Origin of the sequence: Paraburkholderia sp. Ac-20340 (genome assembly GCF_017104965.1) — a bacterium.
Lineage (GTDB): Bacteria > Pseudomonadota > Gammaproteobacteria > Burkholderiales > Burkholderiaceae > Paraburkholderia.
The window spans coordinates 169,788-283,368 of sequence record NZ_JAAGPR010000008.1 but is presented as its reverse complement, the minus strand read 5'-3'; the positions used below and the strand labels follow the sequence as shown (position 1 = coordinate 283,368).

General features: G+C 63.9%; 103 protein-coding genes, 1 pseudogene and 1 riboswitch (1 of these 105 running past the window's edge). Of the genes and pseudogenes, 42 read left to right on the top strand and 62 right to left on the bottom strand.

What is annotated here, in order from left to right; translation table 11 throughout:
* Positions 1-20: 20 nt before the first annotated feature.
* Positions 21-153: riboswitch (glycine riboswitch) on the top strand.
* Between the two features lie 110 nt (positions 154-263).
* The 6 genes from gcvT to G3N59_RS13920 all read left to right on the top strand — a co-directional run bounded on the left by gcvT (position 264) and on the right by G3N59_RS13920 (position 9,546).
* A complete protein-coding gene (gcvT, locus tag G3N59_RS13945; protein WP_205983206.1) occupies positions 264-1,382 on the top strand; it encodes a glycine cleavage system aminomethyltransferase GcvT in 1,119 nt (372 codons plus the stop codon).
* 81 nt (positions 1,383-1,463) lie between these two features.
* Positions 1,464-1,844, top strand: coding sequence for a glycine cleavage system protein GcvH (gene gcvH / locus G3N59_RS13940; RefSeq protein WP_205983205.1), 381 nt, complete (start codon positions 1,464-1,466; stop codon positions 1,842-1,844).
* Positions 1,845-1,914: 70 nt separating this feature from the next.
* Positions 1,915-4,914, top strand: a complete 3,000-nt coding sequence (gcvP, locus tag G3N59_RS13935) for an aminomethyl-transferring glycine dehydrogenase (RefSeq protein ID WP_205983204.1) — start codon at positions 1,915-1,917, stop codon at positions 4,912-4,914.
* A gap of 191 nt (positions 4,915-5,105) precedes the next feature.
* Complete coding sequence (locus G3N59_RS13930) at positions 5,106-6,248, top strand: alginate lyase family protein (RefSeq protein ID WP_205983203.1); 1,143 nt, start codon at positions 5,106-5,108, stop codon at positions 6,246-6,248.
* A gap of 103 nt (positions 6,249-6,351) precedes the next feature.
* The gene (locus G3N59_RS13925) at positions 6,352-7,740 is read left to right on the top strand and encodes an L-serine ammonia-lyase (protein WP_205983202.1); all 1,389 of its coding nucleotides are present in this window, start codon (positions 6,352-6,354) and stop codon (positions 7,738-7,740) included.
* An 81-nt stretch (positions 7,741-7,821) separates the two neighbouring features.
* Entirely contained in the window at positions 7,822-9,546 is a 1,725-nt protein-coding gene (locus G3N59_RS13920; protein ID WP_205983201.1) for a thiamine pyrophosphate-binding protein, read from the top strand.
* 142 nt (positions 9,547-9,688) lie between these two features.
* Here the strand turns inward: G3N59_RS13920 and G3N59_RS13915 are convergent, their stop codons facing one another.
* Positions 9,689-10,837: a branched-chain amino acid ABC transporter substrate-binding protein gene (locus tag G3N59_RS13915; protein ID WP_205983200.1), complete on the bottom strand. Its 1,149-nt coding sequence runs from the start codon at positions 10,835-10,837 to the stop codon at positions 9,689-9,691.
* A gap of 93 nt (positions 10,838-10,930) precedes the next feature.
* Entirely contained in the window at positions 10,931-14,866 is a 3,936-nt protein-coding gene (gene putA, locus G3N59_RS13910; RefSeq protein WP_205983199.1) for a trifunctional transcriptional regulator/proline dehydrogenase/L-glutamate gamma-semialdehyde dehydrogenase, read from the bottom strand.
* Positions 14,867-15,151: 285 nt separating this feature from the next.
* Between putA and G3N59_RS13905 the strand changes: the two genes are divergently transcribed.
* A complete protein-coding gene (locus G3N59_RS13905; protein WP_205983198.1) occupies positions 15,152-15,301 on the top strand; it encodes a hypothetical protein in 150 nt (49 codons plus the stop codon).
* Positions 15,302-15,481: 180 nt separating this feature from the next.
* On the opposite strand, the gene G3N59_RS13900 is transcribed toward G3N59_RS13905, so the two are convergent.
* Both G3N59_RS13900 and hemE read right to left on the bottom strand, forming a co-directional pair.
* A complete protein-coding gene (locus tag G3N59_RS13900; protein WP_205983197.1) occupies positions 15,482-17,764 on the bottom strand; it encodes a primosomal protein N' in 2,283 nt (760 codons plus the stop codon).
* Between the two features lie 426 nt (positions 17,765-18,190).
* Positions 18,191-19,279, bottom strand: a complete 1,089-nt coding sequence (gene hemE / locus G3N59_RS13895) for a uroporphyrinogen decarboxylase (RefSeq protein ID WP_205983196.1) — start codon at positions 19,277-19,279, stop codon at positions 18,191-18,193.
* A 265-nt stretch (positions 19,280-19,544) separates the two neighbouring features.
* On the opposite strand from hemE, the gene G3N59_RS13890 reads away from it, so the two are divergent.
* Positions 19,545-20,345, top strand: coding sequence for a transporter substrate-binding domain-containing protein (locus tag G3N59_RS13890; RefSeq protein WP_205983195.1), 801 nt, complete (start codon positions 19,545-19,547; stop codon positions 20,343-20,345).
* A 787-nt stretch (positions 20,346-21,132) separates the two neighbouring features.
* Here G3N59_RS13890 and G3N59_RS13885 read toward each other — a convergent pair.
* Complete coding sequence (locus tag G3N59_RS13885; protein WP_205983194.1) at positions 21,133-22,875, bottom strand: AMP-binding protein; 1,743 nt, start codon at positions 22,873-22,875, stop codon at positions 21,133-21,135.
* Between G3N59_RS13885 and G3N59_RS13880 the strand changes: the two genes are divergently transcribed.
* Entirely contained in the window at positions 22,874-23,092 is a 219-nt protein-coding gene (locus G3N59_RS13880; protein WP_205983193.1) for a hypothetical protein, read from the top strand. The two genes, G3N59_RS13885 and G3N59_RS13880, sit on opposite strands and share 2 nt — an antisense overlap.
* Positions 23,093-23,219: 127 nt before the next feature.
* Here the strand turns inward: G3N59_RS13880 and G3N59_RS13875 are convergent, their stop codons facing one another.
* The 18 genes and pseudogenes from G3N59_RS13875 to G3N59_RS13790 all read right to left on the bottom strand — a co-directional run bounded on the left by G3N59_RS13875 (position 23,220) and on the right by G3N59_RS13790 (position 41,973).
* Complete coding sequence (locus tag G3N59_RS13875) at positions 23,220-23,645, bottom strand: F0F1 ATP synthase subunit epsilon (protein ID WP_042296371.1); 426 nt, start codon at positions 23,643-23,645, stop codon at positions 23,220-23,222.
* A 79-nt stretch (positions 23,646-23,724) separates the two neighbouring features.
* Positions 23,725-25,119, bottom strand: a complete 1,395-nt coding sequence (atpD, locus tag G3N59_RS13870) for a F0F1 ATP synthase subunit beta (RefSeq protein ID WP_205983192.1) — start codon at positions 25,117-25,119, stop codon at positions 23,725-23,727.
* Positions 25,120-25,198: 79 nt separating this feature from the next.
* The gene (gene atpG / locus G3N59_RS13865; RefSeq protein ID WP_205983191.1) at positions 25,199-26,083 is read right to left on the bottom strand and encodes a F0F1 ATP synthase subunit gamma; all 885 of its coding nucleotides are present in this window, start codon (positions 26,081-26,083) and stop codon (positions 25,199-25,201) included.
* An 84-nt stretch (positions 26,084-26,167) separates the two neighbouring features.
* Positions 26,168-27,709, bottom strand: coding sequence for a F0F1 ATP synthase subunit alpha (atpA, locus tag G3N59_RS13860; protein ID WP_205983190.1), 1,542 nt, complete (start codon positions 27,707-27,709; stop codon positions 26,168-26,170).
* 67 nt (positions 27,710-27,776) lie between these two features.
* Entirely contained in the window at positions 27,777-28,316 is a 540-nt protein-coding gene (locus tag G3N59_RS13855) for a F0F1 ATP synthase subunit delta (RefSeq protein ID WP_205983189.1), read from the bottom strand.
* A 2-nt stretch (positions 28,317-28,318) separates the two neighbouring features.
* On the bottom strand, positions 28,319-28,789 hold the full coding sequence (locus tag G3N59_RS13850; protein ID WP_027816000.1) for a F0F1 ATP synthase subunit B: 471 nt from the start codon (positions 28,787-28,789) through the stop codon (positions 28,319-28,321).
* A 135-nt stretch (positions 28,790-28,924) separates the two neighbouring features.
* Positions 28,925-29,203 carry a F0F1 ATP synthase subunit C gene (gene atpE, locus G3N59_RS13845; RefSeq protein WP_027815999.1) on the bottom strand — a complete coding sequence of 93 codons (279 nt, stop codon included), beginning with the start codon at positions 29,201-29,203 and terminating at the stop codon, positions 28,925-28,927.
* Positions 29,204-29,277: 74 nt separating this feature from the next.
* Positions 29,278-30,129: a F0F1 ATP synthase subunit A gene (atpB, locus tag G3N59_RS13840; protein WP_205983188.1), complete on the bottom strand. Its 852-nt coding sequence runs from the start codon at positions 30,127-30,129 to the stop codon at positions 29,278-29,280.
* Between the two features lie 190 nt (positions 30,130-30,319).
* Positions 30,320-30,772: pseudogene (locus tag G3N59_RS13835) on the bottom strand (ATP synthase subunit I); the annotation flags it as partial.
* A gap of 445 nt (positions 30,773-31,217) precedes the next feature.
* Positions 31,218-32,327, bottom strand: a complete 1,110-nt coding sequence (locus tag G3N59_RS13830; protein WP_205983256.1) for an SLC13 family permease — start codon at positions 32,325-32,327, stop codon at positions 31,218-31,220.
* Positions 32,328-32,396: 69 nt separating this feature from the next.
* Positions 32,397-33,284 (bottom strand): ParB/RepB/Spo0J family partition protein, encoded by an 888-nt coding sequence (locus tag G3N59_RS13825; RefSeq protein ID WP_205983186.1) that lies wholly within the window; start codon positions 33,282-33,284, stop codon positions 32,397-32,399.
* Between the two features lie 19 nt (positions 33,285-33,303).
* Positions 33,304-34,074, bottom strand: coding sequence for a ParA family protein (locus G3N59_RS13820; RefSeq protein WP_205983185.1), 771 nt, complete (start codon positions 34,072-34,074; stop codon positions 33,304-33,306).
* A 139-nt stretch (positions 34,075-34,213) separates the two neighbouring features.
* A complete protein-coding gene (rsmG, locus tag G3N59_RS13815; RefSeq protein ID WP_205983184.1) occupies positions 34,214-34,912 on the bottom strand; it encodes a 16S rRNA (guanine(527)-N(7))-methyltransferase RsmG in 699 nt (232 codons plus the stop codon).
* On the bottom strand, positions 34,909-36,864 hold the full coding sequence (gene mnmG, locus G3N59_RS13810; RefSeq protein WP_205983183.1) for a tRNA uridine-5-carboxymethylaminomethyl(34) synthesis enzyme MnmG: 1,956 nt from the start codon (positions 36,862-36,864) through the stop codon (positions 34,909-34,911). Before mnmG ends, rsmG begins: the two co-directional genes overlap by 4 nt.
* Positions 36,865-37,049: 185 nt before the next feature.
* Complete coding sequence (locus G3N59_RS13805; protein ID WP_205983182.1) at positions 37,050-37,799, bottom strand: ABC transporter ATP-binding protein; 750 nt, start codon at positions 37,797-37,799, stop codon at positions 37,050-37,052.
* Positions 37,796-39,583: a branched-chain amino acid ABC transporter ATP-binding protein/permease gene (locus tag G3N59_RS13800; RefSeq protein WP_205983181.1), complete on the bottom strand. Its 1,788-nt coding sequence runs from the start codon at positions 39,581-39,583 to the stop codon at positions 37,796-37,798. The genes G3N59_RS13805 and G3N59_RS13800 overlap by 4 nt, the downstream gene beginning before the upstream one ends.
* Positions 39,584-39,587: 4 nt before the next feature.
* Positions 39,588-40,643, bottom strand: a complete 1,056-nt coding sequence (locus tag G3N59_RS13795; protein WP_205983180.1) for a branched-chain amino acid ABC transporter permease — start codon at positions 40,641-40,643, stop codon at positions 39,588-39,590.
* A 217-nt stretch (positions 40,644-40,860) separates the two neighbouring features.
* Entirely contained in the window at positions 40,861-41,973 is a 1,113-nt protein-coding gene (locus G3N59_RS13790) for an ABC transporter substrate-binding protein (RefSeq protein ID WP_241023440.1), read from the bottom strand.
* Between the two features lie 22 nt (positions 41,974-41,995).
* Here G3N59_RS13790 and G3N59_RS13785 point away from each other — a divergent pair, with 22 nt between their 5' ends.
* Complete coding sequence (locus G3N59_RS13785) at positions 41,996-42,343, top strand: hypothetical protein (protein ID WP_205983261.1); 348 nt, start codon at positions 41,996-41,998, stop codon at positions 42,341-42,343.
* Positions 42,344-42,378: 35 nt separating this feature from the next.
* On the opposite strand, the gene G3N59_RS13780 is transcribed toward G3N59_RS13785, so the two are convergent.
* The gene (locus G3N59_RS13780; protein ID WP_241023421.1) at positions 42,379-43,512 is read right to left on the bottom strand and encodes an ABC transporter substrate-binding protein; all 1,134 of its coding nucleotides are present in this window, start codon (positions 43,510-43,512) and stop codon (positions 42,379-42,381) included.
* Here G3N59_RS13780 and G3N59_RS13775 point away from each other — a divergent pair.
* Positions 43,511-43,669, top strand: a complete 159-nt coding sequence (locus G3N59_RS13775) for a hypothetical protein (RefSeq protein ID WP_205983260.1) — start codon at positions 43,511-43,513, stop codon at positions 43,667-43,669. The genes G3N59_RS13780 and G3N59_RS13775 overlap by 2 nt on opposite strands.
* 653 nt (positions 43,670-44,322) lie before the next feature.
* Here the strand turns inward: G3N59_RS13775 and G3N59_RS13770 are convergent.
* The 7 genes from G3N59_RS13770 to G3N59_RS13740 form a co-directional block, all read right to left on the bottom strand.
* A complete protein-coding gene (locus G3N59_RS13770) occupies positions 44,323-45,294 on the bottom strand; it encodes a branched-chain amino acid ABC transporter permease (protein WP_205983255.1) in 972 nt (323 codons plus the stop codon).
* Positions 45,294-46,178, bottom strand: coding sequence for a branched-chain amino acid ABC transporter permease (locus G3N59_RS13765; RefSeq protein ID WP_205983177.1), 885 nt, complete (start codon positions 46,176-46,178; stop codon positions 45,294-45,296). Before G3N59_RS13765 ends, G3N59_RS13770 begins: the two co-directional genes overlap by 1 nt.
* A gap of 163 nt (positions 46,179-46,341) precedes the next feature.
* Positions 46,342-47,559: an ABC transporter substrate-binding protein gene (locus tag G3N59_RS13760; protein ID WP_205983176.1), complete on the bottom strand. Its 1,218-nt coding sequence runs from the start codon at positions 47,557-47,559 to the stop codon at positions 46,342-46,344.
* A 130-nt stretch (positions 47,560-47,689) separates the two neighbouring features.
* Entirely contained in the window at positions 47,690-48,490 is an 801-nt protein-coding gene (locus G3N59_RS13755; protein ID WP_205983175.1) for an ABC transporter ATP-binding protein, read from the bottom strand.
* Positions 48,487-49,266 carry an ABC transporter ATP-binding protein gene (locus G3N59_RS13750; RefSeq protein ID WP_205983174.1) on the bottom strand — a complete coding sequence of 260 codons (780 nt, stop codon included), beginning with the start codon at positions 49,264-49,266 and terminating at the stop codon, positions 48,487-48,489. Before G3N59_RS13750 ends, G3N59_RS13755 begins: the two co-directional genes overlap by 4 nt.
* A 429-nt stretch (positions 49,267-49,695) precedes the next feature.
* Positions 49,696-51,417, bottom strand: a complete 1,722-nt coding sequence (locus tag G3N59_RS13745; RefSeq protein WP_205983173.1) for a GMC family oxidoreductase N-terminal domain-containing protein — start codon at positions 51,415-51,417, stop codon at positions 49,696-49,698.
* 12 nt (positions 51,418-51,429) lie between these two features.
* Positions 51,430-52,962 carry a CoA-acylating methylmalonate-semialdehyde dehydrogenase gene (locus tag G3N59_RS13740; RefSeq protein WP_205983172.1) on the bottom strand — a complete coding sequence of 511 codons (1,533 nt, stop codon included), beginning with the start codon at positions 52,960-52,962 and terminating at the stop codon, positions 51,430-51,432.
* Positions 52,963-53,115: 153 nt separating this feature from the next.
* Between G3N59_RS13740 and G3N59_RS13735 the strand changes: the two genes are divergently transcribed.
* The gene (locus G3N59_RS13735) at positions 53,116-54,003 is read left to right on the top strand and encodes a LysR family transcriptional regulator (protein ID WP_205983171.1); all 888 of its coding nucleotides are present in this window, start codon (positions 53,116-53,118) and stop codon (positions 54,001-54,003) included.
* Between the two features lie 253 nt (positions 54,004-54,256).
* Entirely contained in the window at positions 54,257-54,784 is a 528-nt protein-coding gene (locus tag G3N59_RS13730; RefSeq protein ID WP_205983170.1) for a class IV adenylate cyclase, read from the top strand.
* Between the two features lie 33 nt (positions 54,785-54,817).
* Here G3N59_RS13730 and G3N59_RS13725 read toward each other — a convergent pair whose 3' ends face one another.
* Positions 54,818-55,309: an Lrp/AsnC family transcriptional regulator gene (locus G3N59_RS13725; RefSeq protein WP_027815978.1), complete on the bottom strand. Its 492-nt coding sequence runs from the start codon at positions 55,307-55,309 to the stop codon at positions 54,818-54,820.
* Positions 55,310-55,451: 142 nt separating this feature from the next.
* Between G3N59_RS13725 and phhA the strand changes: the two genes are divergently transcribed.
* Both phhA and G3N59_RS13715 read left to right on the top strand, forming a co-directional pair.
* Positions 55,452-56,348: a phenylalanine 4-monooxygenase gene (gene phhA, locus G3N59_RS13720; RefSeq protein ID WP_205983169.1), complete on the top strand. Its 897-nt coding sequence runs from the start codon at positions 55,452-55,454 to the stop codon at positions 56,346-56,348.
* A gap of 206 nt (positions 56,349-56,554) precedes the next feature.
* The gene (locus G3N59_RS13715; protein ID WP_205983254.1) at positions 56,555-56,860 is read left to right on the top strand and encodes a 4a-hydroxytetrahydrobiopterin dehydratase; all 306 of its coding nucleotides are present in this window, start codon (positions 56,555-56,557) and stop codon (positions 56,858-56,860) included.
* Positions 56,861-57,034: 174 nt separating this feature from the next.
* Here the strand turns inward: G3N59_RS13715 and G3N59_RS13710 are convergent, their stop codons facing one another.
* Positions 57,035-57,265 (bottom strand): DUF3717 domain-containing protein, encoded by a 231-nt coding sequence (locus G3N59_RS13710; protein ID WP_205983168.1) that lies wholly within the window; start codon positions 57,263-57,265, stop codon positions 57,035-57,037.
* 132 nt (positions 57,266-57,397) lie between these two features.
* Here G3N59_RS13710 and G3N59_RS13705 point away from each other — a divergent pair, with 132 nt between their 5' ends.
* Together G3N59_RS13705 and G3N59_RS13700 are read left to right on the top strand one after the other, a co-directional pair.
* Positions 57,398-58,084 (top strand): response regulator transcription factor, encoded by a 687-nt coding sequence (locus tag G3N59_RS13705; RefSeq protein ID WP_027815974.1) that lies wholly within the window; start codon positions 57,398-57,400, stop codon positions 58,082-58,084.
* 192 nt (positions 58,085-58,276) lie between these two features.
* Positions 58,277-59,827 (top strand): sensor histidine kinase, encoded by a 1,551-nt coding sequence (locus G3N59_RS13700; protein WP_205983167.1) that lies wholly within the window; start codon positions 58,277-58,279, stop codon positions 59,825-59,827.
* A 97-nt stretch (positions 59,828-59,924) separates the two neighbouring features.
* Here the strand turns inward: G3N59_RS13700 and G3N59_RS13695 are convergent, their stop codons facing one another.
* The 8 genes from G3N59_RS13695 to mnmC form a co-directional block, all read right to left on the bottom strand.
* Positions 59,925-60,425, bottom strand: coding sequence for an SET domain-containing protein-lysine N-methyltransferase (locus G3N59_RS13695; protein ID WP_205983166.1), 501 nt, complete (start codon positions 60,423-60,425; stop codon positions 59,925-59,927).
* A gap of 228 nt (positions 60,426-60,653) precedes the next feature.
* Entirely contained in the window at positions 60,654-61,766 is a 1,113-nt protein-coding gene (locus G3N59_RS13690) for an NADH:flavin oxidoreductase/NADH oxidase (RefSeq protein WP_205983165.1), read from the bottom strand.
* Positions 61,767-61,950: 184 nt separating this feature from the next.
* A complete protein-coding gene (locus tag G3N59_RS13685) occupies positions 61,951-62,688 on the bottom strand; it encodes a glutamine amidotransferase (RefSeq protein ID WP_205983164.1) in 738 nt (245 codons plus the stop codon).
* Positions 62,689-63,017: 329 nt separating this feature from the next.
* Positions 63,018-63,656: a MarR family winged helix-turn-helix transcriptional regulator gene (locus tag G3N59_RS13680; RefSeq protein ID WP_205983163.1), complete on the bottom strand. Its 639-nt coding sequence runs from the start codon at positions 63,654-63,656 to the stop codon at positions 63,018-63,020.
* 760 nt (positions 63,657-64,416) lie between these two features.
* Positions 64,417-65,532, bottom strand: coding sequence for a YbdK family carboxylate-amine ligase (locus tag G3N59_RS13675; protein WP_205983162.1), 1,116 nt, complete (start codon positions 65,530-65,532; stop codon positions 64,417-64,419).
* Positions 65,533-65,654: 122 nt separating this feature from the next.
* Positions 65,655-66,860 carry a cation:proton antiporter gene (locus tag G3N59_RS13670; protein ID WP_205983161.1) on the bottom strand — a complete coding sequence of 402 codons (1,206 nt, stop codon included), beginning with the start codon at positions 66,858-66,860 and terminating at the stop codon, positions 65,655-65,657.
* Between the two features lie 326 nt (positions 66,861-67,186).
* Positions 67,187-67,495, bottom strand: a complete 309-nt coding sequence (locus G3N59_RS13665; protein ID WP_205983160.1) for a hypothetical protein — start codon at positions 67,493-67,495, stop codon at positions 67,187-67,189.
* 364 nt (positions 67,496-67,859) lie between these two features.
* On the bottom strand, positions 67,860-69,836 hold the full coding sequence (gene mnmC, locus G3N59_RS13660; protein ID WP_205983159.1) for a bifunctional tRNA (5-methylaminomethyl-2-thiouridine)(34)-methyltransferase MnmD/FAD-dependent 5-carboxymethylaminomethyl-2-thiouridine(34) oxidoreductase MnmC: 1,977 nt from the start codon (positions 69,834-69,836) through the stop codon (positions 67,860-67,862).
* A gap of 422 nt (positions 69,837-70,258) precedes the next feature.
* Between mnmC and G3N59_RS13655 the strand changes: the two genes are divergently transcribed.
* Positions 70,259-70,537, top strand: a complete 279-nt coding sequence (locus G3N59_RS13655; RefSeq protein ID WP_027815965.1) for an HU family DNA-binding protein — start codon at positions 70,259-70,261, stop codon at positions 70,535-70,537.
* A 119-nt stretch (positions 70,538-70,656) separates the two neighbouring features.
* On the opposite strand, the gene G3N59_RS13650 is transcribed toward G3N59_RS13655, so the two are convergent.
* Together G3N59_RS13650 and G3N59_RS13645 are read right to left on the bottom strand one after the other, a co-directional pair.
* A complete protein-coding gene (locus tag G3N59_RS13650; RefSeq protein WP_205983158.1) occupies positions 70,657-72,033 on the bottom strand; it encodes a GTP-binding protein in 1,377 nt (458 codons plus the stop codon).
* Between the two features lie 150 nt (positions 72,034-72,183).
* Entirely contained in the window at positions 72,184-72,627 is a 444-nt protein-coding gene (locus tag G3N59_RS13645) for a lytic transglycosylase domain-containing protein (protein WP_205983157.1), read from the bottom strand.
* Positions 72,628-73,127: 500 nt separating this feature from the next.
* Between G3N59_RS13645 and gspD the strand changes: the two genes are divergently transcribed.
* The 3 genes from gspD to gspF are packed head-to-tail and all read left to right on the top strand — an operon-like array spanning position 73,128 to position 78,180.
* Complete coding sequence (gene gspD, locus G3N59_RS13640; protein ID WP_205983156.1) at positions 73,128-75,485, top strand: type II secretion system secretin GspD; 2,358 nt, start codon at positions 73,128-73,130, stop codon at positions 75,483-75,485.
* Positions 75,482-76,957, top strand: a complete 1,476-nt coding sequence (gene gspE, locus G3N59_RS13635; protein ID WP_205983155.1) for a type II secretion system ATPase GspE — start codon at positions 75,482-75,484, stop codon at positions 76,955-76,957. The genes gspD and gspE overlap by 4 nt, the downstream gene beginning before the upstream one ends.
* Positions 76,958-76,962: 5 nt before the next feature.
* A complete protein-coding gene (gene gspF / locus G3N59_RS13630; RefSeq protein ID WP_205983154.1) occupies positions 76,963-78,180 on the top strand; it encodes a type II secretion system inner membrane protein GspF in 1,218 nt (405 codons plus the stop codon).
* Between the two features lie 39 nt (positions 78,181-78,219).
* Here the strand turns inward: gspF and G3N59_RS13625 are convergent, their stop codons facing one another.
* Positions 78,220-78,633, bottom strand: coding sequence for a general secretion pathway protein GspC (locus tag G3N59_RS13625; RefSeq protein ID WP_205983153.1), 414 nt, complete (start codon positions 78,631-78,633; stop codon positions 78,220-78,222).
* A gap of 240 nt (positions 78,634-78,873) precedes the next feature.
* Here G3N59_RS13625 and gspG point away from each other — a divergent pair, with 240 nt between their 5' ends.
* The 8 genes from gspG (at position 78,874) to G3N59_RS13585 (ending at position 84,925) form a co-directional block, all read left to right on the top strand.
* Complete coding sequence (gspG, locus tag G3N59_RS13620; protein ID WP_205983253.1) at positions 78,874-79,347, top strand: type II secretion system major pseudopilin GspG; 474 nt, start codon at positions 78,874-78,876, stop codon at positions 79,345-79,347.
* Positions 79,348-79,493: 146 nt separating this feature from the next.
* On the top strand, positions 79,494-80,006 hold the full coding sequence (locus tag G3N59_RS13615) for a GspH/FimT family pseudopilin (RefSeq protein WP_205983152.1): 513 nt from the start codon (positions 79,494-79,496) through the stop codon (positions 80,004-80,006).
* Positions 79,993-80,382: a type II secretion system minor pseudopilin GspI gene (gene gspI, locus G3N59_RS13610; protein ID WP_205983151.1), complete on the top strand. Its 390-nt coding sequence runs from the start codon at positions 79,993-79,995 to the stop codon at positions 80,380-80,382. Before G3N59_RS13615 ends, gspI begins: the two co-directional genes overlap by 14 nt.
* A gap of 7 nt (positions 80,383-80,389) precedes the next feature.
* The gene (locus G3N59_RS13605; protein WP_205983150.1) at positions 80,390-81,052 is read left to right on the top strand and encodes a prepilin-type N-terminal cleavage/methylation domain-containing protein; all 663 of its coding nucleotides are present in this window, start codon (positions 80,390-80,392) and stop codon (positions 81,050-81,052) included.
* A 2-nt stretch (positions 81,053-81,054) separates the two neighbouring features.
* Positions 81,055-82,203 carry a type II secretion system minor pseudopilin GspK gene (gene gspK, locus G3N59_RS13600; RefSeq protein ID WP_241023420.1) on the top strand — a complete coding sequence of 383 codons (1,149 nt, stop codon included), beginning with the start codon at positions 81,055-81,057 and terminating at the stop codon, positions 82,201-82,203.
* Positions 82,204-82,237: 34 nt separating this feature from the next.
* Positions 82,238-83,608 (top strand): type II secretion system protein GspL, encoded by a 1,371-nt coding sequence (gene gspL, locus G3N59_RS13595; protein WP_205983148.1) that lies wholly within the window; start codon positions 82,238-82,240, stop codon positions 83,606-83,608.
* The gene (locus G3N59_RS13590; protein WP_205983147.1) at positions 83,584-84,123 is read left to right on the top strand and encodes a type II secretion system protein M; all 540 of its coding nucleotides are present in this window, start codon (positions 83,584-83,586) and stop codon (positions 84,121-84,123) included. Before gspL ends, G3N59_RS13590 begins: the two co-directional genes overlap by 25 nt.
* Positions 84,124-84,145: 22 nt before the next feature.
* Positions 84,146-84,925 carry a type II secretion system protein N gene (locus G3N59_RS13585; RefSeq protein ID WP_205983146.1) on the top strand — a complete coding sequence of 260 codons (780 nt, stop codon included), beginning with the start codon at positions 84,146-84,148 and terminating at the stop codon, positions 84,923-84,925.
* 18 nt (positions 84,926-84,943) lie between these two features.
* On the opposite strand, the gene G3N59_RS13580 is transcribed toward G3N59_RS13585, so the two are convergent.
* Together G3N59_RS13580 and G3N59_RS13575 are read right to left on the bottom strand one after the other, a co-directional pair.
* Positions 84,944-86,533, bottom strand: a complete 1,590-nt coding sequence (locus tag G3N59_RS13580) for an efflux transporter outer membrane subunit (protein ID WP_205983145.1) — start codon at positions 86,531-86,533, stop codon at positions 84,944-84,946.
* A 235-nt stretch (positions 86,534-86,768) separates the two neighbouring features.
* Entirely contained in the window at positions 86,769-87,149 is a 381-nt protein-coding gene (locus tag G3N59_RS13575) for a hypothetical protein (protein WP_205983144.1), read from the bottom strand.
* 285 nt (positions 87,150-87,434) lie between these two features.
* Between G3N59_RS13575 and G3N59_RS13570 the strand changes: the two genes are divergently transcribed.
* The gene (locus G3N59_RS13570) at positions 87,435-87,962 is read left to right on the top strand and encodes a MarR family transcriptional regulator (RefSeq protein WP_205983143.1); all 528 of its coding nucleotides are present in this window, start codon (positions 87,435-87,437) and stop codon (positions 87,960-87,962) included.
* 226 nt (positions 87,963-88,188) lie between these two features.
* On the top strand, positions 88,189-89,757 hold the full coding sequence (locus G3N59_RS13565; RefSeq protein WP_205983142.1) for a DHA2 family efflux MFS transporter permease subunit: 1,569 nt from the start codon (positions 88,189-88,191) through the stop codon (positions 89,755-89,757).
* Positions 89,758-89,822: 65 nt separating this feature from the next.
* Here G3N59_RS13565 and G3N59_RS13560 read toward each other — a convergent pair whose 3' ends face one another.
* The 5 genes from G3N59_RS13560 to ada form a co-directional block, all read right to left on the bottom strand.
* Positions 89,823-90,539, bottom strand: a complete 717-nt coding sequence (locus G3N59_RS13560) for an OmpA family protein (protein WP_241023419.1) — start codon at positions 90,537-90,539, stop codon at positions 89,823-89,825.
* 223 nt (positions 90,540-90,762) lie between these two features.
* Entirely contained in the window at positions 90,763-91,245 is a 483-nt protein-coding gene (locus G3N59_RS13555) for a hypothetical protein (RefSeq protein WP_205983141.1), read from the bottom strand.
* A gap of 242 nt (positions 91,246-91,487) precedes the next feature.
* A complete protein-coding gene (gshA, locus tag G3N59_RS13550; protein ID WP_205983140.1) occupies positions 91,488-93,110 on the bottom strand; it encodes a glutamate--cysteine ligase in 1,623 nt (540 codons plus the stop codon).
* Between the two features lie 339 nt (positions 93,111-93,449).
* Entirely contained in the window at positions 93,450-94,454 is a 1,005-nt protein-coding gene (locus tag G3N59_RS13545) for a DNA-3-methyladenine glycosylase 2 family protein (RefSeq protein ID WP_205983139.1), read from the bottom strand.
* On the bottom strand, positions 94,451-95,617 hold the full coding sequence (gene ada / locus G3N59_RS13540) for a bifunctional DNA-binding transcriptional regulator/O6-methylguanine-DNA methyltransferase Ada (RefSeq protein ID WP_205983138.1): 1,167 nt from the start codon (positions 95,615-95,617) through the stop codon (positions 94,451-94,453). Before ada ends, G3N59_RS13545 begins: the two co-directional genes overlap by 4 nt.
* 340 nt (positions 95,618-95,957) lie before the next feature.
* Between ada and G3N59_RS13535 the strand changes: the two genes are divergently transcribed.
* Positions 95,958-96,359, top strand: a complete 402-nt coding sequence (locus tag G3N59_RS13535; RefSeq protein ID WP_205983137.1) for a VOC family protein — start codon at positions 95,958-95,960, stop codon at positions 96,357-96,359.
* A gap of 6 nt (positions 96,360-96,365) precedes the next feature.
* On the opposite strand, the gene G3N59_RS13530 is transcribed toward G3N59_RS13535, so the two are convergent.
* Positions 96,366-96,920 carry a YaeQ family protein gene (locus G3N59_RS13530; protein WP_205983136.1) on the bottom strand — a complete coding sequence of 185 codons (555 nt, stop codon included), beginning with the start codon at positions 96,918-96,920 and terminating at the stop codon, positions 96,366-96,368.
* Between the two features lie 184 nt (positions 96,921-97,104).
* On the bottom strand, positions 97,105-97,446 hold the full coding sequence (locus tag G3N59_RS13525) for a hypothetical protein (RefSeq protein WP_205983135.1): 342 nt from the start codon (positions 97,444-97,446) through the stop codon (positions 97,105-97,107).
* Between the two features lie 351 nt (positions 97,447-97,797).
* Between G3N59_RS13525 and G3N59_RS13520 the strand changes: the two genes are divergently transcribed.
* The 4 genes from G3N59_RS13520 (at position 97,798) to G3N59_RS13505 (ending at position 99,498) form a co-directional block, all read left to right on the top strand.
* Positions 97,798-98,424 carry a LysE family translocator gene (locus G3N59_RS13520; RefSeq protein ID WP_205983134.1) on the top strand — a complete coding sequence of 209 codons (627 nt, stop codon included), beginning with the start codon at positions 97,798-97,800 and terminating at the stop codon, positions 98,422-98,424.
* Positions 98,425-98,599: 175 nt separating this feature from the next.
* Positions 98,600-98,761 carry a hypothetical protein gene (locus G3N59_RS13515; protein ID WP_205983133.1) on the top strand — a complete coding sequence of 54 codons (162 nt, stop codon included), beginning with the start codon at positions 98,600-98,602 and terminating at the stop codon, positions 98,759-98,761.
* Between the two features lie 95 nt (positions 98,762-98,856).
* Positions 98,857-98,997, top strand: coding sequence for a hypothetical protein (locus G3N59_RS13510; RefSeq protein WP_205983132.1), 141 nt, complete (start codon positions 98,857-98,859; stop codon positions 98,995-98,997).
* 156 nt (positions 98,998-99,153) lie between these two features.
* Positions 99,154-99,498 (top strand): ecotin precursor, encoded by a 345-nt coding sequence (locus G3N59_RS13505; RefSeq protein WP_205983131.1) that lies wholly within the window; start codon positions 99,154-99,156, stop codon positions 99,496-99,498.
* Positions 99,499-99,531: 33 nt separating this feature from the next.
* Here G3N59_RS13505 and G3N59_RS13500 read toward each other — a convergent pair whose 3' ends face one another.
* The 3 genes from G3N59_RS13500 to G3N59_RS13490 form a co-directional block, all read right to left on the bottom strand.
* Positions 99,532-100,566: a trypsin-like peptidase domain-containing protein gene (locus G3N59_RS13500; RefSeq protein ID WP_205983130.1), complete on the bottom strand. Its 1,035-nt coding sequence runs from the start codon at positions 100,564-100,566 to the stop codon at positions 99,532-99,534.
* A 444-nt stretch (positions 100,567-101,010) separates the two neighbouring features.
* Positions 101,011-101,229, bottom strand: coding sequence for a hypothetical protein (locus G3N59_RS13495; protein ID WP_205983129.1), 219 nt, complete (start codon positions 101,227-101,229; stop codon positions 101,011-101,013).
* Positions 101,230-101,446: 217 nt separating this feature from the next.
* Positions 101,447-101,647: a hypothetical protein gene (locus G3N59_RS13490; protein WP_205983128.1), complete on the bottom strand. Its 201-nt coding sequence runs from the start codon at positions 101,645-101,647 to the stop codon at positions 101,447-101,449.
* Positions 101,648-102,041: 394 nt separating this feature from the next.
* Here G3N59_RS13490 and G3N59_RS13485 point away from each other — a divergent pair, with 394 nt between their 5' ends.
* Both G3N59_RS13485 and G3N59_RS13480 read left to right on the top strand, forming a co-directional pair.
* A complete protein-coding gene (locus G3N59_RS13485) occupies positions 102,042-102,527 on the top strand; it encodes a hypothetical protein (protein ID WP_346777880.1) in 486 nt (161 codons plus the stop codon).
* The gene (locus tag G3N59_RS13480) at positions 102,518-103,270 is read left to right on the top strand and encodes a hypothetical protein (protein ID WP_205983127.1); all 753 of its coding nucleotides are present in this window, start codon (positions 102,518-102,520) and stop codon (positions 103,268-103,270) included. The genes G3N59_RS13485 and G3N59_RS13480 overlap by 10 nt, the downstream gene beginning before the upstream one ends.
* Before the next feature lie 145 nt (positions 103,271-103,415).
* On the opposite strand, the gene G3N59_RS13475 is transcribed toward G3N59_RS13480, so the two are convergent.
* The gene (locus G3N59_RS13475; RefSeq protein ID WP_205983126.1) at positions 103,416-104,579 is read right to left on the bottom strand and encodes a DUF4062 domain-containing protein; all 1,164 of its coding nucleotides are present in this window, start codon (positions 104,577-104,579) and stop codon (positions 103,416-103,418) included.
* 208 nt (positions 104,580-104,787) lie between these two features.
* A complete protein-coding gene (gene mnmE, locus G3N59_RS13470) occupies positions 104,788-106,188 on the bottom strand; it encodes a tRNA uridine-5-carboxymethylaminomethyl(34) synthesis GTPase MnmE (RefSeq protein ID WP_205983125.1) in 1,401 nt (466 codons plus the stop codon).
* A 363-nt stretch (positions 106,189-106,551) separates the two neighbouring features.
* Here mnmE and G3N59_RS13465 point away from each other — a divergent pair, with 363 nt between their 5' ends.
* A complete protein-coding gene (locus G3N59_RS13465; RefSeq protein WP_205983124.1) occupies positions 106,552-106,974 on the top strand; it encodes a transcriptional regulator in 423 nt (140 codons plus the stop codon).
* Positions 106,975-107,126: 152 nt separating this feature from the next.
* On the opposite strand, the gene yidC is transcribed toward G3N59_RS13465, so the two are convergent.
* From yidC to rpmH, 4 genes are all read right to left on the bottom strand, one after another.
* The gene (gene yidC / locus G3N59_RS13460) at positions 107,127-108,797 is read right to left on the bottom strand and encodes a membrane protein insertase YidC (protein ID WP_205983123.1); all 1,671 of its coding nucleotides are present in this window, start codon (positions 108,795-108,797) and stop codon (positions 107,127-107,129) included.
* Positions 108,798-108,827: 30 nt separating this feature from the next.
* The gene (yidD, locus tag G3N59_RS13455; RefSeq protein WP_027815935.1) at positions 108,828-109,058 is read right to left on the bottom strand and encodes a membrane protein insertion efficiency factor YidD; all 231 of its coding nucleotides are present in this window, start codon (positions 109,056-109,058) and stop codon (positions 108,828-108,830) included.
* A 119-nt stretch (positions 109,059-109,177) separates the two neighbouring features.
* Positions 109,178-109,639 (bottom strand): ribonuclease P protein component, encoded by a 462-nt coding sequence (locus tag G3N59_RS13450; protein WP_241023437.1) that lies wholly within the window; start codon positions 109,637-109,639, stop codon positions 109,178-109,180.
* A gap of 85 nt (positions 109,640-109,724) precedes the next feature.
* Entirely contained in the window at positions 109,725-109,859 is a 135-nt protein-coding gene (gene rpmH, locus G3N59_RS13445; RefSeq protein ID WP_004198824.1) for a 50S ribosomal protein L34, read from the bottom strand.
* 466 nt (positions 109,860-110,325) lie between these two features.
* On the opposite strand from rpmH, the gene dnaA reads away from it, so the two are divergent.
* The 3 genes from dnaA to gyrB form a co-directional block, all read left to right on the top strand.
* Positions 110,326-111,936: a chromosomal replication initiator protein DnaA gene (gene dnaA / locus G3N59_RS13440; protein ID WP_241023417.1), complete on the top strand. Its 1,611-nt coding sequence runs from the start codon at positions 110,326-110,328 to the stop codon at positions 111,934-111,936.
* Between the two features lie 300 nt (positions 111,937-112,236).
* On the top strand, positions 112,237-113,340 hold the full coding sequence (gene dnaN, locus G3N59_RS13435) for a DNA polymerase III subunit beta (RefSeq protein ID WP_027815932.1): 1,104 nt from the start codon (positions 112,237-112,239) through the stop codon (positions 113,338-113,340).
* 114 nt (positions 113,341-113,454) lie between these two features.
* On the top strand, positions 113,455-113,581 hold the start of the coding sequence (gene gyrB / locus G3N59_RS13430; protein ID WP_205983121.1) for a DNA topoisomerase (ATP-hydrolyzing) subunit B. The gene runs 2,345 nt beyond the window's last position; the window shows 127 of its 2,472 coding nt (coding positions 1-127); its start codon is at positions 113,455-113,457; its stop codon lies beyond the right edge, outside the window.

Here is a 113,581-nt window from a genome sequence, read left to right as displayed (position 1 = left end):
GCAGGCGAATCGGCACTCAGGTCCGCAACTCTGGAGAGCGGCAGTAGGACGGCGGCGCGGATCGTAACGCACCCGGACGTTCAGGCTGCCCACCGAAGGGGCGCGCGTCTTTCGAGGCGCAATCTCTCAGGTATCGAGGACAGAGGGGCCATGCAGGAAACGACCACGGGCATTGTGCCGGCGGCGTTTCCTGCATGGCCTTTTTCGTTTTCGCGCGAAATCACGTGAATTCCGCACGAAACCTCGCGACCGCCTGAGGCCCCATGACCGAACTCAAACGCACCCCGCTGAACGACACGCACCGCGCGCTCAATGCCCGTATGGTCGACTTCGGCGGCTGGGACATGCCCGTCAACTACGGCTCGCAGATCGACGAGCATCGTGCCGTGCGTACCGACGCCGGCATGTTCGACGTCTCGCACATGTGCGTGGTCGATTTCGCCGGCGCGAAGGCGCGCGAGTTCTTCGCCCGCGCGCTCGCCAACAACGTCGCCAAGCTGACGGTGCCGGGCAAGGCGCTCTACTCCTGCATGCTCAACCCCGAAGGCGGCGTGATTGACGACCTGATCGTCTATTACTTCGCCGACGATGCATTCCGCACCGTCGTCAACGCGGGCACCGCCGAAAAAGACATCGCCTGGTTCGACAAGCTCAACGCCGAAGGCGGCTTCGGCCTGACCATCACGCCGCGCCGCGATCTGGCGATCGTCGCCGTGCAGGGCCCGAACGCCCGCGAAAAAGTCTGGCAGGTTGCGCCCTCCTCGCGCAGCGCCTCCGAAACGCTCAAGCCTTTCAATGCCGCGAAGATCGAAGCGACGCCGTTCGGCGAGCTGATGATCGCGCGCACCGGCTACACCGGCGAAGACGGCTTCGAAATCGTCGTGCCGGCCGCCGCCGTCTGCGAACTCTGGGATGCGCTGGTACGCCAGGGCGTGAAGCCCTGTGGCCTCGGCGCGCGCGACACGCTGCGCCTCGAAGCCGGCATGAATCTCTACGGCCAGGACATGGACGAAGGCGTTTCGCCGCTCGACGCGGGCCTCGCCTGGACCGTCGACATGAAAGAGCCGCGCGACTTCACCGGGCGCGCCGCGCTCGAAGCCAATGGCACGCGTTCGACCTTCGTCGGCCTGATCCTGCATAAGGAAAACGGCAAGGCCGCGGGCGTGCTGCGCGCCCACCAGAAGGTCCTCACGGCGCAGGGCGAAGGCGAGATCACGAGCGGCACTTTCTCGCCGACGATGCAGGAATCGATCGCCTTCGCGCGCGTGCCCGCGGGCGTGCAGCCGGGCGACGCCGTGCAGGTGCAGATCCGTGACAAGGCCCTTCCCGCAAGCGTGGTAAAACTCCCGTTCGTGCGCAACGGCAAGGTGCTGGTCGCCTGATCCTGTCCGCATAGACAGGCTTCGCGCCGCGCACGCCTCCCTCTTTTCAAGCCCTATAAGCAACCACGCACTGGAGCAACCATGAGCATCCCGGCCGATCTGAAATACACCGAATCGCACGAGTGGGTCCGCACCGAAGCCGACGGCACGCTGACCGTCGGCATCACCGATCACGCGCAGCAGGCGCTGGGCGACATCGTCTTCCTGGAACTGCCGGAACCCGGCCGCAAGGTCCACGTCGATGAAGCGATCGCCGTGATCGAGTCGGTCAAGGCCGCATCGGACATCTACGCACCGGTCGCAGGCGAGATCGTCGCGTCGAACGCCGAACTCGTCGATACCCCCGACGATGTCAACACCGAGCCGTACGAGTCGTGGCTCTTCAAGATCAAGCCCGCAGCAGACGCCAGCCTCCACCGGCTGATCGACGCCGCCGCCTACGAAAAGGCAATCGGCGCATAACCCCAACCGCATCGGCGCGGCGGCGCGAGGCTCCTGACGGGCCTCACGCCGCCCGCCGGCAGGAAATTTCATGAAGCTCGAACACCCGGATCGTCTGATGAACACCTCGCCCTCGGCTATTTCGCTCGCGGCACTCGAAGCCCACGACGCCTTCGCCGCCCGTCACATCGGCCCCGATACGGCCGACCAGCAGGCGATGCTCGATGCGCTGGGCTTTGCCTCGCGCGCCGCGCTGATGGACGCGGTGATTCCGGCGCAGATCCGCCGCAAGGAAACGCTGCCGCTTGGGCCCTTCGCGCAACCGCGCTCGGAAGCCGAAGCGATCACCGCCCTGCGCGCGCTCGCCGACAAGAACCAGGTGTTCCGCTCGTACATCGGGCAGGGCTACTACGACACGCATACGCCGGCCGTGATCCTGCGCAACGTGCTCGAAAATCCGGCCTGGTACACGGCTTACACGCCGTATCAGCCGGAAATCTCGCAGGGCCGCCTCGAAGCCCTGCTCAACTACCAGCAGATGATCGTCGACCTCACGGGTCTGGCGATCTCGAACGCCTCGCTGCTCGACGAAGCCACCGCCGCCGCCGAAGCCATGACGCTCGTGCAGCGCGTGGGCAAGTCGAAGTCGAACGTGTTCTTTGTCGCCGACGATGTGCTGCCGCAGACCATCGAAGTCGTGCAGACGCGCGCAAAACCGATCGGCATCGAAGTCAAGGTCGGTCCGGCGGCTGACGCCGCGCAGGCAGGCGCTTTTGGCGTGCTGCTGCAATACCCGGGCGCGAACGGCGATGTGCGCGATTACCGCGAACTCGCCCAGGCCGTGCACGCGGCAGGCGGCGCGGTGATCGCCGCCGCCGATCTGCTCGCGCTCACCGTGCTCACGCCGCCCGGCGAATGGGGCGCGGACGTGGCCGTGGGCAACTCGCAGCGTTTCGGCGTGCCGATGGGCTTCGGCGGCCCGCACGCCGCTTACCTCGCGGTGAAGGACGAATTCAAGCGCCAGATGCCGGGCCGCCTCGTGGGCGTGACCGTCGATGCGAACGGCAACCCGGCGCTGCGCCTCGCGCTGCAAACGCGCGAACAGCATATCCGCCGCGAGAAGGCCACTTCGAACGTCTGCACGGCGCAGGCGCTGCTCGCGATCATGGCGAGCATGTACGCGGTCTATCACGGCCCGCAAGGCCTGAAGCGCATCGCGCTGCGCGTGAACCGCGTCGCGGCGATCCTCGCGGCCGGCGCGAAGCAACTGGGCTACACGCTCGCCAACGAGTCGTTCTTCGACACGCTCACCTTCGAAGCCGGCGCGCGCACCCAGGCGCTGCACGACGCGGCGCTCGCACGCGGCATGAACCTGCGCCGCGTGAGCGAAACGCGCGTGGGCGTGTCCGTCGACGAAACCACGACGCGCGCCGATCTGGCCGACCTGCTCGCCGTGTTCGCGCAAGCCGCGTTCGCGGGCGAAACGCCGTCGGTCGACAAGCTGGACGCCGAGCTTGCCGCTGCAACGAACGCGGCGAACGCGACGAACGCGACGTTCCCGGCCGCGCTCGCGCGTGAAAGCGCCTACCTCGCGCACCCGGTTTTCAACCGTCACCATTCGGAAACGGAAATGCTGCGCTATCTGCGCAGCCTGTCGGACAAGGACCTCGCGCTCGACCGCTCGATGATCCCGCTCGGCTCGTGCACGATGAAGCTCAACGCCACGTCGGAAATGCTGCCGGTCACGTGGCCCGAGTTCGGCCAGATTCACCCGTTCGCGCCCGCCGAACAGACCGTCGGTTATCGCGAAATGGTCGATCAGCTCGAACAGATGCTGGTGGCCGCGACCGGTTACGCCGCGGTTTCGCTGCAGCCGAACGCCGGCTCGCAAGGCGAATACGCCGGCCTGCTGATCATCCAGGCGTACCACGCCTCGCGCGGCGAAGCGCACCGCAACGTCTGCCTGATTCCGGCTTCGGCGCACGGCACGAACCCGGCATCGGCGCAAATGGCCGGCATGCAGGTCGTGGTGGTGGCCTGCGATGCGCAAGGCAACGTCGATATCGCCGATCTCAAGACCAAGGCCGATCAGCACGCCGCGAAGCTGGCGGCGATCATGATCACGTACCCGTCCACGCATGGCGTGTTCGAACAGAACGTGCGCGAAGTCTGCGAAATCGTTCACGCGCATGGCGGCCAGGTGTACGTCGACGGCGCGAACATGAACGCGATGGTCGGTCTCGCAGCGCCGGGCCAGTTCGGCGGCGACGTCTCGCACCTGAACCTGCACAAGACCTTCTGCATTCCGCACGGCGGTGGCGGCCCGGGCGTCGGTCCGGTCGCGGTGGGCGCGCACCTCGCGCAGTTCCTGCCGAACCAGCTTTCGTCGGGCTACAAGCGTTCGAGCGATCAGGGCCACGGCATCAGCGCGGTGAGCGCGGCGCCGTACGGCTCGGCATCGATCCTGCCGATCTCGTGGATGTACATCGCCATGATGGGCGCGGAAAACCTCACCGCCGCCACCGAAACCGCAATCCTCAACGCCAACTACGTCGCGAAGAAGCTCGCGCCGCACTTCCCGGTGCTGTACAGCGGCCCGGGCGGACTGGTCGCGCACGAGTGCATTCTCGACCTGCGCCCGATCAAGGATGCAAGCGGCATCACCGTGGACGACGTCGCCAAGCGTCTGATGGATTACGGCTTCCACGCGCCCACCATGAGCTTCCCGGTGCCGGGCACGCTGATGGTCGAGCCGACCGAATCGGAATCGAAGGAAGAGCTGGATCGCTTTATCGACGCGATGGTTGCAATCCGTGAGGAAATCCGTGCCGTCGAGGAAGGCCGCGCGGACAAGGAAGACAACCCGCTGCGTCACGCGCCGCACACGGCCGCCGTGGTGATCGCGAACGACTGGAAGCACGGCTACTCGCGCGAGCAGGCGGCCTATCCGCTGGCGTCGCTGGTGGCGCGCAAGTACTGGCCGCCGGTTGGCCGCGCCGACAACGCGTATGGCGACCGCAACCTGTTCTGTTCGTGCGTGCCGGTCGGCGAATATGCCGACGAAGCCGCCGCTCAGGGCGCGGGCGAGTAACACGCGCCCGGCGCCGCACGCTCTGTCGCGCCGTCTCGTGGCCGCCTGCCGGCCCCGCTGCGAGGCGTTCGAGCCGCCGCGCGCCCCTTGCGGGGCCGCGGCGGCTTTTGCGCAACGTACATTTGCCGCCGCAAACGTCCGCCAAACCGTTAACATCACACACCTGTCAGCCTTGAACCAGGGAGTCGCGCATGGCGCGGAAGGTGGAAACGGCCTTTGCCGGGCATGCTCAATCAATTACGCAGGCGATCCGGGCGCGCACGCGCGTCGCGGCCTGTCTGCTGGGCGCGGGGCTGATCGCCCTGGGCGCGGCGCAACCGGCGCGCGCGGCGATGAACTTCTGCGCGGCGCCCGCGCTGCAAACGAGCGAGCGCACCAATGCCGATCCGGGCGTGAAAGCGCTCGTGGCCGAAGTGCAGTCGCACGTGAACGACACGCCGCATCCGCTTGCGAAGCTGCATACGGAAGGCACGCTGCCGCACGAGGGGATTTACGACCAGAGCGTGGAGGCCGAGAAAGAACTCGACCTGATGCGCAATGCAGCGCTCGCCTGGCGCGCGACCAGCGACGACCGCTATCTCAAGCTGGTCGACCGCTTCCTGCTCGCCTGGGTCACGACCTATCAGCCGAGCTTCAATCCCATCGACGAAACGCGTTTCGAAGGGCTGATCCTCGCCTACGACATGACCGCCAGCGCGCTGCCCGTGAAAACGCGCAACGCCACGATGGTGTTCCTGAACAAGTTCGCCAACGGCTACATCCAGCAGGTGGATGCGCAGCCGCGCCCGCTCAAGGGCACTTTCGCGAACAACTGGCAGAGCCATCGCGTCAAACTGATTTCGATGATCGCGTTCACGCTCGACAACCGCAAGATGATTGCGACGGCGCAGCGCCTGTTTATCGAGCATATCGGCGACAACGTTTCGCCGGACGGCTCGACGCTCGACTTCGGCGAACGCGACGCACTGCATTACGTGACCTACGATCTGCAGCCGCTCGTGACGGCCGCGCTCGCTGCGCGCCGCCACAACCGCAACTGGCTGCCGGAGCGCGCCGCCAACGGCGCCACGCTGGCGGCCGCGCTGGACTGGTTGACGCCCTACGCCACGGGCGACAAATCGCACGACGAATTCGTGCATTCGAGCGTGCCGTTCGACGCCAAACGCCGCGAAGCCGGGCTGCCCGGCTACACCGGCGCATGGGACCCGAAGAACGCCGCCGAGCTGTACCACCTTGCAGCGCGACTGGACGGCCGTTACACGCCGATCGCGCTGAAGCTGGCGCCCACGCCACCCGCGTGGGTTGCCGTCTGCCTGCCGTTGCCGGCGCGCTAGAAGCGCGTGATGGGTTGCAGCGGTGGCGCATTGAGTCCGATGCCGCGCACCGCACCGTGCGGCATCCCCTGAAAACCGACACGATCAAGCAGGAGCAGTACCCATGGCAGTAAGCGTTTTCGATCTCTTCAAGATCGGCATCGGGCCTTCGAGCTCGCACACGGTCGGCCCGATGCGCGCGGCGCTGATGTTCGCCGAAGGGCTGGAACGCGACGGGCTGCTCGCGCCCACCGCCTCGGTGAAAGTCGAGCTGTACGGCTCGCTCGGCGCCACCGGCAAGGGCCACGGCACCGACCGCGGCGTCATGCTCGGCCTGATGGGCGATGCGCCCGACACCGTCGATCCCGACACCATCAACGAACGCCTCGAAGCCGTGCGCACCTCGCGCCTGCTCGCGCTGCTCGGCCATCACACGATCCCCTTCGTGATGAAGGAGCACATCGCGTTCTATCGCCAGGCGCTGCCCGAACACCCGAACGGCATGAAGCTGCGCGCACTCGACGCCAGCGGCGCGACGCTGCGCGAAAGCACGTATCTCTCGGTGGGCGGCGGCTTCGTCGTCACGGCGGGCGCGCCCAATACCAAGGTGCTGTCCGCGGTGGAGCAGATGCCGCATCCGTTCCGCTCGGGCGCCGAATTGCTGGCGCTGTGCGCCTCGACGGGCAAGAGCATCGCGCAACTGATGCTCGAAAACGAGCGCGTCTGGCATAGCGACGAGGAAATCCGCTCGGGCCTGCTGCGCATCTGGGACGTGATGCAATCGTGCGTCACGCGCGGCTGCGGCATCAATAATCCCGATGCCGAAGGCACGCTGCCCGGCCCGTTCCAGGTCAAGCGCCGCGCGCCGCAGCTTTATCGCGCGCTCACCGCGCACCCGGAGCGCGCGTTGCAGGACCCGCTCTCGATGATCGACTGGATCAACCTCTACGCGATCGCCGTCAACGAAGAAAACGCCGCGGGCGGGCGCGTCGTCACCGCGCCGACCAACGGCGCCGCCGGCATCATCCCCGCCGTGCTGCACTACTACGTGCGCTTCACGCCCGGCGCGAACGAGCAAGGCGTGATCGACTTCCTGCTCACGGCCGCAGCCATCGGCATTCTCTACAAGCTCAATGCGTCGATTTCGGGCGCGGAAGTGGGCTGCCAGGGCGAAGTGGGCGTGGCCTGCTCGATGGCGGCGGGCGCACTCGCGGCCGTGATGGGCGGCACGCCGCTGCAGGTGGAAAACGCCGCGGAAATCGGCATGGAACACAACCTGGGTCTCACCTGCGATCCGGTCGGCGGCATGGTGCAGATTCCGTGCATCGAGCGCAACGCGATGGCGTCGGTGAAGGCCGTCAACGCCGCGCGCATGGCGCTGCGCGGCGACGGCGCGCATTACGTCTCGCTCGACTCCGTCATCAAGACGATGCGCGAAACCGGCGCCGACATGAAGACGAAATACAAGGAGACCTCGCGCGGCGGCCTGGCGGTGAATATCGTCGAGTGCTGATCGCAGGCTGATGCACCGGCGCACACATATCGAAGCAGGATCGTAAAACCCGATTCAGGACTGAGAGGAGACAGCAACGCCATGCAGCAGCAGTCGAACGAAACCGCTTCAAGCAAGGCATCGACCACCACCGGCGCGCGCCTCGTGGTGGATGCGCTGGTCGCCAATGGCGTCGAGCGCGTGTTCTGCGTACCGGGCGAGAGCTATCTCGCCGTGCTCGATTCGCTCGCCGATGAAACCGCGCGCATCGACACCATCGTGTGCCGTCACGAAGCGGCCGCCGCCAATATGGCCGAAGCCACCGGCAAGCTCACCGGCAAGCCGGGCGTAGCGCTCGTCACGCGCGGGCCGGGCGCGACGCACGCGTCGATCGGCGTGCATACGGCCTTCCAGGATTCCACGCCGATGATCCTGCTGATCGGCCAGGTCGCGCGTGAACAGATGGACCGCGAGGCGTTTCAGGAGATCGACTATCGGCGCATGTTCGGGCAGATGGCGAAGTGGGTCGCGCAGATCGACGACGCGCGCCGCGTGCCCGAATACCTGAGCCACGCTTTCCATATCGCGACCTCGGGCCGCCCTGGTCCGGTCGTGCTCGCGCTGCCCGAAGACATGCTCAGCGGCGCGATTCCTGCCGCCGAAGCGCAGCGCACGCCGCCAGCTGCGCAGCGCGTGCAGGCGTCGCCATCGGCGGCACAGATGGAACGCGTGCGCGCGTTGCTGGCGGGCGCGAAAAAGCCCTTCGTGATCGCGGGCGGCCACGGCTGGACGCCTGACGCCTGCGCCGATCTGCAACGCTTTATCGAGAACTGGCAGTTGCCGCTGGGTCTTGCGTTCCGCTTCCAGGACACGCTCAGCAACGATCATCCGAACTATGCGGGCGATGTGGGGCTCGGGATCAATCCGGCGCTGGCCGCGCGTATTCGCGAAGCCGATGTGCTGCTTGCGCTCGGCCCGCGTCTGGGCGAATCCACCACGGGCGGCTACACGCTCTTCGACATTCCCAAAACGCAGCAGACGCTGATTCACGTGCATCAAGGCGCGGAAGAACTCGGCCGCGTCTATGCCGCCGATTTGCCGATCGTTTCCGGTCTCGCGGAAATGGCGGCATTGCTGGCGGCATTGCCCGCGCCCGATATGCCCGCGTGGACCGGTGCCGCCACCGAGGCGCACGAAGCGTATCTCGCCTGGCGCGCGCCGCGCCCGATGCCCGGCGACGTGCAACTCGGCGAAGTCATGCAACAGTTGCGTGCGCAACTACCCGATGACGCGATCGTCACGAATGGTGCGGGCAACTACGCGACCTGGCTGCATCGGCATTTTGCTTACCGGCATTTCCGCTCGCAGCTTGCGCCCACCAGCGGTGCGATGGGTTATGGCGTGCCCGCTGCGATCGCCGCAAAGTCGCTTTATCCAGAACGCGCCGTGGTGGCGCTCGCGGGCGACGGCTGCTTCATGATGGCCGCGCCCGAACTCGCCACTGCGATGCAGTACGGCCTGAACGTGGTGTTCATCGTCGTGAACAACAGCCACTACGGCACGATCCGCATGCATCAGGAGCGCCACTATCCGAACCGCGTGCATGGCACGCAACTCACCAATCCGGATTTCGCGGCGTTCGCGCAGTCGTTCGGCGCGCAAGGCGAAGTGGTGACGAGCACGGCGCAATTCGGCCCTGCACTCGAGCGCGCGCTCAAGGCGGGCAAGCCCGCGCTGATCGAAATCCGCGTGACGAAGGAAGCGAGCACGCCAGCGGCTACGCTCGAACAGGTACGCGAAGCGGGCAGAAAATCGCGCGGCGAATGACGGGAAAAAAGACTGAAAAGGAATCCTGAATAAGCTCACCTTTGACGTTATCGAAGGCGCGCGCATAAAACAGAAGCCCCGCGGATCTTGCGATCTCGCGGGGCTTTTTTACTTCAGGCTAGCGTCAAGCGCTCAAAAGCGCTTACTTGCCGCCCACGCTTTGCAGCGTCGTCCACTTGCCGTCGACAACCTTGTACAGCGTGATGCCGCCGTTCTTCAGGTCGCCCTTCGCGTCATACGCGAGGTCCTTGGACGTCACAGCCGGCATGCTGGTCTTCGCGAGGAGCGGCAGGTACTTCGCCGGGTCCGTCGAGTTGGCCTTCTTCATGGCGTCGAACATGGCCATTGCGCCGTCGTAAGCGTACGGCGAGTACGTCTGCACGTCTTCACCGAAGCGCTTCTTGTACTTCGCAACGTAGTCCTTGCCGCCCGGCATTTCTTCCAGCGGCAGGCCTGCCAGCGAAGCGACCGTGCCGTTCGCTGCGTCACCCGCGATCTGCAGGAAGGTCGGCGTGTGAACCATTTCGCCGCCCATCAGCGGGGCCTTCACGCCCAGCGACTTCATCTGCTTGACCATCGGTGCGGCCTGCGAATCGGCGCCGCCGTAGTAGACCAGATCCGGGTTCAGCGACTTCACCTTCGTCAGGATCGACTTGAAGTCGACGGCCTTGTCGTTGGTGTATTCGCGATCGACGATGGTGCCGCCGGCAGCCTTGGCCGCCTTGGCGAATTCGTCGGCGAGACCCTGGCCGTAAGCCGTGCGGTCATCGACCACGACGATCTTCTTCATGCCGAGGTTCTTCACCGCGAACGCGCCCGCCACCGAGCCTTGCTGCGTGTCCGACGTCATCATGCGGAACGTCGTCTTGAAGCCTTGCTGCGTGTATTCCGGCGCCGTTGCCATGGCGATTTCGGGGATGCCTGCGTTCGCGTAGATGCGCGAAGCCGGGATCGTCGTGCCCGAGTTGAAGTGGCCGAGCATGCCCTTGATGCCGTCGTCGACAAGCTTCTGCGCGACCGTCGTGCCCGTGCGCGGGTCGGCCTGGTCATCCGCGGAATCCAGCACGAAACGCACTTGCTTCCCGCCGATCACCGGCTTGGTCGCGTTCATGTCTTCCACTGCCAGCGTGATGCCGTTCTGGAAGTCCTTGCCGTAGTGCGCCTGCGCACCCGTCATCGGGCCAGCGAAACCGACCTTCACGTCCTCGACCTGCTGCGCGTGTGCGGTCCCCGCCAGCGACAGGGCGGCAACCAGCGTTGCGCCTGCCAGCTGCTTCATCGTGTGTTGCATAGCTTCTCCTTGGTACCAGGTAACGAATGAGCGGCTTCGGCTCGTAGCTTTGCCGCTTCCTTGTCTTGAGACGACCGACAGTATGGACTGTGCTTAACCGATCGTCATCAGATTTGCATTGCCGCCAGCCGCAGCCGTATTCACGCTGACCGAGCGCTCCGTGAGGAGTCGCTCGAGCGCGTAATCCTCATCGCCGTTGGCGAGCGCGTGAGCCGCCACGCCCTGCACCGAGACGATCGGGCCGGTGCGTTTGGCCACGTCTTTCACGAGGCCGAGCAGTTCGTCGCTATCGCCTTCGAACAGCACGGCGTCGAAGTCGGCGTCGGCCGTCTTCTTGATCGCGACGTGTGCCTTGAGCGCTGCGGGCAGCGCGTTCACCAGCGCTTCGCCGGCCGCGCCCTGGAACAGCGCGCGGTTGCCGGTGGCCAGCACGACGGCGAGCTGCGCACGTGCGCCGGTCGGCGTCGAAGCCACGCACAGCACCGTGCCGCGCGCCGACAGCGTGTAGGTGTTGCGCTCGCCGGTCGGGCCCGAGAGCACCGCCGTGGCGCCTGCCAGCACGTATTGCAGATAGCCGTCGCAGCGCGCCGCGAGGGCGGGTTCGCGCTCGGCGATCAGCCAGTCGCGCAGCGTCGTGAGATTCGCGTGAGCGGAATTGCCCGAGCCTTCGCCTTGCGGTTGATCGACGATCAGCGAATCCGCGAGCGACTTCGGCAGACCGGCCGGACGCTTGGCCAGCAGACGCGACAGATACAGCGCGCCGCCCGCCTTCGGACCCGTGCCCGACAGACCTTCGCCGCCGAACGGCTGCACGCCGACCACCGCGCCAATCACGTTACGGTTCACGTAGATGTTGCCCACATGCGCGCGGCCAATCACGTGCGCGATGGTTTCGTCGATACGCGTATGGATGCCGAGCGTGAGGCCGTAACCGGTTGCGCGGATCTGTTCGAGCAGCTTGTCGAGCTGGCTGCGGCGATAACGGATCACATGCAGCACCGGGCCGAACACTTCGCGCTTGAGTTCGTCGAGGTTGTCGATTTCGATCAGCGTCGGCGGCACGAAAGTGCCCTTCGCGCAGTCCTCGCCCATCGCCATCTGCAGGACCTTGCGGCCCTTTTCGCGCATGCCGGCCACGTGAGCGTCGATACCGCGTTTGGCATCGGCGTCGATCACCGGGCCGACGTCGGCCGAGAGACGATCGGGGTTGCCCACCGCCAGTTCCTGCATCGCGCCCGTGAGCATTTCGAGCGTGCGATCGGCCACGTCGTCCTGCAGACACAGCACGCGCAGCGCCGAGCAACGCTGGCCGGCCGAGTCGAACGCGCTTTGCAGCACATCGGCGACGACCTGTTCCGCGAGCGCCGACGAATCGACGATCATCGCGTTCTGGCCGCCCGTTTCGGCGATCAGCGGGATCGGACGGCCATCCGAATCCAGACGCTGCGACAGCGTCTTGTTGATGAGGCGCGCGACTTCGGTCGAGCCCGTGAACATGACGGCGCGCGTGCGTGCGTCGGCGACCAGCGCCGCGCCCACGGTTTCGCCATCGCCCGGCAGCAGTTGCACCGCGCCTGCGGGCACGCCCGCTTCGCGCAGGATGCGCACGGCTTGTGCGGCGATCAGCGGCGTCTGTTCGGCCGGCTTCGCGAGCACGGTGTTACCGGCGGCGAGCGCGGCGGCCACCTGGCCGATGAAGATCGCCAGCGGGAAGTTCCACGGGCTGATACAGACGACCGGGCCGAGCGGACGATGCGTGTCGTTCGAAAACTCTTCGCGGATCTGCGTGGCGTAGTAGCGCAGGAAGTCGATCGCTTCGCGGATTTCGGCGATGGCGTTCGGCAGCGACTTGCCCGCTTCGCGCACGATCAGGCCCATCAGCGTGTGCATCTGCGCTTCGAGCAGATCGGCGGCGCGCGACAGGCAATCGGCGCGCGCTTCGACCGGCGTGGCCTGCCAGATCGGCGCGGCGGCGACGGCGTGCGCGAGCGCGGCGCTCACGTGTTCGCTGGTGGCTTCGACCACGGTGCCGACCAGATCGCGGAGATCGGACGGGTTGCGCACGTCACGCGCCACGCCATCGGCGAGATCGATATCGGCGAGCATCGGCGCGGCGCGCCACGGATGATGCGCGCTTGCCAGCAGCGCCGACGACAGCGACGCCAGGCGATGTTCGTTCGAGAGATCGAGACCCATCGAATTCAGACGCTCGCTGCCGAACAGTTCGCGCGGCAGCGGAATCTTCGTGTGCGGCGCGCCCGGCGGCACGACCTTCGAGGCATCGTCGACGGGGTTCGTGACGAGCTCGCTGACCGGCACGGTTTCATCGGCGATACGGTTCACGAACGAGGTGTTCGCGCCGTTTTCCAGCAGACGGCGCACGAGGTACGCGAGCAGCGTTTCGTGCGTGCCGACCGGTGCGTACACGCGGCACGGACGGTTCAGCTTGCCCTGCGCCAGCGGGCCGGTGACTTCTTCGTACAGCGGCTCGCCCATGCCGTGCAGGCACTGGAATTCGTACTGGCCAGGATAGTAGTTGTTGCCCGCGAGGTGATAGATCGCGGCCAGCGTGTACGCATTGTGCGTGGCGAACTGCGGATACACCGCGTCCGGCGCGCCCAGCAGCTTCTTCGCGCAGGCGAGGTACGAGACGTCGGTGTAGATCTTGCGCGTGTAGACCGGATAGCCTTCGAGGCCATCGACCTGCGCACGCTTGATTTCCGTATCCCAGTACGCGCCCTTCACGAGACGCACCATGATGCGGTGACGGCTGCGGCGCGCCAGATCGACGATGTAGTCGATCACGAACGGGCAGCGCTTCTGGTACGCCTGCACCACGAAACCGATGCCGTTCCAGCCCGCCAGTTCCTGATCGAAACAGAGCGCTTCGAGCAGGTCGAGCGAGATTTCGAGACGGTCGGCTTCTTCGGCGTCGATATTCAGGCCGATGTCATAGCGGCGCGCGAGAACTGCGAGCGCACGCACGCGCGGCAGCAGCTCGCTCATGGTGCGTTCCTGCTGCGCACGCGAGTAACGCGGATGCAGCGCGGACAGCTTGATCGAGATGCCCGGACCTTCGTAGATGCCACGGCCGCCGGCCGCCTTGCCGATCGCGTGGATCGCCTGCTCGTAGGCGGCGTAGTAGCGCTGCGCATCGGCTTCGGTGGTGGCTGCTTCGCCGAGCATGTCGTACGAATAGCGGAAGCCGCGTGCTTCGAACTTGCGGCTGTTGGCCAGCGCTTCGGAGATGTTTTCGCCGGTGACGAACTGCTCGCCCATCAGGCGCATCGCCATATCGACGCCCTTGCGGATCAGCGGCTCGCCGCCCTTGCCGATCATGCGCGTGAGCGCCGACGACAGACCGGTTTCGCTATTCGTCGTCACCAGCTTGCCGGTGATCATGAGGCCCCAGGTGGCGGCGTTCACGAACAGCGACGGCGCGTGGCCGACGTGCGATTTCCAGTCGCCCTTGCTGATCTTGTCGCGGATCAGCGCGTCGCGCGTGGCGCGGTCGGGAATACGCAGCAGCGCTTCGGCCAGGCACATCAGCGCCACGCCTTCCTGGCTGGACAGCGAAAACTCGTGGATCAGGCCTTCGACACCGCCGCCGGTGCGCTTGGCGCGCAGCGTTTCGACCAGCTTGGTGGCCAGCTTGGTGACGTCGGCGGTCAGATTGGCGGGCAGACGCGCTTCGCCGATCAGGAACGGCACGCACTCCGGCTCGGGGCGGCGATACGCCGCCGTAATGGCCGCGCGCAGCACCGATTGCGGTTGCACGTTCTGGGCGAATTCGAGGAACGGGTGCGACGCGTATTCGTCGGGGCCGTCGCCGGTGTTATCGGAGAGATCGGCGGCGCTCACGTGGCCGTTCAGCTCGGGCGGCAGCTGGCCGTGCTCGATCTTTTCGAGGTACGCGAAGATGGCCTGCTTGATGAGCCAGTGCGGGGTGCGCTCGAGGCGCGTAGCGGCATCTTTGAGCCGCGAGCGGAGGAGGTCGTCGACCTTGACGCCAAGGGTGGTGCTAGCCATGTTTCCTTCGTATGCCGGCTGACCCGCACCGGCCAAAGACTAAAAAGTTGGCGAATCGTACCCCTCCCAAAAAAAAGGTGCAACCAATTTCGCGGTGCGGTTGCACCACGCCGAAAGCCCCGTGTAGCCTGGGTTTGAGGCCAGTGGCGGGGTTCGGGGCGACGGCGGGTTGCGCTCGGTATTTTCCCTGGGCGTGAATCTTTTTTGTCACCCTGTTCAAATCGCATCGATTGCCGATATACAGGCATGACGGGGAGCCGGTCAGTCCGGCGCGAGGACCAAAAAATGGAAAAGTGGATGGTGGTGGCAGGTGTCTGGAGCATGTGCGCGCTGTGCGCCGTGCTGTTTATCCGGGGCGCGACGGCGGTGTCGTCCCGGCGCGTCCGTATGGCGCAACCTGAGAGCGGCGAAGCGGCCCACGCGGTGCAACGCTGATCCGCCGTGCGCCAGCGGCGGCGCAGCCAGTATCGGAAAGATCGGCGAAATGACCGCAGCGGTAAGGCACGGGCGCGTCTCACCGCATCGCATCGGCCACGGACCAGGCCATCGCGTTGCGCGAGCGTCTCGACACCTCGAAGGCGCGGGTTGCGCTTTTGAGCGCCCCGCTTTCATCGCTCAGATATCGAGCGGATCGACTTCGAGATTCCATCGCAACACGCCGCGCAGACCGCGCAGCGTGGGTTGCCACGCGCGCAGCGTCGCCTGCAGCGCGGCGCGCGAGCTGCTTTCCACGAGCAGTTGCGCGCGATGCACGTTCATCACCTTCACGATCGTCAGCGGCACCGCGTCGTAGGCCATCACGCGCGAGGCTGTCGGCATCGCCGCGAGCGCCTGTGCAGCTTCGGCGAGAAATGCCAGCGCCGCTTCCAGCGTGCGCCCTTCGGCGCGCAGCAAGGCCTGATAGACGAACGGCGGCAGATGCGCGTCGCGACGCTCGGCGATCTGCGAATTGGCGAAGCCGACGTAATCGTGCCGCGCCAGCGCGTGATAGATCGCGTGGCGCGGATAGCGCGTCTGCACCATCACTTCGCCCGGCAACCCGGCGCGGCCCGCGCGGCCGCTCACCTGCATCAGTTGCGCGAACAGGCGCTCGCTGGCGCGGAAGTCGTGCGAGAACAGCGCGTTATCGGCGTTCATGACGCCCACCAGCGAGACGCGCTGGAAATCGTGGCCCTTGGCGACCATCTGCGTGCCGACGAGGATATCGACCTCGCCCGCGTGCACGTCCGAAAAGAGCGCCTGCGCGCTGCCCTTGCGGCGCGTGCTGTCGGCGTCGATGCGCAGCACGCGTGCGCCCGGCACCGCGCTCGTCAGCGCTTCTTCGATGCGCTGCGTGCCGCGTCCCATCGGCGCGATATCGACGTTGCCGCAATCCGGGCACGAGTGCGGAATGCGCGATTCCCAGCCGCAGTGATGGCAGCGCAGCGCCCGCTCGGGCTTGTGCAGCACCACGTAGGCGCTGCAGCGCGGGCAGCCCGCCACCCAGCCGCAGGCGTCGCACGAGAGCACCGGCGCGTAGCCACGTCGATTCAGGAAGATCAGGCTTTGCTCGCCGCGTTCGAGCCGCGCTTTCATCGCCGCGACCAGCGGGCCGGACAGGCCTTCGAACGACGCCCGGCCGCGGCGGCGCTCTTCTTCGAGATCGATCAGCTTGACGGTGGGCAGCACGGCTTCGGCCACCGCGCGGCGTGACAGCGTGAGGCGCGTATAGCGGCCCTGATCGGCCTGCCACCAGCTTTCCAGCGACGGCGTGGCCGATCCCAGCACGACCGGCACACCGAGCTGCTTGGCGCGCCACACCGCCAGATCGCGCGCCGAGTAGCGCAACCCTTCCTGCTGCTTGTAGGCGGGATCGTGTTCTTCGTCCACCACCAGCATCGCGAGGCGCGGCATCGACGCCATGACGGCCAGCCGCGTGCCCAGCACGATGCGCGCACGGCCCGTGTGCGCGGCCAGCCAGTGACGCGCGCGTTCGCCTTCGGCCAGGCCGCTGTGCAGCGTGACGATGGCGCCTTCGGGCAGCACGCCCGCGAAGCGCGTGCGGAACGCGGCCTCGAACTGCGGCGTGAGATTGATTTCGGGGACGAGGACCAGCGCCTGGGCGTCGGGCTCGCGTTCGAGCAGGCCGGCGAGCGCGCGCAGATACACCTCGGTCTTGCCGCTGCCCGTGACGCCATGCAGCAAAAACGGCGCAAAACCCGTCGATTCGAGGATGGCCTCTACTGCCGTGGTTTGCTCGTCGCTGAGCTGATGAAGCGCGGGTTTGGCGGACTGTGCCTCGGTAGTTTTTGCAGCCGTGCTTGCCGCTCCATGCGCGCCGAATTGCGCCGTGCCGAACTCGACGCATTCGTATTCGACCCAACCCGCTTCGCGCCACGATTCGAACGTGGCTGCGGCCTTGGGATGCAGCGCGCGGGCATCGGCGAGATCGAGTTCGCCAGCGTCCACCAGCGTCTGCGCGAGGCGTCGCAAGGCCTGCGCGCGTGCGGGCAGCGCATCGGGCAAGGCTTCGCGCCCGGCGGGCAGCACGCGGTAGCGCTCTTCAGGGGCAAGCAGTCGCGCCCAGCGCGCGGGATCGCGCAGCGCCTGCGGCAAGGCCGGCAGCGCGACTTCGCCCAAACCGCGCTGGTAGTAATCAGCGGCAAAACCCACCAGCGCCAGCCAATGTTCCGACAGGGGCGGGCACGATGCGCACACCGCGATCACGTCGCGCAGCTTGTTGGCCGGCACGTCGCTGTGAGCGCTCACTTCGAAGATCAGCCCCACCGCTTCGCGACGTCCGAACGGCACGCGCACCAGCATGCCCGGCTGCGGCGGCGCGGCGTTGGCCGGATAGCGATAGTCGTAAAGCGCGGTCAGCGGATGATCCAGCGCGACGCGCACGAAGCATGGCGTCACGCTCCACCCCGCGACAGACGGCACATGCAACGTGCGCTGGCGCACCGACGCCCGAACTTAATGTGGAACGTCACTTTTCGCGCTAAGTTTTGGATTCGGCTGAACAATCGCGCTCCGCGCCGCTACGCCTGTGGATAACTTTGTTAAGAACTTCCCCCGAGCGCCCGGCTGCTCGCCGCGTGGGGCCATTATGTGGGACACCGCACAAATGGCCGTGGAGCGGCGAAAGCCTTATCTGTCAAGGGTCTGATTGATTGTTCACAGGCCTTGCTGACGCCCTGCGGCAATATTTCCCTCTTGCGCGCCGCAACGTGGCAAGTGTGTATAAGTCAAGACTTGACAGCGGCGCGATGGCGTCTGGATGGCCTGTTGCGCCGCACGCGACCCTGGTGCCCAGAGCCCAGATCGCTGCGACGCAACAAAAGCTCAGGCGCCGGCGTGGATCGCGCGGCTATGACGATGGACCTCGTCGACCAGCTCGGAGACGCTCTCCGGCGGCGTGAACTGCGAGATGCCGTGGCCCAGGTTGAAGACGTGGCCGGGGTGCGCGCCGAAGCTGTCGAGCACCGCGCGCGCCTGTTCGCGGATCGCCGCCGGCGATGCAAACAGCACGTTCGGATCGAGATTGCCCTGCAGCGCCACTCGGTCGCCCACGCGCTCGCGCGCACGGCCGAGGTTGACGGTCCAGTCGAGGCCGACCGCATCGACACCGGTTTGCGCGATCTCGTCGAGCCACAGCCCGCCGCCCTTCGTGAAGGTGATGACCGGCACGCGCTGGCCGTCGTGCTCGCGCTTGAGCTGCGCCACCACGCGGCGGATGTATTCGAGCGAGAAGCGCTGATAGATGCCGTCCGCGAGCGCGCCGCCCCAGGTATCGAAAATCATCACGGCCTGCGCGCCCGCTTCGATCTGCGCGTTCAGATACGCGGCCACGGCCTGCGCGTTGACTTCGAGAATGCGCGTCATCAGGTCCGGGCGCGCGTAGAGCATCGACTTCACGGTGCGGAAGTCGTCCGAACCGCCGCCTTCGACCATGTAGCACGCGAGCGTCCACGGGCTGCCCGAGAAGCCGATCAGCGGCACGCGCTGGCGACCTTCGGCATCGGTGAGCGCGCGGCGGATTTCGCGCACGGCATCGGTCACATAGCCGAGTGTTTCGCCGATATCCGGCACCGCGAGCTTCGCGACGTCGGCTTCGGTGCGCACCGGATGCGCGAACTTCGGACCCTCGCCCTGCTGGAACGACAGGCCGAGGCCCATCGCGTCGGGGATCGTGAGGATGTCCGAGAACAGGATCGCGGCGTCGAGCGGATAGCGCTCCAGCGGCTGCAACGTCACTTCGGTCGCGTAATCGGGATTCTTCGCGAGGCCGAGGAAACTGCCCGCGCGGCTACGCGTGGCGTTGTACTCCGGCAGATAGCGGCCCGCCTGGCGCATCAGCCAGATCGGCGTGTACTCGGTCGGCTGGCGCAGCAAGGCGCGCAGGAAGGTGTCGTTCAGAAGAGTGTGGGCCACGTGCGGAGGCGCTTGCGCGCGAGAATCGGAAGCAGTCTGTCATTTTACCGGAGGCGCCGCCGCGGCATGGCGCTGATGGCCGGGATAAGTGTGTGTGCTGCGTGCGCGCGGCGAGCCTGCGATGCGCGGGCGGCCACCGCCTATCGGTGGAGTCCATGGTTATCGCGCCGATGCGTGCGGGCTAAGATCGATGAGCTTTTCGCTCCATAACACCGACATCGCATCAGACATCGATCGGCCAGATCGGGCACGAGGAGACCCCAATATGAAGAAGAACAGGATCGCGGCGGCGTGCGCGCTCGTATCGACGTTGCTGACGGCGCTGGCTGTCACGCCCGCCGCATTCGCCGAGGGCAGCGCGAGCGCCTCGCGGCTCGACGACGTGCTCGCGCGCGGCACGCTGCGCGCCTGCACGACCGGCGACTACAAGCCCTACTCGTTCTACAGGCCGGACGGCACGTTCGAAGGGATCGACATCGACATGACGGAGTCGCTTGCGAAGTCGCTGGGCGTGAAGGCCGAGTTCGTGAAGACCACGTGGTCGAACCTCATGACCGACTTCCTCGCGAAATGCGATGTGGCCGTGGGCGGCGTCTCGACCACGCTCGAGCGCCAGAAGCGCGCGTTCTTTACCGAGGCCTATCAGGTCGACGGAAAGACGCCCATCGTGCGTTGCGATGACGTGAGCAAGTATCAAAGCGTTGCGCAGATCGACCAGCCTTCGACGCGCGTGATCGTGAATCCGGGCGGCACGAACGAGCGCTTTGCGAAGCAGTTTTTCCCGCACGCGAATCTCACCGTGTACCCCGACAACGTGACGATCTTCAAGCAGATCCTCGTGGGCAAAGCCGATGTGATGGTGACCGACGCATCCGAAACGCTTCTGCAACAGAAGCTCAATCCCGGACTGTGTTCCGTGCATCCCGACAACCCGTTCCAGTACGGCGAAAAAGCGTGGATGGTGCCGCGCGGCGACGTGGTGTTCCAGCAATACGTCGATCAATGGCTGCATCTCGCGCGCGCGAGCGGCGAGTATCAGACGATCTCGGACAAGTGGTTGAAGTGATATTGCGCATCGAATTGATCGCCGCGCGCTCGTCCCGACGCGACAACATTCGTTAAACCGTATGACGAGTTGCAACCACTCGTTGCAATTGGATATGACGAATCATTGCATGACGCACATGAATGCGAACGTGAATGCTCGCTGCATGTGCGCCATGCATCATGCCTTTTGTGTGACGTATACCCTGCTTCGCCCAATCAGCGGGGCTTCCTTCATGCACATGGAATTGCGGCGTTACAAAACGCATTTTTACGGTTACGCAGCGCACTAAAATGCAGGTAAAAATGACTTTCGCAAAACGCTCAGGATGGCAAAAAGTCCCGCCGAGCCTTATCGGACGGGCGTTACAACCTGAAACACTTTGTTACCGCGAAGCTTCATTAATTCGCCCACAATGCCTTCAACGGTTTCAACACGGATGTGGCTCGGTGCCAGTGTGAGCGGACACGATCACCGGCCGGTCGGCATTATGCCGAAGCCCTTTCTTAGGGGCATCCTTGCTGGAGCCGTGACCGGCGTTTTTATACGTTTCTAGCCGGCTCCTCCTTTGGTCTCCTCGCGCTAACCCCGTAGCGTGTGGTTTTTAGCGGGCTCCAGGCCCGCTTTTTTTTCGTCTGCAGATTCCCAAACCCCTGTTTTGAGCGCTTTTTATCGATGCTTTTTTGCGCATCGGTATGACTATTGGTTTGTGCAAAACAGTATTCCGATTCGAATGAGCGGGTGCAGATTTCCGCCCGCAGATTTCCGCTCATTCGTTCGGCATCCCGATTATTTTCCCGCGTCTCGATCAAGCGGTTTTCTGCTCGCCAATCTTGAGTTCGTCGATCATGCGCGCGCGCATCACGAACTTCTGCACCTTGCCCGTCACCGTCATCGGCAGTTCATCGACGAAGCGGATGTATTTCGGAATCTTGTAGTGCGCAATCTGCCCCTGGCAGAACGCCTGGATTTCCTCGGCCGTCGCGCCTTCGCCGGGACGCAGCACGATCCACGCGCACACTTCCTCGCCGTACTTCGCATCGGGCACGCCGAACACCTGCACCGTCTGCACCTTCGGATGACGGAACAGAAACTCCTCGATTTCACGCGGATAAATATTCTCGCCGCCGCGAATCAACATGTCCTTTAGCCGCCCGACGATATTGCAGTAGCCCTCGGCGTCGAGCGTCGCGAGATCGCCCGTATGCATCCAGCCATCGACGATCGACTCGGCCGTTTTCGCGTCGTCGCCCCAATAGCCGCGCATCACCGAATAACCCTTGGTGCAGAGTTCGCCCGTCTCGCCCACCGGCACGATATTGCCCAGCGGATCGACGATCTTCACTTCCAGATGCGGCTGGATGCGCCCCACCGTGGTCGTGCGCTTGTCGAGCGGATCGGCGGTCGAGCTCTGGAACGACACCGGGCTCGTTTCCGTCATGCCGTAGGCGATGGTGATTTCCGCGAGATGCATCTTCGAGACCACGCGCTTCATGGTTTCGATCGGGCACGGCGAGCCCGCCATGATGCCGGTGCGCAGCCGCGAGAGATCGAAGCTCGCGAAATCGGGATGATCGAGTTCCGCGATGAACATCGTCGGCACGCCATGCAACGCGGTGCAGCGCTCCTCCGAGACGGCCTGCAGCGTCGCGCGCGGGTCGAACGCCTCGCCGGGGAACACCATGTTCGCGCCCACGGAAACGCAGGCCAGCACCGCGAGCACCATGCCGAAGCAGTGATACAGCGGCACCGGAATGCAGAGCGAGTCTTCCTCGGTGAGCCGCATCGCCATGGCGATAAAACGGCCGTTGTTGAGCACGTTGCGATGCGTGAGCGTCGCGCCCTTCGGGTTGCCCGTCGTGCCGCTGGTGAACTGGATGTTGATCGGATCGTCGGGGGCGGGCGTAGCGCCCAGCGCGTCGAGTTCGGCCTTGCCGGCTTGTGCGAGACGCTCGCGGCCCTGCTCGATCACGTCGCTGAAATTGAGCATGCCGGGCGTGTCGGTGTCGCACATGCGGATCACCGCGCGCAGATCGGGCAGCTTCGCCGCGTGCAGATCGCCCGGCGTTGCGCTCGCGAGTTCGGGCGCGAGCGTCTGCAGCATCTCCAGATACTTCGAGGTCTTGAAGCTCTCGGCCGCGACGATGGCCTTGCAGCCCACCTTGTTCAGCGCGTATTCGAGTTCGGCCAGACGATAGGCCGGATTGATGTTGACCAGCACGGCGCCGATGCGCGCCGTCGCAAACTGCGTGAGCAGCCATTCCACGCGGTTCGGCGACCAGATACCCACGCGCTCGCCCGGCTCGATACCGAGCGCGAGAAAGCCCACGGCCAGCACATCCACCTCATCGGCGAATTCTCGCCAGCTCCAGCGAATGCCCTGCTCGCGAAACACGACCGCCGGGCGCTCGGGAAAGCGCCGCGCCGTGTCGAGTAAAAACGCGCCGAGGGTCGCATCGCTCAAAGGCGTGGCGGTCGAGCCGCGCACGTAGGAAAGCCCGTCTTTCGGCGCGATGAGCGCTGCCTGCGCACCTGCTGCGTCGATTGCCATGGTGGCTGTCTCCCCGGGAGTCTCCGTCCCGTTCGATATGGATTTGGAAACCTGCGATCTGGAAAGCGCCAAGCAAAAACCATTCTGCCACCGGCTTTCCTGGCGGCGGCATCAAGTCTTACCCGCAGCGCATGCGCCGCGATTCACGCTCGCCGCAAGCACCATCGGCGAATACGAAGGCATGATTTCGCATTACCTTTCCGTAAACGTCAAGTGATTTTCCGATGTCGGGCAAGGAGATCCGGGAAGTCCCCGAAACGCGCGGACGAAAAAAAACGGGCTCCCGCCAGGGGAGCCCGTTTCACAACGCCCAGCACACCCGCAAAGGCGCGCTGTCGCGATATTTAATGCTGGTTCATCTTGCGCAGGCGCTGGATCGCCGCGAGTTGCGCCACTGCGTAGGCCAGTTCGGCCTGTGCGGTTGCGTACTCGAGGTTCGAACCGGCGTTCTGCAGCGCCTCTTCGGCACGCTTGCGCGCTTCGGCGGCCTTCGCTTCGTCGAGATCCTTACCACGGATCGCGGTGTCGGCGAGCACCGTCACGGCGCCCGGCTGCACTTCGAGAATGCCGCCTGCGACGAACACGAACTCTTCGTCACCGTTTTCGGCCACGATGCGCACCGCACCCGGACGAATCCGCGTGATCAGCGGCGTGTGGCCCGGCAGAATGCCCAGCTCGCCGGCTTCACCCGGAAGCGCGATGAACTTCGCCTGGCCGTTGAAGATGCTCTCTTCGGCGCTGACGACGTCTACCTTGATGGTTGCTGCCATATGTGTCGACTCCTTGGGGATTAATTGGCTGCTGTAGCGAACAGGCCGCATGACCTGTTCGCACTTAGGCAACTAACCCTTACTGGATCTTCTTGGCCTTTTCGAAGGCTTCGTCGATCGTGCCGACCATGTAGAACGCCTGCTCCGGCAGGTGATCGCATTCGCCTTCGACGATCATCTTGAAGCCGCGGATGGTTTCCTTCAGCGGCACGTACTTGCCCGGCGAGCCCGTGAAGACTTCCGCGACGTGGAACGGCTGCGACAGGAAACGCTGGATCTTACGTGCGCGAGCGACCGACAGCTTGTCGTCCGGCGACAGTTCGTCCATGCCCAGAATCGCGATAATGTCGCGCAGTTCCTTGTAGCGCTGGAGCGTCTGCTGCACGCGGCGCGTGATCGAGTAGTGCTCTTCGCCGATCACGTTCGGGTCGATCTGACGCGAGGTCGAGTCGAGCGGATCGACTGCCGGGTAGATACCCAGCGAAGCGATGTCACGCGACAGAACGACGGTTGCGTCAAGGTGGCCGAAGGTCGTAGCCGGCGACGGGTCGGTCAAGTCGTCCGCAGGGACGTACACGGCCTGAACCGACGTAATCGAGCCCTTCTTGGTCGACGTGATGCGCTCTTGCAGCTTGCCCATTTCTTCAGCCAGCGTCGGCTGATAGCCCACTGCCGACGGCATACGGCCGAGCAGTGCCGACACTTCCGTGCCAGCCAGCGTGAAACGGTAGATGTTGTCGACGAAGAACAGAACGTCGAGGCCTTCGTCACGGAAGTGCTCAGCCATCGTCAGACCGGTCAGCGCGACGCGCAGACGGTTACCCGGCGGCTCGTTCATCTGGCCGTAGACCAGCGCAACCTTGTCCAGGACGTTCGAGTCCTTCATTTCGTGATAGAAGTCGTTCCCTTCGCGGGTACGCTCGCCAACACCGGCGAACACGGAGAAACCACCGTGTTCCTTCGCGATGTTGTTGATCAGTTCCATCATGTTGACGGTCTTGCCCACACCGGCGCCACCGAACAGGCCAACCTTACCGCCCTTTGCGAACGGGCAGATCAGGTCGATGACCTTGATGCCGGTTTCGAGCAGTTCAGCCGACGGCGACAGCTCGTCGAATGCCGGAGCCTTCTGGTGGATCGCGCGCGTGACTTCGTTCGAGATCGGGCCAGCTTCGTCGATCGGGCGACCGAGCACGTCCATGATACGGCCGAGCGTCGGCTTGCCGACCGGCACGCTGATGGGCTTGCCCGTGTTCTTGACCACGGTGCCGCGGCGCAGGCCGTCCGACGCACCCAGACAGATCGTACGGACAACGCCGTCGCCGAGCTGCTGCTGCACTTCCAGGGTCAGTTCCGACCCGTCGAGAACCAGCGCGTCGTAGATCTTCGGCATGCTCTCGCGCGGGAATTCCACGTCGATCACCGCGCCGATGCACTGTACGATCTTGCCTTCTACCAAAGCAGTTGTACTCATCGATTTTCCTTTAGATACCTGAATTCTTCACTCGCCCACCGGTTTAGCACCGGCGCGGTTCGCAATCGGTTCGCGTTTATCAGACGGCTGCTGCGCCGCCGACGATTTCCGAAAGTTCTTTCGTAATCGCGGCCTGGCGGCTCTTGTTGTACGAGAGCTGCAGTTCGTTGATGACCGTCTTCGCGTTATCCGACGCGGCCTTCATCGCGACCATACGGGCCGACTGTTCCGATGCCATGTTTTCCGCCACGGCCTGATAGACCAGAGCTTCGACATAACGCACCAGCAGTTCGTCCACGACGGTTTGCGCATCCGGCTCGTAGATGTAGTCCCATTGCGACTTCGGCGTCGCGCCATCGTCTTCGCCGCCTGCAAGGCGCTCGTTCGACAGCGGCAGCAGCTGCTCGATCACCGGCTCCTGCTTCATCGTGTTGACGAAGCGGGTGTACGCCAGGTAGACCGCCGACAGCTTGCCTTCCGAATACTGGTCGAGTTGCACCTTGATGGCGCCGATCAGCTTTTCGAGATGGGGCGTGTCGCCGAGCTGCACGACGTTCGAGACAGTCTTCGCGCGCAGACGGTTCAGGAAACCGAGGCCCTTGCTGCCGATCGCAGTTGCTTCGATCGACTTGCCGGACGCTTCCAGATCCTTGAACTTCTGCAGCGTCGCGCGCAGCACGTTGGTGTTCATCCCGCCGCACAGACCCTTGTCGGTCGTGACGAGAATCACGCCGGCGACCTTCGCATCGTTGTTTTCCGTCATGAACGGATGGCGATACTCGGGGTTCGCACGGCTCATGTGCGCAGCGATGTCGCGGACCTTATCGGCATACGGGCGAGCAGCGCGCATGCGCTCCTGGGCGCGGCGCATCTTCGATGCCGCGACCATTTCCATCGCCTTGGTGATCTTGCGCGTGTTTTGCACGCTCTTGATCTTGCCGCGAATTTCCTTCATTCCAGCCATTGCTTGCTCCTTTGTCGACCCGAGTTCGCGTTCACACGCTTACTCGGGTCCCAGTCCGATTATCCAGATTGATTCGCGGACGGATCAGTATGCGCCGGACTTCTTGAAGTCCTTGAGAGCCGCGTGGAGCGCGTTCTCGTCGTCCTTCGCCAGGTCCTTCTTGTCCTCGATGCGCGCGACGAGGTCGGCGTGCTTCGACTTCAGGTATTCGCGCAGGCCCTTTTCGAACGGCAGCACTTCGGCGACGTCGATGTCGTCGAGGTAGCCGTTGTTGGCCGAGAACAGCGCCACAGCCAGTTCCCAGACTTGCAGCGGCTGGTACTGGGGCTGCTTGAGCAGTTCGGTCACGCGGCGACCGCGCTCGAGCTGCTTGCGGGTCGCTTCGTCGAGGTCCGATGCGAACTGGGCGAATGCTGCCAGTTCACGGTACTGCGCGAGGTCGGTACGGATACCGCCCGACAGCTTCTTCACGACCTTCGTCTGAGCCGCACCGCCAACACGCGACACCGACACGCCGGCGTTGATTGCCGGGCGGATGCCTGCGTTGAACAGGTCGGTTTCCAGGAAGATCTGGCCGTCGGTAATCGAGATCACGTTCGTCGGAACGAATGCGGTCACGTCGCCAGCTTGCGTTTCGATGATCGGCAGTGCCGTCAGCGAACCCGTCTTGCCCTTGACTTCACCGTTCGTGAACTTCTCGACGTAGTCAGCCGACACGCGTGCAGCGCGCTCGAGCAGACGCGAGTGGAGATAGAACACGTCGCCGGGGTAAGCTTCGCGGCCCGGCGGGCGGCGCAGCAGCAGCGAGATCTGACGGTATGCCCAGGCTTGCTTGGTCAAATCGTCATAAATGATCAGGGCATCTTGACCGCGATCGCGGAAGTATTCGCCCATCGTGCAGCCGGCGTACGGTGCGAGGTACTGCAGCGCAGCCGATTCCGAAGCCGAAGCCGCGACGACGATCGTGTACTCGATCGCGCCGGTTTCTTCGAGCTTGCGCAGCACGTTCTGGATCGACGAAGCCTTCTGACCGATGGCGACGTAGATACAGATCAGATCCTTGCCCTTCTGGTTGATGATCGTGTCGACGGCCACTGCGGTCTTGCCGCACTGACGGTCGCCGATGATCAGCTCACGCTGGCCACGGCCGATCGGCACCATTGCGTCGATCGACTTCAGACCGGTTTGCACCGGCTGCGACACGCCTTCACGCCAGATCACGCCCGGCGCGATCTTTTCGATCGCGTCGGTCATCTTGGCGTTGACCGGGCCCTTGCCGTCGATCGGGTTGCCGAGCGGATCGACCACGCGGCCGATCAGTTCCGGACCAACCGGGACTTCCAGAATGCGGCCCGTCGTCTTGACGATGTCGCCTTCCGAAATGTGTTCGTATTCACCGAGAATCACGGCGCCGACCGAGTCACGCTCGAGGTTCAGCGCGAGACCGAAGGTGTTGCCCGGGAATTCGAGCATTTCGCCTTGCATCACGTCCGACAGGCCGTGGATGCGCACGATGCCGTCGGTCACGGAGATCACGGTGCCCTGGTTGCGAACGTCCGCGCTCGCTTCAAGGCCCTGGATCCGGCTCTTGATCAGCTCGCTGATCTCAGAGGGATTGAGTTGCATTATTCGCTCCTGATGTTCAATTCTGTTGCGTGCCAGCCGCCACGCCCGATCGTTGCGATCGAGGCGTTCAAGCGGTCAAAGCCGCCTGCATGCTGGCGAGCCGCGCGCGGACCGAGGTATCGAGCACTTCGTCGCCGACCGTCACGCGCACGCCGCCGATAAGCGACTTGTCGATCTCGACAGTCGGCTTCAGCTTGCATTTGAACTTGCGTTCGAGGCTGGCGAGAAGTTCGGCCAGTTGCGCGCCTTCGAGCGGGAACGCGCTGACGATCAGCGCGTCTGCTGCACCGGCCTTGGCGTTCTTGAGCGCTTCGAACTGCGTGTGGATTTCCGGCAGCAGTTCCAGGCGGTGATTCGCGACGAGCATCTGAACGAGGTTCTTCGCCTCGGCCGAATCCTTGAGCGGGGACTTCACCGCCGCGAGCAGCAGCTCGACGACCTGTGCATGACTGACTTTCGGGCTCGATGCGACCGACAGCACGTCGGGCACGGACGCAACCTGTGCCAGCTCCGTAACGAGCGTGGACCAGGCGGCCAGGTCCCCTGCTTCGGCCACGCCAAACAGGGCTTCTGCGTACGGGCGGGCGATGGTTGCAAGTTCGGCCATGATCAGAGCTCGGCTTTCAGTTGATTCAGCAGTTCGGCATGTGCCGACTGATCGACTTCGCGCTTCAGGATCTGTTCGGCGCCTTGCACAGCGAGAGCAGCGACTTCGGCGCGCAGAGCTTCACGTGCCTTGACGACCTGCTGGTCTGCGTCCGCCTTCGCCGTAGCGATGATGCGGGCCGCTTCAGCTTGTGCCTGGGCCTTGATTTCTTCTGCGACAGCCAGAGCGCGCTTTTCTGCGTCGGCAATACGGCTTTGACCCTCGTTACGGGCCGAAGCGAGTTCTTCGCCTACGCGCTTGTGCGCCGCTTCGAGTTCCTGCTTACCCTTTTCAGCAGCCGCGAGGCCGTCAGCGATCTTCTTCGAGCGCTCGTCGAGGGCGTTGATCAACGGCGGCCACACGAATTTCATCGTGAACCACGCGAGGATCAGGAACACGACCATTTGCGCAAACAGGGTTGCGTTGAGATTCACGGTGTTTCCTTAATCAGCTATTCCGGGGAATTGAAACGGCAAGGCGCTCATCGGTTGTGAAACTCGATCAGCGCCTCGTCACCCGTTCCGCTCTGCGCCATTCCGTTATAGGTCAGGCGCAACCTTCCAGGGAACTTAGCCCGCGACCGCGGCGAGCTTCGACAGCAGCGGATTCGCGAACGCGAACAGCATTGCAACACCAACACCGATCAGGAACGCTGCATCGATCAGACCAGCCAGCAGGAACATCTTCGTTTGCAGCGGGTTCATCAGTTCAGGCTGACGTGCGCACGCTTCGATGTACTTGCCGCCCATCAGGCCGATACCGATACAGGCGCCAATTGCACCCAGGCCGATGATGATGCCGATACCGATGGCCGTGAAACCCTGGATGTTGGCGATGAAAGCTTGCATGATCACTCCTTTGTGAGATTTTCTGGAACTGGGGATTTGAAACTTAAAACTGCAATTCTTGGTTCGACTGCCGCTTAGTGGCTGTCGTGTGCCTGGCCGATATACACCAGCGTCAGCATCATGAAAATGAACGCTTGCAGCAGAACGATCAGGATGTGGAAGATCGCCCAGACGCTACCTGCAATCACGTGGCCGATGAAGCCAAGCACCGTCGTGTCCGCACCGAAGGTCCAGAGACTGCCCAGCAGGGCGATCAGCAGGAACAGCAGTTCGCCTGCGTACATGTTGCCGAACAACCGCAGCGCGAGCGAAACCGTCTTGGCGACGAACTCGATGATGTTGAGTGCAAGGTTCGGGATCCACAGCAGCGGATGCGAACCGAACGGGGCCGACAGCAGTTCGTGCACGAAGCCGCCAGGACCCTTGATCTTGAGGTTGTAATAGATCATCAGCACGAAGACGCCGAGCGCGATACCGAACGTGCCGTTAAGGTCGGCGGTCGGGACAATACGCTGGTGCGGCAGTGCTTCGGACAGACCCAGCCAGCCGATCACGCGGCCCGGCAGGTCGACGGGGATGAAGTCGAGACAGTTCATCAGCGCAACCCAGACGAACACCGTCAGAGCCAGCGGGGCGATGAATTTACGATTGCCGTGAATGATGGACTTCGACTGGTCTTCGACCATTTCGACCAGCATCTCGATCGCGCACTGGAAGCGGCCCGGAACGCCCGGGGTCGCCGAACGCGCAGCGAGACGCAGCAGGAAGATGGTCACGAGGCCGCAGAGAATCGACCAGAACAGCGTGTCGATATTCCAGACGTGAAAATCGACGATCGACGTCTGATGCGAGGTGGAAAAGTTCTGCAAGTGGTGCGCAATGTACTCTGACGGATCCAGAGCGCGCGTGCCTTCGCTAGCTGCCATATCGTTAAAAGCCACCCAAATTGTCGAAAATCGGTTCCGGCTGTTCCCGCGCAAAACTGTATTGCGGGAACACACCGCCGCGGAGTGAGTCATAACTCCGCATGTGCCGCCCCGCGTTGTCCAACCAGCACTGCCTCGATCGCTTCGACGCGCTCTATATAGATAGAACGCGGCGCGATGTCAGCGTGGGTCAGCGCAACGCAAGCGCGATCCAGTATGTCTTCAGTGCGATCAGGTAAGTCACGAGCAACGGAATCCATTGCACGTCGTGATACCCGAACGCGATGGCGACGAACATCGCTATCGTCGCCCCCATCTTGAATGCTTCGCCGAGCACCCAGTTGAACACGGTCGCTGCACGGCTCAACTGCTTGAGGCGCGCCGCGAACAGCGCACCCGGTACCCAACAAATCGCTCCCCCCAGGAACGCCGATAGCGCTACGGCGCTCGGCGCATGCACACCCGGCGGCTTATAAAACAGCCACCAGACCAGCGTAGCAACCAGGGACAAAACCACTTGCGCCGCCACGACACGAAAAGGTGTGACGCGGGATGGGCGGCTCACCTGTGCGCCGAAGATCTGCTCGGCTTCTGCCCGGGTGAGCGGAACGATGTCGTTGTTATCTGGCTGGTCGGCGTCCCACTCTGCGTTGTGGTCAGTACCTTTACGCACCGTGGCTCCTGCCGTATCCGTTACTGCATCCTGCTCATGGCTGGATGCTTCGCTCCCGCGTTGCGGACCATCGGGCCCTTCATGCGCCTGCGGCGCTTCGTCTGGCCTCTGACCCACCATCGTTTGCTTCCGGATATTTGCCTTGCGCGCGTTTCTTGCAACGTGCTTACAGCATCGCCAACCAAATAAATCCGGGCGATTGTAAGCGATAGTTGCAGCCAATTCAAGACTTTAGCCCGCTCAATAACACCCGTGAAATGCTACTTCATCATGCGGGAAACACGCCATTACGCGGGGGGTAATGCCAACTGTAAGGGAGCGCGCGCCGCACGTTCCGCACTCAGGAGAGCCAGGCAAAACGGGGCGCGATTTTACCGTGGAACGGCGCTCGTGTCGCCGCCTTGTCGCATTTCCGTCAGAAAAAATACAACAAAAGTCCGCCGCCAAATACTGCGATTAACCAGAATGGCATGGAGATCAGGTGGAACGGCAGCCATACGCCGCGTTCGCCGGACAAACGCACGGCAATCAGGTTGGCCAGCGAGCCGATCGCCAGCCCAAAGCCGCCCACGCTAACGCCGAATGCCAGCGCGCGCCAGTCGTGCGTGAAGTTGGCCAGCACGATTGCGGCGGGAACATTACTGATCGCTTGCGAGAGAACCGCTCCTGCGGCATAAGCGCGCAGGGGCGTCTGCAACGCGAGATCGGCGAGTGCGTGATGAATCCAGGGCAGCGCCGCCGCGCTGCGCAAAACGATGAACATCAGCACGAAGATCAACAAAAGCAGCCAGTCGATCTTCAAAACGATGCGCGCACGCCACAGCAAAAAGCCCGCCCCTACTCCGGCCAGCGCGATGCCGGCGCGATGCGCATCGGCGAGCAGCACAAAGCCGATGAACAATACAGCGGCCACGCCGGCCAGCGCGCGATCGACGGGATGTTCTTCGACGTCTTTCGTGAGGTCGAGCGCCTGTGGTTTGAACATCAGCGCGGCCAGCACGAATAGCATCGCCATCAGCAGGACGCACAGCGGCGCAAGCGCGACGACGAAGCGACCGAACGACGCGCCGCTCAACTGCCAGAGAAACAGGTTCTGCGGATTGCCGAGCGGCGTGAGCACCGAGCCGGCATTCACGGCCAGTGCGATCATGATGACGAGCCGCTTGAGCGGCAACGGCGTGAGCTTGTGCAGCGAGAGCACCAGCGGCACCACGACGAAAAGCGCGACGTCGTTGGTCACCACGGTCGAGAGCGCTGCCGCGAGCGCGATCAGCAAAAAAGCGAGCGAACGCTCAGAGCGGATCCGATGGACCAGGCGATGCGCCGTCCATGTGAGGAATCCTGAATATTCCAGCGCCTTGGTGAGAATCAGCAAACCGGCGAGCGTCATCACCGTTTGCCAGTCGACCAGCGCCGGTAGCGTGGACCACGGGCGCGGCGCAAATACCTGCAGCGCAACGAATGCGACGACGAGGATCGTCAGCACCGGCTCGCCACGAGCAAACGCGCCGAACCGTTGCAACAGGTTCGGCGTTTCGTTCGTGGAGCCGCGCTTGGCGGCGTCGGATTCTCGCACTGGGCGCGGCGTGGCGCGTCAGACTGCGGTTTCGCCGCGCAGACGCAGCAGGATGCCCTCAAGCGAATCGAGGTCGCCGAAGTCAACAGTCAACTGACCTCTTCCACGGCGGCCCACTTTGATCTTGACCGTCGCGGCCAAGAGGTCAGACAACTCTTCCTCGAGCCGACGCGTATCGCGCCCGCCATCCTGCGCAACCTTGGCTTTGACTGCCGGTACGGCCTTGGTTGTGGCCGCAACGAGCTTTTCCGTTTCACGCACGGACAGGCGCCGATTGACCACCTGATGCGCGAGCTGGATCTGCGTTGCCGCATCCACCGCGAGCAGCGCGCGCGCATGACCCATGTCGAGGTCGCCGGCGAGCAGCATCGTCTGTACCGGCATCGCCAGATTCAACAGACGCAGCAGATTCGATACTGCGCTGCGCGAGCGCCCGACCGATTCCGCGGCCTGCTCATGCGTGAAATTGAATTCGTCGAGCAGACGCTGGATGCCCTGCGCCTCTTCCAGCGGATTCAGATCTTCGCGCTGGATGTTCTCGATCAGCGCCATCGCGGCGGCGGCCTGGTCCGGCACGTCCTTCACGAGTACCGGCACTTCCGTCAGACCCGCGATATTCGCGGCGCGGAAACGTCGCTCGCCGGCGATGATCTCGTAACGATCGCCGCCGATCGGACGCACGAGAATCGGCTGCATCAGACCCTGCGCGCGAATGCTCGCGGCGAGTTCCTGAAGCGCGCCTTCGTCCATGCGCGTACGTGGCTGGTACTTGCCCGCCTGCATCTGCGTGAGCGGGAGCGTGTTGGGTGCGCCTTCGATCTTCACCGCTTCGGTGATGTCCGCGCTGCCGCCGAGCAATGCTTCGAGTCCTCGGCCCAATCCTTTCTTACGTGCTACTGCGTTCATCGTGCTTCCCCAGTCTGCGTCAGAGCGCGCGCACGCGCTCGATCATTTCCGCGCCGAACTGCACGTAGGCCTGCGCACCGCGCGAGGCGCGATCGAACACCACGCCCGGCAAGCCGTAGCTGGGTGCCTCCGCGAGACGCACATTGCGCGGGATCACCGCGTCGAACACCTTGTCGCCAAAGTGCTCCTTGAGTTGCTCCGACACCTGCTGCTGCAGCGTGATGCGCGGATCGAACATCACGCGCAACAAGCCGATGACCTTCAGGTCGCGATTCATGTTCGCGTGGACCTGCTTGATCGTGTTCACGAGATCCGACAGACCTTCGAGCGCGAAGTACTCGCACTGCATCGGGATCACGACGCCGTGCGCTGCGCACAGGCCGTTCAGCGTGAGCAGCGACAGCGCGGGCGGGCAGTCGATCAGCACGAAGTCGTATTGATCGTCCACCTGGGCCAGTGCGTTCTTCAAACGACGTTCGCGTTGATCGACCGACACCAGCTCGACTTCGGCGCCGGCCAGTTCGCGGTTCGCGGGCAGCACGTCGTAGCCGACATGCTCGGGGCTCGTGCGTGCGTCGGGCACCGAGATGCCATCGACGAGCACTTCGTACACGGTGTACTCGCAGGCGGCCTTGTCGATGCCGCTGCCCATCGTGGCATTGCCCTGCGGGTCGAGATCGATGAGAAGGACACGCTGTCCCTGCGATGCGAGGCTCGCGGCGAGATTGACCGTTGTCGTCGTCTTGCCGACGCCGCCCTTCTGGTTCGCAACGCAGAAGATTTTTGCCATCTTGTGTGTGTCCCTTTTACTGCCTTGAAAGTTTGCTTACGTTAGCGCAGCCTTGTGGGCCGCGCTATTCGGCCTTTCGGCCAATGGTGCTGGTTGTGCTGCTATTCGTTGCGTACGCCTGGCTTACTTTCTGCCGCGCTCAAGCCTGCGGCAGCGGTTCGACCAGTACTTCGCTCAGGTGGCGTTCTGCATCGAGCATCGGTACGGCCAGGCGAATCGTCTTCACCGCACGCGCGCCCTCGGGCAAGCGCTCGATTTCGCCGTCCGGACGTACACCCTTCATCGCCCAGATCGCGCCATCGTCGGCAACGAGGTGACGGGCCAGTGTAACGAAATCGGACAGTTCCGCGAATGCCCGCGAGACGATCATGTCGAATTTTTTCGGCACTTCGATGCCAGGGCGCAGCGATTCCACGCGCCCCGTCACGACCGCCAGATTCGTGAGTCCCAGTTCAGCCTTGGCCTGCGACTGGAACGCCGTCTTCTTATGCACGATGTCGTTCAGCGTCACATGCCAGTCCGGACGCGCAATCGCCAGCACGATGCCGGGCAGGCCACCGCCCGACCCAACATCGAGCACCGTCGCGTTTTCACGTGAAGGCAGATGCGGCAGGATCGAAAGCGAATCGAGGATGTGCTGGATCATCATCTGGCGCGGATCGCGGATGGCCGTCAGGTTGTAGACGGCATTCCACTTCGCCAGCAGCGTGACGTAGTCCAGCAGTTGTTCGTGTTGACGCTCGGTCAGATTGAGGGAAAGCGCCGTGGCGCCCTCCTCCAGCATGCGTGCAAGTCCGTCGCGGTCCGCGACACCCGGTTGCCGTGAACGAGCCGTCATTGAGCCGCCTTGTTATCGGTGCCGGCATCGGCCGGATTCTGGCGACGACGCCCCAGGCCGCGCTTGAGGTGAACCATCAGCAGCGAGATCGCGGCGGGCGTAATACCCGAGATACGCGACGCCTGACCAATGGTTTCCGGGCGGAACTGGCTGAGCTTCTGGCACGCCTCGAACGACAGCCCACGCACTTCCGCGTAGTCGATACCTTCGGGCAAGCGCGTGTTCTCGTGCGCACCGTTGCGTTCGATTTCGTCGGCCTGACGGTCGATGTAGCCCTGATACTTGATGCCGATTTCGATCTGCTCCTTGATCTGCTCAAGAAGGATCGCGTCATCCGCAAGCGGAGCGTCGGGTGCGCAGGCGCCTTCGCGCAGCGCAATCACACCGTCGTAGCTCACGCCCGGGCGACGCAGCAGGTCGGCGAGATTGTATTCGTGGTCGATTGGCTTACCGAGCAGTGCCGTTGCTTCTTCCGCGCCAAGCGTCTTCGGATTCACCCACGTCGACTTCAGGCGTTCGGTTTCACGTGAAACAGCATCGCGCTTGCGGCTGAATGCGTCCCAGCGTTCGTCGTCCACGACACCCAATTCGCGGCCGATTTCCGTCAGACGCATATCGGCATTGTCTTCGCGCAGGCTCAGGCGGTATTCGGCACGGCTCGTGAACATGCGATACGGCTCGGACACACCACGCGTCACGAGATCGTCGACCAGCACGCCGAGGTAAGCCTGGTCGCGGCGCGGGCACCATGCATCCTTGCCCTGCACCTGCAGACCGGCGTTGATACCCGCGAGCAAGCCTTGGGCTGCCGCTTCTTCGTAGCCGGTCGTGCCGTTGATCTGACCCGCAAAAAACAGACCGTTGATGACCTTGGTTTCCAGCGAAGCCTTCAGACCACGCGGGTCGAAGTAGTCATACTCGATCGCATAGCCGGGACGCAGGATATGCGCGTGCTCAAGGCCGCGCATCGAATGCACGAGGTCCAGTTGCACGTCGAACGGCAGGCTCGTCGAGATCCCGTTCGGGTAGAACTCGTTGGTCGTCAGCCCTTCCGGTTCCAGATAAATCTGATGCGACTCCTTCGAGGCGAAGCGATGGATCTTGTCTTCGATCGACGGGCAGTAGCGCGGCCCTACTCCTTCGATCACGCCCGTGTACATCGGCGAACGGTCCAGACCGCCACGGATGATGTCGTGCGTGCGCTCGTTGGTGTGCGTGACCCAGCACGGAATCTGCTGCGGATGTTGCTCGGCACGGCCGAGGAACGAGAAGACCGGCACCGGATCGAGGTCGCCCGGCTGCTCTTCGAGCACCGAGAAGTCGATCGTGCGGCCATCGATACGCGGCGGCGTGCCCGTCTTGAGGCGGCCCTGCGGCAGCTTCAGCTCCTTCAGGCGTGCGGACAAGGTCACCGCGGCGGGATCGCCAGCGCGGCCGCCAGTGTAGTTGTTCAGGCCCACGTGAATCTTGCCGTCGAGGAATGTCCCTGCCGTCAGCACCACGGCGCGGGCGCGGAAGCGCAGACCGATCTGCGTCACTGCGCCGACCACGCGATCGCCCTCGACCATCAGGTCTTCAACAGCTTGCTGGAACAGCCAAAGATTCGGCTGATTTTCGAGACGACGACGGATCGCAGCCTTATAAAGAATGCGGTCAGCCTGGGCGCGCGTCGCACGCACAGCCGGGCCCTTGGACGAATTGAGAATGCGGAACTGAATGCCGCCCTCGTCCGTCGCTGCGGCCATCGCGCCGCCGAGTGCATCGACTTCCTTGACCAGATGGCCTTTGCCAATACCGCCGATCGACGGATTGCAGCTCATTTGGCCGAGCGTTTCGATGTTGTGCGTGAGCAGGAGCGTCTTCACGCCCATACGGGCAGCGGCAAGCGCGGCCTCGGTGCCGGCGTGACCGCCGCCGACGACGATTACGTCAAACTCTGTGGGAAAAAGCATGGCGGGGACCTCACGCACGGACGAATGGACCGCGTGAGCCTTCTCAGAAAAAGTGGTATGCGCGGATTATAACGGTTTCAGGTTTTCGACCGATCACACCCGAATAAGGTTTAATCGGGCCGAAGAAAAAAAGCGGCGTGTTTCACGTGAAACACGCCGCCGATTTCTGCAGAGCCTGACGAGAACTAGACGGGTTTCTTCGCCAACCCAAGATACGTCTCGATCACGCGCGGGTTCTGCGCCAGATCATTTGCCGGCCCTTCCAGCGCCAGATCGCCCGTTTCCAGTACGTAGCCGTAGTCGGAGATCTGCAAAGCCGCGCGCGCGTTCTGTTCGATCAACAAGGTCGCGACGCCGGTCTGCCGCAGCGCGCTGATGATGTGGAAGATCTCTTTCACGATCAACGGTGCCAGGCCAAGGCTCGGCTCGTCCAGCATCAACAGATCGGGCTTGCCCATCAACGCCCGGCCCACTGCGAGCATCTGCCGCTCGCCGCCCGAAAGCGTGCCTGCGGCCTGCGCGCGCCGCTCCTTCAAGCGCGGGAAAAGCTCGAATACGTGATCGAGCTGATCGAGAAAGTTGCGCTCCCCTGCCCGCTTGCGCCGGTACGCGCCGAGCACGAGATTGTCCTCAACCGACATCGAGGCAAACAACTCCCGCTTCTCCGGCACGAGGCACATGCCGCGCGCAACCCGGCGTTCGATGGGCAAGGCACCGACGTCTTCGCCCTGGTAGGCAATCTTGCCGCTCGCATGCCCGCTAACCGGCAGCGCGCCCATGACTGCATTCAGCAGCGTCGACTTGCCCGCGCCGTTCGGCCCGATCACCGAGACGATCTGCCCGGCGCCAACCTTGATCGACGCCTTATGCAGCGCCTCGATCTTGCCGTAGCGCACGGCCAGGCCCGTTACTTCGAGGATGGCTTGCGTCATCATTCCACCCCGCCCAGATAAGCTTCGAGCACCGCCGGGTCTTCCTGGACGTCTTGCGGCAAGCCTTCGGCGATGCGCGTGCCGAACTCCATGACGACCAATCGATCAGTGAGATTCATCACGAAGTCCATATCGTGTTCGACCAGCAGCACGCTCATGCCCTCTTCCCTCAGCTTGCGCAGCAACGCCGCCAGTTGCAGTTTCTCCTGATAACGCAGGCCCGCCGCCGGTTCGTCCAGCAACAGCAGGGTCGGATCGCAGCAAAGCGCCCGCGCAATTTCCAGAATCCGCTGCTGGCCCAGCGCCAGACTGCCCGCTTCCTCATACATCTGCGACTCCAGGCCGACGCGCTTTAGCTGCCTCGCCGCCTCGCTCATCAGCCTCCCCTCTTCCGCCGCATTGAGCTTGACGACGCTGCGCAGCACGCCCGAATGCCCACGCAGATGCGCGCCGATCGCCACGTTCTCCAGCACGGTCATCGTCGGCAGGAGTTTGACATGCTGGAAGGTGCGCCCGATGCCACGCGCGACGATTTCACGTGAAGTCAGCTTGTCGATACGCTCGCCACGGAACGTGATCGCGCCGCTGGTCGGCTGAAGCACGCCGGTCACGAGATTGAATGTGGTCGATTTCCCCGCGCCGTTCGGCCCGATCAGGCCGATGATCTGGCCAGCCTTCACCTCGAAGCTCACATCGTTCACCGCCACCAGCCCGCCGAACTGCTTGCGCGCCTTATCGACGGTCAACAGCAACTCGCCTGTCGCCGGCTTGCTGCGTTGCGGCAAAGGCTCGGCGTGCTCGGGCACGTGCGCCTGCGGCCCACGTGGAAAGAAGCGCGCGACAAATGGCCAGACGCCGCGCCGCGCGTACTGGAGCAGCAGCACCATCAGAATGCCGAAGACGATGATCTCGAAGTTGCCGTTCTCGCCGAGCAGTTTGGGCAGCAGCGTCTGCAGCCAGTCCTGCAGCAAGGTGAGGATCGCCGCACCCAGCACTGCGCCCCAGACATGCGCAACGCCACCCACGACCGCCATGAAGAGATACTCGATGCCGTGGTTCAGACCGAAGGGCGTCGGGTTCACGGCGCGCTGCAAATGCGCGTAGAGAAAGCCCGAGACCGCCGCCAGAACCGCCGCGTAGACGAAGATCACCACGCGCATCCACGCCGTATTGACGCCCATCGCCTCGGCCATCAGACCGCCGCCGCGCAGCGCGCGAATCGCCCGGCCGGTGCGGCTGTTCAGCAGGTTCTGCACCGAGATCACCGAAGCCAGCACCACCACCCAGATCAGGTAGTAGATGTGCCGCCCCGACTCCAGCTCGATGCCGAACACCTTGAGCACCGGAATCCCGTTGATGCCGTCGTACTTGCCGAGCATGTCCAGATTGCCGAACAGGAAGAACAGCGCCAGCCCCCACGCGATGGTGCCCAGCGGCAGGAAGTGGCCCGAGAGCCGCATCGTCACGAGGCCCAGCACGAGCGCGACCAGCGCCGTAATCACCACGCCGACGATCAACGCGAGCCACGGCGAAACGCCGTACTGCGTCGTCAGATACGCCGTCGCGTAAGCGCCCAGCCCAACGAAGGCAGCCTGCCCGAAACTCGTCATCCCGCCGATGCCGGTCAGCAGCACCAAGCCGATCGCCACGATCGAATACAAGCCGATGTAGTTGAGCAGCGTGATCCAGTATTCGGGCACGCGCACGACGCCGGGCAACACCGGCAGCGCGAACATCACCACGAGGAACAGCCAGAAGAAGCGGTTATGCAAAACAAGTCGTTTCATCGCGTCACTCCTCTTCCTCTTCGGCATGCGGCGTGGACAGACTGCGCCACAGCAGCACGGGAATGATCAGCGTGAACACGATCACCTCCTTGTACGAGCTCGCCCAGAACGACGAGTACGACTCCAGCAGCCCCACGAGCACCGATCCAGCCGCGGCCAGCGGATAGCTCACCAGCCCGCCGATGATCGCGCCCACGAAGCCCTTCAGCCCGATCAGAAAGCCCGAGTCGTAGTAGATGGTCGTGAGCGGCGCGACCAGCACGCCGCACAGCGCGCCCAGCCCTGCCGCGAGCGTGAACGCGAGCCGCCCGGCCTGCGTCGTGCCGATGCCAACCAGCCGCGCGCCCAGCCGGTTCACCGAGGTCGCGCGCAACGCCTTGCCGGAGATCGTGCGATCGAAATAGAAGTACAGCGCGACGATCAACACCACCGCCGTGCCGACCACCCAGAGACTTTGCCCCGAGATCGACAGCGCGCCGATGTTGAAACTGGCGTCCGAGAACGCGGTCGTGCGCGAGCCTTCCGCGCCGAACATCACGAGCCCGAGACCGACCATCGCGAAGTGCACGGCCACCGCCACGATCAGCAACAGCAGCGTGGTGGCTTCGGCGATCGGCTCATAGGCGAGCCGGTAGATGAACGGCCCCATCGGCACGACGATGGCGAGCGTCAGCGCAATCTGCGCGAGCATCGGCAAGGGCTGCCCTGCCAGGCCGCGCGTGAGCGCATAGAGCGCGATGGGGAACAGCAGATACTTGCCCGCGAGCGAGACGAGCGTGCGCGCCGCGTGGCGACGACGTTCTGCATGACGCACGAGCCCCGCCGTTTCGACGACAAAGCACGCGGCGCCCAATGCAACGAGCAGCCAGCAGGTAGCGGGAAACTTCTGCGATTGCAGCGCGGCCAGCGTCAAAGCGCCGTACGAAACGAACTCGCCCTGCGGAATGAAGATCACCCGCGTCACGGAAAACACCAGCACCAGGGCGAGCGCGAGCAGCGCGTAAATCGCTCCGGTGGTGATGCCGTCCTGCGCGAGGATCGCGGCGATCGATAAATCCATAACCCCTCTTTCTGGAACGCGTGAAGCCGCCAACGTCAGGACGACGTTGGGAGATGCGGGACAAGACAGCGTAGACAGCGCAACGGGAAAGCGCGCGGCGCGCCAGGTTCGGCCGCGCCGCTTCAGAGACAGGACAACAGATACCGATGCCGCGCCGCACGTGAAGCACGCCAGCGTTTCACGTGCGAGCGCGCGGCATCGACCACGCGGACAAACCTCAATCGCCTTGCAGCTTCCACTTGCCGTTGACGACTTCGACGATCACGCGCGCGCGGTCGTCGAGGCCGTTATGGTCGGTCGCCGACGTGTTCATGATGCCGTGCGAAACCGGCAGATCCTTGATGTTTTCGAGCGAGTCACGCAGCGCCACGCGGAACGCCTCGGTGCCCGGTTGCGCGGTCTTGAGCACGGCCGGAATCGCACGCTGAAGCATCTGGCCAGCGTCCCACGCGTGACCGCCGAAGGTCGCCACCGTGCCTGCGCCGTAGGCTTTCTCGTAGGCCGCCTTGTAGGCCAGCGCGGACTTCTTCACCGGGTTCGAATCAGGCAGTTGATCGGCGACGAGAATCGGGCCGGCGGGCAGCAGCTCGCCTTCGCAATCCTTGCCGCACACACGCAGGAAGTCGTTATTGGCGACGCCGTGCGTCTGATAAATCTTGCCCTTGTAGCCGCGATCCTTGAGCGTGGTCGCGGGCAGCGCCGAAGGCGTACCGGAACCGGCGATCAGCACCGCATCCGGGTTCGCCGCCATCAGCTTGAGCGCCTGCCCCGTCACCGAGGAATCGGTGCGGTTATAGCGCTCGCTCGCGACGATCTTGACGTTGTGCTTCGCCGCGGCCGCCGTGAATTCGCGCAGCCAGCTATCGCCATAGGCATCCGTGAAGCCGATGAAGCCCACCGTCTTGACGCCGTGCTTCTCCATATAACCGGCGATCGCATCGGCCATCAGGCTGTCGTTCTGCGGCGGCTTGAAGGCCCACTTGCGCTTGTCGTCAACCGGCTGGATGATGGCCGCCGACGCCGCGAGCGAGATCATCGGCGTCTTGCCTTGCGCGACCACGTCGAGCATCGCCAGCGAGTTCGGCGTCACCGAGGAACCGATGATCGCGTCGACGTGATCTTCGTCGATCAGCTTGTGCGTGTTCTGCACGGCCTTGCTCGTATCGGACGCGTCGTCGAGCACGATGTACTGCACGCTCTTGCCGCCGATCTCCTTGGGCAACAGCGCGATCGTGTTCTTCTCCGGGATGCCGAGCGACGCCGCCGGACCCGTCGCCGAAAGCGTCACGCCGATCTTCACCTGAGCGGCCGCCACGCCCGCCATGCTCATCAATGCCGCTGCGAGCCCGGCATTGAGCGCCGTCACCGACCACTGTTTCATCGCCAACTTCTTTTTCATTGCGCGTCTCCAAACGCTTCGTCTGCGTGTCGATTTGTTTTTCCAGCGGCGTGCTGCGAAGCGCCTGAACGTGTTCGCGGCCGCGCCGGCCTTTGAGTGTAGTAATCGGGATCGCGCGTGTGACGCATGGTTTTCCCTGCCTGCGGCACTGCACAAGCCGCCACGCGATCCGCCCTGCTGCGTGCTGCCCTACCCTGCTGCACTTCGCTGCTGTGCGCTACAACTGCTCGCGGCATCGACGCACGCGCACATCGTTGCGGCAGCAACAAAAAAGGCACGTCCTGGGGAGCGTGCCTTTTGATGTCGGATGCGATGCGTGTGCGTTCCTTGGGAAACTCAGTCGCCAGCCAGCTTCCACTTGCCGCCGACGATCTCCACCATCACGCGCGCCCGGTCGTCGAGGCCCGCATGATCGGTCGCGCTCATCGTGAAGATGCCGTGCGCGCCCGCTACATCGTGCGTATCTTCGAGCGCCTTGCGCAACGCCGTGCGGAACGCAGGCGTGCCCGGTTGCCCGGCCTTCAGCGCAACGGGAATCGCGTGCTGGAGCAACAAGCCTGCGTCCCACGCATGGCCGCCGAAGGTGGAAATGGAACCCGCGCCGTAGGCCTTCTCGTAGGCCGCCTTGTAGGCGAGCGCCGACTGTTTCACGGGATTCGATGCGGGCAGTTGATCGGCGACCAGCAGCGGGCCGGCGGGCAGATACGTGCCCTCGCAGTCCTTGCCGCACACGCGCAGGAAGTCGTTATTGGCGACGCCGTGCGTCTGATAATACTTGCCCGCGTAGCCGCGCTCCTTGAGCGTCTTCTGCGGCAACGCGGCGGGCGTGCCCGCACCGGCGATCAGCACCGCGTCGGGATGCTGCGAGATCATCTTGAGCACCTGGCCCGTGACGGACGCATCGTTGCGCGCAAAGCGTTCGTTCGCGACGATCTTGATGTTCTGCTTCGCCGCCGCCGCGCTGAAGGTCTTGTACCAGCTCTCGCCGTACGCATCCGAGAAGCCGATAAAGGCCACCGACTTCACGCCATGCGCGGCCATATGCTGGGCGATGGCGCCGGCCATTAACTGATCGTTCTGCGGCGTCTTGAAGACCCACGCGCGCTTCGCATCCATCGGCTCGACGATCGAGGCGGCGGCCGCCATCGAGATCATCGGCGTGCCGGTTTCGGCGGCGACGTCGATCATCGCCAGCGAGTTCGGCACGACGGTCGAGCCGAGCAGCGCGTCGACGTGTTCTTCACTGGTGAGCTTGCGGGCGTTCTTGACGGCCTGGGTGGAGTCGGTGGCATCGTCGAGGACGATGTAATCGACCTTCTGACCCGCAATGTCCTTCGGCAGCAACGCGATCGTGTTCTTTTCCGGGATGCCCAGCGACGCCGCCGGTCCCGTGGCGGAAAGCGTGACGCCAATCTTCACGTCCGCGTGCGCCGCGCCCGCCGTGGCGGCGAGCATCCCCGTGGCGGCCATGGCCGCACTCATCCAACGCCAAACCAACGGCATCTCCACTCCTTCGATCTTCGTATTCTTTATTGCGCCGGAAATGCGAGGTTTTCCGGGTTCGAAATCAGGCAGGGTTTTACGCGCCGATAATGCTGACCGCATGGTCGGCGAATGGCGAGTGTAACGGAGCGATGTTTTGCGCGGCAAGCGCTTTCCGGCAGCTTACAGCGCGGATGCAACGGTGCAAAAACGGCTGCGGAAATGCGTAACGGCGCAGGCCCCGCACGACGGCGGTTTTACGCAAAGCGTGGCTATTTGCGTAAATCGACGCAATGCGGCAAAGCGGAAACAACGGATTAATGGTGAATCGATGGCGAACGCCAGATTGAACTATCGGGAAACTACCGGGGAAACTACCGGGAAAAACGCGAGGGGGAAAAACGGGAAGGGAGAGACGAGAAAAGACGAGAATGGAGAACGAGGTGCATTAGCGATTTGAGCCAATGCTGAATATTAAAAGCGCAGTTGGATTCTCATCCAACTGCGCTTCCTTGTCCGGGCACTTTGTGCCTCAGTTGTCTCCTCGTTCTCCACCTGCAAATTCGGTGCATCAGAACTAGGTGAAACTTTAACTTTCGCCCCTCTCATGGGCAACTAGCATTTACCCTAGTGGTGCAGTGCGGCACCGAATTGGGGCGCACTGACACAGAGATGTCGCATTCAAACGCTGTGCGGCAGGCCGTTTGGCACAAGACCACCGCAAGACCCCGTTCACACACGAAGACGCCTATTCTCACGTGAATTTCCACGTGAAGCAAGGGTCGGTGCACGCGCCGGTCAGGCGCGCAGCGGCCGCACCCGCGCCACGATTTCGCCGACGATGCCGCGCCGGAACGCCAGCACGCAGGCGATGAAAATCAGCCCCGTGACGATGGTTGCGGACTCACCCAGCGAGCGGAACCACTCCACGCCCGTCACCGAAGCCAGCATGCCGCCGATATCGCCGAGCCGGTCTTCCAGCGCGACGATCAGCGCCGCACCCAGCAGCGGCCCGAACAGCGTGCCCATGCCGCCCACCAGCGTCATCAGGATCACGAGGCCGGACATGGTCCAGTAAGCGTCGCCGAGCGTCTCGAAACCCAGCACCAGCACCTTGAGCGAACCGGCCAGCCCCGCAAGCCCGGCCGAAAGCACGAAGGCGAGCAACTTGAAGCGATCGGTGTCGTAGCCCAGCGAAATCGCGCGCGGCTCGTTCTCCTTGATCGCGACCAGCACCTGGCCGAACGGCGAATGCACGATACGCACGATCAGCATGAAGGCCAGCACCATCACCACCAGCACGACATAGTAGAGCGAGAGATCCGAATCGAGCGACACCACGCCGAACAGCTTGCCGCGCGGCACGCCTTGCAGACCGTCTTCGCCGTGCGTGAACGGCGCCTGCAGGAACACGAAGTAGACCATCTGCGCGAGCGCGAGCGTGACCATCGCGAAGTAGATGCCCTGGCGGCGAATCGCAAAGATGCCGACGATCACGCCCAGCAGCGTAGCCACCGCCGTGCCGGCCAGCACGCCCAGCTCCGGCGTGAAACCGAGCGACTGGATCGCGTAACCGGCGGTGTAGCCCGCGCTGGCGAGAAACATCGCGTGACCGAACGACAGCAGGCCCGTATAACCGATCAGCAGATTGAACGCGGCCGCGAACAGCGCGAAGCACAGCACCTTCATCACGAAGAGCGGATAGCCGCCGGCGAACGGCGCCACGATCAGCCCGAGCAGCAGCAGCGCATACAGCACTTTTCTTTGCATCATCGTTCCTTGCCGAAGAGTCCAGCGGGGCGGATCAGCAGCACGATCGCCATGATGACGAACACCACGGTCGCGGACGCCTCCGGCCAGAACACGCGCGTAAAGCCCTCGATCACGCCGAGCATCAGCCCCGTGAGAATCGAGCCCATGATCGACCCCATGCCGCCGATCACGACCACGGCGAACACCGTGATGATCATCGGCTGGCCCATCAGCGGCGAGACCTGGATCACCGGCGCGGCCAGCACGCCCGCGAAGGCCGCGAGCGCCACGCCAAAGCCATAGGTGAGCGTGATCATGAGCGGCACGTTGATGCCGAACGCCTCGACGAGCTTGGGGTTTTCCGTGCCCGCGCGCAGATACGCGCCCAGCCGCGTTTTCTCGATCACGAACCACGTGGCGAAGCACACGGCCAGCGAAGCGACGACAACCCACGCGCGATAGTTAGGCAGATACATGAAGCCGACATTGGTTGCGCCCGCAAGCAGATCGGGCACGTCGTAGGGCTGGCCCGAAGCGCCGTAGATCGAGCGGAACACGCCCTCCACCACCAGCGTCAAACCGAAAGTCAGCAGGAGTCCGTACAAATGATCGAGCCGATACAGCCAGCGCAGCATCGAACGCTCGATCAGCACGCCGATCAAGCCCACCACGAGCGGCGCGACAAAAATCATCACCCAGTACGGCAGATTGAAATACGCGAGACCCATCCACGTGAGCATCGCGCCCAGCATGAACAACGCGCCATGGGCGAAGTTGATCACGTTGAGCATGCCGAAGATCACCGCAAGGCCCAGGCTCAGGATCGCGTAAAACGACCCGTTCACGAGCCCGAGCAACAACTGGCTCAGCATTGCCGAAAGCGGAATGCCAAAGATCATCATGAAAGCCGCCCCCGATGGAACTGCGATGTAACCGCGATCTAACGATTCAGGCACGGGTTATCGGTTGAAGCATCGATGCGGCGCCTGGCGCGTACAACCGCACCGGACGCCGCATGCCCTCTTCCCGTCACGCGTGCGCGCTCAGTGCGCGCTCAATGCGCGCCTACTTCCACAACGCGCACTTCGATTCCGCCTTCGACGTGTAAGCCTGTTCGCCCGGAATCGTCTGCACGACCTTGTAAAGATCCCACGGTCCCTTCGATTCGGAAGGCTTCTTCACTTCGACCAGATACATGTCGTGAATCAGCACGCCGTCCTGGCGGATATAGCCGTTGCTCGTATAGAAGTCGTTGATCTTCGTCTTCTTGAGCTGCGCCATGACCTTGTCGGAATCCGTCGAGCCAACGGCCTGCACCGCCTTCAGGTAGTTCATCACCACCGAGTAATCGGCGGCCTGAAGCTCGGACGGCATCTTCTTGTTCTGCTCGTAGTAGCGCTGCGCCCACTTGCGCGTCGCGTCGTTCTGGTCCCAGTACCAGCCGCTCGTCAGCACGAGGCCCTGCGTGGTCTCCAGTCCGAGGCTCTTCACGTCGGGCAGGAACATCAGCAGCGCGGCGATCTTCATCGTCTTGGTGATGCCGAATTCCTTGGACGCCTTGATCGCGTTGACCGAGTCGCCGCCCGCATTGGCGAGGCCGAGCACCTGCGCCTTCGACGCCTGCGCCTGCAGCAGGAACGACGAAAAATCCGAAGCCGAAAGCGGATGGCGCACTTCGCCCAGCACCTGGCCGCCGTTGGCTTTCACCACGTCCGCCGTGTTCTTTTCGAGCGACTTGCCGAACGCGTAGTCGGCGGTCAGGAAGAACCACGACTTGCCGCCCTGCTTGAGCACCGCGAGGCCCGTGCCCTTGGCGAGCGCGACCGTGTCGTAGCCGTAGTGGATCGTGTACGGCGTGCATTGCTCGTTGGTCAGTGCGTCGGTGCCCGCGCCCGTGTTGAAGTAGACGCGCTTCTTCTCCTGCGCGACCTGGTTCATGGCCAGCGCAGTCGCCGAATTGGTGCCGCCGAGCAGCATGTCGATGCCGTCGCGGTCCATCCATTCGCGCGCCTTCGACGCGGCGATATCGGCCTTGTTCTGGTGATCGGCGTACATGATCTCGATCGGCTTGCCGTTCACCTTGCCGCCGAAATCGGCGATTGCCATCTTGATGGCGGCGAGGCCGCCCTGGCCGTCGTCGTCCGCGTAAAGCCCCGACATATCCGTGATGAAGCCGATCTTCACCGCGTCGTTCGCGGCCTGCGCAGTCCCCGCGCAGAGCGCCGTAGCAGCCGCCGTGGCGGCAACGTAAGCCGCGAGCCGCGCGAACGTGGTCTTCTTCATTGCTGTCTCCTTCACTGGTTGCGTTGTGATGCAGCGTTGTTATTCAGGCAAGGCAAAACAGGACAAAACGACACGACTCGCGCGGACCGGGTTCGACAACCCCACTCCGCGCGCGATACGAATGCGCAAACTAGACACCGAGCAGATCGTGCAGCACGGGCATCTTGCCCTCGAGCTCGGCGATACCGAAACGCTCGACGATGCGCCCGTGCTCCATCACATAGAAGCGGTCGGCGAGCGGCGCCGCGAAGCGGAAGTTCTGCTCGACCATCACGACGGTGTAGCCGCGCGACTTGAGCGTGACGATCATGCGCGCGAGCGTCTGCACGATGACGGGCGCGAGGCCCTCGGAAATCTCGTCGAGCAGCAGCAGATTCGCGCCGGTGCGCAGAATGCGCGCGACGGCCAGCATCTGCTGCTCGCCGCCGGACAAGCGCGTGCCCTGGCTATGGCGGCGCTCCGCGAGGTTGGGGAACATCGAATAAATCTCGTCGAGCGACATGCCTTGCTCGCCGCTTTTCGCACCGCCTTTCACACCGCTTTTTGCACCGATGGCGGGCGGCAGCAGCAGGTTTTCTTCGCACGACAGACTCGAAAAAATGCCGCGTTCTTCCGGGCAATAACCCACACCGCAATGCGCGATGCGATAGGTCGGCATCTGGATGGTTTCGCGCGCACCGATGCGGATCGAACCCGTGCGCCGGCCCGTCAAGCCCATGATGGCGCGCAGCGTGGTCGTGCGGCCCGCGCCGTTGCGGCCGAGCAGCGTGACGACTTCGCCGCGCTTCACGGAGAGATCGACGCCATGCAGGATGTGCGATTCGCCATACCACGCCTGCAGGCCCGCGATTTCCAGCGCGCTCTCGCCCGCGCCCGCCGCGCTGTCCTGCTCACCGCGCTGCTCGCCGTGCTGCTCCGTCACCGTGCTCATGCGTGCGCTCCCGCGAGCGCAGCGTCCGCACTGCCCATATAGGCTTCGGCCACGAGCGGATTCTTCGACACTTCGGCGTAGCTGCCTTCGGCCAGCACTTCGCCGCGTTGCAGAACCGTGATGGTGTCGGAGATGCCCGCGATCACATTCATGTTGTGCTCGACCATCAGGATCGTGCGGCCCGTCGATACCTTCTTGATCAGCGCCGTCACGCGGTCCACGTCTTCGTGCCCCATGCCTTGCGTCGGTTCGTCGAGCAGCATCAGTTCCGGCTCCATCGCCAGCGTGGTGGCGATTTCGAGCGCGCGCTTGCGCCCATACGCAAGCTCGACGGTCGGCACATCGGCGAAATCGGTGAGGCCCACCTGGGTGAGCAGATCCATCGCGCGGTCGTTGAGTTCGGCCAGCGAGCGCTCGCTTTTCCAGAAGTGATACGCGGTGCCCAGTTGCCGTTGCAGGCCGATGCGCACGTTCTGCAACGCGGTCAAATGCGGAAACACCGCCGAAATCTGGAACGAGCGAATGATGCCGCGCCGCGCAATCTGCGCAGGCCGCTCGCTGGTGATGTCGATGCCGTTGAAGACGATGCGCCCGGCGCTCGGCACGAGAAATTTAGTCAGGAGATTGAAGCAAGTGGTCTTGCCCGCGCCATTCGGTCCAATGAGCGCGTGAATCGAACCGCGGCACACGCGCAGGTTCACGCCGTTCACGGCCGTGAAGCCCTTGAACTGTTTCGTGAGGCCGCGCGTCTCCAGAATCGTGTCGCCGAGAATCATGTTCCCTTCCACGCGAAGTAGGCTGATGCTTCGACTGGCTTCGATGGGTTCGTGCGTGCCGGATCAAGTGGGTCTAGCCGATTCGGGCCGCGCACGACGATGCATGACGCGCCATGTTCCGGCGCCTGCCTCCCCCGCTTTTGTCATTCCGCGCCATTGTCTCGCCATTGATGCAGCGCAATCATTGGGATTTGCACTTACGGGTGAGCGTCAAGTTTCATGGAATCGCTGCGCGCCATTTAGCGCAACAATTAACCGACGATATCAGCGCGATGCCGGCACGTTAGAAACATCAGATCGATGAAGCCGGCGCACGAAAGCGCACGCGCCGCAGTCGCGGCGCGTGTCCTGGATAGTGGTCCGAAACAACGGCTTTGCTGCGCGTCGTTTTGCGGGCATCGCCGCAAGACGCGCAGTTAAGCGGGTGCTTCACGCCACGGGTGCGGATGCAGCCAACTCCGTGCGCACGGTGGTCGATAGTCCCGCGCGGCGGTCTTCGCGCATCATCAGCGCCGCGCGTTCGGCGATCATCAGCGTCGGCGAATTGGTGTTGCCCGACGTGATAAACGGCATCACCGAGGCATCCACCACACGCAGTCCTTCCACGCCGCGCACGCGCAAACGCGCATCGACCACGGCGTCGGCGTCGTCGGCGCGGCCCATGCGGCAGGTGCCCACCGGATGGAAGATCGTCGTGCCGACATTGCCCGCCGCCTCGCGCAGCTCTTCCTCGCTCTGATACGCCACGCCCGGCAAAATCTCCTGCGGCTGATAACGCGCAAGCGCGGGCGACGCCGCGATCCGGCGCGTGAGACGCAGCGCATTGGCGGCCACGCGCAGATCGTGATCGGTCGAGAGATAGTTAGGCGCGATGGCGGGCGCGTCCTCGGCACGCGCGGAAACCGCGTGAATGCCGCCACGCGATGTGGGCCGCAGATTGCACACCGAAGCCGTGAACGCATTGAAGCGATGCAAGGGCTCGCCAAAGCGATCGAGTGAAAGCGGCTGCACGTGATACTGCAGATCGGGCCGCGTGAGCGCCGGGTCGTTCACATCCGACTTCGCGAACGCACCCAGTTGCGAAGGCGCCATCGACATCGGGCCGCTTTGCAGCAGCGCGTATTCCATGCCGATCATCAGCTTGCCCCACCAATGCGCCGACGCCGTGTTGAGCGTGCGCACGCCGTTCACGCGAAACGCCATGCGCAGTTGCAGATGGTCCTGCAGGTTTTCGCCCACGCCGCGCAGATCGTTCACCACTTCCACGCCCAGTTGCGCGAGGCGCGCCGCATCGCCAATGCCCGAACGCTCCAGCAATGGCGGCGAATTCACCGCGCCAGCGCTCAGAATCACTTCGCAGCGCGCGCGGGCGCGATACGCCACATCGCCTGCGGACTGCGCCCGGTAATCCACGCCGACGCAGCGCTTGCCTTCGAAGATCACGCGCTCGGTCAGCGCGCCCGTCACGACGGTGAGATTGGGCCGCTTCATCGCCGCGCGCAAAAACGCCTTCGACGCATTCCAGCGCACGCCGCGCCGCTGGTTCACATCGAAATAGCCGACGCCTTCGTTATTGCCGCGATTGAAATCGCTGGTCGCGGGAATGCCCTGCTCCTGCGCGGCCTGCGCGAAGGTTTCGAGAATCTGCCATTTGAGGCGCTGCTTTTCCACGCGCCATTCGCCGCCCGCGCCGTGGAATTCGCTCGCGCCGCCGTGGTAATCCTCGCTGCGTTTGAAGACCGGCAGCACCGAATCCCACGACCAGCCCGAATCGCCCGTCACGCGCGCCCAGTTGTCGTAGTCCTCGCGCTGGCCGCGCATATAGATCATGCCGTTGATCGACGACGAACCACCGAGCACGCGCCCGCGCGGATACGACAGCGCACGCCCGTTGAGGCCTTTTTCCCCGGCGGTTTTATACAGCCAGTCCGTGCGCGGATTGCCGATGCAGTAGAGATAGCCGACCGGAATGTGAATCCAGTGATAGTCGTCCTTGCCGCCCGCTTCGATCAGCAGCACGGACACGTCCGCGTCCTGCGTGAGACGATTGGCGAGCACGCAGCCCGCCGTGCCCGCACCGACGATCACGTAGTCGAATTCACCTGCGGTTTTACGAAGCTCGCGCTTTGCGAAGTCATGAGTCGCTGACATGACGCGCCTCGCTTACTTCGCCACCGGCATGGTGAATTCGGCGCCCTTGGCGATGCTGTCCGGCCAGCGCTGCATGATGCTCTTGTAGCGCGTGTAGAAGCGCACGCCCTCTTCGCCATACGCGTGGTGATCGCCGAACAGCGAACGCTTCCAGCCGCCGAACGAATGCCACGCCATCGGCACCGGAATCGGCACGTTGATGCCCACCATGCCCACCTTGATCTGCCGCGAGAACGCGCGCGCCACGCCGCCGTCCGAGGTGAAACACGCCACGCCGTTGGCGAATTCGTGCGCGTTGATCAGCTCGACCGCACTCGCGAAATCCGGCACGCGCACGACCGACAGCACCGGCCCGAAAATCTCTTCGCGATAGATCGACATATCGGTTTTCACCTCGTCGAACAGCGTGCCGCCGAGGAAGAAACCGTTCTCGCGCCCGGCAACCGTGTGACCGCGCCCATCGACCACGAGCTTCGCGCCCGAGGCAATGCCCGCGTCGATATAACCCTGCACTTTCGCGCGGTGCGCCGCGGTCACGAGCGGCCCCATTTCCGAGGCCTCGTTCATGCCGTCGCCGATATTGAGCGACTTCACGCGCGGCGTCAGGCGCTCGATCAGTTCATCGGCGATATGGCCCACGGCCACCGCCACCGAGATCGCCATGCAGCGCTCGCCCGCCGACCCATAGGCCGCGCCGATCAGCGCATCGACGGCCTGATCGAGATCGGCGTCGGGCATCACCACGAGATGGTTCTTCGCGCCGCCCAGCGCCTGCACGCGCTTGCCGTGTCTGGTGCCTTCCGTGTAGATGTATTCGGCGATCGGCGTGGAGCCGACAAACGACAGCGCGGCGATGTCCGGGTGCGCAAGCAGCGCGTCCACCGCGACCTTGTCGCCGTGCACGACGTTGAACACGCCATCGGGCAGGCCCGCTTCCTTGAGCAGTTCCGCAAGCCGCAGCGACGCGGAAGGATCGCGCTCCGAGGGCTTCAGCACAAAGGTATTGCCGCAGGCGAGCGCGACCGGAAACATCCAGCACGGCACCATCATCGGAAAGTTGAAAGGCGTCACGCCCGCGACCACGCCCAGCGGCTGGCGCAGATTCCAGTTGTCGATGCCGCCGCCGATCTGGTCGGTGAAATCGGTCTTGAGCAGGTTCGGAATGCCGCACGCGAATTCGACGATTTCGATGCCGCGCATCACCTCGCCTTTCGCATCCGAGAACACCTTGCCGTGCTCGCGCGTGACGAGTTCGGCCAGTTCGTCGTGGTGACGGTCGAGCAGTTCCTTGAACTTGAACAGGATGCGCGCGCGCTTGATGGGCGGCGTTTCGCTCCAGGCGGGAAAGGCAGCGTGGGCGGCGGCCACGGCGGCATCGACTTCGGCGGCGCTTGCCAGCGGCACGCGTGCGCTGACGGCGCCAGTGGCGGGATTGAAGACGTCGGCATAACGGCCGCTGCTGGATTCGCGTGCGCGGCCGTCGACGAAATGCGGCAGTTGCACCACGGCGCGCGCAGGCGCCTCGCTACGTTCTGTCTCGCTCATGTCTGCCTCTTCGATGGAGGTTTATCGATTGGATGGCGCGCCGGGCGCGCTTCTGCGCGTGACGCGCAGACCGGCTTTAGCGTAATCGCACGACGCCGCGCCGATCCAATGATTAATCCTCAACAGCGATATAAGGCGCGTTAATATCAGCGCATGGACCTGACCTTGTTGCGGGCGTTCGTCACGGTCGCGCGCGAAGGCAATCTCACGCGCGCTGCCACGCATCTGCATCTCACGCAGCCCGCCGTGAGTCTGCAGATCAAGCATCTGCAGGAAACGCTGGGCGTGACGCTGTTTACGCGCACCTCGCACGGTCTTGCGCTCACGCGCGACGGCCAGGCGCTGCTGCCGCACGCCGAACGCGCGCTGGCCGCCGCCGGCGACGTGCAGCGCGCCGCTGCTGCGCTGCGTCATGAAGTGCGCGGCAAGCTGCGCATCGGCACAATTCTCGATCCGGCGTTTTTACGGCTCGGCGGCTTTTTGCGGCAGCTTGTGGAGACCTGGCCGCAGATCGAAACGGCGCTGCGGCATGGCATGTCGGGCTGGGTGCTCGATCAGGTGCGCGCGGGCGAACTGGACGTGGGCTACTACATCGGCCAGCCCGGCCCGGATGCCGAGGCCTTTCACACGCTCACGCTCACGCGTTTTCAATATCGCGTGCTCGCGCCCGCAGGCTGGAAAGATCGCGTGAAAGGCGCGCACGACTGGCGCGCGCTCGCGGCCTTGCCGTGGATCTGGACGCCGCCGGCATCCGCGCATAACCGGCTGCTGTCCGGCCTGTTCGAAGCGGCGGGCGCGAAGCCCAACAAGGTGGCGGAAGTGGATCAGGAGCCGTCGATGCTCGATCTCGTGAAATCGGGCGTGGGTCTGACGCTCGCGCGCGACGCCACGGCCATTGCCGAAGCGCACGCCCACGCGCTCACCATCGTCGATGGCGTGACGGTGCCCACCGAACTCACCTTCATCACGCGCGCGGATCGTCGCGACGAACCCACCATCGGCGCAGCGCTCAAGGCCATCGAAACACAGTGGACGATATGAGCCGTACTCATGAACATGCGGCGGGATCGGTGGCGGAATCGGCAGCGTTAAAAGCAACTAACGTCTGATCTTATCCGCGCAGCATGGGCGATCGATGGCTCTGTCATCGGCTGTAACAGCGCGGTCACGCAAGTTTTGCTAGATTCGGAATTCGCGCCGCGATTTTCGATGCTCCCTGATTGGCTCAATGAGGAAGCGATGCGGCGCGTCCCGAGCCTCGCCCATCGTTCCCTCGTTCCAACAGGAGCCTTGCATGGCCCGCAACATCGAAATCAAAGCCCGTGCCCGTCAATTCGACGCCCTGCGCGAGCGCGCCGCCCAGCTCGCACCCGATGCGCCGCTGATCTTTCGCCAGCAGGACTTCTTCTACGACGTGCCGCGCGGCCGCCTGAAGCTGCGTCAATTCGACGACGGCACGCCGCCCGAACTGATCTTCTACCAGCGCGACGACCGCGACGGCCCCAAGGCCTCGTACTACACGCGCAGCCCCGTCACCAACGCCGAAGCGATGCACTCGCTGCTCGCCACCGCGCTCACCACGCGCGGCATCGTCTCGAAGGAGCGCCACGTCTACACGGCGGGCCGCACGCGCATCCATCTGGACCGCGTGGACGGCCTGGGCGATTTCGTCGAACTGGAAGTGCTGCTCGGCCCCGACGACGACGAGCAAGGCGGCGAAGCGGAAGCCGCAGCGGTGTTCAAGAAGCTCGGCGTGGAGGAAGCCGATCTCGTGGCCGTGGCTTACGTCGATCTGCTCAACACGCCGGCGCAGGCGGCCTGATTGGCTTATCGTCGCTAACCGGCGCGGCGCGCCTTAAAGCGGCGCCGCACCAGGCTCCAGATGGCCGAGCGGCAGCGGACCATTGCGCTTGAAAGTCGTGAGCACGATGTTCGAGCGCACGCTGTCCACGCCGGGCACGCGCATGAGCTTTTTCATCACGAACGACGACAGCGCGTTCAGATCCGGCGCCACGATCCGCAGCAGATAATCGGCGTCGCCCACCACGGCATGGCATTCGAGCACTTCCGGCAGCACGTCGATCTGCTGCTGGAACTGTTCGATGATCGAATCGCCGTGGTGCTTCAACTTCAGGCTCGTGAACGCCGTGACGCCCAGCCCCAGTTTCTCGGGCCGCAGCACGACGCGATAACCGTCGATCACGCCCGACGCCTCCAGCCGCTGCAAACGCCGGCCGATCTGCGAAGGCGAAAGCGGCACCTGTTCGCCCAGCTGCTGATGGGTGGCGCGGCCAAAGCGCTGCAATACGTCGAGCAGCGCGAGATCGAAGTGATCGAGTTCGAGCATGAAAATATCCTGCATTGAATAGCTAATCGATGCACGATTATCGCATGACTAGCGCAATCAGCACCTGAAACGCGCACCTTCCGCATGCACTCCGCTCTACACTTTCTCATCGAAAAGTGCTTTTAGTGGAGCGTTCACAAACATGGCCATCGCCGCTACCGCCAAACTGCAGGAACAGTTCGACGCGGGTCTCGAAACCCGTGCGGATTTCACCATCGACCAGCCGCGCGAGCGCTATGGCGCGGTCGATCACGCGGTCTGGGACCAGCTTTACCGGCGGCAAATGGCGCTGCTCGATGGGCGCGCCTGCGCGGCGTTTATCGAAGGCGCCAAGCGCATTGGGCTGGACGTCGCGCAGGTGCCCGATTTCGAGGCCGTGAGCGAGCGCCTGATGGCCGCCACGGGCTGGCGCATCGTCGCCGTGCCGGGTCTCGTGCCCGATCGCATCTTCTTCGAGCATCTGGCCAACCGGCGCTTTCCGGTGACCTGGTGGATGCGCCGCCCCGACCAGCTCGATTATCTGCAGGAACCGGACTGCTTCCACGACCTGTTCGGCCACGTGCCGCTGCTCACCGACCCCGTTTTCGCCGATGCGATCCACGCCTACGGCCGCGCCGCGCTCGCGGTGGAAGACCGCGCACTGCCGCTGCTCGCGCGCCTCTACTGGTACACGGTGGAATTCGGCCTGATGCGCGACGCCGACGATCGCTCGAACGTGAAGATCTACGGCGCGGGCATCGTCTCCAGCAAGGGCGAATCGATCTACAGCGTGGAAAGCGCCGCGCCCAACCGGCTCGGCTTCGATCTCGATCGCGTGCTGCGCACGCGCTATCGCATCGACACGTTCCAGAAAACCTACTTCGTGATCGACTCGTTCGCGCAACTGTTCGATGCGCTGGGCGCCGGTATTGCGGCACGCCTGACCGACCCCGCGCCGATCATCGCGTTCGAGCCGCACGCGGCCGGCGACGTGCTGGCCAGCGACACGGTCTACACGCGCGGCACGCGCGAAGGCTGGCTCGCGGACGGCGACGTTTAAGGCTTCGCCGCGCTTGCCTGGCGATCCCGTTTTGCGGCAACGCAATACGTGTGCCCTCAGGCACGCGCCGATTGCCGCAGCGCGTGGGCGCACGCTCGCACGCCCTGGCTATCCGTGGAAGAATCAAAGACGCGCCCGGCACGCTGGCCGATCCCAGCGCCGGACGCGAATCGCATTACGTACACATCGCGCATACAGGTGCCATGATGATCAACCGACTCACCTCCGAAGAGCGCGCCTCGCAGCTCGCACGTCTGCATGGCTGGCAGGCCGTCACCGGCCGCGACGCCATCCAGCGCCATTTCCGTTTCGCCGATTTCAACGAAGCTTTCGGCTTCATGACGCGCGTGGCCATCAAGGCGCAGGAAATGAATCACCATCCCGAGTGGTTCAACGTCTATAACCGCGTGGAAGTCACGCTGTCGACGCATGAAGCCGATGGCCTCACGACGCGCGATATCGAACTCGCGAGCTTTATCGATTCGATCGCGCCGGGCCCGCTCGCCACGTAATAGCGGCGCGATAGCTAGTCGAGTACGACGCAGGCGCAACATGAAATGTGTTCATGAAGCGCCGACGCGTAAGCGCAATGGATGGGTCGCGCGTTAGGCAAGGGTGTGCACGGCGCTCAACAGGCAAATACGCTGCAATGAAAGCATAATGCAGGCTATCGGACGTCCAAACCTTCAGCTTTGAAGGCCATTCTTGAGGGACACGTAAGACTCCCAGGCAATGCGTGCCTGAGGGTCTAAACGATCCGGTGAGAAGACGTTCTGACGCTGTACAATCAGCAGCGCATATGGCCTGGAGAGCGCAACTGCCTCCTGGCACAACGCGAGTTCGTCGCCGCTCGAAGGCGAGCGGTCGCGCCAGAAGTTGATCGCGGCTTCGAGTTCGGTGATGGAGATATCGGACATGTTGGTCGTGATCGTGCAACTGTTGCACGCAGCGCCGCCCAGTCGCTGCGCTGCCGTTTCCGTTTCACGAACGAGCGGCGCATTGCGAACTGCGTGCCTGAACGCTAAACCCATTGTACTTGAGCGAAATCCATGCGACTCCTTCTGATCGAAGACGACCGCCCCATCGCACGCGGCATCCAGTCCAGCCTCGAACAAGCCGGCTTCACGGTCGACATGGTCCACGACGGCATCTTCGCCGAACAGGCTCTCACGCAGAACCGTCACGAGCTCGTGATCCTCGACCTCGGCCTGCCGGGCATCGACGGCATGACGCTGCTCTCGCGTTTCCGCCAAAGCAACCGTCATACGCCCGTGATCGTGCTGACCGCGCGCGACGAGCTCAATGACCGTGTGCAAGGCCTCAATTCGGGCGCCGACGACTACATGCTCAAGCCGTTCGAACCGGCTGAACTCGAAGCGCGTATCCGCGCCGTGATGCGCCGCAGCGGCCCGCACGGCGACGTGCCGCGCCCCGAAGTTTCGCTCGGCGGCGTGCGTCTGTCGGGCGTCGATCGCCGCATCTTCAACGACGACAAACCGCTCGAACTCTCGCCGCGCGAATTCGCCGTGCTCGAAATGCTGCTGCTGCGTCATGGCCGCGTCGTCAGCAAGGCGCAGCTGCAGGACCACCTCACGCATTTCGGCGGCGATCTCGGCGATACCGCGATCGAAGTCTATGTGCACCGCGTGCGCAAGAAGCTCGAAAACTGCCGTGTCGAGATCGTCACGGTGCGCGGCTTCGGCTACCTGCTGCAGGAAATCCGCCAGGCGGCCTGACGCCAGCCTGCCGCCGCTGCAAAGCCGGACGGCCTGAATCGCTCAGGACCGTTCGCAGGGCGCCTCGCCATTCCGGGAGGCGCCCTTTTTCCATCCTCTGCCGCGCGAGCCTGCACCCGCGTAAAATGATCCGGGCCTGCGTGGACCGCCTTCGCGCGCCACGCCCACGTCTTTCCTTCGCCCAAACCGATCATGTCCCTACCGGCCGCAACGAGCCTGCGGCGTACGCTGCTGCGGCGCCTCGCCGCCCCACTGTCGCTGCTCGCCTTGATGAGCGGCCTGATCGCCTATTGGCTTGCGTGGCAGTACACGCAGCACGTGGTCGACCGATCGCTCGCCGACCTCGCCACCGCCATCTCCAAACAGATCCAGATCGCCGGCCCCGACGCGCCCGTCACCGTGCCGCCGCTCGCCCAGGCGATGTTCTCCGATCCCGTCGAGCATCTGGTCTATCGCATCAGCAACGGCGAAACCGAAATCGCCGGCGATCACGATCTGCCCCTGCAAGGCACCAACGTGCGCCGCATGCATTACGCGTACGTGTTCGAGACCATTTATCAGGGCGTGAGCGTGCGCGTGGCGCAAGTGCGCGTGCCGCAGCCGCACGGCAATCCGATCGTCGTGGAAGTCGGCCAGCCTGTGCATCACCGCTTTCGTATCGCCGCCGAATTCCTCGTGGCGATCATGATGCCGCTGTTACTGCTGCTGCTCGCGGGCTGGGTGATCGTGTGGCGCGTGGTGAACCAGCAGCTCAACCCGCTGACCGATCTCGCCGATTCGCTCAACCGGCAGACGCACACGTCGCTGGAGCCGGTCGACGAAACCTATGTGCCCGTCGAGATCCGTCCGCTCACGGGCGCGCTCAACGCGCTGCTCGGGCGTCTGAAGACCGCGCTCGAAGGCCAGCGCAAATTTATCGCCGATGCCGCACATCAGCTGCGCACGCCGCTCACGGCCGTGAAGCTGCACGCGGAACAGGCCGTCAACGCGCGCGAGCCGCAGAAGGTCAACGACGCCGTGCGCGAACTGCGCGCCGCCGCCGATCGCGCGGTGCGCCTCTCAAATCAGTTGCTGTCGCTCGCACGCGCGGAACCGGGCGAACAGGCCGCGCGTTTCGTCGATATCGACATGTCCGCGCTTGCCTTCGAAACCGGCGCGGAATGGGTGCCGCGCGCGCTTGCGTGGCATGTCGATCTGGGCTTCCAGCGCCTCGACGATCCCGAGAACGACACGCCGCTGATGGTGCGCGGCAACCCCGTGCTGCTGCATGAGGTGATCGCCAATCTGCTCGATAACGCGCTCAAGTATTTGCCGCCCGCACGCGCCGATGGCGGGCGCATCACCGTGACGGTTTCGCAAAGCGTGGCCGATGGTGTGCCGATGGCGGAAATCGTCGTCGAGGATAACGGCCGCGGCGTGCCGCAAGGACAGCAAGCCGATCTCTTCAAGCGCTTCTTCCGCGGCGACGGCCAGAGCGAAAGCGGCGTCGATAGCGGCGCGGGTCTGGGCCTGGCGATCGTGCACGACATCATGACCCTGCATCGTGGCAGCGTGCATTACGAAGATGCGCCCGAAGGCGGCGCGCGCTTCATCGTGCGTGTGCCGCTCAACCAGCGTCGCGCCGGCAGCACGAAAACGCTGAGCCCGGACGACGCGCTCGCGCACAAGAGCGCGGCATCGCACGACGCGCCTGCAGAGACCAGCGAGAAAAAGCCTTCGCATCAGGCGCCGATCGATCTCTGAGCGCATTCAACGCAGCAACAAAAAACATGGGCCGCAATTGCGGCCCATGTGCTTTTCGATCACGCGACGCCCAAACAACGGCATCGACGTCAGCGCCTCATTTCTTCTTTTTGCTCTTCGACTTCGCGCTCTTGCCCTTCTCTTCGCTTTTCTCGGGCGGCGCGAGCATCGTGCCACGGCACTTGCGGGCGCCGCAGCGGCATTCGTATTCGCGCTTGAGCTTCTTGGTCTGCTTCGCGTCGATCACGAGACCGTAATCGTAGAACAGTTCCTCGCCGTGCTCGATATCGCGCACGGCGTGGATGTACACGTGCCCTTCGATCTCTTCGGCTTCGCAGTTCGGCGCGCACGAATGATTGATCCAGCGCGCGCTGTTGCCCTTGATCTTGCCGTCGATCACGTCGCCGTCGTCGAGCGCGAAATAGAAGGTGTGATTCGGTTCGTCGGGGTTATGCGGATGACGCCGCAATGCTTCCTTCCACGAGATGCGCTCGCCCTTGTATTCGATGAGGCGTTCGCCGGCCTCGATCGCATCGGCCGCAAATACGCCCTTGCCGTGTACGCCCGACTGGCGCACGACGATCCTGCGTACACTCATTGATGGAATCCTTGTGAAGTATCGCGTCCTGCGCTTCGCGGCGCGACGAGAAAGCCGCGCTCCACGCAAACACGGCGCCATGTCGGCGCCGCGCTCGTGTGCGTGCATCGAACTGCATGAGCCGTGCGAGGCGCGCCACAACCGGCATCGTACACGTTCGCGCCTCTTTCGTTCAACCTGCTGCACGCAACTCATTCATCGCGCACGATGAATGAGTCAGTGTTGCGCTTAACGTTGACCGAGCGTGGTATCGCCGAACAGATGCTTCTGCTCGCGCGGTTGCGAACGCCAGTACTGCGGCGGCGCGCTGACCGTCGCGCCCAGTTGCGCAGCGGCGTGCCACGGCCAGCGCGGATCGTAGAGCATCGCGCGCGCCATCGCGATCATGTCGGCTTCGCCATCTTCGATGATCTGATTCGCCTGCAACGCATCCGTGATGAGGCCCACGGCGATCGTCGTCATGCCGGTTTCCTGCTTCACCTTGCGCGCGAACGGCACCTGATAACCGGGCTCGACCGGAATCTTCTGCAACGGCGAAACGCCGCCGGAAGACACGTCGATCCAGTCCGCGCCGCGCGCCTTGAGCGCCTGCGCGAACACGACCGTATCGTCCGGCGTCCAGCCGCCGTCGACCCAGTCGCTCGCCGAAACGCGCACGCCCACGGGCCGGTCTTCAGGAAACTCCGCACGCACGATGTCGTAGATTTCGAGCGGAAAACGCATGCGGTTTTCGAGCGAGCCGCCGTATTCGTCGGTGCGCTGATTGGCGATCGGCGAGAGGAATTGATGCAGCAGATAACCGTGCGCGCAGTGCACTTCGAGCGCGTCGATACCGAGTCGCGCCGCGCGGCGCGCGGTCGCCGCAAACGCGTTGCGCACGCGATTCAGACCGGCGGTGTCGAGCGCGAGCGGCGGCGTTTCGTCGTCCTTGTGCGGCAGCGCCGAGGGCGCGTGCGGCAGCCATCCGCCATCGGCGACGGCAATCAGCTGGCCGCCTTCCCAGGGCACCTGACTCGATGCCTTGCGGCCCGCGTGCGAGATCTGCATGGCGATGCGGATCGGCGAATGACGGCGGATGGCGGCGATCACCGGTTCGAGCGCGGCTTCGGTGGCGTCATCCCAAAGGCCGAGATCGCCGGGCGTGATGCGGCCATCGGGCTCGACGGCGGTGGCTTCGATGCACAGCATCGCCGCGCCCGAGAGCGCGAGATGACCGAGGTGGATCATGTGCCAGTCGTTGGCCTCGCCGCGTTCGGCCGAGTATTGGCACATCGGCGAAACGACAATGCGATTGGCCAGCGTCACGCCACGCAGCGCGAGCGGTGAGAAGAGCTTGCTCATGGGGAAATAATGCGGACGGTGGTGAGGAGCGTCCGAGAATAGCACGCGCTTTTGACAGGCGCTTTCAAGGCCCGCGAGGCGCGACGGGGCGCCTCGGGCGGCTTATCCGCTGAAGAAATGCGCGGTTAAATAACGTCGCGAAAATGTCGCAGTAAGGTCGGAATAACGTCGCCGACCGTCGGCTTCAGGGCTGCTTCGCCGGCGCGTTTGCAAACTGCTGGTCGAGCGCGTCGAGCCATTCGTGGAACATCAGGCCCGCCTGGGTTTCCAGACGCGGCGCATGCTGCGCCGTTTCGGCGCGCAGAACATTGATGTCGATACCCGCGGCATCGAGTTCGCCCGCGTTGCCGATCAGCCAGGGCTCGAAGCGGTCGGCGCGCACTTCGGGATGACATTGCAGCCCGAGCACGTGATTGCCCCACGCAAACGCCTGGTTCTCGCACAGCGGCGTGGACGCCAGACGCGTGGCGCCCTGCGGCAGATCGAAGGTGTCGCCGTGCCAGTGCAGCATCGAGGTCGAGGCGCCATCGACGTGACGCAGCGGCGATTGGCGGCCGGCGTCGGTGAGCGTGAGCGGCGTCCAGCCGATTTCCTTGTGACCCGACGCATAGACGCGCGCGCCCAGCACACGCGCGATCAGCTGCGCGCCCAGGCAAATGCCGAGCGTGGGCAGACCCGCCGCGATGCGCTTTTCGATCAGCGCGGCAATCGGTGCAAGTGTGGGATAGCGTGCGTCGTCGCAGGCATTGATGGGACCGCCGAGGATCACCATCAGCGACGCAGAAACGGGATTGAGTGCGCCGACGCGGGCAAAACCGACATCGACATAACGTACCGGCCGGCCCCGGTCGCCGAGCACGCGCTCGAAACTGCCGAGGTCCTCGAAATATACGTGGCGAACGGCCAATACTTCGCGATTCATCGGCAAATCCCTGGGTCAGCTACGCAATTCGACGCGTGGCGCCGGCAGCGGGCCGGACACACATCGGGGGTACGTGACAGGCACGCTGGAAGCACGCCAACGCGTGTCACAGCCGTGCGGCAGACGGCGCGGGAACGACGCGCCACAAGGGACGCCTCGCCAACCCGCCCCACGAAACCGCCATGAACGCAGCACGTCAGGCGCAGCCGTCCATCCGATGAACGGCGCGGCTTCGTACCGGCCGCAGGTTTCGTGGGCTTTGCGTGGCGCTACATGGCGTCGTGAGACGCTACGTAGTGCCACGTAACGCTATGTGACCTTAAGTCACATCAAGCCGCGAAGATCTTCCAGTTTTTCTTCTGGGTCGTCGCGTCGGCCTGTTCGTAGACCGAGCAATCGAGACGCAGATCGGTATCCGCCATCTGGATGCCGAGCAGCGCACACTTGTGCGGCGTCTTCTTCGGGGTCTTGCTGGGCTCGAAATGCGTGCAGGACAGGCACATGCGGTGTTGCGGCATGGCTTCCTGCGATTCGAGCACGTAGACGGTCTTGAGCAGCGTGCGGTAGAACGCCGATTGCTCGTCCGCGCGCAGCGTGTTGACGGCCTTCGAGAGGAAATCCGGCCATTGTGCGGCCTTCTTCGCAGCCGTACGGCCACGCGCGGTCAGACGCACCGCGAGCGCGCGGCCATCGTCGAGCGCGCGGCGCTTTTCGACGAGACCCTTGGTTTCGAGCGTGCTCACTGCATCGCTGGTCGTGGCGGCAGTCAGTGCCGTTTCACGGGCGATCTCGCCGAGGCGCATCGGCCCCTTGCGCTGCATCAGCAGCACGAGAATTTCGCCCTGGGTCGGCGTGAGGCCTGCGCCTTCGGCCCAGTCCCACGCCTGGCTCCGCATTGCCGTGCTCAGTCGCAGCAGGCTATGGGTCACCCGCCCGGCTGCCTGCTCTCCGTATACGCCTTCGCTCATAGTCTTTCGCTGGTTATTTGGCAGCTTTCGCTGCGTCGTCAGCCGCCGCATGCGCCGACGGCCTTGTGGGAAACCTTGTAGGCAATCTCAGTGAATCGCCCACACCATCTCAAAAAATTCCTGCTTCGCACGCGCTGAAAACTCTCGTAATCGCACGCTGCATCCAGTCATTTCCTGTTGCCTGGCAGACCCGAAGCTTCCTTCGCAACCTCGTGCCCGCGCAGCAAACCGACATTCTATGCGAGAGTGGCAAATCGCACAGCTAACTTATCAAGCCGCAATTGTGGATAACCAGTTAGTAAGTGCACTCAAGGTCTGTGGGCAAATTACCGGCCCTGCACAATTGCCGTTTGATTCGCATTCCGGCTATCGCGATCCGCTCTTGCCAGGCGAGCGCACCGCGTCCTCGCGTGCATGACGCAGGCCCTTGAGTTTTCAGGCATTTCCGCGGTTACCCACAGACACCATGAGGCCCTGCTGCACACTATTGCCCATAACGGCGCAAAGATCAAAAAAATAAGAACACCCTGGTATCTTGCCTGGGACAAAAAATTTTTAGTAAGTCGGCGCAAAAGTCCGTTGTGTGCTTCGACACGCGGCCGCGAAGGCTTTCTGGTAGACCTTCTGGCAAGGCTCAAACGACAAGGGCAGCCCGCAGGCTGCCCTCTCGTACTGCGGTTTTCAGCCGCATTTCAGCGGATTTTCACCGGCCAGGCCACGCGCGCTGTCCGCCGTTTTCCGCTTTTCATGGCTTTTTCCATCAGGCTCGCCAACGCAGACACTGCTGGCGCACGGCCTCGTGCAGCGATTTTTCATCGGCGACCACGCTGCGCAGCCAGCTCGCATCGTTGTTCTGGTTGCGCGCGATCGTGCCGATTTCGGCCAGCGCGCGCGTCGAGCCGAGCGCCTCGCCATGCGGCGCGATCTTGTCGAGCGTGGCCAGAATGTCTTCGGAGATGGTGCGGCGCTCGCCCGTCTGCGGATCGACACAGGTGCCCGCAAGACCGAAACGGCAGGCCTGGAAGCGGTTGAACGTGTAGACGAGATAGTCGTCTTCGAGCGGCTGGATCGGCCGGTCGATCAGCAGATGGCGCGCCAGCGTCTGGATGTAGCAGGCGATCGCCGCCGCGCGCTCGACCGACAGCGGCGTATCCATCACGCGCACTTCGATCGTGCCGAAACCGGGCTTCGGGCGAATGTCCCAGTAGAAGTCTTTCATGCTGTTGACAACGCCCGTGTGAACCATCTTCGAGAAGTATTCCTTGAACTCCTCCCAGCTCAGCACGAACGGCGCACGGCCGGACAACGGGAACGCGAACACGGAATTCAGCCGTGCCGAATGAAAACCGGTGTCCACGCCCTGCACATACGGCGACGACGCGGACAGCGCAATGAAATGAGGAATGAAGCGCGAAAGCGAATGCAGCAGGAACAGCGCGCTATCGGCATCCGGGCAGCCGATGTGGACGTGCTGGCCGAACACCGTGAACTGCTTGGCCAGATAGCCGTACAGCTCCGAAAGGTACTGAAAGCGCGGTGTATCGACGATACGACGGTCGCTCCACTGCTGGAACGCGTGCGTGCCGCCGCCGCACAGGCCCACGTTCAGGCGGTCGGCGGCGGCGACCAGCACGTCGCGGATCTTGCGCAGATCGGCCACCGCCTGCTCGTGATGCGTGCAGATGCCGGTGGACAGCTCGATCATGCTTTCGGTGATTTCGGGCGTGATATTGCCCGGAATCTCCTGATCCTTGATGAGGCGCATGAGATCGCTGCCGGCTTTGGTCAGATCGTAATCGTGCGTGTTGACGATCTGCATTTCGAGTTCGACGCCGAAGGTGAACGGCTTCGAATCGATAAACGTTTCCAGTGACATGACGTCCCCTCTTTCGGCCACGCCGCGCGCGCCACCCGCTTCATGATGTGATGAAACGAAGGCAGCGCGTGCGGCAGGCAGTGTTTCGTGGCGGCGCGCTCAGGATGGCGCGGCCGCCGCCATCATTGCTCGTCGCGCTCGCCGACGAGCGCCAGCGCCCGGTACACGAGCCACGGCCCGAGCAGCTGCAATACGACGATTGCACACATCATGATCGCGCGCAGACGCGGATCGAAGCCCGGGTACAGATCGTAGGTGTCCTCCATGAGCAGCAGCGCGAGCGCGGACATCGGCGTGAGCGCGATGCCCAGCGCGACGCCCTGCTTCCATTCGAGGCCGCTTGGCTTCGCGAAGATCAGCACGCCGACCAGCTTGGCCACCAGACGCGCCACGATCAGCCCGGCCGCCGCCAGTCCGCCGACCAGAATGTCGTGCCATTCGAACGTGGTCATGGTCAGCACGAACAGGATCACCGTGAGCAGCCAGCCGGCCGTGCCGAAATGCTGTGGCCACAGTTGCGGGCGCACTTCCAGATTCTTCACGATGATGCCCGCGGCCAGCAGGCTCAGGATGGTCGAGAGCTTGAGCAGGTGCGCCACGGCAATCGCCAGCAGCACGAGGCCGAACAGCGCAACGAACGAATGCTCGTCCTGCGGGCTCAGGCGCCGGTAGAACAAGGTGCAGGCGCGCGCGAGCACATACGCGACCACGATCGAGCCGACCAGCAGATAGAGCGGCTGCAGGATGGTGGCAAACACGTTGCCGTAGATTTCCTGATGCAGCCAGCTGGAGGCGAGCTTTTCGATCACGACCGCATACATGCTGTTGAGCGCCGTGAGCGTGATCAGGCGCTGCGTGACCTGCCCTTCCGCGCGCAATTCGGTCTTGAGCTGGATCACCATGGCGGGCGACGTGGCCATCGCAATCGACGCTACGACGATTGCGACCATCGCCGGCACGGAAAGAAACAGCAACACGGCCAGTACGAGCACGAAGGTGAGCGTGGCTTCGGCAAGACTCGAGAGGATCAGCCACGGACTGCGGCGAATCCAGCGCAGATCGAGGCGGCTGCCGAGTTCGAACAGCAGCAGGCCGAGCGCGACATCGAGCAAAGGCCGCGCGGCGTTCGCCGTATCGATATCGATCACACCAAAACCCGCCGAACCGGCGATCAGGCCGATGACGGCATAGCCCGAAATACGCGGCAAACGCCAGGCGCGGTAGCACAGCTCGCCGCACAGACCGGCGGCCAGCAGCGCGAGGCCTGCCCAGAAAATGCCGTCGGGCTGCAACGGCCACGCGGGAAAGAACGAAAACGCCGACTTCATCGTGAAGGCTTCTCCTTGGCAACACCTTCCTGCAGGGGACCGAAGCGGCGCTGAAGCCCGCTTGGGCCGGCACAGAAGACAAGTCCAGCTGTCCAACGTACGAGTACCGCTACGGCCCGCATCATGGGCAAGCCGCGTGCCACGCAGACATAACACATGCGTGGCGAACGCGCGGCGAGGCGGTTCGCGAGCAGGAAGTTCCGCGTCAGCCGGGGACGCGCAAGCCCGCAGCCTGTATCAGGCAGCGGCTGGATTGCAGCGAACGACGGCGGGGAACCTCGCACCGGTGCCGCTTGCGCGGCGCACAGCAGGTCCAGGCGCGTTCTTTAGGGATTGTCGGCGCCTGGGTGGGTGAACGAACGCAGCCGGCTGTCCTGAGCACTGAGATTCAGTTCAGGCGGCATCCGTTCCGTGGACGCGTCGGCCATTTGATACCGATTTGATGTCGCTAGATATGGCGGGTGACGCGGAAAAGAACGGCGATTGTGCCATAGCTTTTTTGCAATTGTCCCGCTTCGAACGATGAAGCCAGGCGATGCCGGTAATTGCGCCCGCTTTGTACAAAGTTCAACGACGATGTGGAAAAAATGACCGTCGGCGCGCTGTTGAACTTCAGGCACCGGATCGACCAGCACAACAGTGCCGTTAACGCTTTTCCTGCCGACAGCGGTGGCGCCAGCTTCAGGTTTACGGTTTACCGTATGTATACGTAGTAGAAGTTAACAAGGGGCGCCCTTTCCTGTGGATAACCCCTGTATACCTATGTGAATCATCGGCTTGGCGTTCGCACAACCCGTCGCATACCGTGTGGCATGTTGCCTGGCAATCAAGAATAACTTTTTGAGGGCGCAAAGCGGTCGTCGAGTTATCCCGTTTACGCCCACATCGCGCCCACACCAAACTTGTCCACAACTCGCGCAGTTATCCACATGTTCGCGGGGATAACTGTATTGGTCGCGTTGTAAGCTTCGATGTAAGGTTTGCTTTCGTTTTCTGGAATTAGAGGCTGCGCTGGCGCAAGGCGCGCTGCAGGAAGCGCGCCGGATCGATCTGTTCGGCCAGTTCGCGTTCGAGCGGCCAGGGTTCGCCTTCGAGCTGCGAAGCGATCAGTTCGGCCCCCAGCGCCGCCCAGACGAGACCGCGCGAGCCGAAGGCGAATGCACCGTAAAGGCCAGGCGTGCGCGGCAGATCGAGCGGCCAGGCGCCCGACAGACGCTGGGCGTCCTGGCGTGCGGCGGTTTCGTCGCCAAGCTGGCCGATCATCGGCATGCGGTCGCTGGCGACGCAGCGCAGCGCCACGCGGCCGCGCCAGCCAGTCGATGGTTCCGCGGCGGCGGCCAGTTCGGGCAGCATCAGCGCGACGCGTTCGAGGTTTTCCACGTGGCCGGGCGCGCGCAGGTCGAGATTCGTGTCGTCCACTTCGTAGGTCGCGCCCGCGAGCGTCACGCCGCCGTCGAGCGGCACCGCATAGCCGTCGCCGATCACGGGCACGCGCAGCGCCGCGAGCGTGCTCTCATCGACGAGCGTGAGCTGGCCGCGCACGCTGCGCGTCGGTGCAAAGTCGAGCGCGGCGGCACGCGCGGCATCGTGCGCGTTGGCGAAGATCACCGCGCCCGCCTGCGTAATCAGCGTGCCCTTGTCGTCGAAAACCTGCCAGGCGTCGCCGTTACGTTCGAGTTTCCCCACTGGCACGCCGTAACGCGTTTCCACCTGCGCGCCGCTGTATGCGCTGGCCGCGGCGATCTGCGCGCGGCACAGCGAAGCCGGATCGATCGCGCCGCCAAGCGGATAAAACCAGCCGCCCTGCGCGAGTTCGACACCTGCGAGGGCCTGCGCCTGCTCGCGATCGACGCCGTGCACGAATTCGTTGGGATAACCAAACGATGCCAATGCTGCCGACACCGCGCGCGATTCATCGTCGGTGGCGAGATGCAGGAGTCCTGCATGACTGCGTGTGGGCGCATGGCCGAGCGCATCGAGCGCGGCCCAGCGTTGCAGCGCATAGAGAAAGCCCGCGCGCGTGATGCGCGAGGCGCTGCTGTCGTCGCGTGAAATCAGCGGATGGAATACGCCAGCCGGGTTGCCCGAAGCTTCGAACGCAGGCGCCGAGTGGCGCTCCAGCAGCGTGACGCGCCAGCCGCGCGCAGCCAGCCGCTCCACCAGCGCGCTGCCCGCAAGCCCCGCGCCGATCACGACCGCGTGCCGTTCGGCGAGCGGCATCGGCATCGGCGGTTCGTAACGGCGTACGCGCCAGCGCGGCGCGAAGCGCCCCGTCAGCATCGCCCATTTGCCGCTGAAACCCGGCGTTTTGCGGAATTCGAAACCGTTTTGTTCGAGCGCGCGTTTGACATCGCCTGCGCTGCTCCAGGTGGCGAATGTGGCGCCTTCGCCTGCTACGCGTGCGAGCGCCTTGAAGATCGCTGGCGACCAGAGTTCGGGATTTTTCGCGGGCGCGAAACCGTCCAGATAGATCGCATCGGCGCGTAACCACATTTTGGGCAGCGCCTCGACGGCGTCGCCGAATGTGAGCGTGAGCGTCACGCGCCCGCCCTCGAATTCGAGCCGATGGGTGCCCGGCACGAGCATCGGCCACGCTTGCGCCAGTTGCTGCGCGAGCGCGGCGAATTCGCTGCGCGGCGCTTGCGCAGTGACGGTGGCGAGCACCGCGCGCAGATCCTCGCGCGCAAACGGATGCTTTTCCACCGAGACAAAATGCAGGCGCTCGCAACGAGCGGGGTCGGCGCGCCACGCTGCCCACGTCGTCAGGAAATTCACGCCAAGACCAAAACCCGTTTCCAGCACCGTAAAAATGCGCTGTTTTTGCCAGCGTTCGGGCAAATCGTTGCCCTTCAGAAACACGAAATCGGCCTGTTCGAAGGCGCCTGAAGGGCTGTGATAGACGTCGCCGAAGGTGGGTGAAAACGGCGTGCCGTCCTCGCGAAAGGCGAGCGTGGCGGGAATCAGGGTGGCGGTCATGACTGGCGCGAAGGCGGCGAAAGCGGGAAATTGCGGCGAAATGCCCGTGGGCTCTGGGTTTGCGGCCGCAAAGCGTTGGCGGGACGCAACGCGAGAATGTTAAATCGATGCATGCCGGCTGCATTCCTGAAGCGGCAAACATCAAAAATGTGGGATGGCGCAAAAAAACCCGCGCGGACCCCTCTAAATCTTCGAAACCCTTGTCGTTATTGGGTTTGCGCTGCGCTATCATAGCAAGCGCCGCCCAGGGAAGCGGCAGCACGGACGTTGCGGGAAAGTGCAGGCACTCGCCAGCCCTTCAAGCCGCGACGCAAATCCCCGGGGTGCTCCGGGTCCGCGCTGCTCGACGGCGCGGCACGCGTCCGTATAATCGGCGCGTTCGCGCTGTTCGTGTCAACCTAAACACAGAAAGGAATATCTCAATGAATAAACAGGAACTGATCGACGCCGTCGCAGCACAGACGGGCGCTAGCAAGGCTCAAACCGGTGAAACGCTGGACACGCTCCTCGAAGTGGTCAAGAAGGCTGTGTCGAAAGGCGACGCAGTCCAGCTGATCGGCTTCGGCAGCTTTGGCTCGGGCAAGCGCGCGGCACGTACGGGCCGTAACCCGAAGACCGGCGAGACCATCAAGATTCCGGCAGCCAAGACCGTCAAGTTCACGGCTGGCAAGGCGTTCAAGGACGCCGTCAACAAGCGTTAAAGCAATACCGCTTTAAGTTGACACCCGCCCCTGGCGGGTTTTTTTTCGTCCAACGGCGCCGCATTGCACGGCGCCGTTGTGGTTTTCGCCCGCATTTCGCAGGCTATTTTCAGCGTCGATCAATCGTGACGGTGGACGATTTCGCCTTCGCCATCGTGGTCATGATCGTCGTCTTCGTCGAAATCCCAGACCGGGAACGGGTCGGCGTAAGCCTGCCAGGCGTCGGGGCCTGCTGCGAATTCCGCATCCGTGACGAGGCAGGCGTCGAGCTTCGCGCGCCACGCCGCATGATCCAGATTCACGCCGATCATCACCAGTTCCTGACGACGGTCGCCAATGCGCGCATCGTTCGCGTCGCCAAACCAGTCGCGCGCGATTTCGGCTTCGAGCTCGGCATCCTGCGGCCATTCTTCGCGCGGCTGCGCGGCCCACCACGTACCCGCCGGACCGTGGCGGCACACGCCGCCCGCCTGCGAAAGCTGGCCGGCCACGTCGTTACGCGTGGCAAGCCAGAAAAAGCCCTTCGAACGCAGCACGCCGGTCCATTCCTGATTCAGCAGCGCCCACAGACGCTCTGGCTGAAACGGCTTGCGCGCGCGATAGACGAAGTTGCCGATGCCGTAGGTGTCGGCTTCGTTGCGATGCTGGTGATCCGGATGGCTGCAATGCGCGCCGCAGGCATCGCCGTGGTCATGGTCGTGGTGGTGATCGTGATCATGATCGTGCGCGTGATCGGCGTGATCGTCTTCGTGCAGCGAAGCGAGCCAGCCCGGCGCGCTCGCGGCGGCGTCGAAATCGAAACGGCCCGTATTGAGCACGGTTTCCAGCGGCACTTCGCCGAAACGGCTCACCACCTGCACCGCGCGCGGATTGATGCGCGCAAGGATGTGCTGCAGGCGCGCGAGATCGTCGGCGCTCACGAGATCGGCCTTGTTGAGCACCAGCACGTCGCAGAATTCCACCTGCTCGATCAGCAATTCGACGATGGTGCGGTCGTCGCCCTCGCCCACCGTCACGCCGCGTTCGGCGAGCGGGTCGGCGCTGGCGTAGTCGCGCAGGAAGTTGAACGCGTCCACCACCGTGACCATCGTGTCCAGACGCGCGAGATCGGCCAGCGACCCGCCGTCTTCGTCGGTGAACGTGAAGGTTTCGGCGACCGGCATCGGCTCGGCGACGCCGGTCGATTCGATCAGGATGGCGTCGAAGCGCTGGCCCGCCTGGGCCGGATCGGCCAGACGGCGGATTTCGGCCAGCAGGTCGCCGCGCAGCGTGCAGCAGATGCAGCCGTTGGACAGCTCGACGAGACGTTCCTCGACGCGCGAAACCGCGGAGGCGTCGCGCACGAGCGCCGCGTCGATATTGACGGCGGCAAGATCGTTGACGATCACGGCCACGCGCAGACCGGCGCGGTTGGCGAGGACGTGGTTGAGCAATGTGGTCTTGCCCGCGCCCAGAAAACCGGAGAGCACGGTGACGGGCAGTGGCGTCTGGTTCATCGCAGTGTGCAGTAGAAAAAGGCAGGAAAAACGGTCCGCGCGGGCAGTCCGGCGGCGCAAGCCTGCATTTTGCACCATGCGGGCGTGCTGCGCTGTCAGGCGCAGCGCCGAAGCAGGTTCAAGCCTTACGGGGCGCGGGATGCGCGGCCGTCAGGGCATCAGCTTCCATTTACGCAGAATGGCGGCGATCTGCTGGGCGTACTGATCGCGCAGCGCCGGCGTTTCCGAATGGTAAGCGCCGACTGCAGACCAGGTATTGCCGTATTTATTCATCTTCTGGCGCAGATGCCAGGCGGCAATGTAGACGTTCTTGCACGGCTCCATCAGCGTGCTTTGCGAAATACCGTACTGCGCGAGCGCGGGCAGATGAATCGAGTTGATCTGCATCACGCCGTAGTCGGTCGAACCGTTCGCATTCCTGTGCATTGCATCAGGCGTGTTGTGCGACTCCTGCCACGCGATGGCGCGCAGGATCAGCGGATTGACCTTCTGGTAGCGGGCGGCTTCGTCGAAACAATCGGCGCGTGCGGGCGCGCTGGCCAGTGCGGCGAGCGAGAGCAGAACGGCGATCGTGGAGGACGCAACCTTTTTCATTGCAACGGCGATAGAAGTGCAAAACGGAATGAAGCGGTCTGGACGACACCGCGCGCGAACTCACGCGAGCCGTTGAAACTGCGGGAAAACCCGCGTCTTGCCGATGCAAGCTGCGCAGTCCCAGATCCACGCCGCCCGTATGATACCGGCAGTCGATGACGCTTCAAACAGACCGAACGGCCAGAATGCCTGCTTCCTTACGCAGGTCAATTCTTACAAATGCCTTGTGCCGCGATCAGCGTACTAGAGGAAATCCCCAGACGTTTTCGCTTTGTGACAAATTCGACACGAAAAGCTGCTACTGTTCCTCTTTTTGGTGAGCATCGGTTGCCGGGGAGGAGCGTCGGCAGTCGGCGGCGGTTGGGGAGCCAGGCGGGTGCACTCGAGTGCACCAGGCGGGCTGTTCGCACGGGCACGATGCACACGTTGAGCACGATAAGTACGACTAGCCGGCGGTGTCCATTGCCGGCTTCGATATGACACCCATGAGAAGAAATCGTATGGCTTTGCGTCGCGTCGCCACGGCGCTGCTCGTGAGCGGACTGATGACGGCGCAGCTCGCCTATGCCCAGGTCACGCTCAACTTCGTCAACGCCGATATCGATCAGGTGGCGAAGGCAATCGGTGCGGCCACCGGCAAAACCATCATCGTCGATCCGCGCGTGAAGGGGCAGCTCAATCTCGTTTCCGAGAACCCCGTTCCCGAAGATCAGGCGCTCAAGACGCTGCAATCGGCGCTGCGCATGCAGGGCTTTGCGCTCGTGCAGGACCACGGCGTCCTCAAGGTCGTGCCGGAAGCCGACGCCAAGCTGCAAGGCGTGCCCACCTATGTGGGCAACGCGCCGGCCGCGCGCGGCGATCAGGTCATCACCCAGGTGTTCCAGCTGCGCAACGAATCGGCGAACAATCTGCTGCCGGTGCTGCGTCCGCTGATTTCGCCGAACAACACGATCGCGGCCTATCCGGGCAATAACGCGCTGGTCGTGACCGATTACGCCGATAACGTGCGGCGCATCGCGGCGATCATCGCGGGTGTCGATACGGCGGCGGGCCAGCAGGTTCAGGTCGTGCCGCTGCACAACGCGAATGCGCTCGACATCGCGCCTACGCTGCAGAAAATGCTCGATCCGGGCGCGATCGGCGGTTCCGATCCCACGCTCAAAGTGACCGTGCTGGCCGATTCGCGCACCAATTCGGTCATGCTGCGTGCATCGAATCCGCAGCGCCTCGCGGCCGCGAAGGAACTGGCGAAGCAGCTCGACGCGCCGACCAGCATGCCCGGCAATATGCACGTGGTCGCGCTGCGCAACGCCGACGCCGTGCAACTCGCCAAGACGCTGCGCGGCATGATGGGCAAGGGCGGCAACGATTCGTCGTCGTCCGGCAGCGGCGCGAATTCGTTCAACCAGAACGGTGGTGGCGGCAACAACAGCACCTCGACCGGTGCATCGGGCACGCCGCCGCTGCCGAATTCGCTGAGCAACAGCGGTTCGTCGAATAATCCGATGGCGGGCGGCGGCTCGTCGAACGGCAACAACAGCGATTTCCTCGGCGACAACAGCAAGGACAAGAGCGACGACAACGCGTCGGGCGGCGGCATGATCCAGGCCGACGCCGCCACCAATTCGCTGATCATCACCGCGCCGGACCCGCTTTATCGCAATCTGCGCAGCGTGATCAACCAGCTCGACGCGCGTCGCGCCCAGGTTTATATCGAAGCGCTGATCGTCGAACTGAATTCGAATACGAACGCCAATCTGGGCATCCAGTGGCAGATCGGCACGGGCAATGTGCTGGCCGGCACGAACCTCTCGACGGGTGGCGGCAACAGCATCATCAACCTGACGGCAACGGCGGCGGCCAGTGCGGCGACGGGCGGCCTCGGCCTCGCCAGTTCGCTCAGCGGCCTGCAGCAAGGCCTGAACGTAGGCTGGGTGCACAATCTGTTCGGCGTGCAGGGGCTGGGCGCACTGCTCCAGGCGCTCTCGCAGACCAACGACGCGAACGTGCTGTCCACGCCTAACCTGATCACGCTCGACAATCAGGAAGCGAAGATCGTCGTCGGGACCAACGTGCCGATCCAGACCGGTTCGTACTCGAATCTCACGAGCGGCTCGACGAGTTCGGCGTTCAATACCTACGATCGCGTCGATGTGGGTCTCACGCTGCACATCAAGCCGCAGATCACCGAAGGCGGCATCCTCAAGCTGCAGCTGTACACGGAAGATTCGGCAATCGTAAACGGCACGACCAACGCGACGACCAATCCCGCCGGCCCCGATTTCACCAAGCGCTCGATCCAGTCGACCGTGCTGGCCGATAACGGCGAAATCATCGTGCTCGGCGGCCTGATGCAGGACAACTATCAGGTCAGCAACAGCAAGGTGCCGCTGCTCGGCGATATTCCGTGGATCGGCCAGCTGTTCCGCTCGGAAAACAAGACCCGCTCGAAGACCAATCTGATGGTGTTCCTGCGTCCGGTGATCATCAGCGATCGCGATACGGCGCAGGCGGTCACGTCGAACCGTTACGACTACATCCAGGGCGTGACGGGCGCGTACAAGTCGGACAACAACCTGATGAAGGACAAGGACGATCCGGTCGTGCCGCCGATGCCCCTGGGCCCGGCCGAAGGCGGTTCGGCGCTGAATCTGTTCGATATCGACAAGATGCGCCGCGAGCAGGTCATGCGCTCGGTGCAGCCGGCCTCGGGCGCGAGCGCGGCGCAGATGCAGCCCGTGCAGACCGCGCCGGTGCAGACCCAGACGATCCCGGTTCAGACGATTCCGGCGCAAACCGCGCCCGCGCAATCGGGCGATCAGCAGCCGCTGACGACTACGCCGAGGACACAGCCTTGAGCACGGCCGATACGCCGCGCACTGCGCCCTCGCCGATCGCGGCGCGCCTCGTGCCGTACAGCTTCGCGCGCAGCGGCCAGATCCTGGTCGCGCAACAGCACGCCGACGGCCTGGAAGTGTGGATCAGCGAGCGCACTTCGGGTGCGTCGATCGCCGAGGTCGCGCGCAACTTCGGCGCCTTCACGCTGGTACGCGTGCCCGCCGACGAGCTTGCGCTCGCCATCAACCAGGCTTATGCGCGCCAGGACGGCAGCGCCGCGCAGGTGGTGGGCGAAGTCGAAGGCGAAGTCGATCTTTCGCGTCTGATGCAGGACATTCCCGAAGTGGAAGACCTGCTGGAATCCGAAGACGACGCGCCGATCATCCGCATGATCAACGCGCTGCTGACCCAGGCGGCGCGCGAGCAGGCATCGGATATTCACATCGAGCCGTTCGAAAACGCGTCGGTCGTGCGCTTTCGCGTGGACGGCACGCTGCGCGACGTGGTGCGGCCGAAGAAGGCGCTGCACGGCGCGCTGATCTCGCGTATCAAGATCATGGCGCAGCTCGATATCGCCGAAAAACGTCTGCCGCAGGACGGCCGTATCACGCTGCGCGTGGGCGGGCGGCCGGTGGACGTGCGCGTGTCCACGCTGCCCACGGGTCACGGCGAGCGCGCTGTGCTGCGTCTGCTGGAAAAAGACGCGCAACGCCTGAATCTGGAAGCGCTCGGCATGGCGTCGGATACGCTCGGCCAGTTCGACCAGCTGATCGCCAAACCGCACGGCATCGTGCTCGTGACCGGGCCAACCGGTTCGGGCAAGACGACTACGCTGTATGCATCGATGTCGCGGCTCGAAACCGCCACGACCAACATCATGACCGTGGAAGACCCGATCGAATACGATCTTTCGGGCATCGGCCAGACGCAGGTGAACGAGCGCATTGGCATGACGTTCGCGCGGGCGCTGCGCTCGATCCTGCGTCAGGACCCGGACATCATCATGATCGGCGAAATCCGCGATCTGGAAACCGCGCAGATCGCCGTGCAGGCGTCGCTCACGGGCCACCTCGTGCTCGCCACGCTGCACACGAACGATGCGGCTTCCGCGGTGACGCGTCTGACCGATATGGGCGTCGAGCCTTATCTGCTCGCGTCGTCGCTGCTCGGCGTGCTGGCGCAGCGTCTGGTGCGCCAGCTTTGTCCGCATTGCAAGGAAGCGCGCGTGGAAGAAGATGGCCGCACGCGCTATCACCCGGTCGGCTGCGAGCGCTGCGGCAATTCGGGCTACTCGGGCCGTCGCGGCGTGTATGAGCTGCTGCTGATCGACGAACCGATCCGCGCGCTGATTCACCGCAACGCCGCCGATGCCGAAATCTTCGCCGCCGGCCGCGAGCAAGGCATGCGCACGCTGCGCGAAGACGGCGAGCGCTGGCTCGACAAAGGCACGACCTCGCTCGAAGAAGTGCTGCGTGTGACGGGCGGAGCGTAGCGGTCATGCCGGCATTCCGTTTTGAAGCGATCGACGCCGCGGGCAAAGCGCAAAAAGGCGTGCTCGACGCCGATAGCGCGCGCAGTGCGCGTCAGCAGTTGCGCGGCCAGGGCCTCACGCCGCTGGTCGTCGAACCGGCCGCGAGCCGCACGCGCGGCGCGCGTCAGCAGCGTCTGGCGCTCGGGCGCAAGCTCTCGCAGCGCGAGCAGGCGATTCTCACGCGCCAGCTCGCGAGCCTGCTGATTGCGGGCCTGCCGCTGGGCGAAGCGCTGGCCGTGCTCACCGAGCAATCCGAGCGCGACTACATCCGCGAACTGATGGCCGCGATTCGCGCCGAAGTGCTCGGCGGCCATTCGCTGGCCAATGCGCTGGCGCAGCATCCGCGCGATTTCCCCGATATTTACCGTGCGCTGGTTGCGGCGGGCGAACACACGGGCAAGCTCGGTATCGTGCTGTCGCGCCTGGCCGACTACATCGAGCAACGCAACGCGCTCAAGCAGAAGATCGTGCTGGCGTTCACGTATCCGGCGATCGTCACGTTGATCGCGTTCGGCATCGTCACGTTCCTGCTCAGCTATGTGGTGCCGCAAGTGGTGAACGTGTTCGCGAGCACCAAGCAGCAGCTGCCGTTTCTGACCATCGTGATGATGGCGCTGTCGTCGTTCGTGCGGCAATGGTGGTGGGCAGTGGTGATCGTCGTGGCGCTGGTGGCGTGGGTCGTGCGCGCGACCTTGCGCCGGCCCGGCCCGCGTCTCGCGTTCGACCGCTGGCTGCTGACCGCGCCGCTCGCGGGCAAGCTCGTGCGCGGCTACAACACGGTGCGTTTCGCGAGCACGCTGGGCATTCTGAGCGCGGCGGGCGTACCGATCCTGCGCGCCCTGCAGGCCGCGGGCGAAACGCTCTCGAACAAGGCGATGCGCAACAACATCGACGATGCGATCGTGCGCGTGCGCGAAGGCACGTCGCTGTCGCGCGCGCTCGGCAATACCAAGACGTTTCCGCCGGTGCTGGTGCACCTGATCCGCTCGGGCGAAGCCACGGGCGACGTCACGACCATGCTCGATCGCGCCGCCGAAGGCGAAGCGCGCGAACTCGAGCGCCGCACGATGTTCCTGACGAGCCTGCTCGAACCGTTGCTGATTCTGGCGATGGGGGGCGTGGTGCTGGTGATCGTGCTCGCGGTGATGCTGCCGATCATCGAACTGAACAACCTCGTGCAGTAAGCATTGCGGCGCTGCGCTGCGCTGCACGAGGCGGTTTTTTTAACGCACGTAGATGGTAGGACCGCCGGGGTTGGCGGGCAGGAAGATTTCGGAGTGCACGCCATGGCGGTCGATCACGATCGAGCGGGCGCGCACTTCGGCGAGCTTCGAATCCTGGCCGATCAGGCCGCCCAGCGAGATCGCCTTGGCCGGTTCGCCGCCGATGCTGACGATGGCCGCAGCGCCCTGCGAGAGCGCGAGGATGCCGAACAGATGGATATCCTGCGCGACGTTATGTTCGAGCTTGCCGCCGAACGGCGTGCCGGCCTGATCGAGCGAGACCGGCGCCTGGGCGGCGGCGGCCTGCACGGGCGCCGCGCGCGTAGCGGCGATTTCGAGTGTCCACCACGCTGCCGTGGCGCAAAACACCGCGAAGGCAGCGAGTGACAAAAGACGGATTTGTAGTGGGTTCATGCGTTCCATTGTACGGAGTAATGTGAACGTTTTGATGGCAGGAAGATGGCAGGAATCAGTGCGCGAAGGTTGTTCGGGAAAGTACCGGAAACGTTCGCGAAAAAGCGGGTCGCGAAGGCGTCATCGTGTGACATTACAATGACCCGTCATGTACGCGGATACGCTGCGAAACAGCTAGTGAAGCACGCAGCGAACCACGATCAACACCAGGAAACATCAGGAGGGAAGCAAGTCATGTCCATGTGGGCCAAATACCGTGGGCCAATCAGCCGCGACGTCATCGAGGGCCGGCGCGCGCGCCGTCAGGGCGGTTTCACGCTGATCGAAATCATGGTCGTGATCGCGATCCTCGGCATTCTTGCCGCGCTGATCGTCCCGAAGATCATGAGCCGTCCCGATGAAGCGCGCCGTGTGGCCGCCAAACAGGACATCGGCACCATCATGCAGGCGATGAAGCTCTACCGCCTCGATAACGGCCGCTATCCGGCGCAGGATCAGGGCCTGCAGGCGCTGGTCCAGAAGCCCACCACCGACCCGGTGCCGAACAACTGGAAGGACGGCGGCTATCTGGAGCGCCTGCCCAACGATCCGTGGGGCAATCCGTACCAGTATCTGAACCCGGGCGTGCATGGCGAGATCGACGTCTTCAGCTATGGCGCCGATGGCAAACCCGGCGGCGAAGGCAACGACGCCGACGTCGGTTCCTGGCAGTAGCCGCCCAGCCGCGATGTCACGCGTGGCGCGATCCGGTCGAATGGTGTTGAACGCATCCGATCCTCGCGCCGCGCGGCTTCGCCCCGAGTGCATGCCGATACGCCCCTCGCCGCGCATTTTCCTTCCGCTTGACCTCTTTTCAGCCCATGCAATCCCGCCCCATTCGCATCCCGCGCCGCTGTGACCGCGCGCCGACGCCTGCGCGCTCGGCGGGTTTCACGCTGCTGGAAATGCTCGTGGTGCTGCTGATCGCCGGACTGCTGGTGTCGCTCGCCTCGCTCTCGCTCACGCGCAATCCGCGCACCGATCTCAACGAGGAAGCGCAGCGTCTCGCGCTGCTGTTCGAATCGGCCGGCGACGAAGCGCAGGTGCGCGCCCGCCCGATCGCCTGGCAGCCGCTCTCCGGCGGTTTTCGCTTCGATGTGCGTACCGAGGACGGCTGGCGCCCGCTGCGCGACGACCTGCTCGGCCCGCGCCAGTGGGAAGGCGGCGTGACGGGCGTGTCGATCACCTACCCCGGCGGCGAAGACGATTACCACGCGAACCGGCTGATTTTCGGCACCGAAGCGGTCGAGCAGCCGGTCGAGATCACGCTGTTTTCGGCGGCGGGCCGCGCCACCATCATCGGCACCGGGACTGGCCGTTATGAGGTTCGTTGAGATGCGCGCCCGTGGCTTCACGATGATCGAAGTGCTGGTCGCGCTTGCCATCGTGGCGATCGCGCTTGCGGCTTCGCTGCGCGCCGTGGGCAGTCTCGCCGCGAGCGAGGCCGAACTGCACGACCGCCTGCTGGCCGGCTGGAGCGCCGACAACGCGCTCGCCCAGTTGCGCCTCGCGCATGCCTGGCCCGATCTCGGCGAACACAGCTTCGACTGCTCGGAGGGCAATCTGCGCCTGACCTGCACGCAGCATGTCGCGGCCACGCCCAATCCGGTGTTTCGCCGCGTGGAGGTCACGGTGACGATGCCGGGCCGCGACGGCAATCTCGCGCAACTCGTCACGGTGCTCGGCAATGAGCCGAACCGGTCCCTGTGATTTCCCGATGAGTATCCGACGCGCCCGCCCCGCCCGCGGCTTCACGCTGATCGAGCTGCTGGTCGCCATCGCGATCCTGGCCGTGGTGGCGATTCTGTCGTGGCGCGGCCTCGACCAGATCGTGCGCGGACGCAACGTCATTTCCACGTCGATGGCCGAAGAGCGCGTGTTCGCGCAGATGTTCGACCAGATGCGTATCGACACGCGCCAGGCCGTCAGCGACGACGAAGCCGGTTCGCCCGCCGTCGCCGTCGATGGCGGCGCGCTGCAGATCGTGCGCGCGTTCGCGGTGCCGCCCGGCGCGGCGCCGCGTCTGCAGGTGGTGCGTTATCGCGTGAGCGACGGGCGCGTCGTGCGTTACGCCTCGCCGCCGCTTGCCACCATCGGCGAACTGCGGCGCGCGCTGCGCGGCGGCGAAAGCAGCGCCTGGAGCGCTTTATCGATGATGCAGGGCGTGGGCTCGATCAACGCGCGCCTTTATGTGCCGAAGGTCGGCTGGACGTCCGATATGGGCGAAGTGCGCGGTCAGCTCAACGCCAACAATAACGGCGTGAAGGTCCCGCAGCTCGGCAACGCGCCGGTGCCGCGCGCCGTGACGGGGCTCGAGGTGAGCGTCGGCGCGCACGCGCTCGCGCGGCCCGTGACACGCGTTTTCCTGGTGGGGGAATGAGCATGCGCCGCCCCTTGTTTCTGCCTGTTTCACGGCTTTCGAGACTTTCCCGGCTTTCCCGACGCATAGGCGCGCGCGCAAAACAGCGCGGCGCGGCGATCATCACGGCGCTGCTGGTGGTCGCGCTGTCGGCGATCCTGGTGTCGGGCATGCTCTGGCGCCAGCAGGTGCAACTGCGCCGCATCGAGAATCAGCGTCTGCTGACCCAGGCGCAATGGATTTCGCGTTCGGCACTCGACTGGACGCGTCTCGTGCTGCGCTCGGAAGCCGATACCTCGGCGGGCGTGACCTATCTGGGCGGCGCGTGGGGCATGCCGGTTGCGCGCACGCGGCTGTCCGACTTTCTCGGCCAGATTGGCGAAGTGCGCGCCGATCAGGGCGCCGACACGTGGCTCTCGGGCTCGATCGAAGACGCCCAGGCGCGCTACAACTTGCGCAATCTGGTGACGGCGTCCGCGCCCGGCGCGCTGCAGCTCAATCTCACGCAGATCCAGGCGTTCGCGCGCCTGCTGCAACTGCTCGGCGTCGATGGCCAGCTCGCGAAGAACGCGGCGGTGTATCTGCGCTCGGGCCTGGCGTATTCGGTCACGCGCTTTCAGACCGCGTCGGCGGGCGTGACGGCGAGCGGCACCGCCGCGACCCAGCCGGTTGCGGGCGGCGCAGGCGGCGGCGCGAACTTCACCAGCAACCCCGGTCTTTCCGATGGCGACAGCAACAGCGGATCGGCGCCAATCCTCATGACGAGCGTGGACGCCCTGCTCGACGTGCCCGGTTTCACGCCCGACATCGTCGCGCGCCTGCGCCCCTTCGTGACGATCCTGCCGACCACCACGCCGGTCAACATGAACACGGCGACGGCCGAAGTGATCGCCTCGATCGTCCAGGGCATGAGCCTGTCGAGCGCGCAGGCCTTCGTGTCGCGACGCCAGACGGTGTTTTTCCGTAATCTGAGCGATGTGCAGCTCGCGCTGACCGGCGCCGGCAGCCCGCAGACCGGCATCGACTCCACGCTTTGCGACGTCAATTCGAATTACTTTCTCGTGCATGGCCGCGTGCAGCATGAGCGCGCGGTCGTGGACCGGACCACGCTCGTCTGGCGCGACCCGCTTACCCATGTGACGCGCATCGTGCGCGTTCGCGACGAATCATGAAACCGTACCAGTCCAACATCGAAAAGAGGTGCGTGTGAGCACGCTGATCGTCCTGATGCCGCCGCGCGACCCGGCGGTCCACTCGCAGGAATGGCAGTTGCCGGAACTGCCGTTCGCGCTGCTCGACAAGTCGGGCCGCACGCAGCGCGCGGGCCGCGCCGCGCTCGGCCTGTTGCCGAAAGCGTCGGCTACCGTGCTGCTGATCGCCGCGCGCGACCTGCTGATGATTACGGCCGCCGTGCCGCCGCTCAAGGGGCCGCGACTGCGCCAGGCGCTGCCCAACGTGGTCGAGGATCATCTGATCCAGGACCCGCAGACCTGTCATCTGGCACTCGATCCCACGCGCCTCGCCGATGGCCGGCAGACCGTGGCCGCCATCGATCGCGGCTGGTTCCGCTTTATCGTCGAAGGCTTTACGGGCGCGGGGCATCGCAACCTGCGCGCGGTGCCGGTGGCGCGCTGCCTGCCGCTCGCGCAAAGCATCGTGGCGCCCGTGGCCGAACCGGCGATGGCGGGCGAAGGCGCCACCGCTTCGAATCCCGCCGAACATGCCGATAGCGCCGTGCGCGAAGCCGTCACGGCCTGCGTGCTCGGCCAGGTGATGTCGACCGCGCCGGAGCTGCTGCCCGATCTGGCCGCCGCGCCTGCCGCGCCCGCAGCCTTGCTCGAACTCGCCATCGTGCGCGGCACGGCGGCCGAAGGCTTCGCGGTGCCGTCGGCGAGCGTGGCCGCGACCGTCGACGCGCTGGCCGGCGACGCCGACATCGCGCGCTACGTGCTGACCGGCCTGCCCGGCGAACCCACGCGCGCCGCCGACAAAGCCGCGCTGGCCGCCGCCCTGCCCGGCGCGCAGCCGCTCGCCTTCGAAACGCTCGCGCAGCGTGCGCTTGCCTGCAAGTTCGACCTTTGCCAGTTCGAGTTCGCCGCGCAGCCGTGGCGCCTCGACCGCGCGACGCTGCGCCGTCTGCGCGTGCCGATCGTGCTGATCGCGGCGTCGCTGGTGGTGGCGATCATCGGCGCGAATGTGCAGTGGCTGATGCTGGCGCGCCAGCGCGACGCCATCAACACGCAGATGACCGAACTGCTGCTCAACGCCTTCCCGAAAACCACCGTCGTGCTCGATCCGGCCGGCCAGATGGCGCGGCAGCTTTCGCAGTTGCGCGTGGCCGCCGGCGAGCCCTCGCCCGATGACTTCCTCGCGCTGTCCGACGCGCTCGCGCGCTCGCTCGGGCCGATTCCCGCGAACGGCATCGCGGCGTTCGACTATCACGAGCGGCGCCTGGACGTGACCTTCAAACCGGGCGTCAACGTCGATGCCGATCTGGCCAAACGCCTCGCGCGCAACGGCCTTGCGGGCACGCAGGACAGCAGCACCGGCAAATGGACCATCAGGAGCGCGTCATGAAGACATCGGCATTGAGCGGCGCGTGGGCCGATACCTGGAACGAGTTCTGGGAAGCGCGCTCGGCGCGCGAGAAGGTGCTGCTGACGTGGGGCAGCGCGGTGCTGGCTGTGGCCATCGGCTATTCGGTGCTCTGGCAGCCGGCGGCGGACGGCCGCGCGAAGCTGCGCGAGAGCCTGCCCGCGATGCAGCGCGAACTGTCGCAGATGACCGCGCAGGCCGACGAGGCCCGCACGCTCGCGGGCGCGGCGGCCAGCGTCGCTCCGGGCGGCCAGGCACTCAAGGACGCGCTCACGGCTTCGCTGGCCGATCACGGCATGCCGGGCGCGCAGGTGCAACTGATCGGCACGGCCGTGCAGGTGCAGATGAAGAATGCGTCGTTTCCGGTCTGGACGGGCTGGCTCGACGACGTGCGCAAGCAGTTCAAGGTGCAGGTGGTCGAGGCGCATATCACCGCGCTCAAGGCCGACGGTCAGGTCGATCTGACCGCGTCGCTGCAGCCCGCGAACGCGCGCTGAAACACCGTCAGGGGTTGATCGTATGTCTTACTGGATGCGGCGCGTGCGCGCCGCGCTACCCTGGCTGATCGTCGCCGTGCTTTCGGTGGGCACGGTGCTGCTCGTGCGCCTGCCCGCCGCGTGGATCGCGCCGCAATTCGCGCGCGTGACGCAAGGGCACGTGAATCTCGTCGATCCGCAAGGCTCGCTCTGGCACGGCTCGGCCACGCTCATGCTGGCTGCGGGCCGCGACGTGCAAGGCGCGACGCTGCTGCCTGGACGCATCGAATGGCGTGCGTCGTTCTGGGCGCTGTTCACCGGCCGCGTGCATCTGCAGATGCGCCAGACCGAGGCGATGCCCGATCCCATCGACGTCGAGGCCACGCCGCGCGGCGCCACGGTGACGGCGGGCGCGCTCGCGGTGCCGGCCTCGCTGCTCGCGGGTCTGGGCGCGCCGTTCAATACGCTTGATCTGGATGGCAATGTGCGGCTCGCGTGGAGCCCGTGGCGCGTGTTCGGCACCGATGCGTTCGGCCGTCTCACGGTCACGCTCGGCGACATGAGTTCGCGCGTTTCGCTGGTGAAGCCGCTGGGTTCTTACGAGGCGGTGCTGCAGGCGCAAGGCGCGTCGTCGACGCTCGATCTGAGCACGCAGAAAGGCCCGCTGATGCTCGATGGGCACGGCACGTTCTCGCGCAATTCGTCGATGTTCAACGGCACCGCGAGCGCTACGCCGGATCAGCGCGACAACCTCGCGGGCCTGCTGAACCTGCTGGGCCGCCCGATGGGCCCGGGACAGGTTGCGCTGACGTTTATGCGTTGATCTTCAAGCGCTGGGCGCTTACTGCGCCTGCGTATTGACCGGGGTGACGGCGGCCTGGGTGACGGCGGCCGTGCTGGCCGTCGCACCCGAGGCTGCCGGCGCAGGCGCCGCCACGCCGCCGTTCTCGCGCGTCATCTGCGCGGTATCCCAGCCGCCGCCGAGCGCCTTCACCAGTCCCACCGACGACACCATGCGCTGCCCCGCGAGGCTGGCGAGCTTCTGCTGCGCCGTGAACGCGGTCGTCTGCGCCGACAGCACGTTCTGGTAATCGATCGTGCCCGCCTTGTACTCGTTGGTGACGATCGCGAGCGCATGTTGCGCCGACTCCACCGCCTGCTGCTGCACCACGATTTCCTGCGCGAGGATGCGCTGCGACGCGAGGTTGTCCTCGACGTCCTGGAACGCGGCCAGCACGGTCTGGCGATAGGTCGCGACCTGCTGGTCGTAAGCGGCGCGCGCGGCTTCGGTTTGCGCGCGGCGCAGACCCGCATCGAACACCGTGGCCGCGAGCGACGGCCCGAGCGTCCAGAAGCGCGACGGCATCTGCAGCAGTTGCGAGAACACCGAGCTTTCGAAGCCGCCGCTCGCCGACAGCGTGAGCGTCGGGAAGAACGCGGCAATCGCCACGCCGATCTGCTCATTGGCCGCCGCCGCCTTGCGCTCGGCCGACGCGATATCGGGACGCCGTTCGAGCAGCGCGGAAGGCATCGTGACCGGCACGACCGGCGGCGTGGCCGTGAGCGGCGACACCGGAATCGAGAACGACGAAGCCGGCTGGCCGACCAGCACAGCAATCGCGTGTTCGTCCTGGGCGCGCGCAACACCGTTGTCGATGGCGGAAGCCTGCGCGGATTGCAGCTGCGTTTGCGCCTGGATCACGTCGGCGCGCCCTGCTACGCCCTGGGCGTACTGGTTTTGCGTCAGCATGAGCGACTTCTGATAGGCCGCGACGGTGTCGTCGAGCAGCTTCTGCTGGGCGTCGAGCGCGCGCAGCGTGAAGTAGGTCTGCGCGAGCGTGGCCTGGGCGGAAAGGCGCGCATTGGCGAGATCGGCGGCGGCGCCTTGCTGGCCCGCTTCCTCGGCGCTCACGGTGCGGCTCACCTTGCCCCAGAGATCGGGTTCCCAGGTGGCGTCGAGGCCCAGATTGATGTTGTTCGTGATGCTGCCGGACGCACTGCCCGTGCTGCTCGACACGCGCGACGCCGTGCCCGAGCGCGTGCCCGCGAACGACGCGCTGACCACCGGGAAGTACGCGGCGCGCGCCTCGCCCACCAGGGCGCGCGCCTGGCGATAAGCGGCGGCGTACTGCGCGACGGTCTGGTTGTTGGTGTTGAGCTGATCCATCAGCCCGTTGAGCTGCGCATCGTCGTAGATGAGCCACCAGCTACCGCGATCGATCGTATCGGACGGTTGCGCGACCTTGAAGCCTTCCGGCGCCTCCTTGTAGGCCGCTGGCACGGCCGTATCGGGCCGATGGTAGTCGGGGCCGACTGCACAGCCGCCGAGCTGGAAGGCGAGCACGGCCGCTGCGCCGATCAGCGCGAGCGTAGGCGCGCGACGGCGCAGCGAAACGGAAAGGCGACCGGGAACAACGAGACGGCGGGACATGCGGGAATTCCTGTCGATGCGGCTGGCAAATGATCGAATGGCGAGGCGGGCAGCGCGGCAAAACACTCGGCGTGCAAGACTTTGGCGCGTCGCTGTCAAAGCGGTTGAAGCGGTTAAGGCCGCTGACGCCCGCGCAAGGCTGCGGCAATGGTAGCGCACGCGGATTGCGCCGGGCGCAATCCGCAAGCGTAAGCCGGGAACGGGGACGGATGTGTTACGGCGCGTAAGTTACAGTTTACGCGCCGTTACCGCGCCAGCGGCGCAGTGCATGAAGGGCGTCGTGAGCACGCAGTCGCGCGTTGCGTGCGATGCCTGCGCAGGAGGGACGGCAGGCGCGCTGGGCGTGGTTGCAGGCGGCTTTTGCCGCTTTGGCGATCGCAGGCCCGGAGGCGCTGATGGCCGTCACGCTCGTGACTTGGCTGCCGCGCTGCGAACGGCGGCGATCGGCCCACATCATCAGCACGACGGCGATCGAGCCGCCCGGCAACACGAACATTGCCGCATAGAGCCCGATCTTGCGCCAACGCGCTGCCCCGCCGGCATGCGCGAAGGCATGGCGTGCTGTGCAGGTAACCGAGCGGCCAATGCCGCCGAGCGCGTTTTTGAGGTACAGCATGGCGCGACCAAAGAAGAAATTCGGGAATCCGATGAGTTTAAGTGCTTGCCTGCAATAATATTGACTATGCAAGCAAATCTCAACATACTTTGCACTGCGTCATTTCTGCTGTTGTTTTTACGCTGCGATAGCGACAGATCGATGAACGCTGCGCCCAGGTGAGTGCTGGGCGAACATAGGCGACGCTACACAATCCCGATTTATTTACCTGCCCAGGCAGGAAAATAACCGGCTAGAATGCCGGTGTTTTCGCGATCGAAGAGAGCGTTTTACCCATGAGTAGCGATGAGTAGCGGCCCCGATATTCCACAAGACGTGCCCCACGTTCCGTACGTGCCGGGCAAGGTCGGCGTGGTGCCGAGTCTCGGTTATTTCCTCTCGACCGCGCGCAACGTGCTGGCCACCCGCATGGACCGCGCGGTCGCGCCGCTCGGGCTGACGTCTTCGCAGATCGGCGTGATTTTGCTGCTCTGGTACGAGCGCGCCCGCACGCCCAACGAGATGTCACGCGTGCTGTCGTACGACACCGGATCGATGACGCGCATGCTCGACCGGCTCGAAAAGAAGGGCTTTCTGGAGCGCCAGCGCAGCCAGGCCGACCGTCGCGTCGTGGAACTCGAACTCACCGAACTTGGCCGCGAAGCAGCGCAGCAATTGCCCGATGTGATCGCTTCGGTGATGAACGAGCAATTGCATGGCTTCAGCGCGGACGAAGTCACGACGCTCATCAGCCTGCTGCAGCGTTTCATCGCCAACGACGCGCAAACCCAGGCGGTATGCGGCCATGTCGAAGGTCTGGCGAGCGGCGATTGAAGGTGAGGTTGGCGTAACGCCAACCGTTGCTTGACCCCGGCCGCGCACCTTCGCGCAAAGGCGGTATTGCAGTCAAATAACTGTCTGGGCAGACAATGCTCCGGCATATAAAGGCGCACGATCGTTCGGCTGCAGCTTGTTGATGCGGCAACGGTCCTGACGTCGAAGAATTAATCGAGATAAATCGAGCCAAATCCGGCCAACGATCCTGATCAAGGACCCGACGATGGACGCTTCAACCGCCGCGCCCGCCTCCTCCCCGGCCAGCGCCGAACCCCGGCCCCTGAGCGGCGGCACGCTCGCGCTGCTGACCGTGGGCCTCGCCCTCGGCACCTTCATGGAGGTGCTGGACACCTCGATCGCCAACGTCGCCGTGCCGACCATCTCCGGCAATCTGGGCGTGGCGAACAGCGAAGGCACGTGGGTGATCTCGTCGTACTCCGTGGCCTCGGCGATCGCTGTGCCGCTGACCGGCTGGCTCGCGCGCCGCGTGGGCGAAGTGCGGCTCTTCACGCTGTCGGTGCTTCTGTTCACGATCGCCTCGGCGGCCTGCGGCTTCGCCTCCAACTTCGAGACGCTGATCGCCTTCCGTCTCGTGCAAGGTCTCGTATCGGGGCCGATGGTGCCGCTATCGCAGACCATCCTCATGCGCTCCTATCCGCCCGAGAAGCGCGGCCTGGCGCTCGGCCTCTGGGCGATGACGGTGATCGTCGCGCCGATCTTCGGGCCCGTGATGGGCGGCTATATCACCGACAACTACTCGTGGCCGTGGATCTTCTACATCAACGTGCCGATCGGTCTGTTTTCGGGCATCTGTGCCTACCTGCTGTTGCGCGGCCGCGAGACGAAGACCACGAAGCAGCGCATCGACGCCGTGGGGCTCGCGCTGCTGGTGATCGGCGTGTCGTGCCTGCAGATGATGCTCGACCTCGGCAAGGATCGCGACTGGTTCAGCTCGAAGTTCATCGTCGCGCTGGCGATCATCGCGGTGGTGTCGCTGGCCTTCATGCTCGCGTGGGAGTTGACCGAAAAAGAACCGGTTGTCGATCTTTCGCTGTTCCGCGACCGCAATTTCGCGCTCGGCGCCTTGATCATCTCGTTCGGCTTTATGGCGTTTTTTGGCTCGGTGGTGATCTTCCCGCTCTGGCTGCAAACGGTGATGGGCTACACGGCGGGCATCGCCGGTCTGGCAACGGCGCCGGTCGGGTTGCTTGCGCTCGTGCTTTCGCCCTTGATCGGACGCAATATGCACCGGCTCGATCTGCGCCTGGTGGCGAGCCTCGCGTTTCTGGTGTTCGCGTTCGTATCGATCTGGAATTCGACCTTTACGCTCGACGTGCCCTTCGGCCACGTGATCCTGCCGCGTCTTGTGCAGGGCATCGGCGTGGCGGGCTTTTTCGTGCCGATGACCACCATCACGCTTTCGAGTATTTCCGACGATCGCCTGGCGAGTGCGTCAGGCCTGTCGAATTTCCTGCGCACGCTGTCGGGTGCGATCGGCACGGCGCTTAGTACGACCTTCTGGGAGAACGATGCGATCTATCACCACGCGGTATTGTCCGAATCGGTGAGCGTGTATTCGCCGAATACCACGGCGTACCAGGACGCGCTGGCGAACATCGGTTACGCGGGCCAGAGCATCACCGCCAAGCTCAACGACGTGGTGACCACGCAGGGTTACATGATGGCGACCAACGACTTCTTCCGCATCTCCTGCGTCGTGTTCCTCGTGCTGGCCGCGCTGGTGTGGATTACGAAGCCCAGAAAAGGCGCGGGACCGTCGATGGGCCACTGATGGCTCAAGGACGGTCCCGCGGTTAAACCTGCAGTAAAGCCTGCAGTTAAACCTGTTATGCAGGTTTATCGTGCAGTCACACCGTTGGTCTGGATTTCGACGCGGCGGTTCTGCGCGCGGCCTTCCACGGTGGAGTTAGGCGCGACCGGGCGGGTTGCGCCGTAACCGTGCACTTCATACTGGCCGGCATGCAGGCCGTGCGATTGCAGATAGTTGCGCACGGTTTGCGCGCGGCGTTCCGAGAGGCGGTCGTTCAGCGCCTTCGAGCCGGTCGAGTCCGTATGACCGCCGATGACCACCGTGCCGATGTTCACGCCGTCGCTATCCGCGATGAACTTGTCGAGCGCCTGCTTGCCGGCCGGCAGCAGATCGTACTTGTTGATCGCGAAGTTGGCGTCCGCGTTCAGCGTGATCGTGCGCGGCTTGGTGTCGACGACCGGCGGGGGCGGCGGCGGAGGAGGCGTTTGCGGCTGGACGACCGGTTGCGGCGCCTGGCAGACGAACATGATTTCACGCGGATCGTTCTCGGGCGCGAAGCCCGAAGCGGCGCGGTCCACCGAAGAAACACGTAGCGGCTGCTTGTCGCCGCAGATCTCGTTGACCTTCTTCATACACGCCTTCGAGCTTTCGAGCAGGCCCTGACACTGCACGCGATAAGCCTGTGTGCCGTTAGCGAGCGTCACGATGTCGAGATTGTGCATGGGCCCCGACGCAGTAGTGCAGCCAGCGGCGACGGCGATCAGAAAGGCCAGCAAGGTGGCTGGCAAAAATCGCATTTTCATTTTGGATTCGATTGATTGAAGAGGAATGAAACCGTCCGGCACGCGCCGAAGCACGGCCACAATACGGTTCCTCGATCCATCGCCCAATCAGAAAATGCCTAAATCCGCAATCGAATTGATTCGATTCGGAGTCCATCTTATTGCGCAAGGTCGTCTTTAAGACAAAGACGCGCGCCCCGGGCAATCCGGGGCGCGAGAAGACCGGCTGGCAGCCGGTGTGGACTCAGGGCGCCGAGGCCGAAGCCGTCGGTACCGCAGCCGAAGCAGGCAGCGGCGCGGCGCCGGTTTCGCTCGCGTCGTTGGCGCCCGTAACCGACTGTTCGATACCCGTGCGCACATACTGCTTGAAGGCGGCACCTGCGGCCCACGGATCGGGCTTGCAGCCGATCGAGCTATCGCAATGTGCCGCGAAGCCGATCGTGGTGGTGCCGTCGCCGTTGACGGTTTTCGTGATCTCGTAGGCGAGCGCGCGCTTGCCGCCGCCGGGGCCGGCGGTGAGGATCAGCGAGTCGGTGACGGTCTGCACTTCGTATTTCGAATGGCCGCGCACCCAGTCCTGGGCGCGTTGCCACCAGATATCGCACTGCGGTTTGTCGCTGCAGGTGAGCGGCGCGGTGGCGATCTGCATGACGTCGGGGTTGACCTGGCCGCGCGGCGCGCAGGCAGCCAGCGCCGCGCAGAGCAGGATCGGCAGGATTCGTTTCATCGCTTGGGTTCCTCCCTGTGTCGGCCGGCGCGCGCTTGAACCCGCTTGAACCGAGAACGCGCGCGCAGTGCGGCCGGACCGTTTGTCGTTGGCGTGACTATAAGGGATGAATGCGCGGCGCGCGCCGCTCGACGGCACGGCGTCAGGCCCGTGAAGGTTGGACCGCGCCGGCCCGTGGGCGTTTCGACGCAATTGCGATGCCCGGCCCGTAGTGCGGACCCGGCATCGCGTCCGCTCGGGCGTCAGACGCTGAAGCGGTTGAGCGTGTAGGCCCGATAAGCGGCCACGAAGGCATCGAACGAGCCGACTTCTTCGCGTTCGAGCCTGGCCTGCTCGTCGACCGATTCGCGCGCGAGTTGCTCGAAGTGCGCGGTCGTCTGCGCATCCAGCGGACGCGCGAGGAAGTCCGCCGCATGACGCTCGCTTTGCGCGAGTGCAAATTGCAGGAAGGTTTGCTGCTGATCGCGCATGGTTTGCAGCACGCGCGCCGACGGCGTGAGCGACGCATCGGCGAGCTTCGCGCGCTGGGCCGCAAGCGCTCGCGCGTGGGCGTCGCCGCCATGCAGCGCGTCGAGTACGGCGGCCGTGCGCTCGATCTTCGCGAACAGCTCGTTCGCCCAGTCCTGCATCGCAACCGGCTGGCCATCGCGCGTCAGCGCTAGCCCCGGCTTGCGCCCTTCCTTCGTCACGAGGCCGAAGTTCTCGTTGGCTTCGGCGTATGCCGTTGCGGGCAGCGACGCACTTTCGTCGAGCGCGCAGGCGAGCAGGTAAGCATCGAGAAAACGCGCTGTCTCCAGCGAAATGCCGGTGGGCTCGAACGGATCGATATCCATGCAGCGCACTTCGACGTACTGCACGCCGCGCGCGGCCAGCGCATGCAGCGGACGCTCGCCGGGCCACGTCACGCGCTTGGGGCGGATCGTCGAATAGAACTCGTTTTCGATCTGCAGGATGTTGGTGTTGATCTGCACCCACTCGCCGTCGCGATGCGTGCCGATCGCCTCGTAAGGCGGATACGGCTGGCTCACGGCCTGGGCGAGCGCGTCGAGATAACCGGGCAACGTGTCGTAGTCGGCGTGCAGCGCGGATTGACCCGTCGTGTTCGAATAGCCGAGATCGCTCATGCGCAGGCTGGTCGCGTACGGCAGATAGAGCGTGTCGGCGTCGAGGCTTTCCAGCGTGTGCTCGCGACCGCGCAGGAAACGCGCATCGAGCGCGGGCGAGGCGCCGAACAGATACATCAGCAGCCAGCTCGTGCGGCGGAAATTGCGGATCAGCGCGAGATAACGCTCCGACTGGTAATCCGTCTGCGTGGCCGTCGACTGATCGTGCGCATGCAGCACGCGCCACACTTCTTCGTTGAGCGAATAGTTGTAGTGGATGCCCGCGATGCACTGCATGGTGCGGCCGTAACGCAGCGCGAGACCCATGCGGTAGACGTACTTCAGCGTGCCGATATTCGAACTGCCGTAGCGCGCGATGGGAATGCCGTCGTCTTCCGGCGGCAGCAGGCCCGGCATCGATTCGTTCCAGAGCATTTCGCCGTCGCGCGCGAGCACGCTATAGACGTAGCGATGCAGCTCGTCGAGCTTGTCGAGCGTGATCGACGCGTCGCTTTCTGCGGGCGTGATGATTTCGATCAACGCTTCCGAATAATCGGTCGTAAGCGACGGATGCGTCAGCGCCGAACCCAGCGCGGCGGCGTGCGGCGTCATGGCGAGCGCGCCGTCGCGCGTGACCCGCAGGCTTTCCTTTTCGATGCCGCGCAGACCGCGCGTGAGCGCGTCGCGATGCGGCCCGGCGCTCAGCACGGAAAGGCGCTGCGTGAGAACGTCGTTCGTGCGTGTAGAGGTCGTGTCTGGCATTGAGGGCTGGTCGGGCACTGGCCGGCGGTGGTGCCGCTGTTGCACACACGCACACACCGCTGGCAGGGATTTTTTCGGTAGCGGGCACTTTAACATCTCGCCGGAAGACCTGCTTGAGGCCACTTCGGGCCTGCCTTTGCGGCCGATGCGGCAGCGCCGCAAGCCAGTCCTGGCGCGGCTTTTGCCGATTTTCCCTAGCCGGGCGGCCAGGCTCCGCTCATGCGGCGATGGCGCTTTACGCGCTGCGAAAGCGGGCGCCGACGCTACCGCATCGATACCCGTGTTGTTGCATGTATGCGGACAAGTACGCCGGGAACCCGGCCGGCGAATTGGGCGCCGTCACCCGCCGCGTGCGGCCCCGGCGCGATCGGCGATTTCGTTCCACAAGTGCATGGCCGCGTAGGCGCGCCACGGCCGCCACGCGTCGGTGCGGGCGCGTTGCTGGGTCGCGCGCGCGAGTGCGGGATCGCGGGCAGCGATGGTTTGCATCAGCACGAGATCGGTGGCGGGCCAGGCGTCGGCGTCGCGCCAGGCGCGCATCGCCACGTATTCGACCGTCCACGGGCCGATGCCCGGCAGCGCGAGCAGCGCCGCGCGCATGGCGTCGAGCGTGGCGCGTTCGGTGTCGGCATGGGTGTTCAGATCAGCAGCGCTTTTGCGGCGGCGGATCGCAGGCGCTGGCGTGCGCTCGATCGCCACCGCGCCGCTTGCCACGCTGGCCGCGAAACCCTGCAGCGCCGCGATGCGTTTGCCCGGCATGCCGATGCCGGTGAGATCCGCCGCCGCGAGATCGGCCGGCGTGGGAAAACGCCACGCCGTGCGCGTATGCGCATGACCGTCGATGCGCTTGCCCACGCGTTCGACCAGTCGCCCGACGATCGTCGTCGCGGCTTTCACGCTGACCTGCTGGCCGACAATCGCGCGCACCACCAGTTCGAAGCCCGACCACGCGCCCGGCACCCGCAAGCCAGGCGCCGCAGCGACGAGCGGCGCGAGCCACGGATCGGCGCTCAAACCTGCGCCAACCGCAGCGGGATCGGCGTGAATATCGAAGATGCGCGCGAGCGGCACGGCGAGCGCGGCGGCGTGCTCGCTTACCGGCCCGTCGATGCGCGCAACGAGGCAGCGCTTGCGCGCATGGCGGCGCACGGCGAGCGTGCCGCTCGCGCCGTTGAAGTCGATGGCGCGCAGCCACGCGCCATCCTCGACGGCCTCGACACCCGGCGTCGCACGGCCGGTGAGAAAGCGCAGCATGCGCGGCCAGTCGTAGGGCTCGCGAAACGGCAATTCCAGTTCTGCGGATGCTGAAGAGAAATCGGAAGAAGCGTGCTGAACGGCGCTCAAACAGGAATCTCCGGCGTGGTGGCGGCGCGCTCGCGCCGGGCGGCTTGGTCCGAGGGTTCTACCACGTCGAGCGTCACGAGGACTTCACCCGCGCGCGCTTCGGCATCGACGAGCGCCGCCTTGCGCGCCAGCCCCCAGCGATAGCCCGCGAGCGCGCCGCCCTTCTGCACCACGCGATGGCAAGGAATCGCCAGCGCCACTGGGTTCGACGCGCACGCCGTCGCCACCGCACGCACCGCGCGCGGCGAGCCCACAATTTCGGCGATCTGCGTGTAGCTGCGGGTTTCGCCGTACGGAATGCGCTGGAGCGCGTCCCAGACGCGTTGCTGGAACGCCGTCGCGGCGATGTCGAGCGGCAGCTCGATGCGCTCGCTGCGGCCGTGCAGGTAAGCGTCGATGTGGGCGAGGAACGGCGCGAGCGCTTCGGTGTCCTCGATACAGCGCGCGTTCGCGAAATCGGCGCGCAGGGTATCGACGAGGGTCTTCGCGCTGTCGCCGAAAGCGATCCGGCAGATGCCCTTATCGGTCGCCGCGATCAGCACGCGGCCGAGCGGCGTGGCTGCGCCCGCATGGCGGATCGTGAGGCCCGCGCCCTTGCGCCGGAACGCCGATGGCGCCATGCCCAGCTCGCCCGCCACGCTCTCGTAGAGCCGCGACGACGAGTTGAAGCCCGCGTCGACGCTCGCCCGCGTGACGCCGGTGCCTTGCGCGAGCGCGTCGCGCAGCACGGCGCCGCGGCGCGCGGCCTGATACTGGCGCGGCGAGACGCCCAGCACGCGCTTGAAGAGGCGCTGCAGGTGGAATGGGCTCAGATGCACGGCGTCGCCAAGCTGGGCGAGCGTGAGGCGCTGCTGCGGATCGGCGTCGAGCGCGGCGCAGGCGCGGCGCACGATCTCCAGTTCGCGCGGCAGGCCGCCCGGACGGCAGCGCTTGCATTCGCGATAACCGGCGGCGCGTGCGGTATCGGCATCGGCGAAAAAGTCGACGTTTTCGCGCCGAGGCAGGCGCGAGGCGCAGGACGGGCGGCAGAACACGCCGGTCGTGCGCACGCCGTAGAAGAACTGGCCGTCGGCGCGGGCGTCGCGCCCGGCGATGGCGGTCCAGCGCGCGTCATCATCGGCGAAATCGAGGGTGTCGGGTGCGGCGGACGGGGCGGCGTTCATGTCAGGACTCCCAGTGAGAGCAGATTCGATGGTCCCACTGTATCGGCGCGGACCGGCGGCGGCGCGCCGGATCTTGCGCTGTCGTTCGAACCGCTATTTTGCGCTTTCGGCGCCGTCAGACGTGACTGCGACAATTTGGCACGATTGCGGGTTTTCCCTTAAAAACTTGTTGCAACGCGTCAGGCCGCTGTGTATAGTGATTCTTGTCTCCTCCATGTCTCCTCCTGATATGGATTAAGCCCGCTCACAGCAGCGGGCTTTTTTTCGTCCAGCGCTTTTGCCGCGCTCGTCTACGGCGTTTTTCCTACACTGCCTGCATGCACCCGCAACGGGAAACGCCATGCAGATCCAGATTCTCGACATCGATCATGTAGTGATTCGTGCAGCCGATCCGGCGGCCATGACGCGCTTTTACTGCGATGTGCTGGGTTGCCGCGTCGCACGCGAAGAACGCGAACTGGGCCTCGTGCAGTTGCGCGCGGGGCGCGCGCTGGTCGATCTCATCACCGTGGGCGGCCCGCTCGACCGCAACGCCGAGAGCGGACCGGGGCGCAACATGGATCATCTGTGTCTGCGCGTGGAGCCGTTCGACGGCGATGCGCTGAAAGTCTGGCTCGCCCAGGCGGGCGCGCAGCCCGGCGATGTGGCCGGGCGCTATGGCGCGGAGGGATTCGGGCCGTCGCTGTATCTGTTCGACCCGGAGGGCAATATGGTGGAGCTCAAAGGTCCACCTGCCGCGTGATGGGTTTTAAACGTTCTCGGGCGCCTTGAACACGGTCCACTCGACCGCGACCGGCTCGCTCGTCGTGCTGCCGATCCAGGCAGCGCCATCCTGCACCGTGCATTGCAGACGCATGGTGCGCTCCGCAAGCTTGCCGAGCGCATTGGCCACGCCCTCGCCCAGCGACCAGACGGTGACGTTGCGCAGGCGCTCCACCTTGCCGCGCACGCCCTGCCACCAGATATCCGAGGTGCGGCCGCCGTAAGCGATCACGATGACTTCCTCGGCGCGGCCGCTGGCCTTGGAAATGCGGCGCTCGTCGGGCTGGCCGACTTCGATCCAGGTCTGGATCGCGCCCGTGTAGTCCTTGACCCAGAGATCCGGCTCGTCGGCGTCGGAGAGCCCCTTGCAGAACTCCAGCCGCTCGCCGGCGAACAGCGCGAAGGCAGCAATGCGCACCATCATGCGATCGTCGGTTTCGGACGGATGGCAGGCGATCGTGAGCGCATGGTCGGCGTAGTAATGCCGGTCCATGTCTGCGATCTGCAGTTCTGCCTTGAAAATCGTCGATTTGAGTGCCATACCGAATCCCGCGCCGCGCAAAAGCCGCACATGATAGCGAGTTTCCAGCACATCCTGTGCCGCATTCATCAGACGGCGCTGTGCAGGTCCTTTCGGGATGGTCTGACGCCAGAATGACGGCGCCATGACGCGCGGGCTCGCCGCGCGCGGTATTTCATCGACTGTTTGCCTGCTTGTTATCCGCTTATTGCCTGATCGAGCGATCGCTGGTCCAAAGACCCTGATCGTCGGCGTTAGCGGCGTTCACGAATTCGACGTCGTGACCGACCACGCGCACGACGCGATACGTCTGGTTATCCGGCGTGGAAAGGCAGCGGAAATCGGCGAAATATTCCTGCATCTGCTGATGCTCGCCGGCTTGTTCGTGCAGGGAAACGGCGTCGAGCTTGTCTTTCGACAGGCAGCCGTAGGAGCCGGGCTTGAGTTGCACTGTCTGCTGCGGTTTGATCGCAGCGTCCTGAGCCTGGACGGAAACAGCGCAGAAGAAACCAGCGGCGAGCGCCACCACGGCGAAGTGTTTTTTCATGTTTGCCTCCTCGCTCCGGGTCCTTTCCGGTCCTGCTGGAGCGGCGGGAATTTTATTCAGGTTAGCTATGTATTTAACGGCGACTCCCGACCCACATTTTTGAATCTAGGAGACCGTGCGCGGACCGCAAGAAGTTCTTGTGTGCGGATGCAGCAGGACCGCGCATCGATTGTGCACAGCGCGCGCCGCGCCGGGTTGCCGCGACGCACATACTGGCTATGCGCAATTCGCCGGCAGGGGCGCGAAAAGTCGCGCAGAACTCGCCAGACGCTGAAGAAAATCCATGCCAGGCAGGCACTTGCGCCGCCGGAATCTTCGTGGATAAATCGGGCATCCCCACTGGAGAACGTCATGACGCTTGCTCACTGGCTGCCATTTGCGATTGCATCGGCGATCCTCGTCGCCATTCCCGGACCGACGGTGCTGCTCGTCGTGTCCTACGCGCTCGGCCACGGCCGCCGCTATGCACTGGCCACCACCGCTGGCGTCGCGCTCGGCGACTTCACGGCGATGACGGCGTCGATGCTTGGGCTCGGTGTGATCCTCGCGGCATCGGCGACGCTGTTCTCGATGCTCAAGTGGGTCGGCGCGGCGTATCTCATCTATCTGGGCATCAAGCTCTGGCGCGCGCCGGTCATGAACACCGATTCCGCCGATATCTCCGAAACGCGCACGGGCTGCATCTTCGCTCACGCCTACGCCGTGACCGCGCTCAACCCCAAGAGCCTCATTTTCTTCGTGGCGTTCGTGCCGCAGTTCATCGATCCGCACACCGCCGCGATGCCGCAAATCCTTATCTTCGAAGCCACGTTCCTCGTGCTCGCCACGCTCAATGCGTTTGGCTACGCGCTGCTTGCGGCGGCCGCACGCCGCGCCGTGCGCAGCCCGCGGGTGCAGCGGCTGATCAATCGCACCGGTGGCTCGCTGCTGATCGGCGCGGGGCTTTTTGCGGCGGTCTGGAAGAGATCGGCGAGCTGACGCAGCGCCGCTGAAGCGCCCTGGTCGACCCGGGAATGCATGGGCACGCCGCCTGCTCTGATCAGTACGTGCGGCGGCGCACCCTGCTTCCGATGAATCAGTATTCGCCCCCAGTACAAGCTGTCGCTTTCCAGCTACAATGAAGTCGCAATCGCTTGACAACCAGGAGGTTATCGTGATCGAACACGTAATACTGGGCGCGTTTCTGGTTATTCCCCTCGTCATTGTGGTTTTTCTGTTTTCGGATGAAATCCTCGAGGAGCATCGGATGCGCGTAGAGTCGGGCGCTCCTCATATCGACTGGCGTCACCCGCTGCGCAGCATCCTGCACCACTGAGGGCAGCGGGTGCGCGGTGGCCGGGAGCGATCCTGGCTGGCGTGCCCACGCGCTAATCCGGCTGCTCACGGTGCAGGCGAGGGATGGAGGCACTCGTGGAATTCGAGTTCTCCTGGATGACGTACTTCGTCGCCTTGTTCGCGCTGATGGTTTGCTCCATCGCGCTTTCGTTGCTCTGTCCCGGCGCAGGCCGGCGGCACGACTCACCGCCTGATAAGGCGGAACACGACGCCTGAATCCGCTCGGGATTCGGGCTGTTCACCTTCCCTTTAATTACGCCCAGACCGTAATTCATCGTCTGCGTAATTCGTCGTTACCACTTGCAGCACCTGTAATGGTTCATCGCGGCGACAATGGCTCGCATGTTTTCAAAGGTTCTCGAGGAGAACATCATGCGTAAGATTGCAGCCGTACTGGTAATGGCAGGTTGTGTGGTCGCGGCGAATCCGGCCAGCGCGCACGGTAATGGCGGCGATGTGGTGGGCGCGCTCGTCGGTGGCGCGCTGATTGGCGCCGTTGTGGGCGCCGCGGTCAGCGGCCCGGCAGTGTATGCTGCGCCGCCCGTCTACGCCGAACCGGCTCCGGTAGCCGCGCCGGTTTATGCCGAGCCCGCGCCCGTTTATGCCGCCGCGCCGGCTCCGGCGGGTTGCTACGACCAGTACTCGGGCCGTTATGTGCCCTGCGCACCGCCGCCGCCCCCGCCGCAGTATGGCGGCTATGGTCAGCCGGGCTGGTAAGCGCTGGAGGAAGCGGGCCGCGCGCCCGCTTCGCTATGCCAGCAGCGCCTGTTCGACGGGCGTCAGCATCAAGGTCAGTTTCTGCGTGAGCCGCACGACGGTGAATTCCACCGCACGACCGATGCGCGAGGCGTCCAGCAGACGCTGAAGCGCATCGATTCCATCGACGGGCAAGCCGTCGATCGCCACGATCGTATCGTCCACGCGCAGCCCGCCCAGCGCGGCCGGACCGCCCTTCACCACCTCCATCACCCGTACGCCGCTCGTCGAGTCGAGCCCGAAAAAGCGTTGCACCTTGCGCGCGATCGGCACGTTCGTCCCTGCAATGCCCACGTGCGCGCGGCGCACGCGCCCATGCGCGAACAACTGCGTGATGACCCATTTCGCCGAATCGATCGCCGTGGCAAAGCAGATGGCCTGCGCGCCCGGAATGATCGCCGTATTCACGCCGATGACCTGTCCCGCCGAATTGACGAGCGGCCCGCCCGAATTGCCGGGATTGAGCGCGGCATCGGTCTGGATCACGTCATAGATCATTCGTCCGGACTCCGAACGCAACGAACGTCCTAGCGCCGAGACCACGCCCGTGGTCACGGTCTGCGCAAGGCCGAGCGGACTGCCGACGGCAATTGCAATCTGCCCGACCCGCAATGTCGCCGATACCCCGAGTTCCGCGTGCGACAGCACCTCGCTCGCGCCGATGCGCAGGACGGCGAGATCGGTGCTCGGATCGTCGCCGATCAGATCGGCCTCGTAGATGGCGCCATCGGCCAGCGTGACGCGTAGCGCGCTGGCACCGTGTACGACGTGGCTATTGGTGAGCAGATAGCCGTCGGGCGTGAAGAGGAAACCCGAGCCGGTGCCGCCGCGAACGGGGCCTGAGCTTCCCGCAGGCGCGCGGCGCTCGACCGCGATGTGGGCGACGGCCTGCTGCACGCGCTCGAGCGCGCCGATGACGGTTTGCGAATAGGCGTCGAGCAAGGCCTCGTCGCCAGCGGGACGGGGGCTCGCGCGGCTGGCTGCGAGGTCGCGCGCGAGATCGTCGATGAAGGATGGACGGCTTCCCACGATCAGAATTCTCCGATGAAAGTGGGCCGTACATGCAGGGAGCGCGAGGCGTTTTCAAGAGGGGCGCTGGCCTCGGGTGATCAGCGCGGCGAGTCAGATTTAAGGGGCAAATCGCGAGTGATAGCCGAAGGTCAACGATTGTCAGATCGGCCTCGTAGCCATTGAAGGCCCTGATAAGAGCCCCGACAATGGTTTCGCGGCGACGTCCCCTCGCGCCGTGTTGTTAGTAGTTGGCAAAGCCTTTCGCCGCGGCCCCTGCCGCGGCTATTTTTTGCGCTTCGGAAACCTGGCAGCGCGACGGGCGTATGCGCCGTCCAAAAAGAAAGAAGCCCGCACTGAGGCGGGCTTAATCCATGCTCGGGTTACATGGCGAGGTAAATCAAAACGGTATTGCGGCGCCCTTTTTAGGTGTATCGCGGGATGGGCTGCGCGCCGGTCGACTCGTCAGGCAGCGAGGCGCGCCTTGACCTGAAGACGCTCGAGTTGCGTCATCAGCGAGTCGATCGTACGAAATTGGGTTTGCGAGAGCTGGGCCGTATCGAGCAGGTTCGAAAGACGGCGATGCCAGTATTCGACCGTGAGAATCGGCACCGTGCCATCCGTCAACAGTGACGGCACCATGACGCGCATGATGTGCGCGATTTCCTGATCGATAAACATCATTTTGTTTCGGCCCCCCGGATTAGTTCGGATCTCATTAATTGGATCCGTGAGGTCACTCTAGTTCGCTGGTAGCCGGTGCCTAGCTATCACAATTGATAGGGGGTGAGAGGGTCGAGATAGGGTGACGCGCGAAGCCCGCCAGGCGGGCTTTCCAGCGCACTGTCTATCTGGTTGACAAGCTTGATCCAGGAGATATCCTGGTGTTGTGCCAGTGTCCTTAATGACGCCAGCCATGGCCGTAATAGCCACCGACGCCGACCCCAATATCGACTGAAGGCGCGGCGTAATAACCTGGAGCGTAACCGTAACCATACGCCGGTGCCGGCGCATACGCATAAGGCGGGGCGACGACACAGCCTGTGAGGGTCGCAACCCCGGCGGCGAGTGCCAATGCACAGAAGAATCGAATCGTTTTCATGACGTCCTCCTAATGCGCTTATTGTGGGCAATAGCGAGGTTTGAAAACGAAACGATGTGTGACCGCTGGTTACTGCCGTAACGATTGTTGTGCGTGGCTTGGGTGGTCGGCGAAAGTGGTATGGGATTGGTTCACTATCCTTACTATTTTCTGATTTTGAATTTGATTCGGCATCCTGCTTGTTACGCGACGTCAAGTCGATGTCGTGAAGTGGAAAACCCGGTGAAATTACGACTAACGAGCGCGCTCCAGATCTCTTCGTGTGTTGTGTCCCATCGCGTCTCTGGAGATAACTGAAAGCGTTTAGATCATTCGCAAGCAGTCAGATCAGGCAGGTTTTACTGGATGAGCGAGCGTGCTAGCTTGCCTCACCCAACCGCCTGAAGGACAGACTGTGAAGCGTCGCGACCTTGCAGATCACAAGACCGCTCCGAAGCGCTTGCGCAACATGCCAACGTTCCGGCAGATGAAGCGAGGCAAGTTGCCGAAGCCTTTTCACAGGATGGGTGGCGCACGATATTCAGCAACCGACCTGATTCCCGTCTCCGAGACGCACTCGGTCCTGTTTATTTGGGGCAACGGAGACATCCTTACCGATACCAGGTTTTACGGGTATCTCTTGTGTGGGCTGCCGAATGGCTCGCTGTCGCCACTTCTCGAGTTCCATTGGCATCCGAGTCACAAGGGCGTTCACATCAAAGTACCGTGCGAAACCGAACTGGATTACACCGATCGGCTACTCCCCGGGGCTCCGGAGTTGGCATTAAAATCCAGTCGTATGTTCGATCCCAGGCTCTCTGACGATCGGAAGCGACTGATTTCCGTGTTCTGCCAGGCGGCTGGCATCGCGCTCGGGCAAGCGGGCGACTTATGGAATTGACCTCCAACCTGAAACGGACCATCTGCGATTTATTTGACGTGCACGCTGACGAAAAAGGCGTGCAGCGGATTGTTACGCCCCTCGAATACCCCGGGAGCGGCGATCAGATTGTCATCCGGGTGCGCCCTACGAAAGATGGCTACAAGATCGACGATAACGGGGAGGCTGCGCTCTATGCGAGCATGGCGGGCGGCGACGTCGAGTCGGATGCCGTTACTCGATGGGTTGAGGAAACCCTGTGCTATTCGCCGGCCACATTCTCGGAAGACGAAGTCCTGTCAGCCATTGCCGCTGATGAACGTCTGACTGCGCCCTATATCTTTCGCGTCGCTGAGGCGGCCCAGCAACTTTTTTCCATCGCGACTGCCCGTGGTTCCAAAAAGGCCAGTGATTTCCGGGAACGATTGGCGGCAGTCATGGCAGAGACCGCCTCGACACTGGGCGTAGCCTACCGGGCGGACGTGGAATTGCCTATCGCTGGCGGGATGAAGGCCGACTACATCATCGATCACGCGGTCCCGCTTCTGGTCATCGCCGCAACGAATGCGACTCGATTGCTCGAGGCGGAAGTCATCCACGTGCAATATCGCCTCGAAAACAAGCCGGGGTTCGTTCTGGCAATTGCGGAAAGCCAGACGGCAGTCGGAAAGGCCCAGTTTGAGCGCGCGAATTACTACACCGGAAAGACGGTAACGTTCAGCGAATCCAATCTGCCCAAGTTGATAGAGCAGCAACTGCACTAGTTGGTCAATGTATCAATTCCTGATGTTACGCATCGTTGATGCGTCGCCGGGCATCGTTGTGAACAGCCTTTTACTATCTGCGTGCATTACCGCAGGAAGCAAAGGGGCGCTCCTTTATCGAATTTTTCAGTAGGGCGCGCATTTCTCACAGCATTCGCTCGATCGAAAGCAGAACATTGCCTGTTGTGCTGCCAGTCTTCTCAAGCTCCTCAATCAACGCGTCTAACTGGCCAACGACGAGTCGCTTTGCTTTGTTCAAGTCGCTTGTCATTTTGGGTAAAGCGGCCGTCGTTTCTTTGAAGCCTGTCAGTTGATGCATTGGTCCGCCCAAGTTTCGTTGCAGCGAACTGAGAGATTCATAAAGCTCTTGAAGGTCCGAATTATTTTCAGCATTAATCTCATGACTTAGCGTCAAGGATTTATCTAGCGCGTCGAACGCGGCCTGACGATGCAATGACAGAATCATAGTCTGGCTCTTGAGAATACCCGCGAAGGCTTCCATGTCATCGGCGCAACGTTTAATGAGCCTCTTCACTGTTTTCGGTGAAGGCGAAGTGCCAACCGTTGTCAGTTCTGTCAGTGCGGCGGTATGCCCCGTAAACTGTACACTGACACGTTCAGTCGCGTCTTCGATGACCTCCATCGCCGCGACCATGTCTTCAATTCTCGCATTACATATTTCGACATAATCCAGCAAGCCAAGATCGTCTTCGCGAATGGGCTCAATGGACAATTCAACGGATTTTGGGGGCGCTGGAATGGCGATCGGGTCTGCACTTTGTCGCGCGAATCGCTGGGCAACTGCGGAGAGGTGTCCGCGAACTGAAGTAACGAATGCGTCCAAGTCCTCAAAAGTAGAGTAGATGCCTCTATCTGAAAGAGAAGAGCGAAATTTTTGAACACTTTCTATTTGTCGGGGATCAATCCTTGAAATAGGTATTGCCGCCTCTTTGAAGTAAAACATTATCAGCGGTGCGTTTTGGTCTGCGCTCAACCTTGCGTAGGCACGCTCGAACTCCTCCTGCGTGCCTGACATCGCCCGAGGCGTTGGTGTTCCAAACCTCGCCCACAAGATTCCGATGAATACATCATAGTCATCGCCGATTTGGCCATTGATTAGCGATTGTGGATCACCGCCCATCATAGGGGTTACGTGCGTTTCCCAGCGCACCAATTCGAACATGATACCCAGCCCAGCACTCCATGTGCGGTTCATCTCTGCAATCAATGTTTCAAGCGCTTCGCGCTCTGGCGCGACGTCGGAGGGAGACGCTACAAACACTTGTACGATAGTCGAGATTCGTGGCATTTATGACTCGATTGTTATGCGAGAGCGGAAGGTTGCGTTCTGAGAATAAGCTTGCCGTGAAGTAACGGGGGCAAGGTCAAGGTTGATATTCCACTATATCGATCCGGCAACTGCGAAGATTTCGCATCTTGCGCCTCCAATGCGAAAATCTTAAAAAATAGGATTTATCGGCATTCTCGGAGCAAAACCGTCAAATATTAGGAACTGACTACTTCCCAATACAAAACCGGCTAAAAATCACCCCAAGCAGATCATCGGACGTGAATTCGCCCGTGATCGAATTCAGCGACTCCTGCGCAAGCCGCAGCTCTTCGGCGAACAGATCGAGCGACTGCGCATTCTGCTGCGCGTGATCCGCCGCCTGCGCGAGTTGTTCGCGCGCCGCGCGCAGCGCGATCAGATGACGCTCGCGGGCGAGGTAGACGCTCTGCGCATCCGCCTGCCAGCCTGCGATACGCAGCAGTTCGGCGCGCAGCAGCGCCACGCCATCGCCCTGTTTGGCCGACAGGCGCACTTCGCAAAGCTCCGCGCCATGATCGGTCGTGCGCTTGCCCACTTCCGGCGCCGCGTCGGTCAGATCGGTCTTGTTGAGCACGCGCACCACCGGAACACCCGCCGGAAAACGCGCGGCGATCGCATCGTCTTCCGTTGTCATTCCCACACGCGCGTCGAGCAGATGCAGCACCACATCGGCGCGGCCAATCTCGCTCCAGGTGCGCTCGATACCGATTTTTTCGACTTCGTCTTCCGTGTCGCGCAGCCCCGCCGTATCGATGATGTGCAGCGGAATGCCTTCGATCTGGATCGTCTGCGAAATCTTGTCGCGCGTCGTGCCGGCCACCGGCGTGACGATGGCAAGCTCGGCGCCCGCGAGGGCATTGAGCAGCGACGATTTGCCGACGTTCGGCTGCCCCGCGAGCACCACCGCGAGCCCTTCGCGCAGCAGCGCGCCCTGGCGCGCCTCGGACAACACATGGTCGAGCTGCGCGCGAATGGCCGCAAGCTTGCCGCGCGCGTCGGCGGCTTCGAGGAAATCGATCTCTTCCTCGGGGAAATCGAGCGTCGCTTCCACCAGCATGCGCAGTGTCACGACATCGTCGACCAGCGCGTGGATGTCGCGCGAGAATGCGCCGTCGAGCGAGCGGCCCGCCGAACGCGCGGCGGCTTCGGTGCTGGCTTCGATCAGGTCGGCGACGGCTTCGGCTTGGGCGAGGTCGAGCTTGTCGTTGAGGAAGGCGCGGCGCGTAAATTCGCCCGGTTCGGCAAGGCGCAGGCCGAAGGCACGACCCGCTTCGATGCAGCGCTGCAGCACGAGTTGAAGCACGATCGGGCCACCGTGGCCCTGCAGTTCGAGCACGTGTTCGCCGGTGTACGAATGCGGCGCCGGAAAGTAAAGGGCGATGCCGCGATCGAGTACCGTGCCTGCGCCGTCGAAAAACGGCACGTAGCTCGCATGGCGCGCGGTCAGCGTCTGGCCCGTGAGCGCCTGCATGAGCGCCTCGGCGGCCGCCGCACCGGCGCGGCCGGCCGACACGCGCACGACTCCGATTCCGCCGCGACCGGGCGCAGTGGCAATGGCGACGATGGGATCGGTATCGGTGGCGAGCATGGCGGGAGGAATCGAAGTGAATCGGAGAAATGGAGAGATATCACGCGACGCCGGTCAGACCCGGACGAGTGCGCGAAAAGTGCCTGGATTGTAACGCGAGGGCTGGGCGCACCCGGGTTGAGGCTTTTGGACGCGAGCCGTCCTAATTTATCTCAAATTAGATAAGCTTTGTCTTAAGTTTAACAAGTCACGTTAAGACAAAAAGCGCGCCCAGATGGGAGAAATAACCAGCCCATGTGCTTTTTCGTCCAGGCATCAACTTGTTGAGGTAGTTGCGTTTTTAGGCGATTTGTCGCTTTTATAAGCTATATGTAGCCTATCTGGTTGTCAACTTCGATGAAAGCCGATTGCACAATCAGCGTCATGCCCACATCCGAAGAAAAAGCCGCCTTCTCCGAACGCCTCAAGTTCGCCATGAAGCGCGCGCCCGAAAAACTGCGCGGCAGCACCGATCTCGCAAACCGGTTCAACCTGCGCCATCACGGCGATCAACCCGTTTCGCCGCAAACCGCCCATAAGTGGTTGAGCGGGCGCACCATTCCGACCAACGACAAGCTGGCGACACTGGCCGTCTGGTTCGACGTGGATGTGCATTGGCTGCATTACGGTCCGTCGCCGGGCAAGAACACGCCGGCGGTGCCCAAACCCCGCAAGCCCGACGACAAATACCCGCTTTCCGAGGAAACCCTCGAACTGGCTTCGAAGATCCAGTCCTTGAGCGAGCATCACCGCTACCTTGTGGAAGAACTGGTGACGCAGTTCTACGGCGGCGCCGCGAAGATCTAGCTGGCTAGTATCGCCCGAGCGCGCATTGTGGCGTCAAGCCAATAGCGCACGCCCGGTTTGACCAACGTCACACGCGATACGAACAGCCATGAAAAAAGCCGCCTGGCAGTGACGCCAGGCGGCTTTGTTTTTACAGCCAGGAAACGACTCGCTTACGCGGCTTCCTTTTCCTTGTTCTTGCCTTTGCCCATCATGCGCGTGATGTAGTACTGCTGCGCGATCGACAGCACGTTGTTCACGACGTAGTACAGCACCAGACCGGCCGGGAAGAAGAAGAACATGACCGAGAATGCGATCGGCATGAACATCATCATCTTGGCCTGGACGGGGTCCGGCGGCGTCGGGTTCAGACGCGTCTGCAGGAACATCGAGACGGCCATCAGCACCGGCAGGATGAAGAACGGGTCTTGCTGCGACAGGTCGTGAATCCAGAGAATCCACGGCGCGCCACGCATTTCCACCGACGACAGCAGCACCCAGTACAGCGAGATGAACACCGGAATCTGGATCACCACCGGCAGACAGCCGCCGAACGGATTCACCTTCTCGGTCTTGTACAGCTCCATGAGCGCGGCGTTCATCTTCTGCGGATCGCTCTTGAAGCGTTCGCGCAGCGCCTGCATGCGCGGCGTGATTTCCTTCATGCGCGCCATCGACTTGTAGCTCGCGGCGGACAGCGGGAAGAACACGGCCTTGATCAGCAGCGTGAGCAGCACGATCGCCCAGCCCCAGTTGCCGACGTAGCTGTGGATCTTCTCCAGCAGCCAGAACAGCGGCTTGGCGATGATCGTCACCCAGCCATAGTCCTTCACCAGTTCCAGACCCGGCGCGATGCCTTCGAGCATGCGCTCTTCTTCCGGACCGGCGAACAGACGCGCCTGGATGTTGTCGGTCGCGCCCGGCGCGATCGAACCCAGCGGCTGCTTCACGCCAACGCGATACAGCGAGTTGTCGAACTTCTCGACGTAGATGTCACGCTTGACGCCTTGCTGCGGAATCCATGCCGTCGCGAAGTAATGCTGCACCATCGCCACCCAGCCGTTATCGGCCTGGTTGACGAAATCGGCCTTGTTCTTGTCGATGTCGCTAAACGAGATCTTCTGGAAGTGATGCTCGTTCGAGTACACCGCCGGGCCGATGAAGGTGTGCGAGAAGCGCGGCGTTTCGACCGGCTGGCTGTCGCGCACGAGTTCCATGTAGAGCGTGGGCGAAACCGGCGTGCTGCCGACGTTCTGCACCTTCGTGTCCACGCCGATCACATAGCTGCCCTTCGTGAACGTGTAGGTCTTGGTGACCTTCACGCCGCCCTTTTCGGGCGAATCGAGGCTGATCTGGAACGAACCGGCGTCGCCGCTCAGTTCGCGCGGACCGGGCGCCGCCGTGTAGACATCGTTGTGGTTCGGGAAGTCGCCACCGAGCAGACCCGTACGGGCGAGGTACGTGTGATCCTTGGTGTGATCGAACAGCGTGATGTACTGGTCGGGCTGCTTGCCGTCGCCTTCCTTCACGAGCGACAGCTTCGTGAGCGTGCCGCCGCGCGTGTCGATCTCACCGTCGTAGACGTCGGTGTGGAAGTGCACGAGCTGGGCGGTGGCGGCGGCGGGTTGTGCCGTGCCGGTGGGCGCCTGGCCTGCGGCGGCTGCCGGCAGGTCGGAAGCGGCGTCAGGCGCGCTGGCGGGTGCTGCACCGCTGGCGGCGGTCTGCGTTTGCGTCGCGCTCGGGAAGAACATCGACTGACGTCCATGGTCGCGCTGCCAGTTGTCGTACAGCATGACCGCTGACATGAAGAAGATGACCCATAGGACGGTGCGTTTGATATCCATGCGTTGTCTCAGTGTCGATGGAATGGCGCATCAGCGCTTATTCGGGGATGCAGGCGGGACCGGATCGACGCCACCCGCCGAAAACGGATGGCAGCGGCACAGCCGCCGGGCGGCGAGGTAAGTCCCGCGCGCGGCGCCATGATACTGGATTGCCTCGCGTGCGTAATCCGAACAGGAAGGGTAAAAACGGCAGCGGTTGCCGAGATAGGGACTCACGGCAAGCTTGTAGAAACGCAGTAAAGCGATCAGTACCGTTTGCATGGCGTGGCGGCCAGACAGCGCCGCGAGAAAGACAGACAGCGAAGACGGACATCTTGCCGCACCCGCAAACGTGGCGGGTGAAGCATCGGCGGCGCAAACCCGCGGTTCGCGCAGCGTGCTCATGAAGCTGCGGGCGCTGGCGGTGCCGCGTTGCACTTTGCGATTTCTCGCGCCGCTTTTTCGAGCAAATACTCGATTTCGGTGCGGCAAAGCGTTTTGAGCGGCGGCGACGAGGCGCCCGGCATGGCCTTGCGGTCGAATTTCGTATGCAGACGCAGCAGCAGGTCGAAACCTTCGAACTGCGCGCGGCGCACGCGAAACGTCTCGCGGGCAATGCGACGCACCAGGTTGCGCGTGACCGCGCGCGGCGCGTACTTCTTGCCGATCACGAGCCCGAGCCGCGCGTCCTGACCCGTGGGCCGGCCGTACACGACGAAGTGTGCGGAGCGGCGCCAGGGGCGCAAACGAAAAACGGATGAGAACTCATCCGTTTTCAGTAGCCTTGCGGCCTTCGGGAAAGCGGCCTGCGTTCGCAGCGTGGCGGCGCACACATCCTCCGCTTTGCCCGATTCTTCCGGCAATTCCGGCTGTTCCGGCAGTGTCACGTCAGGCTCGCTATCAATCGTGCGGATAGCGATGCTATCGACAACACTTGTGCAACGTCGCTTAGATCGCGAGGCGCTTGCGACCCTTCGCACGGCGTGCGTTGATCACTTTGCGGCCACCGGCGGTCTTCATGCGCACGCGAAAGCCGTGGGTGCGCTTGCGACGGGTAACGGAAGGTTGGTAAGTACGTTTCATGTTGCTCTCACTTGTTGAGAAATGACCGCGGCGAGCATCGCGGAAAAAAGCAATGGCCGGTGGTACAAGGGATTGGTTTTCGCGGAACCCTCTATTTAATCCCGTTTTTCTTTGGCCGTCAATAGCTTAGGGTATCGAGAAGCGTGAAATTACCCTGGTCTGGTCCTGACGGCGCCCTCGCGCGACCAGGTTGTGGTCACGTTGAGACCTGGCCATATGGATGGGGCACGAACACGCAATGCGTTGATCCGTCCCTGTGGATAACTCCCAGGCCAGGAGAAATCGGCGTTAGAATCTCGCCTATCCCAAGAATCCTGCATGCCGCTCCGGCCCGCCTGCTTGCCGCAAACCCTTTGCCGCGCGGGCTTCCGGAGCATTTGCCGTCGCCCCGACAGGGCCCGTTGCATTTGTGCGACACGCGCGGCGCGGCCGCAATGCCTGCAAACAAAACGACCACAGCAACTCGATGAACGATTTCTGGCAACACTGTTCCGCACTACTGGAGCGCGAGCTGACGCCCCAGCAGTACGTGACGTGGATCAAGCCGTTGGCCCCGGTTGCCTTCGACGCTGCGGCGAACACGCTGCAGATAGCTGCTCCTAACCGCTTCAAGCTCGACTGGGTCAAGAGCCAGTTCTCGGGCCGGATCACCGATCTGGCGCGCGATTTCTGGCAGACGCCGGTCGACGTGCAGTTCGTCCTCGATCCGAAGGCGGGCATGCGCGCGCCTGCTGCGACCGCCCCCGCAGCACCGCGCGCGCCGCTGGCGAGCGCGCCGGCCGCCGAGCCGGCATTGCAGGCAGCCCCCGCGTATCAGGCATCCCAGCAAGCAAACGTAATGAGCCCGGCCGGTCCGGGTTCGGCAGCGCTGGCCGCTGCCCAGCTTGCCCAGGCAAATGCCGCCGCAGCCGCCGCCGCACGTGACGACGCCGCCGACCTCGATCTGCCGAGCCTCGACGCCAATGAAGCCGCCGCCGGCCGCCGCAGCTGGCGCCCGGGCCAGAGCGCAGCCGCGGCTGCCGCCGCCAACGGCGCCGAGCCGGACCCGACCTACGAGCGCTCGAAGCTCAACCCGGTGCTCACGTTCGATAACTTCGTGACCGGTAAGGCGAACCAGCTTGCCCGCGCCGCGGCCATCCAGGTCGCGGACAACCCCGGCATCTCGTATAACCCGCTGTTCCTGTACGGCGGCGTGGGTCTGGGCAAGACCCACTTGATCCACGCGATCGGCAATCAGCTGCTGGTCGACAAGCCGGGCGCGCGCATCCGCTACATCCACGCGGAACAGTACGTTTCCGACGTGGTGAAGGCGTACCAGCGCAAGGCATTCGACGATTTCAAGCGTTACTACCACTCGCTCGATCTGCTGCTGATCGACGATATCCAGTTCTTCTCGGGCAAGTCGCGCACGCAGGAAGAGTTCTTCTACGCGTTCGAGGCGCTGGTTGCCAACAAGGCGCAGGTGATCATCACGAGCGATACGTATCCGAAGGAAATTTCGGGTATCGACGACCGTCTGATCTCGCGTTTCGATTCCGGCCTGACGGTGGCGATCGAGCCGCCCGAGCTGGAAATGCGCGTGGCCATCCTGATGCGCAAGGCGCAATCGGAAGGCGTGAGCCTGAACGAAGACGTGGCGTTTTTCGTCGCCAAGCATCTGCGCTCGAACGTGCGCGAGCTGGAAGGCGCGCTGCGCAAGATCCTCGCGTACTCGAAATTCCATGGCCGCGAGATCTCGATCGAGCTGACCAAGGAAGCGCTCAAGGATCTGCTGACGGTGCAGAACCGCCAGATCTCGGTGGAAAACATCCAGAAAACGGTGGCGGACTTCTACAGCATCAAGGTCGCCGACATGTACTCGAAGAAGCGCCCGGCGAACATCGCGCGGCCGCGCCAGATCGCGATGTACCTGGCCAAGGAGCTGACGCAGAAGAGCCTGCCGGAAATCGGCGAGCTGTTTGGCGGGCGCGACCACACCACGGTGCTGCACGCCGTACGCAAGATCGCCGACGAGCGCACCAAGGACGCCCAGCTCAACCACGAGCTTCACGTGCTGGAGCAGACGCTCAAGGGCTGATCTGCGGCGGGCCGGAGCCGGCGCCGTCCGGCAGCGGTCCCGCAACAAGCAGAAAAAAAGAACTGGAAATGCACGGGTGCCCCGGCGGTCTGGCTGCCGGGGCACTGTTTATTTCCCGGATCGCCCCCAATTTAGGGAAGTGGTCCGTTTTCAGGCACAATATGGGTTTAACTGCGGGCGGCTGGACCGCCCGCGGATTTCACGCCGCGGCCTGCGCTGCAGGGCGGCGCCAGGGTTTATCGCCACGACTGGCGTGCCCTGGACGGGATGCGCAGACCGCCACATCAACGAAGGAACTCTATGCAACTGGTCAAGACCGAACGCGATAACCTGCTGAGGCCGCTGCAAACGGTGAGCGGCATTGTCGAACGCCGCCATACGTTGCCGATCCTCGCCAATCTGCTGATCACCAAAAACGGTCCCGACGTCTCGTTCCTGTCGACCGACCTCGAGTTGCAGATCACCACGACCGCCGATTTCGGCGTCGGCAACGACCAGGTGGCCACCACCGTCGCCGCGCGCAAGCTGCTGGACATCCTGCGCGCGATGCCCGACGGCCAGGTCACGCTCACGCTCGCCGACAAGCGCCTCACGGTGCAGTCGGGCAAGAGCCGCTTTGCCCTGCAGACGCTCGCCGCGGACGAGTTCCCCACGGTGGCGCAGGCCAAGGACTTCGGCGCGAATCTCGCAGTGCCGCAGAAGACCTTCCGCCAGTTGCTCGGCATGGTCTATTTCGCCATGGCGCAGCAGGACATCCGTTACTACCTGAACGGCATGCTGCTCGTGGTGGACGGCGACCAGCTGATGGCCGTGGCCACCGACGGCCACCGCCTTGCGTTCTCGTCGATGAAGATCGAAGGCTCGTTCGCGCGCCAGGAAGTCATCATCCCGCGCAAGACCATCCTCGAGCTGCAACGCCTGCTCGAAGATATCGACGACACGCTCAAGATCGACATCGGCTCGACCCAGGTGAAGTTCACCTTCGGTCAGGTCGAACTGGTTTCGAAGCTCGTGGAAGGCAAGTTCCCCGACTTCCAGCGCGTAATTCCGAAGGCGCACAAGAACACCTTCGAGATCGGCCGCGAAGAACTGCAGCGCTCGCTGCAACGCGCGGCCATTCTCACGTCGGACAAGTTCAAGGGCGTGCGCTGCATCATCGAGCCGGGCCAGCTCAAGATCATGTCGACCAACGCCGACCAGGAAGAGGCGCAGGAAGAACTGGAAATCGCCTACCAGGGCGACACCATCGACATCGGGTTCAACGTCACGTATCTGCTCGACGTTCTCGCGAACCTGAAGGTCGACACGCTTCAAGTGAGCCTTGGCGACGCCAGCTCCAGTGCACTCATCACGATTCCCGAGAACGAGGAATTCAAGTACGTGGTGATGCCGATGCGCATCTAAAAAGCGCGACAGAAGAAGACACCATGGGGGCGCTGCGCCCCTTTGGCGTTTTTATGGCTTTTCGAAAAAGTCTCGAGCAGCAACCCAGGCAGTACGCAGAACCGGAAAAAATCCATGACTGATACGAACAACTCGCAACCCGACAACAGCTACGGCGCCTCGTCGATCCAGATCCTCGAAGGACTGGAAGCGGTGCGCAAGCGTCCCGGGATGTACATCGGCGATACGTCGGACGGCACCG

What these genes read in the sequence shown, in the direction of transcription:
- G3N59_RS13645 (WP_205983157.1), bottom strand. Translation starts at nt 72,627, where the DNA reads ATGAAAAAGGTTGCGTCCTCCACGATCGCCGTTCTGCTCTCGCTCGCC.
- atpD (WP_205983192.1), bottom strand. Translation starts at nt 25,119, where the DNA reads ATGAGTACAACTGCTTTGGTAGAAGGCAAGATCGTACAGTGCATCGGC.
- G3N59_RS13685 (WP_205983164.1), bottom strand. Translation starts at nt 62,688, where the DNA reads ATGAATCGCGAAGTATTGGCCGTTCGCCACGTATATTTCGAGGACCTC.
- G3N59_RS13880 (WP_205983193.1), top strand. Translation starts at nt 22,874, where the DNA reads ATGGTGGCTGTCTCCCCGGGAGTCTCCGTCCCGTTCGATATGGATTTG.
- G3N59_RS13625 (WP_205983153.1), bottom strand. Translation starts at nt 78,633, where the DNA reads ATGAACCCACTACAAATCCGTCTTTTGTCACTCGCTGCCTTCGCGGTG.
- G3N59_RS13615 (WP_205983152.1), top strand. Translation starts at nt 79,494, where the DNA reads ATGCAATCCCGCCCCATTCGCATCCCGCGCCGCTGTGACCGCGCGCCG.
- phhA (WP_205983169.1), top strand. Translation starts at nt 55,452, where the DNA reads ATGGCCATCGCCGCTACCGCCAAACTGCAGGAACAGTTCGACGCGGGT.
- G3N59_RS13675 (WP_205983162.1), bottom strand. Translation starts at nt 65,532, where the DNA reads ATGTCACTGGAAACGTTTATCGATTCGAAGCCGTTCACCTTCGGCGTC.
- G3N59_RS13875 (WP_042296371.1), bottom strand. Translation starts at nt 23,645, where the DNA reads ATGGCAGCAACCATCAAGGTAGACGTCGTCAGCGCCGAAGAGAGCATC.
- gcvP (WP_205983204.1), top strand. Translation starts at nt 1,915, where the DNA reads ATGAAGCTCGAACACCCGGATCGTCTGATGAACACCTCGCCCTCGGCT.
- gcvH (WP_205983205.1), top strand. Translation starts at nt 1,464, where the DNA reads ATGAGCATCCCGGCCGATCTGAAATACACCGAATCGCACGAGTGGGTC.
- G3N59_RS13780 (WP_241023421.1), bottom strand. Translation starts at nt 43,512, where the DNA reads ATGGCCGCCACGGGGATGCTCGCCGCCACGGCGGGCGCGGCGCACGCG.
- gspI (WP_205983151.1), top strand. Translation starts at nt 79,993, where the DNA reads ATGAGGTTCGTTGAGATGCGCGCCCGTGGCTTCACGATGATCGAAGTG.
- G3N59_RS13705 (WP_027815974.1), top strand. Translation starts at nt 57,398, where the DNA reads ATGCGACTCCTTCTGATCGAAGACGACCGCCCCATCGCACGCGGCATC.
- G3N59_RS13490 (WP_205983128.1), bottom strand. Translation starts at nt 101,647, where the DNA reads ATGAAAACGATTCGATTCTTCTGTGCATTGGCACTCGCCGCCGGGGTT.
- G3N59_RS13855 (WP_205983189.1), bottom strand. Translation starts at nt 28,316, where the DNA reads ATGGCCGAACTTGCAACCATCGCCCGCCCGTACGCAGAAGCCCTGTTT.
- G3N59_RS13800 (WP_205983181.1), bottom strand. Translation starts at nt 39,583, where the DNA reads ATGAAACGACTTGTTTTGCATAACCGCTTCTTCTGGCTGTTCCTCGTG.
- G3N59_RS13520 (WP_205983134.1), top strand. Translation starts at nt 97,798, where the DNA reads ATGACGCTTGCTCACTGGCTGCCATTTGCGATTGCATCGGCGATCCTC.
- G3N59_RS13725 (WP_027815978.1), bottom strand. Translation starts at nt 55,309, where the DNA reads ATGCTCGAACTCGATCACTTCGATCTCGCGCTGCTCGACGTATTGCAG.
- yidC (WP_205983123.1), bottom strand. Translation starts at nt 108,797, where the DNA reads ATGGATATCAAACGCACCGTCCTATGGGTCATCTTCTTCATGTCAGCG.
- G3N59_RS13505 (WP_205983131.1), top strand. Translation starts at nt 99,154, where the DNA reads ATGCGTAAGATTGCAGCCGTACTGGTAATGGCAGGTTGTGTGGTCGCG.
- G3N59_RS13750 (WP_205983174.1), bottom strand. Translation starts at nt 49,266, where the DNA reads ATGATTCTCGGCGACACGATTCTGGAGACGCGCGGCCTCACGAAACAG.
- G3N59_RS13820 (WP_205983185.1), bottom strand. Translation starts at nt 34,074, where the DNA reads ATGGCAAAAATCTTCTGCGTTGCGAACCAGAAGGGCGGCGTCGGCAAG.
- G3N59_RS13925 (WP_205983202.1), top strand. Translation starts at nt 6,352, where the DNA reads ATGGCAGTAAGCGTTTTCGATCTCTTCAAGATCGGCATCGGGCCTTCG.
- G3N59_RS13740 (WP_205983172.1), bottom strand. Translation starts at nt 52,962, where the DNA reads ATGAGCGAGACAGAACGTAGCGAGGCGCCTGCGCGCGCCGTGGTGCAA.
- G3N59_RS13735 (WP_205983171.1), top strand. Translation starts at nt 53,116, where the DNA reads ATGGACCTGACCTTGTTGCGGGCGTTCGTCACGGTCGCGCGCGAAGGC.
- atpB (WP_205983188.1), bottom strand. Translation starts at nt 30,129, where the DNA reads ATGGCAGCTAGCGAAGGCACGCGCGCTCTGGATCCGTCAGAGTACATT.
- G3N59_RS13495 (WP_205983129.1), bottom strand. Translation starts at nt 101,229, where the DNA reads ATGATGTTTATCGATCAGGAAATCGCGCACATCATGCGCGTCATGGTG.
- putA (WP_205983199.1), bottom strand. Translation starts at nt 14,866, where the DNA reads ATGGCTAGCACCACCCTTGGCGTCAAGGTCGACGACCTCCTCCGCTCG.
- gcvT (WP_205983206.1), top strand. Translation starts at nt 264, where the DNA reads ATGACCGAACTCAAACGCACCCCGCTGAACGACACGCACCGCGCGCTC.
- G3N59_RS13695 (WP_205983166.1), bottom strand. Translation starts at nt 60,425, where the DNA reads ATGAGTGTACGCAGGATCGTCGTGCGCCAGTCGGGCGTACACGGCAAG.
- G3N59_RS13770 (WP_205983255.1), bottom strand. Translation starts at nt 45,294, where the DNA reads ATGCAAAGAAAAGTGCTGTATGCGCTGCTGCTGCTCGGGCTGATCGTG.
- G3N59_RS13885 (WP_205983194.1), bottom strand. Translation starts at nt 22,875, where the DNA reads ATGGCAATCGACGCAGCAGGTGCGCAGGCAGCGCTCATCGCGCCGAAA.
- G3N59_RS13535 (WP_205983137.1), top strand. Translation starts at nt 95,958, where the DNA reads ATGCAGATCCAGATTCTCGACATCGATCATGTAGTGATTCGTGCAGCC.
- G3N59_RS13605 (WP_205983150.1), top strand. Translation starts at nt 80,390, where the DNA reads ATGAGTATCCGACGCGCCCGCCCCGCCCGCGGCTTCACGCTGATCGAG.
- G3N59_RS13700 (WP_205983167.1), top strand. Translation starts at nt 58,277, where the DNA reads ATGTCCCTACCGGCCGCAACGAGCCTGCGGCGTACGCTGCTGCGGCGC.
- G3N59_RS13710 (WP_205983168.1), bottom strand. Translation starts at nt 57,265, where the DNA reads ATGTCCGATATCTCCATCACCGAACTCGAAGCCGCGATCAACTTCTGG.
- yidD (WP_027815935.1), bottom strand. Translation starts at nt 109,058, where the DNA reads ATGCAAACGGTACTGATCGCTTTACTGCGTTTCTACAAGCTTGCCGTG.
- G3N59_RS13590 (WP_205983147.1), top strand. Translation starts at nt 83,584, where the DNA reads ATGGACCATCAGGAGCGCGTCATGAAGACATCGGCATTGAGCGGCGCG.
- atpG (WP_205983191.1), bottom strand. Translation starts at nt 26,083, where the DNA reads ATGGCTGGAATGAAGGAAATTCGCGGCAAGATCAAGAGCGTGCAAAAC.
- G3N59_RS13580 (WP_205983145.1), bottom strand. Translation starts at nt 86,533, where the DNA reads ATGTCCCGCCGTCTCGTTGTTCCCGGTCGCCTTTCCGTTTCGCTGCGC.
- G3N59_RS13730 (WP_205983170.1), top strand. Translation starts at nt 54,257, where the DNA reads ATGGCCCGCAACATCGAAATCAAAGCCCGTGCCCGTCAATTCGACGCC.
- G3N59_RS13655 (WP_027815965.1), top strand. Translation starts at nt 70,259, where the DNA reads ATGAATAAACAGGAACTGATCGACGCCGTCGCAGCACAGACGGGCGCT.
- G3N59_RS13930 (WP_205983203.1), top strand. Translation starts at nt 5,106, where the DNA reads ATGGCGCGGAAGGTGGAAACGGCCTTTGCCGGGCATGCTCAATCAATT.
- G3N59_RS13565 (WP_205983142.1), top strand. Translation starts at nt 88,189, where the DNA reads ATGGACGCTTCAACCGCCGCGCCCGCCTCCTCCCCGGCCAGCGCCGAA.
- G3N59_RS13560 (WP_241023419.1), bottom strand. Translation starts at nt 90,539, where the DNA reads ATGAAAATGCGATTTTTGCCAGCCACCTTGCTGGCCTTTCTGATCGCC.
- G3N59_RS13670 (WP_205983161.1), bottom strand. Translation starts at nt 66,860, where the DNA reads ATGAAGTCGGCGTTTTCGTTCTTTCCCGCGTGGCCGTTGCAGCCCGAC.
- G3N59_RS13585 (WP_205983146.1), top strand. Translation starts at nt 84,146, where the DNA reads ATGTCTTACTGGATGCGGCGCGTGCGCGCCGCGCTACCCTGGCTGATC.
- gspG (WP_205983253.1), top strand. Translation starts at nt 78,874, where the DNA reads ATGTGGGCCAAATACCGTGGGCCAATCAGCCGCGACGTCATCGAGGGC.
- rpmH (WP_004198824.1), bottom strand. Translation starts at nt 109,859, where the DNA reads ATGAAACGTACTTACCAACCTTCCGTTACCCGTCGCAAGCGCACCCAC.
- G3N59_RS13755 (WP_205983175.1), bottom strand. Translation starts at nt 48,490, where the DNA reads ATGAGCACGGTGACGGAGCAGCACGGCGAGCAGCGCGGTGAGCAGGAC.
- mnmC (WP_205983159.1), bottom strand. Translation starts at nt 69,836, where the DNA reads ATGACCGCCACCCTGATTCCCGCCACGCTCGCCTTTCGCGAGGACGGC.
- G3N59_RS13920 (WP_205983201.1), top strand. Translation starts at nt 7,822, where the DNA reads ATGCAGCAGCAGTCGAACGAAACCGCTTCAAGCAAGGCATCGACCACC.
- G3N59_RS13465 (WP_205983124.1), top strand. Translation starts at nt 106,552, where the DNA reads ATGCCCACATCCGAAGAAAAAGCCGCCTTCTCCGAACGCCTCAAGTTC.
- gspD (WP_205983156.1), top strand. Translation starts at nt 73,128, where the DNA reads ATGGCTTTGCGTCGCGTCGCCACGGCGCTGCTCGTGAGCGGACTGATG.
- G3N59_RS13775 (WP_205983260.1), top strand. Translation starts at nt 43,511, where the DNA reads ATGGCCGCACTCATCCAACGCCAAACCAACGGCATCTCCACTCCTTCG.
- G3N59_RS13915 (WP_205983200.1), bottom strand. Translation starts at nt 10,837, where the DNA reads ATGCAACACACGATGAAGCAGCTGGCAGGCGCAACGCTGGTTGCCGCC.
- G3N59_RS13690 (WP_205983165.1), bottom strand. Translation starts at nt 61,766, where the DNA reads ATGAGCAAGCTCTTCTCACCGCTCGCGCTGCGTGGCGTGACGCTGGCC.
- dnaA (WP_241023417.1), top strand. Translation starts at nt 110,326, where the DNA reads ATGAACGATTTCTGGCAACACTGTTCCGCACTACTGGAGCGCGAGCTG.
- G3N59_RS13825 (WP_205983186.1), bottom strand. Translation starts at nt 33,284, where the DNA reads ATGAACGCAGTAGCACGTAAGAAAGGATTGGGCCGAGGACTCGAAGCA.
- G3N59_RS13765 (WP_205983177.1), bottom strand. Translation starts at nt 46,178, where the DNA reads ATGATGATCTTTGGCATTCCGCTTTCGGCAATGCTGAGCCAGTTGTTG.
- G3N59_RS13475 (WP_205983126.1), bottom strand. Translation starts at nt 104,579, where the DNA reads ATGCCACGAATCTCGACTATCGTACAAGTGTTTGTAGCGTCTCCCTCC.
- G3N59_RS13905 (WP_205983198.1), top strand. Translation starts at nt 15,152, where the DNA reads ATGGAAAAGTGGATGGTGGTGGCAGGTGTCTGGAGCATGTGCGCGCTG.
- rsmG (WP_205983184.1), bottom strand. Translation starts at nt 34,912, where the DNA reads ATGACGGCTCGTTCACGGCAACCGGGTGTCGCGGACCGCGACGGACTT.
- G3N59_RS13480 (WP_205983127.1), top strand. Translation starts at nt 102,518, where the DNA reads ATGGAATTGACCTCCAACCTGAAACGGACCATCTGCGATTTATTTGAC.
- dnaN (WP_027815932.1), top strand. Translation starts at nt 112,237, where the DNA reads ATGCAACTGGTCAAGACCGAACGCGATAACCTGCTGAGGCCGCTGCAA.
- gshA (WP_205983140.1), bottom strand. Translation starts at nt 93,110, where the DNA reads ATGCCAGACACGACCTCTACACGCACGAACGACGTTCTCACGCAGCGC.
- G3N59_RS13525 (WP_205983135.1), bottom strand. Translation starts at nt 97,446, where the DNA reads ATGAAAAAACACTTCGCCGTGGTGGCGCTCGCCGCTGGTTTCTTCTGC.
- gspK (WP_241023420.1), top strand. Translation starts at nt 81,055, where the DNA reads ATGCGCCGCCCCTTGTTTCTGCCTGTTTCACGGCTTTCGAGACTTTCC.
- G3N59_RS13790 (WP_241023440.1), bottom strand. Translation starts at nt 41,973, where the DNA reads ATGAGCATGGCGGGCGTGGCGGCCGCTCAGGTGAAGATCGGCGTGACG.
- G3N59_RS13890 (WP_205983195.1), top strand. Translation starts at nt 19,545, where the DNA reads ATGAAGAAGAACAGGATCGCGGCGGCGTGCGCGCTCGTATCGACGTTG.
- atpA (WP_205983190.1), bottom strand. Translation starts at nt 27,709, where the DNA reads ATGCAACTCAATCCCTCTGAGATCAGCGAGCTGATCAAGAGCCGGATC.
- G3N59_RS13555 (WP_205983141.1), bottom strand. Translation starts at nt 91,245, where the DNA reads ATGAAACGAATCCTGCCGATCCTGCTCTGCGCGGCGCTGGCTGCCTGC.
- G3N59_RS13805 (WP_205983182.1), bottom strand. Translation starts at nt 37,799, where the DNA reads ATGATGACGCAAGCCATCCTCGAAGTAACGGGCCTGGCCGTGCGCTAC.
- atpE (WP_027815999.1), bottom strand. Translation starts at nt 29,203, where the DNA reads ATGCAAGCTTTCATCGCCAACATCCAGGGTTTCACGGCCATCGGTATC.
- G3N59_RS13575 (WP_205983144.1), bottom strand. Translation starts at nt 87,149, where the DNA reads ATGCTGTACCTCAAAAACGCGCTCGGCGGCATTGGCCGCTCGGTTACC.
- G3N59_RS13530 (WP_205983136.1), bottom strand. Translation starts at nt 96,920, where the DNA reads ATGGCACTCAAATCGACGATTTTCAAGGCAGAACTGCAGATCGCAGAC.
- G3N59_RS13760 (WP_205983176.1), bottom strand. Translation starts at nt 47,559, where the DNA reads ATGAAGAAGACCACGTTCGCGCGGCTCGCGGCTTACGTTGCCGCCACG.
- G3N59_RS13745 (WP_205983173.1), bottom strand. Translation starts at nt 51,417, where the DNA reads ATGTCAGCGACTCATGACTTCGCAAAGCGCGAGCTTCGTAAAACCGCA.
- mnmE (WP_205983125.1), bottom strand. Translation starts at nt 106,188, where the DNA reads ATGCTCGCCACCGATACCGATCCCATCGTCGCCATTGCCACTGCGCCC.
- G3N59_RS13715 (WP_205983254.1), top strand. Translation starts at nt 56,555, where the DNA reads ATGATCAACCGACTCACCTCCGAAGAGCGCGCCTCGCAGCTCGCACGT.
- gspF (WP_205983154.1), top strand. Translation starts at nt 76,963, where the DNA reads ATGCCGGCATTCCGTTTTGAAGCGATCGACGCCGCGGGCAAAGCGCAA.
- G3N59_RS13680 (WP_205983163.1), bottom strand. Translation starts at nt 63,656, where the DNA reads ATGAGCGAAGGCGTATACGGAGAGCAGGCAGCCGGGCGGGTGACCCAT.
- G3N59_RS13795 (WP_205983180.1), bottom strand. Translation starts at nt 40,643, where the DNA reads ATGGATTTATCGATCGCCGCGATCCTCGCGCAGGACGGCATCACCACC.
- mnmG (WP_205983183.1), bottom strand. Translation starts at nt 36,864, where the DNA reads ATGCTTTTTCCCACAGAGTTTGACGTAATCGTCGTCGGCGGCGGTCAC.
- G3N59_RS13650 (WP_205983158.1), bottom strand. Translation starts at nt 72,033, where the DNA reads ATGAACCAGACGCCACTGCCCGTCACCGTGCTCTCCGGTTTTCTGGGC.
- ada (WP_205983138.1), bottom strand. Translation starts at nt 95,617, where the DNA reads ATGAACGCCGCCCCGTCCGCCGCACCCGACACCCTCGATTTCGCCGAT.
- G3N59_RS13570 (WP_205983143.1), top strand. Translation starts at nt 87,435, where the DNA reads ATGAGTAGCGGCCCCGATATTCCACAAGACGTGCCCCACGTTCCGTAC.